The sequence below is a fragment of the Streptomyces sp. NPDC037242 genome, assembly GCF_055604165.1.
The window spans coordinates 1-113691 of the sequence record NZ_JBVJUY010000017.1; the positions used below are offsets into that span (position 1 = coordinate 1).

Sequence of the window (113691 nt, forward strand, 5' to 3'; positions counted from 1 at the left end):
GTTGATTTTTGGCACGCTGTTGAGTTCTCAAGGAACGGACGCTTCCTTTGTACTCACCCTCTCGGGCTTTCCTCCGGGCGCTTCCTTCGTTCTTGCGTTTCCGACTCTATCAGACTCGGTCCCGCTGCTTTCCAGTTCTTCGCTTTCGCGCTTTCCCTTTCCGGCGTTTCCAACTCTACCAGATCATTTCCGCGCCGTTTCCGACTTGGATTTGAATTGGATGGCCATTGGAGGGCCTTTCCCTTTCGGGAGATCCAGACTTTATCAGGTTTCCCTGGTCCGGATTCCCACCCGCCGCCTCGACCCGTCCGGGCACACGTGTGTGCCGGGGTGTCGTGCGGGGTGGAGACGTAAACGTACTGGAGCGGGGCCCCCGGACGCAAATCCGGTTGCCCCGCTCCAGTGATGTCAGTACGAGGAGGCTCAGACCTCGACGACGACGGGGAGGATCATCGGGCGGCGGCGGTAGCTGTCCGACACCCACTTGCCCATGGTCCGGCGGATGAGCTGCTGGATCTGGTGGGGCTCCGCGACGCCGTCGGCGGCGGCGCGGCCGATGGCTTCCTCGATCTTCGCGATGACCGGGCCGAAGGCCGAGTCCTCGATGCCGGAGCCGCGGGCCTGGATGTTCGGGCCGCTCACGACCTTGCCGGTGGTGCTGTCCACCACGACGTAGACCGAGATGATGCCCTCGTCACCGAGGATCCGGCGGTCCTTGAGCGAGGCCTCCGTGACGTCGCCGACCGAGAGGCCGTCGACGTACACGTACCCGGCCTGCACCTTGCCGGCGATGCGGGCCTTGCCGTCGATCAGGTCGACGACCACGCCGTCCTCGGCGATGACGATGCGGTCCTTCGGGACGCCCGTCATGGCACCGAGCTCGGCGTTGGCGCGCAGGTGGCGCCATTCGCCGTGGACCGGCATCAGGTTCCGCGGCTTGCAGATGTTGTAGAAGTACAGCAGCTCGCCCGCGGAGGCGTGGCCGGAAACGTGCACCTTGGCGTTGCCCTTGTGCACGACGTTGGCGCCCCAGCGCGTCAGGCCGTTGATCACGCGGTAGACCGCGTTCTCGTTGCCCGGGATCAGGGACGACGCCAGGATCACGGTGTCGCCGGGGACGATCCGGATCTGGTGGTCGCGGTTGGCCATGCGGGACAGGGCCGCCATCGGCTCGCCCTGCGAACCCGTGCAGACCAGGACGACCTCGTGGGCCGGCAGGTCGTCGAGGGTCTTGACGTCCACGACGAGGCCCGGCGGGACCTTCAGGTAGCCCAGGTCGCGGGCGATGCCCATGTTGCGGACCATCGAGCGGCCGACGAAGGCGACGCGGCGGCCGTACTCGTGGGCGGCGTCGAGGATCTGCTGGATGCGGTGCACGTGGCTGGCGAAGCTGGCCACGATGATCCGGTTGTGGGCGTTCGCGAAGACCGTGCGCAGGACGTTGGAGATCTCGCGCTCGGGCGGGACGAAGCCCGGGACCTCGGCGTTCGTCGAGTCCGAGAGGAGGAGGTCGATGCCCTCTTCGCTCAGACGCGCGAAGGCGTGCAGGTCGGTGAGGCGCTTGTCCAGCGGGAGCTGGTCCATCTTGAAGTCGCCGGTGGCGACGACCAGGCCCGCGGGGGTCCGGATCGCGACGGCCAGGGCGTCCGGGATGGAGTGGTTGACCGCGATGAACTCGCAGTCGAAGGGGCCGAGGTTCTCGCGCTCGCCTTCCTTCACCTCAAGGGTGTAGGGGCGGATGCGGTGCTCCTGGAGCTTGGCCTCGATGAGGGCCAGCGTCAGCTTGGAGCCGATCAGCGGAATGTCCGGCTTCTCCCGGAGGAGGTAGGGGACGGCGCCGATGTGGTCCTCGTGGCCGTGCGTGAGCACGATGCCGTCGATGTCGTCGAGGCGGTCCCTGATGGACGTGAAGTCCGGCAGGATCAGGTCGATGCCCGGCTGCTCCTCCTCGGGGAAGAGGACGCCGCAGTCGACGATCAGCAGACGGCCGTCGAACTCGAAGACGGTCATGTTGCGACCGATCTCGCCGAGGCCACCCAGGGGGGTGATCCTCATGCCGCCCTTGGGCAGCTTCGGCGGCGGACCGAGTTCAGGATGCGGATGGCTCAAAAGTGTCTCCTCACCACACACGCCACGTACCTCGGAAGGCACGTGGCGCGCATGTCATTCGTGCACTTGCTTTTGTCGGTTTCGGTCTTGCTTATTCAGTTGTGAAGTCTGTTGTCAGAGCTGTACCCCGCCGGCGGCAAGATCGATCTTGAGCTGGGCCGTCTCTTCGGCGGTCAGCTCGACCAGCGGGAGCCGCAGCGGGCCCGCGGGCAGGCCCTGCAGGTTCAGCGCGCCCTTGGTGGTGATCACGCCCTGGGTGCGGAACATGCCGGTGAAGACGGGGAGCAGCTTCTGATGGATCTCCGTGGCCTTCTGGACGTCGCCGCCCAGGTGGGCCTCGAGCATGGCGCGCAGCTCGGGGCTGACCACGTGGCCGACCACGGAGACGAAGCCGACCGCGCCGACGGACAGGAGCGGCAGGTTCAGCATGTCGTCGCCCGAGTACCAGGCCAGGCCGCTCTGCGCGATGGCCCAGCTGGCACGGCCGAGGTCGCCCTTGGCGTCCTTGTTGGCCACGATACGGGGATGCTCGGCCAGGCGGACCAGAGTTTCGGTGTTGATCGGGACACCGCTGCGGCCGGGGATGTCGTAGAGCATGACCGGCAGCTCGGTGGCGTCGGCGATGGCCGTGAAGTGCCGGTAGAGGCCCTCCTGCGGCGGCTTGCTGTAGTACGGGGTGACCGCGAGCAGGCCGTGGGCGCCGGTGCGCTCGGCCTGGCGGGCCAGCTCCAGGGTGTGGCGGGTGTCGTTGGTGCCGATGCCGGCGACGACGTGGGCGCGGTCTCCGACCGCCTCGAGTACGGCTCGTACGAGGTCGTTTTTCTCCGCGTCGGTGGTGGTCGGCGACTCACCGGTGGTGCCGTTGATGATCAGGCCGTCGTTGCCTGCGTCCACCAGGTGGACAGCGAGCCGCTGCGCGCCGTCGAGGTCGAGTGCGCCATCAGCCGTGAACGGCGTGATCATGGCGGTGAGGACCCGCCCGAAGGGGGTCTGCGGAGTCGAGATCGGAGCCATGGGTAACACGCTACTCGCTGCCATGCTCGCGGTGTCCCCTCGGGGGACGTGATGACGGTGTTGGAGCCCGGCACTGCCTGCTCGGGGGTTCAAGCAGTGCCGGGTCCGTTTGATCAGCCTAGATGAACTTTACGAAACGCCGCAATACGGACACTTCGGACTTCGTTTCGCACATCCGTACGTCGCCCGTCAGAACGGGCGCCGGCAGCCCTTACGGGGCAACGCGACCGTTGCCGTTGAAGGCGGCGTACGTCAGCGGCATGAGCTGCGCCCAGTGCTGCTCCATCTTCTCGCCGACCATCTCGATCTCACGCTGCGGGAAGGACGGGACCGCCGCGAGCTCGTGCTGCGTGCGCAGACCGAGGAAGTGCATCAGCGAGCGCGCGTTGCACGTGGCGTACATCGAGGAGAAAAGACCGACCGGCAGGACCGAACGGGCAACCTCGCGGGCCACGCCCGCCGCCAGCATCTCCTGGTAGGCCTCGTACGCCTGACGGTACGAGTCCTCCATGACCCGGCTCGTCAGCTCCTGCTGGGCCGCGGTGCCCTCGACGAAGACGTACTTGCCGGGGCGGCCCTCCTGGACGAGCTTGCGCTCGGTGTCCGGGACGTAGAAGACCGGCTCCAGCTCCCTGTAGCGGCCGGATTCCTCGTTGTAGGACCAGCCCACGCGGTGCCGCATGAACTCGCGGAACACGAAGATCGGGGCGCTGATGAAGAAGGTCATCGAGTTGTGCTCGAAGGGGCTGCCGTGGCGGTCCCGCATCAGGTAGTTGATGAGGCCCTTGGAGCGCTCCGGGTCCTTCTGGAGCTCCTCCAGGGACTGCTCGCCGGCCGTGGAGACACGGGCGGCCCACAGCACGTCGGAGTCGGCGGCGGAGTGCTTCACCAGCTCCACCGTCACATCGCTGCGGTAGCTGGGTTTCAGATCTGAAGCGGCGGTCTCGCTCACCGGGGTCCTTCCGAACGCTCTTACCTGGGGCGCGCCCACTCTACGGCGCCCGCCGCCCCTCTCGGCGCACTCCGGCGCGGCCGGTCCGGTCACCCGGTCGGCTGACGGAGCGCCATAAAATTTGGCGAATGTCCCGAAATCCGGCACCGATCGGGCCGTTCGTGCGTCCTACGTAGTAGAACGCACACCAACTCGATCGTGAGGAGATCCACCCCATGTTCCGCCGGCGCGAACCCGTCCCGTTTGCCTTCGTCGCCGAGGCCGACCGTTTCCGCAGTAACGTCACTCCACCGCCGCGCGAGAGTCTGAGCAAGACCCAGATCGCCGCCCGTAGTCTGGTCGGGATGACCGTGGTGGCGGGGCTCGTCGGCTCGCTGCTCTTCGGACTGCCCGCACTGCAGCCCAGCAAGGCGCCCGAGAAGTCGCAGCAGCCGGAGGCGTCCCAGGGGCGGTAGCCTCACGGGCACTGCCCAACCGAACGTGCATGTGAGTGAGGTCCAGCCGTGCCCCTGCCCTTCTTGACGGCCGATGGCGCATTCGACGCGCACGACGGGGAGGACGTCCTCCCCTACGAAGACCACGACCGCTGGCGCCGGCCCTACCGGCCTGGCCCCTGGCGGGTGGCCATCGCCGCCCTGCTGCTCCTGCTGGCCGCGTTCATGCTGCTGGCGACGATGATCATCGCCGCAGCGGGCACCTGGGGCAGTGCGGCCGCCAGCCTGGCCGCCTCGCTCGCCGTGGTCGGCTCGGCGCTGCGACTGCTGCGCACGGGCGTCTGGGTGAGCCGCAAGGGGCTTCGCCGGGTGTCCTTCTTCGCGACCCGCTCGCTCGCCTGGAGCCAGGTCGCCGAGGTCCGTACGGTGCAGCAGCCCGTGCGCTGGCTCGGACTGCCGAGGACCGTGCAGGGACAGGCCCTGACGGTGGCCGGGCACGGCGGCGCGGAGCTGCCGGTGCTGCTGACCGACCACAACGCCGACTTCCTGTCGCGGACCGAGGCCTTCGACCGGGCGGCCGACACGGTCGAGGCCTGGGCCCAGGAGTACCGGGCCGTTCCCGCCTGACCGGCGCCCGACCGGTTCTGTGCCCGCGCACGGACGGCCCGTACAGGATTCAGACCTGTACGGGCCCTTCCTGTACGGGCACTTCCTCTACGGGCACGGCGGCGTGCAGGGAGATCGCCCGCTGCATGGCCTTGCGCGCCCGCGGGGTGTCGCGGGCGTCGTGGTAGGCGACGGCGAGGCGGAACCAGCTGCGCCAGTCGCCCGGGGCGTCCTCCGTCTCCGCCTTGCGGCGCGCGAAGACCTCGTCGGCCGAGTCCCGCAGGATCCGGCCGTACTTGTCCCGCTCCAACTCGTCCACGGGGAGTCCGCCCTCGGCCTCCAGCTCGGTCGCGAGCTGGTTGGCCTTGGTGACGAACTGCGTGTTCTTCCACAGGAACCACACGCCGATGACGGGCAGGATCAGCACGGCCACCCCGAAGGTGACCGTGATCCAGGTGCCGTGCCGGATCAGCATCAGGCCCCGGCTGCCGACCAGGACGAAGTACACGGCCAGGACGGCGGCCGTGATGAAGTAGGTGATCTTCGCGCGCATGGGACTACTGCCTGCTCATCAGCCGAGGTCGAGGAAGTTTTCCAGGCCGAAGGTGAGGCCCGGGGTCTGCGTCACGCGGCGCACGCCGAGCAGGATGCCCGGCATGAAGCTGCTGTGGTGCAGGGAGTCGTGACGGATGGTCAGGGTCTCGCCCTCGCCGCCGAGCAGGACCTCCTGGTGCGCCAGCAGGCCGCGCAGGCGGATCGCGTGCACCGGGACCCCGTCGACGTTCGCGCCGCGAGCGCCTTCGAGTCCGGTGGCGGTGGCATCCGGCTGCGGGGCGCAGCCGGCCTCGGCGCGTGCGGCGGCGATGAGCTGGGCCGTACGGGTCGCGGTGCCGGAGGGGGCGTCGACCTTGTTCGGGTGGTGCAGCTCGACGACCTCGACGGACTCGAAGTAGCGGGCCGCCTGGGCGGCGAACTTCATGGTGAGGACGGCGCCGATGGAGAAGTTCGGGGCGATGAGCACGCCCGTCGCCGGGGAGCCGGCGAGCGAGGTGTTCAGCTGCGCGAGGCGGTCCTCGGTCCAGCCGGTGGTACCGACCACCGCGTGGATGCCGTGCCGGACGAGGAAGTCGAGGTTCCCCATCACCGAGTCCGGTGTGGTCAGCTCGACCGCGACCTGGGCGCCGGCCTCGGCCAGCGTCTCCAGCTCGTCGCCGCGGCCGAGGGCGGCCACCAGCTCCATGTCTTCGGCGGCCTCGACCGCCCTGACCGCCTCGGCGCCGATACGGCCCTTGGCGCCGAGGACTGCCACGCGCAGCTTGCTCATCTTCGCTTCCTAACCTACGTACGGAACTAGGCGACGGCCTCGTCGAGGCGGGCGGCCTGCTTTTCCTTCAGCGGGCCGATCACGGCGAGCGAGGGGCGCTGGGCCAGTACATCCTGTGCGACCGAGCGGACGTCGTCCGGGGTCACCGCCGCGATGCGGCCCAGCATGTCGTCGACCGACATCTGGTCGCCCCAGCACAGCTCGCTCTTGCCGATGCGGTTCATGATCGCTCCGGTGTCCTCCAGGCCGAGGACGGTGGAGCCGGACAGCTGGCCTACGGCCCGCCGGATCTCCTCGTCGGTGAGCCCGTCGGAGGCGACCTTGTCGAGCTCGGCCCGGCAGATCTGGAGCACGTCGTGGACCTGGCTGGGCCGGCAGCCGGCGTAGACGCCGAAGAGGCCCGTGTCGGCGAAGCCCGAGGTGTACGAGTACACGCTGTAGGCAAGGCCGCGCTTCTCCCGGACCTCCTGGAAGAGGCGGGAGGACATGCCCCCGCCGAGGGCGGTGTTCAGGACGCCCAGGGCCCAGCGGCGCTCGTCGGTGCGGGCGAGGCCCGGCATGCCGAGGACCACGTGGGCCTGCTCGGTCTTGCGGTTCACCAGCTCGACGCGGCCGGAGGTGCGGATGCGCTTGGTGCCGGTGCGCGGGCCGATCGGTTCGGCGTCGGTGCGGGTGAGCGAGCCGGCCTTCTCGAAGGCCGCGCGGACCTGGCGTACGACCTTGTTGTGGTCGACGTTGCCCGCGGCCGCCACGACCAGGTGGGTGGGGTCGTAGTGCTTCTTGTAGAAGCGGCGGATCCGGTCGGCGCCGAGTGCGTTGATCGTCTCGACGGTGCCCAGCACGGGACGGCCCAGCGGGGTGTCGCCGTACATGGTCTGCGCGAACAGGTCGTGGACCATGTCGCCCGGGTCGTCCTCGGTCATCGCGATCTCTTCGAGGATGACGCCGCGCTCGGCGTCGACGTCCTCCTCGCGGATCAGCGAGCCGGTGAGCATGTCGCAGACGACGTCGATGGCCAGCGGCAGGTCCGTGTCGAGCACCCGTGCGTAGTAGCAGGTGTACTCCTTCGCCGTGAAGGCGTTCATCTCGCCGCCGACCGCGTCGATCGCGGAGGAGATGTCGAGGGCACTGCGCTTGCCGGTGCCCTTGAAGAGGAGGTGCTCCAGGTAGTGCGTGGCGCCGTTGAGCGTCGGGGTCTCGTCGCGCGAGCCGACGTGCGCCCAGATGCCGAAGGTCGCGGAACGTACGGAGGGCAGCGTCTCGGTGACGACGCGCAGTCCGCCGGGCAGGACCGTGCGCCGGACGGTGCCGATGCCGTTGTGGCCCTTGAGGAGTGTTTGGGTACGGGCGACGGCCCGCCCCTCCGAGGAGGGGCGGGCCGTCACACGGGAACTACGCGACGTCACTTGTCGGAGTCGTCCTTGTCAGCGTCGTCGCCGGCGGCCTCGCCGTCGATCACGGGGATCAGCGAGAGCTTGCCGCGCTGGTCGATCTCGGCGATCTCGACCTGGACCTTGGTGCCGACCGCGAGCACGTCCTCGACGTTCTCCACGCGCTTGCCACCGGCGAGCTTGCGGATCTGCGAGATGTGCAGCAGGCCGTCCTTGCCCGGCATGAGGGAGACGAAGGCACCGAAGGTGGTGGTCTTGACGACCGTACCCAGGTAGCGCTCGCCGACCTCCGGCATGGTCGGGTTGGCGATCGCGTTGATCGTGGCGCGGGCGGCCTCGGCGGCCGGGCCGTCGGCGGCACCGATGTAGATGGTGCCGTCGTCCTCGATCGTGATCTCGGCGCCGGTGTCCTCCTGGATCTGGTTGATCATCTTGCCCTTGGGGCCGATGACCTCACCGATCTTGTCCACCGGGATCTTGACGGTGATGATCCGCGGGGCGTACTGGGACATGGCGTCCGGCGTGTCGATCGCTTCCATCATCACGTCGAGGATGTGGAGGCGGGCGTCGCGGGCCTGCTTGAGGGCCGCGGCCAGGACGGAGGCCGGGATGCCGTCCAGCTTGGTGTCCAGCTGGAGGGCGGTCACGAACTCCTTGGTGCCGGCGACCTTGAAGTCCATGTCGCCGAAGGCGTCCTCCGCACCGAGGATGTCGGTGAGGGCGACGTAGTGGGTCTTGCCGTCGATCTCCTGGGAGATCAGGCCCATGGCGATACCGGCGACGGGGGCCTTGAGGGGCACACCGGCGTTCAGCAGCGACATGGTGGAGGCGCAGACCGAGCCCATGGACGTCGAACCGTTGGAGCCGAGGGCCTCGGACACCTGGCGGATCGCGTAGGGGAACTCCTCGCGGGTCGGGAGGACCGGCACGATGGCGCGCTCGGCGAGCGCGCCGTGGCCGATCTCGCGGCGCTTGGGCGAGCCCACGCGGCCGGTCTCACCGACGGAGTACGGCGGGAAGTTGTAGTTGTGCATGTAGCGCTTGCGGGTCACCGGGGAGAGGGTGTCCAGCTGCTGCTCCATACGGAGCATGTTGAGGGTGGTGACGCCCAGGATCTGGGTCTCGCCACGCTCGAACAGCGCCGAGCCGTGCACGCGCGGGATGGCCTCGACCTCGGCGGCCAGCGTACGGATGTCCGTGACGCCGCGGCCGTCGATGCGGACCTTGTCCTTGATGACGCGCTCGCGCACCAGGGCCTTGGTCAGGCTGCGGTAGGCGGCGGAGATCTCCTTCTCGCGGCCTTCGAAGGCCGGGAGGAGCTTCTCGGCGGCGATCTCCTTGACGCGGTCCAGCTCGGTCTCGCGGTCCTGCTTGCCGGCGATGGTCAGCGCCTGGGAGAGCTCGCCCTTGACGGCGGCCGCGAGGGCCTCGTACACGTCGTCCTGGTAGTCCAGGAAGACCGGGAACTCGCCCTCGGGCTTGGCGGCCTTGGCGGCCAGGTCCGACTGGGCCTTGCAGAGGGCCTTGATGAACGGCTTCGCGGCCTCGAGGCCGGCGGCGACGATCTCCTCGGTCGGCGCCTCGGCGCCGCCCTTGACGAGAGCGATGGTCTTCTCGGTGGCCTCGGCCTCGACCATCATGATCGCGACGTCGCCGTCCTCCAGGGCGCGGCCCGCGACGACCATGTCGAAGACGGCGTCCTCGAGCTCGGTGTGCGTCGGGAAGGCCACCCACTGGCCGCGGATCAGCGCGACGCGGACGCCGCCGATCGGGCCGGAGAAGGGCAGGCCGGCCAGCTGGGTGGACGCGGACGCGGCGTTGATCGCGATGACGTCGTACAGGTGGTCCGGGTTGAGCGCCATGATCGTGGCGACGACCTGGATCTCGTTGCGCAGGCCCTTCTTGAAGGACGGGCGCAGCGGGCGGTCGATCAGGCGGCAGGTGAGGATCGCGTCCTCGGAGGGCCGGCCCTCGCGGCGGAAGAAGGAGCCGGGGATCTTGCCGGCCGCGTACATCCGCTCCTCGACGTCGACCGTCAGGGGGAAGAAGTCGAGCTGGTCCTTGGGCTTCTTCGACGCGGTGGTGGCGGAAAGCACCATCGTGTCGTCGTCCAGGTAGGCAACGGCGGAGCCGGCGGCCTGGCGGGCCAGACGGCCCGTCTCGAAGCGGATGGTGCGGGTGCCGAAGGAACCGTTGTCAATGACGGCCTCGGCGTAGTGGGTCTCGTTCTCCACTAGCGTTTTCTCCATTTTCGTCGTCTCCGTCCGCCACCCGTGTGGTGGTGGACGGTTGCGGAGAAGCGCTCCTTGCGTGCGGGCCGGTCTTCGATCGAAGCATCCGGATTCTGGGCCCGTGGGGGCTTTCCGGGTGCCACTACCGAGGACCGGCGGCGTAGGGAGGGCGCTCCTCCTCTTCAGTTGTGCACGTACTTCGTCATGCACGGTGCACGTGCGTCCAGACTACAAAGCGTCCGGTACGTCCCGCACGTACAGCAAAGGGAGCGGCCCCCTGAGTGTGGGAACCGCTCCCTTCACAGCGTCTTTACTTGGCGCCGGCCGCACCGCGGCGGATGCCGAGGCGCTCGACCAGCGTACGGAAGCGCTGGATGTCCTTCTTGGCCAGGTACTGCAGCAGGCGGCGACGCTGGCCGACCAGGATCAGCAGACCACGACGGGAGTGGTGGTCGTGCTTGTGGGCCTTCAGGTGCTCGGTCAGGTCCGAGATGCGGCGGGACAGCATCGCGACCTGGACCTCGGGAGAGCCGGTGTCGCCCTCCTTGGCACCGAACTCGCTGATGATCTGCTTCTTCGTAGCGGCGTCGAGCGGCACGCGTACTCCTCGTTTTAGGTCTTCGTTGCCACCGAGTGCCCCAGGTCGAATTCTCTGGGGATCTTCCGTAACTCGGGAGGCGGGGTCCGCTGAGCGCAGCCTCCAGAAGAATCCGGGGGCGCGTACACAAACGGCCGTCACACAGCGTACCAGGCTGCCGCTCACCCACGTCTCAGCTGGTGAGCGCTCGGGCTCGGGTGTAGACGTCGAGCACGGCCAGGGCCAGCGGGATCAGGCTGAGCAGTACCGCCGCCTCGGTGAGGTCGAGCAGCCGCCCCCAGAAGGGTGACAGACCGCGGCGGGGGATGACCAGTGAAATTCCGACGAGGAGGGCCGCGCCGGCGGCCACGGCGGCGGAGAGCCAGATCGTACGGAGGTCCAGGCCGCTGCGGTCGTGGTAGCGGACGTACTCGGCGATCAGTTCGGCCGGGGGGTGCATGGCCAGGCCCAGGATGAGCAGGCCCACGGCGGCGAGGCCGGCGGCCAGGGTGCAGACGACCTGCGAGGTGTAGCGGAAGAGACGGGCGCGCAGCAGCATCGCGAGGCCGGTGGCGAGGGCCAGCAGGCGGCCCCAGGTGTCGTCGGAGAAGCCGAGGACGGCGGCGGAGCCGACGGCGACCGCGGCGCAGCCGCCGACCAGGCCGAGCAGCATCTCGTGGCCGCGGCGGGCCTGGGCGGCGATGGCCTCGGCGTCGAGGCGGGCCTCGGCGTCGTGCTGGTCGGCGGCGCCCTGCTCACCGTACGGCTCGCTCTCGTAGCGGTCCGGGGTCGCCGGGTACTCGGTGTACTCGGTGTACTCGGTGGCGCTGCGCGGGGCGGCGTATCCGATGGGGAGCCGGGCGAAGCGGGCGGAGAGGCCGGGGAGGAAGGCGACGAGCCCGATGGCGACGGTGGCGCAGACGGCGGCGGTGGCGGTCGCGGAGGCCTCGGTGGCGATGGCGAGGAAGGTGGCGAGGGTCCCGGTGGCGCCGAGGAAGGTGGCGGCGACGAAGGGGGCGTCGCCGTGGGGGGTGAGCGCGACCAGGGCGACGGAGGCGACGAGGACGCACACGCAGCCGACGAGGAACTGCAGGCGGCCGGGGCCCTCGCCGGCGGCGGGGGCGATGATCGCGGCGCCGGCGATCAGCAGGTGCGGGACGGCGGCGAGGCCGAGGGCGACGGCGGAGCCCCGGTCTCGGTAGACGCGGGCGCGGACCCCGGCGGCGGCGGTGAGCAGCAGGCCGACGGAGCCGGCGATGACTCCGGGCAGTCCGTGCACGTCGTGCAGGGCGGGGTCGGCGTAGAAGAGGACGAGGCCGAGCAGGACGAAGAGGAGTGCGGCGCCGGCCAGGCCCGCGCCGCGCAGCATGTCGTCGCTCCAGCGGTGCCGGTCGCGGACGACGGCGGAGGCCACGGCGTCGGAGACGTCGTCGAAGACGGCGGGCGGCAGGGACTCGGCGAAGGGGCGCAGGCTCAGCACCTCACCGTCGAGGACGCGCTGGGCGGCGAGGGTGCGGGCGCCGTCGAGGACGGTGCCGGAGCGGCGGACCAGGTGGAAGCCGGTGGGTGCGCCGACGGGCTGGGTCTGGCCGGTGAGGCGCAGCAGCTCGGGGTAGACGTCGGCGACCGCGATGTCCTCGGGAAGGGCTACGTCGATGCGGCTGTCGGGGGCCACGACGGTGACCCTGCAAAAGCCCGTGGCTCCGGCCGTACTCACCTTGTGTCCCCCGGGGTCGGCGATGTCGGATTCGCGGATGCGCATGCAGCGCGCGTCACACTACCGGGAGTATGCATGACTGTCGGCAAGTAGGATCGCCGTCGCGCGCAGGAGTCCCCCTCCGCGCCCGGGACTTGGGGCCGCCGGTAGCGATGTCCCGTCCGTTTTCGAGGGATTGATGCTCCGGTGAGCCAGATCGTCGTCAGACGCCCGCCCAGATCGCTGCCGCCCGAACTCCCTTCTGAGGAATTGAGACTTGAGGCTCCGCCGGAGCTTCCGCGGGGACAGCAGGAGGGCATGCTGATGCAGCTCCTGCCGATGCTGGGCATGGGCTCGTCGGTCGTCTTCTTCTTCCTGCCGGGCAATCATCCGTTCATGCGCATCATGGGCGTCCTGATGCTCGTGTCCACGGCGGCCATGGCCGCCGCGCAGGTCGTGCGCCACCGGCGCGGTACGCAGGGGCAAATGGCCGATGTGCGCCGTGACTACCTGAAGTACCTGGCGCAGACGCGCCGTCGGGTACGCCGTACGGCTCGGGCACAGCGCGACGCGCAGCTGTACCTGCACCCCGCTCCGGAGCAGTTGTGGTCGGTGGTGGCCGAGGGTTCGCGGCTGTGGGAGCGGCGGGTCGGCGACGTGGACTTCGGGCAGGCCCGGCTGGGGCTGGGCGCGCAGCGCCTGGTGACGCCGCTGGTGGCTCCGGAGACGGCGCCGGTGGACGAGCTGGAGCCGCTGGCGGCGGGGGCGATGCAGCGTTTCCTGCGGGTGCACTCCTCGCTGGACGGGCTGCCGGTGGCGGTGTCGATGCGGGCCTTCTACCACGTGACCGTGTCGGGTGAGCCGGATTCGGCCCGCGGCACGGCGCGGGCGCTGGTGGCGCAGCTGGCGACGCTGCACTCCCCCGACGACCTGGTCGTCGCGGTGGTGGCCGCGCCGGGCGCGGTGCCCTCGTGGGACTGGATCAAGTGGCTGCCGCACGCGCAGGTGCAGGGAGCGGCCGGCGGTTACGACGGAGCCGGTACGAAGCGGCTGTTCGGTGACGACCTGACCGAGCTGGAGGGGCTGTTGGCACCCCGGCTGGAGGGGCGGCCGCGGTTCAGCCGGGAGGGGTCCCCGGTACTGGACCAGCCGCACCTGGTGATCGTGCTCGACCCCGACTCGGCCCGCGGCGGCCTGGTTCCGCCGGACTCGGTGTTCGCGGCGGCCGAGGGGTTGCAGGGCGTGACCGTCGTCGAGGTGGTGGCGGGCACCCTGGACGAGCCGCGCGGCGGGCTGTCGGTCGTGGTGCGGCCGGGCCGGCTGCGGCTGGAGTCCGCCGGGGGCGTCGCGTACGAGGGCGTACCGGACGTCCTGTCGCTGCCCGCGGCGGAGGCGCTGGCGCGGCAGTTGGCGCCGCTGCGCACGGGTGGCGGCGACGATGACGAGCCGCTGCTGGCCAATCTGGACTTCACGGACCTGCTGAACCTGGGGGACGCGGCCCAGATCGACGTGGCGCGGACCTGGCGGCCGCGGTCGGCCGGAGAGCGGCTGCGGGTGCCGATCGGGGTGGGTGAGGGGGGTGCCCCGGTGATGCTGGACCTGAAGGAGGCCGCGCAGGAGGGCATGGGGCCGCACGGCCTGTGTGTGGGCGCGACGGGTTCTGGCAAGTCGGAGCTGCTGCGCACGCTGGTGCTGGGTCTGGCGGTGACGCACACCTCGGAGACGCTGAACTTCGTACTGGCGGACTTCAAGGGCGGTGCCACCTTCACGGGGATGGGGCAGATGCCGCACGTCGCGGCGGTCATCACCAACCTGGCGGACGACCTGACGCTGGTGGACCGCATGGGCGACTCCATCCGCGGCGAGCTCCAGCGCCGCCAGGAGCTGCTGCGCTCGGCGGGCAACTACGCGAACATCCACGACTACGAGAAGGCCCGCGCGGCGGGTGCGCCGCTGGAGCCGCTCGCGTCTCTGGTGCTGGTCATCGACGAGTTCTCCGAACTCCTGACCGCCAAGCCCGACTTCATCGACATGTTCATCCAGATCGGCCGCATCGGCCGGTCGCTGGGCGTGCACCTGCTGCTGGCCTCGCAGCGGCTGGAGGAGGGCAAGCTCCGCGGGCTCGACACGTACCTCTCGTACCGGATCGGGCTGCGGACCTTCTCGGCGGCGGAGTCACGGACCGCGATCGGCGTGCCGGACGCCTACCACCTGCCCCCGGTGCCCGGTTCGGGCTATCTGAAGTTCGGTACGGACGAGATGACCCGCTTCAAGGCGGCGTACGTCTCGGGCACCTACCGTTCGGGCGGGCCGGAGCTGCCGGCCGGGCTGTTCCCGGTGGAGCGGCGGCCCGCGCTGTTCACGGCGGCGCCGGTGCCGGTGGTGTACGCGGCCCCGGATCCGGCGTACCTGGCGGCGCAGGCCGCGCAGGCCGCGCGGGGCGACGACGCGCTGGCGGACACGGTGCTCGACGTGATCGTGGGCCGGCTGGAGGGGCAGGGGGTGCCGGCGCACCAGGTGTGGCTGCCGCCGCTGGACCAGGCGCCGCCGCTGGACCAGCTGCTGCCGGCGCTGGCGCCGAGCGCCGAGCGGGGGCTGCACGCGGAGGGGTACACGCGGCCCGGGGGGCTCGTCGTACCGCTCGGCCTGATCGACAAGCCGTTCGAGCAGCGGCGCGAGGTGCTGTACCGGGACTTCGCGGGTGCGGCGGGCCACATGCTGGTCGTCGGCGGTCCGCAGTCGGGCAAGTCGACGCTGATGCGGACGCTGATCTCCTCCTTCGCGCTCACGCACACCCCGCGTGAAGTGCAGTTCTACGGGCTGGACTTCGGCGGCGGCAGCCTCTCCTCGCTCGCCGAGCTGCCGCACGTGGGCGGGATCGCCTCCCGGCTGGATCCGGAGCGGGTGCGGCGCACCGTGGCCGAGGTCGGCGGCATCCTGAACCGGCGCGAGGAGTTCTTCCGCTCCAACGGCATCGACTCGATCGGCACCTACCGGCGGCGGCGCGCGGCCGGGGAGCTGCCGGGCGAGCCCTGGGGCGACGTCTTCCTGGTCGTCGACGGATGGGGCGGCTTCCGGGGCGAGTACGAGGGCCTGGAGGCGGTGGTCACGGACATCGCGTCCCGGGGGCTGGGATACGGCATCCACGTGGTGGTCACGGCGGCCCGCTACATGGAGGTGCGGGCGGCGCTGAAGGACCAGATGCTCAGCCGGCTGGAGCTGCGGCTCGGCGACGTGATGGACTCCGAGTTCGACCGGCGGGTCGCCGCGAACGTGCCCACCGGGATGCCGGGCCGCGGCCAGGTGCCGGAGAAGCTGCACTTCCTGGGCGCGCTCCCGCGCATCGACGGTTCGCACGACGCGGAGGACCTGTCGGAGGCGACGGCGGCCTTCGTGGCGGCGGTGAAGGAGAACTGGACGGGCGCCGCGGCCCCCGGGGTGCGGCTGCTGCCGCGGCTGCTGCACGCCGAGCAGCTGCCCAAGGGCGGGGAGCACCCCGGCCGCGGGGTGGCGATCGGCATCGACGAGACGGCCCTGGAACCGGTGTTCGTCGACTTCGAGACCGATCCCTTCCTCCTCGTCTTCGGCGAGAGCGAGTCGGGCAAGACGAACCTGCTGCGGCTCATCGCCCGGCAGATCGCGGAACGCTACCCGCCCGAGCGGGCCCGGCTGGTGGTCGGCGACTACCGGCGCGGCCTGCTGGGGGCGCTGCCGGAGGAGCACCTGCTGGAGTACGCGCCGATGGCGGGCTCCCTCCAGATGCACATGGAGGCCCTGGTCGGGGTGTTCTCCCGGCGCCAGCCGCCGACGGACGTCACCCCGCAGCAGTTGCGCGACCGCAGTTGGTGGACGGGCCCCGACGTGTTCATCGTCATCGACGACTACGACCTGGTGGCGACGAGCCAGGGCAATCCGCTGGCCCAGCTGGTGGAGTTCCTGCCGTTCGCCCGGGACACCGGGGTCCGCTTCGTCATCGCCCGCAACTCGGCGGGGGCCTCGCGCTCGCTGTACGAGCCGTTCATGCAGCGGATCAAGGAGTTGGGTGCGCAGGGCGTGGTGCTGTCCGGCGACCCCTCCGAGGGCGACCTGGTCGGCAACGTCCGGCCCCGCCCGATGCCCCCGGGGCGGGCGTACTTCACCACGCGCAGGCGGGGCACGTCGCTGGTGCAGCTCGGCCGGCTGCCGGAGGCGTGACGCCCGGGGAGCCGTACCGGATACGGGGGAAAGCCTCCCCCGGCCCCCTGGTCTGCACCGATAATCAGCAGCGAACGCAGCAGTGGCACCACGCACCGAGGGAGAGGCCGCACATGGGCACCCAGCAGGAGAAGGACGAGCTGTACGCACTCGACATCAGCGGCGTCGAGTGGGAGGGCCCGCCCGGGACCAGCCCGGACGAGGAGCGGGTCGAGATCGCGCGGCTGCCCGAGGGCGCGGTGGCGATGCGGTCCTCGCTCGACCGGGACACCGTGCTGCGTTACACGGCGGCCGAGTGGGAGGCGTTCGTACTCGGGGCCAGGGACGGCGAGTTCGACCTCGACCGGGGTCCGCGCTGAGACCGGACGTCGACCGTGCACGGCGAAGGGGCGCGCCCGCATCGGGCGCGCCCCTTCGCCGTCGCGTGGCCGGGGGCCGGGGTCCGGGCTCAGTAGGCCTCGGTGAACAGGCGCGAGGCCTTCACGTCGGTGGCGCGGTAGTCGGACTTGCCGCGCTCGACGAGGTCCGCGACGAGCGCCAGCTGGTCGCGCATGTGCTCGGCCTTGCCCTTGTACTTGGCCTGGAGCTGCACGTACTGGGCGTGCGCCTCGCCGTCCCAGGTGTCGGTGACGACCTTCAGGGCGCGGTCCATGTCGGTCAGGTCCTGGACGATCTTCTGGGAGATCGCCCGGATCCGGTCGGCCATGATCTGGACGCTCTCGTACTGGACCTTGGTGTGGCCGTCGTTGCCGGACATGAATCTTCTCCTTCGGACGTGGGATCGGATGCCGTTTCAGATGCCGTTGAGAGCGGAGCCGTTGCCGCCGGTGGCGTTCCTGACGGAGTTGAACGCCGCGCGCACGTCGTCGTCCTGGGCGTTGCTCAGGTTCTTCGTCTCGGACACCGCGTGGTGGAGGACCCCGAGCAGCTTGCGGATCTGGTCGTGGTCCTCGTTGACCAGGGTCTGGGCCGAGACGAACCCCGAGGCGCCGACGCCCGTCCAGCCGGCGCTCACGGTGGCGAGGATGTCCGCCAGTTCGCGGGCCTGCTTGGTGACGTTGTTGGCCGTGTCGGCGATCCTGTTCGTCGCCTTGACGACCGGATCGTCGGCGAGTCCGAAATTGTTGGTCATCCGAAGCCCCTCACTTCTCAATACGCCGGTCAGAACCGGCGGATCGCGCGGCGGAGCGGACAGTCCGGGGCATGGATTCCAGCCACGCGTGCCCGGCAGACCCCCTCCGCTTCACGCCAATCCCCCGATCACAGTCGTGAAGCCGGTTGTCACTGTAGCCAGTTCGCCGTCAGCCCCCAATACCGTCGTGCGGCTTCCGTTGATGAACTGTGACCGTTCACTGCAAACGACGACGACGGCCGCGGGCGTCCCTGATCACGGTCGCCGTCCCGGCGACGACGGCGATGAGCAGGGCGCCGATCCCCAGGGCGTACGTCCCCAGCCGCTCCTCCCGCTCCTGCGCCGACTCGGCCGTGTTCAGCGCGGCCACGTGCGGGGCCGCCGCCGGGGGCGGCCCCGGGTCCCGGACCGGAGCCCTGGGCGGCTCGCGGTCCTGGGTGACGGCGCGCACCGGGTCGACGACACCCCATCCGACGTAATCGTCCCGGCCGTTGACGGCGCGCTCGGCGGTGTTCTCGATCTGCCAGACGACCTGCTGCGCGGTCCACTCCGGGTGCTCGGCGCGCAGCAGGGCCGCGACCCCGGCGACGTAGGGCGCGGAGAAGCTGGTGCCGTTGTCCACGCACTGGCCGTATCCCGGGACGGTGGAGACGATGTCGACACCGGGCGCCGCGACCCCGATGAAGGCGCCGGGCTGGGAGAAGGCGGCCCGTTCGTTGTTGCGGTCCGAAGAGGCCACGGCCAGGACGCCCTCGAACGCCGCCGGGTAGGTGTTGCGCTTCTCGCCGCTCAGCCCGTCGTTGCCCGCCGAGGCGATCACCACGACGTTCGCGGCGACGGCCCGTTCCACCGCCTTGCCCAGGGCCGAGTCGGGGCTCAGGGGCGCGTCGGTGTCCTGGGAGATGTTGATGATCTGGGCGCCCTTGGCCAGTGCGTGGTCGATCGCCTGGCTCAGCGTCGCGGTGTCGCCGTTCCCCTGCCCGTCGTTCTGCCGGACGGGGATGATGGTGGCCTCCGGGGCCAGGCCCACGAAGCCGGTGCCCGGCTGGGGGCGCGCCGCGATGAGTCCGGCGACCCGGGTGCCGTGGCCGACGGTGTCGCGCGTACCGTCGCCGCCCTGCGGGTCGACGAAGTCCCGGCCGGAGCCCGCGTCGACGGCGGCGGCGAGCTGCGGGTTGGCCCGGTCGACGCCGGTGTCGATGACGGCGACGCGGACGCTGTTGCCCTTCGCGTCCGCGCCCTTGGTCTTGGCCCAGAGCTCGTCGAGCAGGAGCCGTTGCAGGGCCCAGGGGCGGTCCTCTATCTGCTTCTTCATGGGGAAGGTGCACTCGCCGGCGCCGTCGGGGGCCTGCGGAGCCGCGGCGGCAGCCGGGGCGGCACAGAGGGCGGCCAGCAGGAGGGCGGCGGCGGGCGTCCGGATCGGCACGGGCTTGCGCCTCGGCATCAGCTTGCGCTTCGGCATCGGCATCGGCATCGGCATCGTCGGCATCCTCAGGAGCCCTGGGGCTGGCGGGCGGAGTTGGTGTCCAGCCGCGGCCCCTTGGACAGGAACTCCGACCAGGCGATGGGCACCATGGCCGGGACGACGCCCCCGTAGCCGAGCCGGGTCTGCGCCTGGCTGGGCTGGGGGCGTCCGTCGGCCGCGGCCGGGGCCGTGACCTGCGGCGCGTCGCTGTCGCCGTTGGCCTGCACGGCGTAGCGCAGTCCGGTGTCGGCGACCAGGAAGAGGGAGCCGCCGGCGGTCGTCTGGCGGCCCTGCAGCTGGGTGTACAGCAGCCCGGAGCCCGGTGTGACGTACGCGCTCGTGCCGCTGGCGGTGATGTCTACGGGGAAGCCGGTGCCGGCCCAGGTGCTCAGCGTCTGGTTGCCCTGGCCGTCGACCGAGCGCAGGACGTTGCAGACGGTGTCGCGGTCCGCGGTGGAGGCGGGGACGGGGGCAGCGGAGGCGGATGCGGTGGCGGGTGCGGATGCGGTGGCGGGTGCGGCCTGGTTCACCCGGTCGACCTTCCTCTGCGGCCACTTGGCGTCGCTCCGGAACGGCTCGGGATCCGGGCTCAGCGACTGGAGGTCCACCTCGCGGGCCTTGCCGTGCATGTTGAGGCCGTCGGTCGCGGGCGAGGAGATCAGCAGCCAGGCGACGAAGTCGGAGACCGGGGCCACCTTGCCGGGCAGGACCACGTAGTGCTGCGCGCCGGAGCCGGTCATCGCCTTGAGCACCATGCCGACCCGGTTGTCCTCGCCGACCAGGCCCGGGACACCCGCGTCGGTCCCGGCCACCGCGCCGGCGGGCAGCGGCGGGAAGGCCAGGTCCTCGCCGGAGTTGAGGGTGGCCAGCCAGGCCTCGGTGACCGGCTGCGGGGTGGCGCCGGTGCCGACCATGGCGTTGGTCATGGTGCCCGCGTCCGCGGTGCCCTCGGGGAACCGGTACTTCGTGCCCGTCGAGTCGACCAGGTACCGCTCCTTGGCCCCGTCGGAGTTCTGCACGTACAGCGCCTGGGTGTCGCCCAGCCGGCGCGCGTCGTCCATCACCCCCTCCTCCCGCTCCGCGAGCACGAAGGCGGCGGTCTGCACGCCCCGGCCGTTGCCGCCGGGCTGCTGGCAGACGGCCCAGCGCTTGGCCCTGCCCGCGTCGGCGGGGGCCGGGAGCCGGTCGGGGGCGTAGGGGATGCCGATGATGGGGCCGCGCGGCAGCCTGCCCTTGTCGAGCATCCGGTCGTCGACCTGGACGACCTTGAACTTGGCCGGATCGAGCAGGAGCCGGGCGGAGGCCAGGTTCATCACCGGGTGCAGCCGGGTCTGCTCCTTGCCGTTGACGGTGGTCGCCAGAACGACGTACCGGGTCGTCGACTGCTTGCCGACGATCACCTGGGTGCCGGGGGCGTCCCAGTTCCTGGGCGCCACCGGTCTGAACATGCCCCAGGCTCCGAAGGCGCCGAGCAGGAGCGCGCCCGTCACCAGCCCGGGGACGACCGCGCGCAGCGGACGCGGGGCGCCCTCCTCGGTGCCGGTGGCCGAGGGCTGGAGAAACGCGGCCACCGTGCGCCGCTTCGCAAAGGTGTACGCATTGAGCTCATCGCGTCGTGATGCCATGACCGCCTGCTTCTCCCCGCACGGCCCGGCCGGTGACCACGGTCGCCGGGCCTCGATTGTCGGACCGGGCACCTACTATGCCTCTTGACGGGGCGTCTGACGCTGACGGGTAGGGTGCGGTTGGCACCGCTGACCGTAAGAGCCGTGTAATTCAGGGTTGTTGGGGCGGATTGGGGAGGGTTCCGGGGGCGTGCGGCGGGCCGCCGCACCGCACCGGGAGCCACGGGGTCCGGTCCTGGAAGGGGAGGTGCGCCCGTGGGTACGAGCACTGCGCAGCCGCAGACCGGTACGGCCGCGCCCCCGCGCGACGGGGTGACCCCGCATCCGGAGGCGGGCCCGGGGCGGTTCGGACCATTCCGATTGCAACAGCTCGTACTGCTCCAGGTCGCCGCGGCCGCACTGCTCGTGGCCTGGGCGGTCGAGCCGCTGCTCCTCGCACCCGCCGGCGCGCTCGCCCTGGTCCTCGTGGTGCTCGCGGTCGTACGCCGCCACCAGCGCTCGCTGCCCGAGTGGATCGGCAGCGCGCTCGCGCTGCGCGCGCGCCGCCTGCGGGCCGCCGCCTCCGCCGTGCCCGCGGGCACCGAGCCGGGGCTGGCCCCGCTGGTCGAGGCCGATCCGGCGCTGCGGACCCTCACCTTCAGCGGCCGCGACCGGCGGCCCGTCGGGATGGTCGGCGACGGGACCTTCCTGACCGCGGTCGTCCAGGTGGACACGGACGCCACCGCCCTGCGGCCCGACCGGACGGCGCGGCCGCTGCCGCTTGCGGTCGTACGGGACATCCTCGAAGTGGACGGCATCCGGCTGGAGTCCGCGCAGCTCGTGCAGCACACCCAGCCGGCGCCCGCGCCGCACCTGCCGGCCGAGTCCATGGCCGCCCTCAACTACGCGCCGCTGCAGGCCCGGACGGGCTCCCCGGCGGTGCGGCTGACCTGGGTCGCGCTCAAACTCGACCCCGAGCTGTGCCCCGAGGCGGTCACCGCGCGCGGCGGCGGGCAGACGGGCGCGCAGCGGTGCCTGGTACGGGCGGCCGACCAGCTGGCGAGCCGCCTGACCGGGGCCGGTTTCCGGGCGACCGTGCTGACCGAGCAGGAGCTCACGGCCGCGCTGGCCACGTCCTCGTGCGCCAACCCGATGGCGATCACCCAGGCCGGGCGGACGGCGGGCACGCGCGGTCCCGGGCGGCGCACGGAGGAGACCGCGCGGGTCTGGCGCTGCGACGACCGGCGGCACACGACGTACTGGATAGGGCGCTGGCCGCAGTTGGGCGGCGCCGGGGCGGCCCTGCCGCAGTTCGTGGCGCTTCTGACCTCGCTCCCGGCGCTGGCGACGAACTTCAGCCTGACGGTGGCCCCGGGCGGGCGGCACGGGGTGACGCTGACCGGGCACGTCCGGGTCACCGGGCGCAGCGACGAGGAACTGGTGGCCGCACGGCGCGAGTTGGAGCGGACCGCGCGCGGCGTGAAGACGGGGCTGGTCCGGCTCGACCGCGAACAGGTGCCGGGGCTGCTGGCCTCGCTGCCGCTGGGAGGCGCGCGATGAGGGGTACCGGTGGCGCACGGGGCGGGTTCGGGCTGGTCGGCCCGCGCCGCGAGCGGCACGTGCTGTCGACGGTGGACCTGGAGGCACTCGCCCTGCCCGTCGGGGACGACGGCGTCGTCATCGGCGTGGACGCCGAGGGACGGCCCTCGGTGCTCGGCGTCAACCGGCCGACACCGTACGAGATCACGCTGATCGGCGGTTTGTGGACGGCGCAGGTGGTGGCGCTGCGCGCGGCGGCCACCGGTGCGCGGGTCGCGGTGGAGACCGGGCGCGGCCCGGTGTGGGCCGGGCTGGCCCGGGCCGCGGGCGGCGGCCAGCCGTGCGTGACCCTGCACGACGTGGGCCGGGTGCCGCCGCAGGGAGCGTCGGCGGGCAGCCCGGTGCTGGTGGTACGCGACTGCGGGATGCGGCCGCCGCGCGGGCGCGTGGTGGCGGGACCCTGGCAGTCGGTGCTGACCCTGCTGCCGTACCTGAGCCCGACGGCGCCGCGCCTGCTGCGCAACTCCGCGCTGGTCGGCGTCCAGCGGGTCTCCCCCGACGAGGCGGAGGAGATCGGCCGTCTGATGCACCTGCCGCAGGGGGCGGTGGCCTCGCTGCCCACCCTGGGCGACGGGGTGACGCTGTGGTGCACGCAACGGGACCGGCAGTTCGTGATGACGCAGCCGACGGAGACCGAGACGGGCCTGTTGGGCGCGGCGAGACGGATCGACTGAGCCCGGATGGACCCGGCGGCCGGCCTGTTGGTTGTCCTGGCGGTTGTCCTGGCCGGGGGGCGGTTGGCCCGGAGGGCGTTGTTGTGGGCAGGATGTATGTATGACCCCCGCCTTGTGGGGTGGGGTCATTGGCGGTCCGACCGACGGGGGCGGGCCGACGGGGGCGGACACCGGTGACGGCGCGCGATTAGGCTGAGCGTCGGCGCGGCGTCGTGGTGGGCGCCGGACCAGTGTTCGACAGACCAGGAGGACCAGTGAGCGGCGATCGGAACGAGAGGCGCGGCGGGACGTGGGACGTCCCGACGGACGATCAGTCCGACGCGGAGCCCGAGCTGACGGGCGAGTTCACCATCGACTACACACCGCCGGCCTGGTACACGCAGGGCTCCGTGCCCGCAGCCCCGGCCGTGCCGGCCACGCCGGCGCTGCCCGAGGGCAGCGGGTTCGAGCCGCACCGGCCTGCCGAGGCCGCTTCGCCTGCTGAGGGCGAGGGCGCGCCCGCCGCCTCCCCGGCGGCGCCGGCTCCTCTCCAGGCCCCGATCTACCGAAGCTCGGCGGTGGCCGACGCGTCACCCGCGTCCTTCCAGGCGCCGAGTTACTCGGTCGACCGCCCGGCCGAGACCCCGGCCACGCCGTCCGCCGGTGCGGCGCACACGCCGTACCAGCCGCCGAGCTACGCGACCGAGACCCCAGCCGCGAGTGCGCCCGCGCCGTTCCAGGCCCCGGCCACGCCGCCCGCCGCGGACCCGGTGTCCGCGGACCCGGTGTCCGCGCCTTTCCAGCCGCCGAACTACTCGGGCGAGACCCCGGCCGCCAACGCGCCCGCGCCGTACCGGGCATCGGCCCCGGAGCCGGTCAGCACGTCTGCGGCTGACGCGGGATTCGTGCCGTACCAGCCGCCGAGCTACTCGATCGACGCGCCGACCGCCGCCGCGCCCGCACCGGCCAAGGAGCCGGAGGCGACCGAGACCCCGGTGAGCCCGACTCCGGCCGCTGCGGCACACACGCCGTACCAGCCGCCGAGCTTCGCCGCCGCGTCCCCGGCCGATACCGCACCCGCGCCACTCCCGGCACCGGCCAAGGAGCCGGAGGCTGCCGAGACCCCGGTGAGCCCGGCTCCGTCCGACGCGGCACACACGCCGTACCAGCCGCCGAGCTTCGCCGCCGCGTCCCCGGCCGATACCGCACCCGCGCCGCTCCCGGCACCGGAGGCGGCCCCGAGCGCCGACGCCGCTGCCGCGCCGCTCCAGGTGCCCGCTCCGGCCGAGGAGACGGAGGCCGCCGAGACCCCGACGCGCCCGTCTCCGGCCTACCCGAGCACGCCGGAGCCCGCCACGGCCGACGCGGCCGCGCCCGTGCGGACGGCCACCCCCGCCGAGGGCACGCCCGTGCCTCCGGCCGCCGTCTCGGAGACCCCGTTCGGGGGAACCGTCCCGGAGACCGCACCCGCCGAACTGCCTCCACTGCCGCCCGCGTTCCCGGCCTCGGCCGCCCCGCAGGACGGCTACGGCTTCCCGCCCGCGCAGCCGCAGGCCGCCGACGCCCCGGGCGGGTACGGGTTCCCGCCCGCGCCCCCGGCACCCGCGCAGCCCCAGACCGCCAACACCCCGGACGGCTACGGCTTCCCGCCCGCGCAGCCCGCAACCCCCGTGGCGCCCGCCGACGGGTACGGGTTCCCGCCCGCGCCGCCGGCACCCGCACAGCCGCAGGCCGCCGAGACCCCGGACGGGTACGGGTTCCCGCCCGCGCCCCCGGCACCCGCACAGCCGCAGGCCGTCGCGCCCGCCGACGGCTACGCGTTCCCGCCCGCACAGCCGCAGGCCGCCGACGCCCCGGGCGGGTACGCGCCCCCGGCGCCCGCCGACGGGTACGGGTTCCCGCCCGTCCCGCCGCAGGCTCAGCCGCAGGCCCCGGCCCCGGGCCCGTACACCGACCCCCGCGGCGGCGCCCAGTGGCAGGCCGGGGCGCAGCCCCAGCCGTACCCCCAGCCCCAGCAGCCGCACCCGCAGGGACCCGGCCCCGACCCGCGCTACACGGTCGGCCAGCCCACCGGCGGGGCGCCCCTCGGCTACACCGCCGCCGTCGAGCTGTCCTCGGACCGCCTGATCCGCGGCAAGCAGAAGGCCAAGAGCGGCTCCACCCCCGCCGCGGGCAGCGGCGGCATCTTCCGCTTCGGCGGCAAGGCCGCAGAAGCGGAGCGCCAGCGCAAGCTGGAGCTCATCCGCACCCCGGTGATGTCCTGCTACCGCATCGCCGTGATCAGCCTCAAGGGCGGCGTCGGCAAGACCACGACCACCACCGCCCTCGGCGCCACCCTCGCCACCGAGCGCCAGGACAAGATCCTGGCCATCGACGCGAACCCCGACGCCGGAACCCTCGGCCGCCGCGTGCGCCGCGAGACCGGGGCCACGATCCGCGACCTGGTCCAGGCGATCCCGTACCTGAACTCGTACATGGACATCCGGCGGTTCACCTCCCAGGCCCCCTCCGGTCTGGAGATCATCGCCAACGACGTGGACCCGGCCGTCTCGACGACCTTCAACGACGAGGACTACCGCCGCGTCATAGAGACGCTCGGCCGCCAGTACCCGATCATCCTCACCGACTCGGGCACCGGGCTCCTCTACTCCGCCATGCGCGGGGTCCTGGACCTGGCCGATCAGCTGATCATCATCTCGACCCCGTCCGTGGACGGCGCGAGCAGCGCCAGCACCACGCTCGACTGGCTCTCCGCCCACGGGTACTCCGACCTCGTCTCGCGCTCCCTCACCGTCATCTCGGGGGTCCGCGAGACCGCCAAGATGATCAAGGTCGAGGACATCGTGCAGCACTTCGAGACCCGCTGCCGCGGTGTCGTCGTCGTGCCGTTCGACGAGCACCTCGCGGCCGGCGCCGAAGTCGACCTCGACATGATGCGGCCCAAGACGCGCGAGGCGTACTTCAACCTGTCCGCCCTCGTCGCCGAGGACTTCATCCGCGCGCAGCAGCAGGCGGCCCAGGCCCACTGGGGCCAGCCGCAGCCCCAGCAGCCCCAGCAGCCCCAGCACGGGCAGCCCCAGCAGCAGGCGCAGCCGCCGCAGGGCGGCCAGGCCCCGTACCAGCAGGCCCCGCAGCCGTACGGCCAGCCCTACCCGCAGCCCGGCACGCCCTGGCAGCAGCAGCCGCAGCCCCAGCCACCGCAGCAGCCTCAGCCGCCGCAGCAGCAGCCGCAGCCCGGCCAGCCCCCGCGCGACCCCCGCCTCGGCTGACCCGCGCACGCACGAAGGGCCCGTACCGTCCTGGTGACCAGGTCGGTACGGGCCCTTCGGCCGTTCCTCAGCGCCTCAGCGCCTCAGCGCCTCAGCGCTCGCTGTCGTACGCCTCCGTCAGCACCCGCGCCCGCTTCACGTCGTCCGCGATGGCCTCCAGCAGCCCGTCCAGCGACTCGAACTTGGCCATGCCCCGGACGTACGCGAGGAAGTCGACGGCCACGTGCATGCCGTACAGGTCCAGCCCGACCCGGTCGATCGCGTACGCCTCCACGGTCCGCTCGGTGGCGTCGAACTGCACGTTCGTACCGACCGAGATCGCCGCGGGCATCCGCTCGCCGTCCGCCGTCAGCCACCCCGCGTACACCCCGTCCGCCGGGATCGCGGTGTGCGGCTGCGTCTCGACGTTCGCCGTGGGGTAGCCGAGCTCGCGCCCGCGCTGCGCACCGCGCACCACGACGCCCTCGACCCGGTGCGGCCGGCCGAGGATCTCCGCCGCGCCGTCCATGTCGCCCTCGGCGACCAGCTTGCGCGCCAGCGTCGAGGAGAACGGCACTCCGCCGCCCGCCTCGCCGCGCTCCACCAGGTCCACGATCTCGACCTCGTAGTCGTACGTGCTGCCCAGCTCGCGCAGGAAGTCGACATTCCCGGCGGCCCGGTGGCCGAACCGGAAGTTGGGGCCCTCGATGACCGCGCGCGCGTGCAGCTTGTCGGCGAGCACCTTCACGATGAAGTCGGCCGGGGACAGCTGCGAGAACTCCGTCGTGAACGGCAGGATCAGCAGCGCGTCCACACCGAGCCCGGCCATCAGCTCGGCGCGCCGGTCGTACGGCGCCAGGATCGGCGGGTGGCTGCCGGGGCGCACGACCTCGCTGGGGTGCGGGCTGAAGGTGACGACGACCGACGGCACGCCGAGCTCGCGGGCCTTGGCCACGGCCCGCCCGATGATCAGCTGGTGGCCCCGGTGCACGCCGTCGTAGGAGCCGATGGTGACGACGCTGCGTCCCCAGTCCTGGGGGATGTCCTCCAAGCCACGCCAGCGCTGCACTGTGACCGCTCCTCGCCCGAACCGTGTAGTCCCTGTACTGATTGCCGATTGCAGGTCTAAGACTGCCATGCCGGTGGCCGGTGCCCACCATCGGCGTCTGGCTGGGACTTGTACCGTGTCCGCCGGGTCAGGCCGGGGCCGCGCCCGCGGGCCCGCCTCGGCCGAGGGTCTCCAGCGCCCGGCGCGCTCCGGGCCCGAGCAGCGCCGCCGCCTCGGCGCCCGCCTCCGCGAGCCACTGGGCGGCCAGCGCGCCGAAGGCCGGCCGCGCCCGGGCCAGCTCCACGGTCCGCCGCTCGAACACCGCGGGCCCGCCCGGCGCCCGCAGCAGCTGCCGCCCGGTGCGCCGCAGCAGCTCCCGGGAACGGGCCTCGGGGCGCCCGGCGGCCCCCTCGGCGACGGCTCCGAGGAAGGCGTCGAGCACCACCGGGTCGGTCTCCTCGCGCAGGAGTACGTCGGCCAGCTCGCCCCGCAGCGTGTACGAGGGCTCCCCGCCGGGCGCGGCCAGCACGGCCGCCAGCGCCGCCCGGACCGCGGGCGGGCCGGACCGGAGCAGGTCCAGCACCAGCGGGCGGAGCACGGGCGCGGCGGCCAGGCCCTGTTCGAGCCTCCGGTCCACGAACGCGGCGGCGTGCGGTGCGTCCTGCGGGCTGAGCGCGAGGTGCTCCCGTACGAGGTCGCCCGCGCGGCGCGCCAGCCCCGGCGTGGTCAGCGCGGCCAGGGCGCGCACCACCTCCCCGTCGGCCCGGGCCCGCAGGGCGGCGAACACCGCGTCCGGGTCGGGCAGTACGGGCAGGGCGGCGACCAGCGCGGAGGCGGGCAGCCGCGAGCCGCGGTCGGGGTCGCGGAAGCAGGAGAGGGCGTCGGGCAGGTACCGGGCGCGCACCTGGGGGTCGCGCAGCAGCATCCCGAGGGCGCTGCCGTGCAAGGTGGCGTCGCCGGGGCGCGAGAGCAGCTTCTGGGCGGCGTAGCGCAGCAGCTCGCGGTCGGCGGGCGTGCGGACGTGCGGGGCGGTGGCGAGCCCGTAGGCGGCGGCCGCGACGCGCCGCCCGGGGCGCTCGTCGTGGGCCCAGCGTTCGACGGCCCGGCACAGGGCGGACGGCTCGTCCTCCGCGAGCACGGTGAGCAGTTCGTCGGCGCGGGGGTGCGCGGCGGTGACGAGGGCCTCGGTGAGGTCGTCGACGGCGAGGCCGCGGTGCGTGTGCAGAAGCGCCTGGGCGGCGGTGGCGACGGTCGCCCCTGGGCGGCCGAGCAGCCGCCGCTCGTCGGTGAACCAGGCGCAGAGCAGGGGCTGTGCGAGCCGGGGGTCGCGGACGAGGCGGCGGGCCGCGGCGTCGAGGTAGCGGTGGTCGCTGGGCAGCATCCGGCGGAGCAGGTCGAGGCGGTCGGACTCGGGAAGCCGCAGCCGGTTCCAGAACCAGCCGTCGAACTCCTCCTGCCGTCCCGTGTGGGCGATGTGCTCGGCGAGGGCGTGCAGGACGGGCAGGTGCGGTCGGGCGGTGGGGGCGCGCAGCAGGGTCTCGCGCAGCAGCCGGCCGGCCCACCAGGCGGGCTCGGGGGCGGGGTCGGCGTTCAACGCCCGTACGAGGCGCATGAGATGGGGTCCGACCTCGTCGGAGGCGAGCCTGCGCAGGGCCTCCAGCACGGGCCCGATGCGGTGCCGGGGCACACTGTGGCCGGGGCCCTCCAGGGCCGCGAGGGCGGCCGGCAGGTCGAGGTGGCCGGCCTGGAGCCAGTCGGCCAGTTCCTCGTGGGCGAAGCGGTAGCCGGGCCCGGCGGGCACGAGCAGCCCCTCGGTGAGCACGGCTGAGGCCCAGCCGGTGCGCCAGGGGAACAGCTCTTCGAAGGCGGCCCGGTCCAAGGCCCCCCGCCCGGGCCCCAGACAGCGCCGCGCGGCCTCGTGCACCTGCCCCGCCACCCGCGCGGCCAGCCTCCCCACCCCGGGCCCGTAAGCCACCGCCCCACCCCCGCAGTCCCCCGCGTCCCCGCCGGGGCCGTACGCCGCCGGACCGGCAGCGGGGCCGGCAGCGGGGCCGGAGCCGCTGCCCCCGCCGGAGCCCGGGCCGGTCCACGAACCCCGACCCGTCCCGTACGCCGCCGCGCCGGATCCCCTCCCCGGACCGGGATCCGTATCCGCGCCGGAAGCCGGGCCGTACTCCGCCGGACCGGCAGCGGCGCCGAAGCCGGTACCCGCTCCGGAGCCGGTACCCGTGCCGTACGCCGCCGGACCAGCAGCGGCGCCGAAGCCGGTACCCGCTCCGGAGCCGGTACCCGTGCCGTACACCGTCGCGCCGGAGCGCGGGCCAGTACCCGGGCCGGGGCCCCCGCCGGGGCGCGTGGTCCTGCCCGTGCCGCGGTCGTAGGCCACCGCGCCGGTGTCCGTGTCGGTGCCCAGGCGGTACGCCGCCGGAGCCTGGTGGGGGCCCGTACCCGCACCCGGGCCGCCGCCGGCGTGGGCGCAGGGTCCGGCTTCGCGGGGTCTCGGGAGCAGCGCGGCGCCGGCCGCGGCGATGCGGACGGCCACCCGGAGGCACATCAGGTCGAGGTGGGCGCCGAAGACCTCCTCGCGCCCCGGCCGCCCGGCGGTGACCCCGGCGGCACGGACGCCTGCGAGCAGGTGCAGGGTGAGTGGATGCCTGCTGTCGGACTCCCGGACCGCGTCGGCCGGGACCCCCAACCGGGCCCGGGCCCGTTCGGCCTCGGCCGGGGTGAAGTCGCCGAGCGGGACCGCGGCCGGCAGCCTCCTGGCGGGCCGGGCCGGAGTGTGCAGCACCTCGGACGGGTACAGGGCGCCGGCCTGCTCCCAGTGCTCGGGCCGGGCCGCGACGACCAGCCGGGCCCCGGTCTCCCGCAGCCACCGCACGGTGCCTTCGGTCCAGGGTCCGAGTCCTTGGCCGAGCTCCGGGGGCATCTCCTCGGGCGCGTCGAGCACCACGACCAGCGCCCGCCCGGCCCGCCGGGCCAGCCGCGCCACCTGCTCCCCCGTCCCCCGGCCGGCGCCGCCGCCCTCCCCCTCGCCCTCCGCCAAGGCGACGGCGGCCACGATGCGGGCCGCCTCCGCCAGCGCCCGCGCCACCGCATCGGCCACAGAGGTGTCGGCGGACCGCAGATCGGCGCCGCGGAGCCAGAGCGTCGGGGCCGGGCAGGCTCCGTCGGCCCGGCGGACGGCCAGGGCCGCCAGGGCCGTGGTGCGGCCCGTCCCCGGGGGCCCCACCAGCGCGAGGACCAGGCGGTCGCCCGAGGCGAAGGCGTCCAGTTCGGCGGCGACGGCCGGGCGGTCCACCGGCTCCGGGCTCCGGGACGCGAAGGCCGCGCCGAGGGTGGTGCCGGTGAGTTCCAGCGCGCCGGCGAGGTTGAGGTCGCGGCCGTAGCCCGGCACCGTGGCGGCGTTGCGCCGGAGCAGCACCGCCAGCGGCCCGTCCGGATCGGCCGCGGCGGCCGCGGCCAGCGGCACCGCGAACCCGCCCGAGCGGTGCTCCGCCTGCAGAGCGGTGCCCAGCACCGCGAGCACCGCTCCGGTCCCGGCGTCCAGCACCGGCCCGCCGCACGCCTCTCCGCCGAGGCGGAGCGCATCCTGCCCGTCGGTCCCGATGGCCAGCTCCAGCGCCGCCGGCAGCATGTGGAAGCGGTCCGTGGCCGTGTAGGTGACCTCCGCGGGACCGAGCACCCGCGCCTGCCGCCATCCCCGCGCGGGCAGCCGTACGTACGTCCCGGGCGCCACGTCCTCCCGTATCGCCACCGGCAGCGGTCGCACCCCGAGCCCGTCGGTCCGTACCAGCGCCAGCCCGCATTCCGGCAGCGCCGTCACGTCCGGGGCCTCCGCGAGCCAGGTCCGCTCCCCCGGGCCGTGCAGCACCACCCGGGCCAGCCCGTCCACGGCCTCGTGGCTGGTGACCACCGTCCCGCAGTCGTCGGCGACGAAACCGCTGCCCCGCGGCCGTCCGGCGAGATCGCAGATCCTCACCAGGTCCGCGGTGATCCCGCCGGGCCCGTCGGGGCCGCCCCGCCCGCTCGCCGCGCCCGGCCCGCCCGCCGCACTCGCCGCGCCCGGCCCGCCCAGCCCGCCGACCCAGGTAGCCCCGTCCGCGTCCGCCATCGCCGCACCACTTTCGCCACGCCCCCCGCCACGCCCGTGCTCACGACGGTAGGCACGTGAAGATCAGCGGGGAAAGATCGCGAGACGAAAGCGCCCCCATACGCTCCCTCCATTCACTCCGAGCGCCTGCTCGGACGGGTGAATACGGGGGTCCGGGTGGATAGAGACCTACCCGAGGGGGGTCGTGGAGCGGTGAGCAGCAGTCGATGTGCGCTCACCGCTCCACGTCAATCAGGAACCTCAGACGAAGACCGCGAGGGACTTGGCCTTGCCGTTCTTGTTCTCTACGAGTCCGAGGAGCTGTCCGTCGGGCCCGTAGACCGCCACCGTCCGCCCGGCCTCGTAGGCCTCCGGCATCTCCAGCCGCACGCCGTTGCCCAGGAGCGACGCCCGCCGGGCGTCCAGGTCCCAGCGCGGGAAGGCCGCGGCGGCCGCCTCGCCGATCGGCATGACGGTCAGCTCCTCCTGGAGCTGGTCGAGCGTCCGCGCCCGGTCGATCTTGTACGGGCCCACGCGCGTGCGCCGCAGCGCCGTCAGGTGCCCGCCCACGCCGAGGTCGGCGCCCAGGTCACGGGCGAGGGCGCGGATGTACGTACCGCTGGAGCAGACGACGGAGACGACGAGGTCGACGACCTTGGTGCCGTCCTCGGCCTGCGCCTCCCGCATGTCGTACACCTGGAACGACGAGACGGTCACCGGCCGGGCCGGGATCTCGAAGTCCTCGCCGTCGCGGGCGCGCTTGTAGGAGCGCACGCCCTTGATCTTGATGGCGCTGACCTTGGACGGGACCTGCATGATCTCGCCGGACAGCTTGGCGATGCCCGCGTCCACGCCCTCCCGGGTGACCCCGGAGGCGTCCGTGGACGAGGTGATCTCGCCCTCGGCGTCGTCCGTCAAGGTGTTCTGCCCCAGCCGGATCGTGCCGAGGTACTCCTTCTCCGTCAGCGCGAGGTGGCCGAGGAGCTTGGTGGCCTTCTCGACCCCGAGCACCAGGACACCCGTCGCCATCGGGTCGAGCGTGCCGGCGTGGCCGACGCGGCGGGTCTTGGCGATCCCGCGCATCTTGGCGACCACGTCGTGCGAAGTGAAGCCGGACGGCTTGTCGACGATGACAAGGCCGTCCGGGGTCTTCCCTGCGTTGCTGCTCATTCCGCGGCTGCGTCCTCGTCGTCGTCTTCGCCGGGCTTCTTGTACGGGTCGGCGTCGCCTGCGTACTGAGCACCGGAAGAGACCTCGCGCACCTGGGCGTCGGAGGCGCGCGCCTTGTCGAGGAGGTCCTCGATGGTCTTGGCGTTCTCCGGGAGGGCGTCCGCGACGAAGGTCAGGGTGGGCGTGAACTTGGTGCCCGCCGCCCGGCCGACCGCGGAGCGCAGTACGCCCTTGGCGCTCTCCAGGCCCGCTGCCGCGCTGGCCCGGTCCTCGTCGTCACCGTAGACCGTGTAGAAGACCGTGGCCTCCCGCAGGTCGCCGGTGACCCGGGTGTCCGTGATGGTCACGTGCGTACCGAGGCGGGGGTCCTTGACACCACGCTGCAGCTTCTCGGCCACCACCTCCCGGATGAGGTCCGCCAGCTTCTTCGCCCGCGCATTGTCGGCCACTGGTCCGTCTCCTTCTTTGTCTTGCAGTCAGTCTTCATCACCGTGCAGCCGCCGTCGTACCGACAGCAGCTCCACTTCCGGACGCGCCGCGACCAGCCGCTCGCAGCGGTCCAGTACGTCCGAGAGGAACCCCGCGTCCCCACTCACCAGAGCGACCCCTATACGGGCCCTGCGGTGCAGGTCCTGGTCGCCCACTTCAGCCGCGCTCACGGAGAACTTGCGCTGGAGCTCGGCCACGATGGGCCGGACGACGGAGCGTTTCTCCTTCAGCGAGTGAACGTCGCCGAGGAGCAGATCGAAGGACAGAGTCCCCACGTACATGCAGTTCCGGATATCCCGCCGGTGCGGGTTCGGTGGCCTGCCGGCCGTCGCGCGGCAGGGTCACCAGAACCGTACACGCAACGGCCGGGGCCGATCGACGGATATTCCGCCGACCGGCCCCGGTGTTACGAGTTACGACACGGTGCGAACCGCCTCGCGCTTACGCGCGGGGCTTCTCGCGCATCTCGTACGTCGCGATGACGTCGTCGATCTTGATGTCGTTGTAGCTGCCGAGGTTGATACCGCCCTCGAAGCCTTCGCGAATCTCGGTGACGTCGTCCTTGAAGCGGCGCAGACCGGAGATGTTGAGGTTCTCCGCGATGACCTTGCCATCGCGCAGCAGGCGCGCCTTGGTGTTGCGCTTGACCTCGCCGGAGCGGATGAGGACACCCGCGATGTTGCCCAGCTTGGACGAGCGGAAGATCTCGCGGACCTCCGCCGTACCGAGCTCGACCTCTTCGTACTCCGGCTTGAGGAGACCCTTCAGGGCCGCCTCGATCTCCTCGATGGCCTGGTAGATCACCGAGTAGTAGCGGACGTCGACGCCCTCACGGTCCGCCATCTGCGCGGCACGGCCGGCCGCACGGACGTTGTAACCGATGACGATGGCGTCGGAGCCCATCGCCAGCGAGATGTCGGACTCGGTGACCGCACCCACACCGCGGTGCAGGACCCGGATGTCGACCTCTTCACCGACGTCGAGCTGGAGCAGCGAGGACTCGAGAGCCTCGACCGCACCGGACGCGTCGCCCTTGATGATGAGGTTGAGTTCCTGGACCAGACCGGCCTTGAGCACGGAGTCGAGGTCCTCGAGGGACACGCGACGGACGCGCTTGGCGAAGTTGGCGTTGCGCTCACGCGCAGCACGCTTCTCGGCGATCTGACGGGCCGTACGGTCCTCGTCGACGACGAGGAAGTTGTCGCCGGCGCCGGGGACGTTGGTGAGACCCAGGACCAGGACGGGGGTCGACGGACCCGCTTCCTCGACGTTGTTGCCCTTGTCGTCGAGCATGGCGCGCACTCGGCCGTAGGCGTCGCCCACGACCATCGTGTCGCCGACGCGGAGGGTACCGCGCTGGACGAGGACGGTGGCAACGGCACCGCGGCCGCGGTCGAGGTGGGACTCGATCGCAATACCCTGAGCGTCCTGCTCCGGGTTGGCGCGCAGGTCGAGCGAGGCGTCGGCGGTGAGGACGACGGCCTCGAGCAGGGAGTCGATGTGCAGACCCTGCTTGGCGGAGATGTCGACGAACATCGTGTCGCCGCCGTACTCCTCGGCGACCAGACCGAACTCGGTGAGCTGACCGCGCACCTTGACCGGGTCGGCACCTTCGACGTCGATCTTGTTGACCGCGACGACGATCGGGACGCCGGCGGCCTTGGCGTGGTTGAGCGCCTCGATCGTCTGCGGCATGACGCCGTCGTTGGCCGCGACCACGAGGATCGCGATGTCGGTCGACTTCGCACCACGGGCACGCATGGCGGTGAACGCCTCGTGACCCGGGGTGTCGATGAAGGTGATCTTGCGGTCTTCGTCGTTGACCTGGGCGCTGACCTGGTACGCACCGATGTGCTGCGTGATGCCGCCGGCCTCGCCCGCAACGACGTTCGTCTTGCGGATGGCGTCGAGCAGTCGGGTCTTACCGTGGTCGACGTGACCCATGACGGTCACGACCGGCGGACGCGCGACGAGGAACTCCTCGCCACCCTCGTCCTCACCGAACTCGATGTCGAAGCCCTCGAGGAGCTCGCGGTCCTCTTCCTCCGGGCTGACGATCTGAACGACGTAGTTCATCTCGCCGGCCAGCATCTCGAGCGTCTCGTCGGAGACGGACTGCGTGGCAGTGACCATCTCGCCGAGGTTCATCATCACGGCGACGAGCGACGCCGGGTTGGCGTTGATCTTCTCCGCGAAGTCGGTGAGGGACGCACCGCGCGACAGGCGAACGGTCTCGCCGCCACCGCGCGGCAGCATCACGCCGCCGACGGACGGGGCCTGCATGGCCTCGTACTCCTGGCGCCTCTGACGCTTCGACTTGCGACCACGACGCGCCGGACCGCCGGGACGGCCGAACGCACCCTGCGTGCCACCACGGGCACCGGGACCGCCGGGACGACCACCGAAGCCGGGACGACCGCCGCCACCGGCACCGGCCGGACCGCCACCGAAGCCGCCGCCACCGGGACGCGGGCCGCCGAAGCCGCCACCGCCGCCGGGACGCGAGCCCGGACCGGCCGGACGGCCGGCGAAGCCGCCGCCCGCGGGACGGCCTGCGCCGCCGCCGGGACGGGGACCGCCCGCACCGGGACCACGGCCACCGGGGCCGCCACCGGGACGGGGACCGGGACCACCGGCAGCGGGACGCTGCGGCATCATGCCCGGGTTCGGACGGTTACCGCCGGGAGCACCACCGGGACGCGGGGCGCCGCCCTGCGGACGGGGCATGCCGCCCGGGGTCGGGCGGGCGCCGCCCTGGCCCTGCGGACGCGGGGCGCCGCCGGGGCCGCCCTGCGGACGGGGAGCACCCTGGCCGCCGCCGGCGCCGGGGGCACCGGGACGGGGAGCACCGGCCGGACGGGGCGCCTGCGGGCGCGCCATGCCGGTGGAGCCACCAGAGGTGAAGGGGTTGTTGCCCGGACGGGGACCGGCCGGACGGGCGCCCTGGGGACGCGGGGCCGAGGCACCGGGTGCACCGGCGGGCCGCTGCGCCTGGGGGGTGGCGCCGGCCGGGCGCGGGGCGCCGGGACGGGCGCCGGCCTGGCCGCCCTGACCCTGCGCCGGACGCTGCTGCGCCGGACGGGGGCCGGGAGCCGCGGCGGCGGGACGCTCGGTGCGCGCCGGGGCGGCGGGAGCCGCCGGAGGCGCGGAGAACTCGGTCGCCACGGGAGCCGCCGGAGCGGGCTTCGGGGCGGCCGGGGCCTTCGGGCCGGGACGCGGGCCGGAGGCGGCCGGAGTCACCGGGGCGGGCGCCGCGGCGGCCGGAGCCTCTGCGACGACCGGCTTGGGGGCCGGTGCACCGGGCTTCGGGGCAGCGGGACGTGCGGGACCCGGGGTCGGGGCCCCGGGCTTTGCGGGCGCGGCGCTACGGGGCGCACCCGGCTTGGCAGCGGACTTGCCGGCGTTGCCGCCGGGCCCCTGCAGTGCGTCGGTCAACTTGCGCACAACCGGCGCCTCGATCGTCGAGGACGCCGAACGGACGAACTCACCGAGTTCCTGGAGCTTGGCCATGACGACCTTGCTCTCAACTCCGAACTCCTTGGCGAGTTCGTATACCCGGACCTTAGCCACTTCGCTCCTTTTAGGTCCGGGTTACGCCGGACCGTTGCTACTTCATGGGCGTACTCATCGCGTACTCATCGAGTGCTCATCGCAATCTCGACCTACTTCCAACTCGCGAGGTACCTGACCGCACGGGGATCCGTGCCGTTCTACGTCTTACGGTGTCGCCCCGGCCTCACCGGCCACGGCTTTGCGCAGTGCCGTCGTGTCGAGTGCTCCTGCGGACCTGAGGGCCCGGGGGAACGCCCGGCGACGAACCGCCTGGTCGAGGCAGACCACGGCAGGGTGCACGTAGGCACCCCGGCCGGGCAGCGTACCGCGAGGATCGGCGACGCATTCGTCGCTGATCGCCACGATGCGCAGCAGATCGCTCTTGGCCGCTCGCTCCCGACACCCCACACAGGTGCGTTCGGGGCATGCGCGGGCTTGCGTCCGGCCAGACACGCCTAAGTCTACCTCCCCGTACCGACCTCACCCCTTCAGGTGATAAATCGAACGGATGTTGTCGTGATCCGTTACGTCGCGGCCTGCCGCCCAAACCTCGGCGGCGGGCGGCCGCGCCCGTTGCAGAACTCAGCTGTGGTACCTGTCTACCGCCCGGGTAGCCCCGTGCGGTACCGGTTTATTCCCCGTCCCGGCCCCGGTCGCGGTCCCGGTCGTCGTCCGGGGCCGTCTCGGTGTCGGGACGGATGTCGATGCGCCAGCCGGTGAGGCGGGCGGCGAGGCGGGCGTTCTGGCCCTCCTTGCCGATGGCCAGCGACAGCTGGTAGTCGGGCACGGTCACCCGGGCGGAGCGGGAGTCCCAGTCCACGACCTCGACCTTGCTCACCCGGGCGGGTGACAGCGCGTTCGCGACCATCTCCGCCGGGTCGTCCGACCAGTCCACGATGTCGATCTTCTCGCCGTGCAGCTCGGCCATCACGTTGCGCACGCGGCTGCCCATCGGGCCGATGCAGGCGCCCTTCGGGTTGAGGCCCGAGCGCGTGGACCGTACGGCGATCTTGGTGCGGTGACCGGCCTCACGGGCGATGGCGCAGATCTCGACGCTGCCGTCGGCGATCTCCGGGACCTCCAGCGCGAACAGCTTCTTGACCAGGTTGGGGTGGGTGCGCGACAGGGTCACGGACGGACCGCGGACACCCTTCGCCACCCGCACGACATACGCCTTGATGCGGATGCCGTGCGTGTACTCCTCGCCGGGGACCTGCTCCTGCACCGGCAGGATGGCCTCCAGCTTGCCGATGTCGACGAGGACGTTCTTGGGGTCCTTGCCCTGCTGCACGACGCCGGTGATGACGTCGCCCTCACGGCCGGCGAACTCGCCGAAGGTCAGGTCGTCCTCGGCGTCGCGCAGACGCTGCAGGATCACCTGCTTGGCGGTCGTCGCGGCGATCCGGCCGAAGTCCGACGGGGTGTCGTCGAACTCCTTGGCCTCCTGGCCCTCTTCCAGATCCCGCGGGTCCTCCGTCGCCCATACGACGACGTGGCCATTGGTGCGGTCCAGCTCCACGCGTGCGCGCCGGAAGCTTCCCTCGGTGCGGTGGTACGCGATGAGGAGGGCCGACTCGATCGCCTCGACGAGCAGGTCGAAGGAGATCTCCTTCTCCCGGACCAGACCCCGCAGGGCACTCATGTCGATGTCCACGGCTACGCCTCCTCTTCCTTCTTGTCCTTGCGGTTGAACTCGATCTCGACACGCGCCTTGGCGATGTCGGTGAATGCGATGCGCCGGGCGGTCGCCTTGCGGCCCTTCACGCCCGGGACTTCGAGGTCCATGCCCTCGTCGTCGATGTCGATGATGCGGGCGATGATTTCCCCGCCCGGCTCCAGCTGGAACTTCACGAGACGGCCGATAGCCCGTACGTAGTGACGGTGCTCGGTCAGCGGGCGGTCCGCGCCCGGCGAGCTCACTTCGAGGACGTACTCGTCCTCACCCATCACATCGGTCTCGTCGAGCAGGTCGGAGACCTCGCGGCTCAGCTCGGCGCACGCGTCCAGCTCCACGCCCTCGTCGGAATCCACGATGATGCGCAGCATCCGGCGCTTGCCCGCCTTGGACGTCTCGATGTCCTCGAGGTCCAGGCCCTTGGCGGCGACGAGCGGCTCCAGCAGTCCGCGCAGCCTGTCGCTCTGGGTGGTGCTCATCCGGGTGACTCCTCGGCCGCGTGTGCTGTTGTGGTTTCCGTCGTGCGTCAGGTCAAAGGGTATCCGGTCGCGGAGGGTGTTGCCGTCCGCCCTGTGGACAGGGCCCCGGGTACGGTGATCACACCCTGCCCCCGCCATCACCCCGAGGACGTCCCCGTGCCCTGGACCATGCCTTTGAGGCCCTCTCGAAGGAGCCTGCTCGCCGGCGCCGCCGGCGCGGCCGGCGCCGTGCTGCTCACCGGCTGCTCCGAGGGGAGCCCGGCCGACGAGGACTTCGGGATTCCACTCGAACGGCGGATGCGCGAGACGGCTGTTCGTGACAGCGAGCGGCTGCTGGAACGTTACGACGCGACCACCGCCGCCCATCCGGCGCTCGCGCAGCGCCTCGCCCCGCTGCGTACGGCGGTCGCGGCGCACGCCGCCGCCCTCGCTCCGGCGGGTCGGGGCTCGGGCGCCGGCTCGGACGCCGGTACGGCCGGGAAGGCCTCCGGCGCGCCCGCCGGTACGGCCGCGCCTGCCGCGGCGCCGAGCGGCGAGCCCGTGCCCCCGAAGCCCGCCGACGCCCTGACCGGGCTCGCGGACGCCGAGCGGAGCCTGGCCGAGGAGCGGACCATCTCGCTGGCGGGCGCCCCCGGGGAGCTGGCCCGGATGCTGGCCTCGGTGGCCGCCTGCGGCCATGTGCACGCGTACCTGCTGACCTCGACCCCGGGAGACCCCGCGTGAAGCCCGAGCCCTCCCCCGCGAACCACCCCCTGGAGGCCGCGCAGTCGGCACTCGCCGCCGAGCACGCGGCCGCGTACGGCTACGGCGTGATCGGCGCCCGGGCCGCCGCGGCCCGCCAGGGCGAGGCCCGCGAGGCGTACGGCGGCCACCTGGCCCGCCGCGACGCGCTGGCCCGCGCGGTGCGCGAGATGGGCGGTTCGCCCCGGTCGGCGGAAGCCGCGTACACCCTGCCGTTCACGGTGCGCACGCCCGCCGACGCCGAGCGGCTGGCCGCCGAGATCGAGGACCGGGTGGCGGGCGCGTACTCCGATCTGGTGCGTGCGGCGGAGGGCCCGCTGCGCCGCGAGGCGGCCGACGCGCTGAGCGCCGCGGCCTTGCGGGCCGCACGCTGGCGCGGTGTCGGCGTAGCCTTCCCTGGGCTCACGGAAAAGCGCTGATCGGAGCGCGATGAGCGCCGCACAGCTGAAAGGGAACACGCACGCATGGCTTTCGAACCGCCGCAGCGGCTTGTACGGGCGCTCGGCGAGACGCCGGAATCGGCCGAGGACACCGACTGGCTGGGGCAGTTGCCCGGCTTGGCGGAGGCCGCGCTGGCCCGGCGTGACGTACGCGCCCAGCGGGTGCAGGCCCCCGGCGGCCGCAGCAGCCTGGTGCTGCTCGTCCGGTACGCCGACGGGACCCCGGCCGCGCTGAAGCTGGCCCCGCCGCACGCCCGCCCCGACCGGGAGCTGGCCGCGCTGGCGCACTGGGCCGGCTTCGGGGCCGTACGGATCCTCGACTCGCGGCACCACGCGGAGGACGGCGGGCTGCTACTGGAGCGGCTGCACCCCGAGGTGTCCCTGCGGTCGCTGCCCGAGGCCAAGGCTCTGCTGGAGGCCAGCGGGACCCTGCGAAGGCTGTGGGTGGCCGCGCCGGAGGGCCACGCCTGGGAGACGGTGGCCGAGCGCACCGCCCGACAGGCCGAGGCCCTGCGCAAGGCCGAGCCGGAGGCCGCGGCGCTGGCCGCCGTCGCCCTCGCGGCCCGCGAGGAGCTGACAGCCGTACCGGGTGAGGAACTGCTGCTGCACGGGAACTTCCGTCAGGGCAAGGTGCTGGCGGGCGACCGGGCGCCGTGGCTCGCGGTGGGGCCGGACCCGCTGGTGGGCGAGCGGGCGTACGACCTGGCGCGGCTGGTCCGGGACCGGCTGGAGGACCAGGTCGCCTCCTCTGCGGGGCCGGCGGGAGCCCGGCGGCGGGTGAACAAGCTGGCCGACTCCCTGGAGGTGGACCGGGACCGGCTGCGGGGCTGGACGCTGTTCCGGGCGGTCGAGTCGGGGAACCGGGCCCTGGCCGCGGGACGGCGGCAGGACGCGGAGCTGCTGCTGGAGTTCGCGGGCTGGCTGTAGGGCATACCGTAGGTACGTAGGTATGTCCGGCAGGGGGCCGTCATGGTCGAAGAACTGCTGACAGCGGCAATCGCCGCCGGTGTGGGCGTCGTGTTCTACGTGGGCGCCGCGGCCCGGGTGGTGAAGCAGTACGAGCGGGGCCTGGTCTTTCGCTTCGGTCGGCTTCGGGAGAGCATCCGGGGGCCCGGTTTCACCGTGATCGTCCCCGGTGTGGACCGTCTGCGGAAAGTGAACATGCAGATCGTGACGCTGCCGGTGCCGGCCCAGGAGGGCATCACCCGGGACAACGTCACCGTGCGCGTGGACGCGGTCGTGTACTTCAAGGTCGTCGATCCGGCGAACGCGATCGTGGCCGTGGAGGACTACCGCTTCGCCGTGTCGCAGATGGCGCAGACCTCACTGCGGTCGATCATCGGAAAGTCGGACCTGGACGACCTGCTCTCCAACCGGGAGATGCTCAACCAGGGTCTGGAGCTGATGATCGACAGCCCGGCCGTGGGGTGGGGCGTGCAGATCGACCGGGTCGAGATCAAGGACGTGTCCCTGCCGGAGACGATGAAGCGGTCGATGGCCCGGCAGGCGGAGGCGGACCGCGAGCGGCGGGCGCGGGTGATCAACGCCGATGCGGAGCTCCAGGCCTCGCACAAGCTGGCCGAGGCCGCCGCGGTGATGTCCGACCAGCCCGCGGCGCTCCAGCTGCGGCTGCTCCAGACGGTGGTGGCGGTCGCGGCGGAGAAGAACTCCACCCTGGTCCTGCCGTTCCCCGTGGAGCTCCTGCGCTTCCTCGAACGCGCCACGCCGCCGGCCGCAGCGGCTTCGGAGCCGGGGCCCGGGCCAGAGCCCGGGCCGGAGCCCGGGCCCGCGCCGTCGGCTGCTCCGGACCCGTACCCGGACCCGGACCCGGAGCAGCCGCGCGGGTAGAACGCCCCCGGTCGGCCGCGGGCTCAGGTCAGGCGGGCGAGGGCCTCCGCGAGCGGGAGCTCCTCACGGGTGCCCGCGGCGCGGTTCTGGAGCTCGACCACCGACTCCGCGGAGCGGCGGCCCGCCACCAGGATCCACGGCACGCCGATCAGCTCCGCATCCGTGAGCTTGACCCCCGGGGAGAGCCCCGGCCGGTCGTCCAGCAGGACCCGCAGGCCCGCCGCGGCCAGGGCGCTCGCCGCCTCCTCCGCCAGCGCGAGGGGCACGGCCTTGCCCGTCGCGACCACGTGCACGTCCGCCGGGGCCACCGCCGCCGGCCAGCACAGGCCGCGGTCGTCTGCCGTCTGCTCGGCCAGCGCCGCCACCGCCCGGGAGACGCCGATGCCGTACGAGCCCATCGTGACGCGGACCGGCTTGCCCTCGCGCCCGAGCACGTCGAGACCGAACGCGTCGGCGTACTTGCGGCCGAGCTGGAAGATGTGGCCGATCTCGATCGCCCGGTCGAGGCGCAGGCCGGAGCCGCAGGAGGGGCAGGGGTCGCCGGGCTCGACGACCACCACGTCCAGGTACTGGTCCACCTCGAAGTCCCGCCCGCAGACCACGTTCCGGGCGTGCGTGTCGGCCTTGTTGGCCCCGGTCACCCATGAAGTGCCGGGCGCCACACGGGGGTCGGCGAGGTAGCGGACCTTGTCCAGGCCCTGCGGGCCGACGTAGCCCCGTACGAGGTCCGGCCGGTCGGCGAAGTCCTCCGCCGTCACCAACTCCACCACGGCCGGGGCCAGGTGCTCGCCCAGCTTGCCGAGGTCGACCTCGCGGTCCCCGGGCACGCCGACGGCGACGATCTCGCCGTCCACCTTCACCAGGAGGTTCTTCAGCGTGGCCGACGCCGGTACGCCGAGCAGTGCGGCCAGGGACTCGATGGTCGGGGTGTCGGGGGTGTCGAGCTCCTCGACCGGGCCGTGTTCGCCCTCCACCGGGGCCAGGGCGAAGGTCACCGCCTCCGTGTTCGCCGCGTAGTCGCAGGAGGGGCAGTCCGCGAAGGTGTCCTCGCCCGCCTGCGCCGGGGCCAGGAACTCCTCCGAGGCCGATCCGCCCATCGCCCCGGACACCGCGGACACGATCCGGTGGTCCAGGCCGAGCCGCTCGAAGATGCGTACGTAGGCCTCGCGGTGGAGCCGGTAGGACTCCGCCAGGCCCTCGTCGCTCACGTCGAAGGAGTAGGAGTCCTTCATCTGGAACTCGCGCCCGCGCAGTACGCCCGACCGGGGCCGCGCCTCGTCCCGGTACTTGGTCTGGATCTGGTACAGCATGACCGGCAGGTCCTTGTAGGACGTGCACTGGTCCTTCACCAGCAGGGTGAAGATCTCCTCGTGCGTGGGTCCGAGGAGGTAGTCCGCGCCCTTGCGGTCCTTGAGCCGGAACAGCAGGTCACCGTACTCCGACCAGCGCCCGCTGACCTCGTACGGCTCCTTCGGCAGCAGAGCCGGGAGCAGCACCTCCTGGGCCCCGATCGCGTCCATCTCCTCGCGGACGATGCGCGAGACGTTGTCCAGGACCCGCTTGCCGAGCGGCAGCCAGGTCCACACCCCGGCGGAGCTGCGCCGGACGTACCCGGCGCGGACCAGGAGGCGGTGGCTGAGGGTCTCGGCGTCGGCCGGATCCTCGCGGAGGGTCTTGGCCAGGAGGCTGGACATGCGCTGAACGTGTTGCGTCGACATGGGACGCGAGGCTACCGGGGGTCGCCCGGGCCCCGAAATCGAATTCAGCGCCTGGTCAGCGGCAGCTGTGCGCCCATGACGGCGTACGGGAGGCTCGCGCTCGGGAAGTGGACCTGGCGGGCGAGGTCCGTGTAGCCGAGGGCGCGGTAGAGCCCGCGGGCCGGGCTGTCGGTGTCGATGGCGGAGAGGATCGAGCGCGGCTCGTCGGCGCCGTCGGTGATCCGGGTGATGAGCGCGCGGCCGACGCCGTGGCCCTGGAAGCCGGGGTGGACGTGCAGTTCGGTGATGACGAAGGAGCCGTCGAGCCAGCCGTCGTGGCCGCCGGCCCGCAGGTAGGGCTCGACGACGGTGGACCACCAGTGGGTGCGGTCGTTCGGCATTCCGTAGACGAAGCCGGCCAGCGCGTCGTCCTCGGTGAAGGCGCCGAGCGCGCGGGCGCCGCGGCAGGTCATGTGGCGCTGGACGATGTAGCGCCGGATGCCGACCTCCTCCTCGCTGAGCCCGAAGGCCAGGGCCTGCACGCGCAGGGCCTCGTCCACGCGGCGGGCGAGGTCGAAGGGCCCGATGCGGAGTCCGGCGGGCCGGTCGGGGTCGTCGACCCCGGGCGTAGGCATCATGCGGGTGACCTTACTTGGCTGCCCCGGCCTGCCGGTATGCCCCGGCGGCGAGGCATCCCCGTCCGGGCCGGCCCGGTCGGGTCCGGCCCGGTCGGGGGTTCTAGAAGAGCACGCTCATGAACGCGCCCACCTCGCGGAAGCCGACGCGCAGGTATGCCGCCCGCGCGGCGGTGTTGAAGTCGTTGACGTAGAGGCTGACCACGGGCGCGACGTCCCTCAGCGCGTACTCGACCACGGCGGCCATCCCGGTCTCGGAGTGGCCGCGGCCGCGGAACTCGGGGGCCACCCAGACGCCCTGGATCTGGCAGGCGCGGCGGGTGGCGGCGCCGATCTCGGCCTTGAAGACGACCTTGCCGTCCTCGATGCGGGCGAAGGACCGGCCGGTGGAGACGAGTTCGGCGACCCGGGCCTGGTAGAGCAGTCCACCGTCGCCGGCCATCGGGGAGATGCCGACCTCCTCGGTGAACATGGCCACGCAGGCGGGCATGATCAGGTCCATCTCGTCCTTGCGGATCCGGCGGACCAGCGGGTCGGGCCGGACCTCGGTGGACGGCTGCTCGGTGACCATGAGCGGCTGGTGGGAGCGGACGTCGCGGGCCGGTCCCCAACTGGGCTCCAGGAGCTGCCACAGCAGCCTGGTGGCCTCGGCGGGGCCGACGATGGAGGAGCAGCGTCTGCCGGTGCGGCGGGCGCGGTCGGCGAAGGCGCGCACGGCGCCGGGTCCGGCGCACACGGGGACCAGGTTGGCGCCGGCGTAGCAGAGGGAGCGCAGCTCGCCGTCGGCGTACCAGCCCCACATCTCGCCGCCAAGGCGCCAGGGGTCGAGTCCGGCGACCTGGACCCGCGAGGTGACGAAGGCGTTCTCGACCGGCTCGCGTCCGAGGATTTCGAGCGCGGCGTCGAGATCACTGGGCTCAAGGACCCGGGTCGTGGTCTGCGTCAACACTGGGGCCTCACCATGCAAGTCTGCTGATCTCCGAACTGTACCCGCAGCGGTCGGCGGATGCCGTGCTCCCCCGGTCACGAAAAGGCCCCGGCCCCGCCCGCGAGCTGCGGGAACGGGGCCGGGGCGAAGTGCAGGGCCCGGGCCGGTGGCCGAGGGCCGTGACGGGGTCAGACGCCGATGGCCACCGTCGGCTCGCCGGACATGACGCCGTCCTTCTCCATCTGCTCGGCGATCTTCATCGCCTCTTCGATGAGGGTCTCGACGATCTTCGACTCGGGGACGGTCTTGATGACCTCGCCCTTCACGAAGATCTGGCCCTTGCCGTTGCCGGAGGCGACGCCGAGGTCGGCCTCGCGGGCCTCGCCGGGGCCGTTGACGACGCAGCCCATGACCGCGACGCGCAGCGGGACCTCCATGCCCTCAAGGCCCGCCGTGACCTCCTCGGCAAGCTTGTAGACGTCCACCTGGGCGCGGCCGCAGGACGGGCAGGAGACGATCTCCAGGCGGCGCGGCTTGAGGTTCAGAGACTCCAGGATCTGGGTGCCGACCTTGATCTCCTCCACCGGCGGGGCGGAGAGGGAGACGCGGATGGTGTCGCCGATGCCCTCGGAGAGCAGCGCGCCGAAGGCGACGGCGGACTTGATGGTGCCCTGGAAGGCCGGGCCGGCCTCGGTGACGCCGAGGTGCAGCGGGTACTCGCACTGGGCGGCCAGCTGGCGGTAGGCGTTGACCATGACGACCGGGTCGTTGTGCTTGACCGAGATCTTGATGTCGCTGAAGCCGTGCTCCTCGAAGAGGGAGGCCTCCCACAGCGCGGACTCGACCAGCGCCTCGGGGGTGGCCTTGCCGTACTTCTTGAGCAGCCGCGCGTCGAGCGAGCCGGCGTTGACGCCGATCCGGATCGGGGTGCCCGCGTCCTTGGCGGCCCGCGCGATCTCCTTGACCTTGTCGTCGAACTGCTTGATGTTGCCCGGGTTCACGCGGACGGCCGCGCAGCCGGCGTCGATCGCGGCGAAGACGTACTTCGGCTGGAAGTGGATGTCGGCGATGACCGGGATGTTCGACTTCTTCGCGATCACCGCGAGCGCGTCGGCGTCGTCCTGCGTCGGGCAGGCGACGCGGACGATGTCGCAGCCGGAGGCGGTCAGCTCTGCGATCTGCTGGAGCGTCGCCCCGATGTCGGAGGTCCGGGTGGTGGTCATCGACTGCACCGAGATCTGTGCGTCGCCACCGACGGCCACGGAGCCGACCTGGATCTTGCGGCTGACCCTGCGGTCGGCAAGCTTCGTCGGCACGGCCGGCATTCCGAGAGAGATGGCAGTCATCTGCTGTGCAACCCCAAGGTGTGGATCAAGGCCCGAGATCGGCGGGCTCCAGCCTTCGAGATTACGCCAATCAACGAGCGCCCCGCGCATCCGAGGGGGTGCACCACCCGAACGTAGGGAGCCGGGCACGATGCGTGCCCGGCTCCGGTACCCGTGATGCAGCAACGGGACGTACTAGGTGATCTTGATCGGGTTCACCACGTCGGCGATGAGCACGAGCGTCGTGAAGCAGATGAAGACACCGGCCACCACATAGGCGGCGGGCATCAGCTTCGCCACGTCGAACGGACCCGGGTCGGGGCGCCGGAAGACCTTGGCCACCGCGCGCCGCAGCGACTCCCACAAGGCGCCCGCAATGTGCCCGCCGTCCAGAGGCAGGAGCGGGAGCATGTTGAAGAGGAACAGCGAGAGGTTGAAGAACCCGACGAGCTGGAGGAAGAACACCAGCCGCTGCTCGGCCGGGATGTCCAGGGTCGCGATCTCGCCGCTGATCCGGGCCGCTCCGACGATGCCCATCGGGGAGTCCTGCTCGCGCTCGGCGCCGCTGAAGGCCGCGTTCCACAGGGCCGGGACCTTGGCGGGGAGCTTGAGCAGCCCCTGCACGCTGTTGTCGACGACCTCGCCCAGGTGCTCCACGGACTGGCCGAAGCCGAGCGGGGCGATTTCACTCTTCGGGCTGAAGCCGAGCCAGCCGGCCGTCACGTACTCGCCCTTGAGGTACCCGCCGTGGCCGTCCGTCTTGGCGACCTTGTTCTCGATCAGGTTCACCGGGAGGGTGACCTGCTGCCCGTCGCGCTGGACGGTGACGGTGGCGGGGCCCACGGTGTCGCGGATCCGCTTCTGCAGGGTGGCCCAGTCGGCCACCTTGTGGCCGTTGAAGGCCACGATGCGGTCGTCCGCCCGCAGGCCGGCGGCCTTGGCCGGGGCCACCGGGTCGCCGTCCTTGCAGATCTCGCGCTTCTCGCTCTGCTGGATCACGCAGGGCGAGACGCTCGCGACCTGGGTGGTCGTCTGGCTCAGCCCGAAGGTCATCCAGACCCCGAAGAAGATCGCCAGCGCGAGCACCAGGTTCATGAACGGGCCGGCGAACATCACGATGACGCGCTTCCACGGCTTGCGCGTGTAGAAGAGCCGCGTCTCGTCCCCGGGCTGCAGCTCCTCGTACGCCGCCGAGCGCGCGTCCTCGATCATCGAGCGGAAGGGCGAGGTCGACCGGGCGGTGACCTTGCCGTCCTCGCCGGGCGGGAACATGCCGATCATCCGGATGTAGCCGCCCATGGGGATGGCCTTGATCCCGTACTCGGTCTCGCCCTTGTTGCGCGACCAGATGGTCGGGCCGAAGCCGACCATGTACTGGGGCACGCGGATGCCGAAGAGCTTGGCCGTGGAGAGGTGGCCGAGCTCGTGCCAGGCGATCGAGACGAGCAGGCCGAAGACGAAGATCAGTATCCCGATCACCGTCATGAGTGCCGTCATGCGCCCGCCTCCACTGCGGCCCGAGCCGCCATCTCCCGTGCCCGGGCCCTGGCCCAGGTCTCCGCTTCAAGGACGTCCGCGACGGTGAGGGAAGTTCCCGCGTCCGGCGTCCCGTGCTCATCGACCACGGCAGAGACCGTATCCATGATTGCTGTGAACGGCAGCCGACCGGCCAGGAACGCCTCTACGCACTCCTCGTTCGCCGCATTGAACACCGCGGGCGCCGTGCCGCCCAGGGTACCGACGTGCCGGGCCAGGCCCACCGAGGGGAAGGCCTCGGTGTCCAGCGGGAAGAACTCCCAGGTCGAGGCCTTGGTCCAGTCGAAGGCGGGGGCCGCGTCCGGGATCCGCTCGGGCCAGCCGAGGCCGATCGCGATCGGGCCGCGCATGTCCGGCGGGGTCGCCTGGGCCAGCGTGGAGCCGTCCGTGAACTCCACCATGGAGTGCACGTAGGACTGCGGGTGGACCACGACCTCGATGCGGTCGAAGGGGATGTCGTAGAGGAGGTGGGCCTCGATGACCTCCAGGCCCTTGTTGACCAGGGTCGCCGAGTTCACGGTGATCACCGGGCCCATCGCCCAGGTGGGGTGCGCGAGGGCGTCCTCGACGGTGACGTGGGCGAGCTCGGCGCGGGTGCGGCCGCGGAAGGGCCCGCCGGAGGCGGTGACCACGAGCTTGCGCACGTCGGCGCGCGTGCCGGCCGCGAGCGCCTGGAACAGCGCCGCGTGCTCGGAGTCCACCGGGATGATCTGGCCGGGCTTCGCGAGGGCCTTCACCAGCGGGCCGCCGACGATCAGCGACTCCTTGTTGGCGAGGGCCAGGGTCCGGCCCGCCCGCAGCGCGGCGAGCGTGGGCGCGAGGCCGATGGAACCGGTGATGCCGTTGAGGACGGTGTGGCACTCGGAGGCCGCGAGCTCGGCGGCCGCGTCGGGCCCGGCCAGGATCTCGGGCAGCGGCTCGGAGGCCGGGTACTGGGCGCTCAGCGCCTCTTTCAGGGCCGGTACGACGTCTTCGCGGGCGACGGCCACGGCGTTCACGCGCAGCTGCCGGGCCTGCTCGGCCAGCAGCCCGACGCGCCCGCCGGCGGCGGACAGCGCGGTCACCCGGAACCGGTCCGGGTTGCGCAGGGCGAGGTCGATGGCCTGGGTGCCGATGGATCCGGTGGACCCCAGGATGACGATGTCCCTGCGGCCGGCCGCAGGGTCGAAGAGGAGGTGCGGATCGGCGAGGGGGGCTGGACGGACGCTCATGCCCCCATTGTTGCCGCAACTCACGGGCGCTCGGACACGGAGCCCCCGTCCGTGACCCGCAGGAGCAGGTGCGGCAGCGTTCCGGCGAAGTCCGGGAGGGTCCGCGCGGCTCGCCACCAGGCGTCCGGGTCGTCGCCGAGGGCCACCGCGAACAGCCGGTCCGCCTCCGCGCGCGCGGCCAGCACGGCCTCGGGGCGGTCGTGCCGGTCGGGGTGGTCGATGTCGCCGAGCCAGTGGTCCTCGTCGAGGGCCCAGCAGGCGGGCAGCTTGTGCCGGACCACGTCGGCGCCGGTGAGCAGGCCGCGGTCCAGGCAGTCCCGTACCCAGCGGATGTCCTCCTGGACGGTCTCCATGGGGACGGCGAGGCTGGCCAGGGCGAGTTCGCGCTCCGCGTCCCCCGAGGGCTCCTCGGCGGAGGGGGCGAGGCGGGCCACGGCCTCGGCCAGCCCGGGCACCGGCGGCCCGTCCGGCGGCTCGGGCAGGGAGGCGTAGCGCACCCCGGCCACCAGCTCGGGCAGTCCACCGCGGAAGGTGTGGGCGTGCCGGAGCAGCTCGGCCCACAGGCGCGGGTCGTCCCCCAGCGGGGCCAGGGCGGCGCGCAGGGCCGTGAGCATCCCGGCCAGTTCGGGCAGGGTCCAGCGCAGGCCGCCGGCCGCGGGGAGGCGGGCGAGCAGCAGCGCGAGGCGGGCGGGGCGGACGTCGGTGACGAGCTCGCCCTGGGTGAGCAGGCCCATCCGTACGGCGCGGACGGCGGGCCGGTACCAGGAGGGCCCGTACGAGGCGGCCGTGCCCGGGAGGACGAGCAGGCCCCGGCAGATGTTCAGGGGCAGGCCGCCGCGCAGCAGCAGGGCCTCGACGGAGCCGGGCGGCAGCGGTTCCCGCGCGTGCTCGATCCACAGCAGCTCGGGGTCGGGTTCGTGCGGGAGGGCGAGGACGGCGAGCGGGACCCTCGGGCGGTGCGTGCCGTGGCGGCGCAGCAGCCGCAGCAGTTCCTCGGCGCTCAGGGGCCCGTCGGCGGGGTCGCGGCCCAGCTCGGCGGCGAGCACGGGCAGGAGTTCGGGCGGGGTCCGGCGCCGGGCGTAGCGGGCGGGCCCGGGCAGGCCGGGCAGCGGCCGGCCGACGACGCGGGGGTTGCGGGCGATGTAGCCGCGGTCCTCCGCGCTGCCGTGGCGCAGCAGGAGGGTGACGGCCGAGGCGGGCAGCCATTCGTCGCGGCACAGGTACTTGCGGGTCGGCCGGTCGAGCCGGTCGAGCAGGCCGGCGGCGATGTGGTCCGGTGCGTGGCGCAGCACGTGCGCCACGCACCAGGCCAGCCGTCGGCTGTTGCGGTCTTCCACGGCCGTCGACATCTCGGTCCGCCAGCTCTCGTACTCGTACTCGTACATCCGTCCTATGACTGCCGATGATCGCAGGTCAGCGGATGGGACGGTGCACGTTTTTCTGTGCGGAGGGGCCGGGGGCGGCGTCGGCGATCCACGGGCCGTCGCCCGAGGGGTCGAGGACGCCCTCCTCCAGCCAGGTGTAGGTGCCGGACAGGACGCCCGCGACGACCTTGCGGTCCAGGTCGTCGGTGTTGTCCCAGAGCCGGCCGAAGAGCTCCTCGACGCGGAGCCGGGACTGCCGGCAGAAGGCGTCGGCGAGCTGGTACGCCTCGCGGCCGTGGTCGTCGGTCGCGCGCAGGTGCTCGGCGCGGACGCAGGCCGCGCTCATGGCGAACAGTTCGGCGCCGATGTCGACGATGCGGCCGAGGAAGCCCTGTTTGGTCTCCATGCGGCCCTGCCAGCGCGACATGGCGTAGAAGGTCGAGCGGGCGAGTTTGCGGGCGCCGCGCTCGACGTAGCGCAGGTGGGTGGCGAGGTCGGGGTAGCCGCCGGGGTGGAAGGCGCGGTAGGTGCCGGGGACCTGGCCCGCGCCGGTGGCGAGCTTGGGCAGCCAGCGGGCGTAGAAACCGGCCGCCCTCGCACCCGCCCTGGCCTTGTCGCCGAGCGCCTTGTCGGGGTCGATGAGGTCGCCGGCGACCGACAGGTGGGCGTCGACGGCCTCGCGGGCGATCAGCAGGTGCATGATCTCCGTCGAGCCCTCGAAGATCCGGTTGATGCGCAGGTCGCGGAGCATCTGCTCGGCGGGGACGGCCCGTTCGCCGCGGGCGGCCAGGGACTCGGCGGTCTCGAACCCGCGCCCGCCGCGGATCTGGACCAGTTCGTCGGCCATCAGGCAGGCCATCTCGGAGCCGTACAGCTTGGCGAGGGCGGCCTCGATGCGGATGTCGTTGCGGTCCTCGTCGGCCATCTGGGAGGCGAGGTCCACGACCGCTTCGAGGGCGAAGGTGGTGGCCGCGATGAAGGAGATCTTCGCTCCGACGGCCTCGTGCCGGGCGACGGGGCGGCCCCACTGCTCCCGCACTCCGGACCATTCGCGGGCGATCTTCAGGCACCACTTCCCGGCGCCGACGCACATGGCGGGCAGCGACAGCCGGCCGGTGTTGAGCGTGGTCAGCGCGATCTTGAGCCCGGCGCCCTCGGCTCCGATGCGCTGGCCGGCGGGGACCCGCACCCCGTGGAATCGGGTGACGCCGTTCTCCAGGCCGCGCAGGCCCATGAAGGCGTTGCGGTGCTCGACGGTGATGCCGGGCGAGTCGGCCTCGACGACGAAGGCCGTGATGCCGCCCCGGTGGTTCTCGGCCTTCGGCACGCGGGCCATCACCACGAGGAGGTCCGCGACCACCCCGTTGGTGGTCCACAGCTTCACGCCGTCGAGGACGTACGCGTCCTCGCCGTCCGGGACCGCCGTGGTGGCCAGGCGCGCCGGGTCGGAGCCCACGTCCGGCTCGGTGAGCAGGAAGGCGCTGATGGCGGTGGTGGCGCAGCGCGGCAGGTAGGCGTCCTTCTGCTCCTTCGTGCCGAACATCTTCAGGGGCTGCGGTACGCCGATCGACTGGTGGGCGGAGAGCAGCGCCCCGATCGCCGGGCTGACCGAGCCGACCAGGGCGAGCGCCTTGTTGTAGTACACCTGGGTCAGGCCGAGGCCGCCGTACTCGGTACCGATCTTCATGCCGAGCGCGCCGAGCTCTTTCAGCCCGCGCACGGTCTCGTCGGGGATCTTGGCCTCGCGCTCGATGCGGGCCCCGTCGATCGAGGTCTCGCAGAATTCCCGCAGCCGGGCCAGGAAGGCCTCGCCGCGCCGGACGTCCTCGTCGGCGGGCAGCGGATGGGGGTGGATCAGGTCCAGGCGGAAGCGCCCGAGGAACAGTTCCTTGGCGAAGCTGGGCTTGCGCCAGTCCTGCTCCCGGGCCGCCTCCGCGACCTGCCGTGCCTCGCGCTCGGTCACCTTGGGCTGTACGGGCTGTGTTGCGGACATGCGGGGACTCACCTCGCCGCCGGAGTCGGTCGTACCGGCCTACTGGCCGGTGCTACCTGTGAGTCGTACCCGTTTCCGGCAGTCCGGAAAAGGGGGACGGCCGGAGCCCCCGCACAGTGGGCTCCGGCCGTCGGCTTCTGGCCGTCCGAGTCGGTCAGATGTCGAGGCCCGTGAGGACCAGGACCCGCTCGTACGTGTAGTCGTCCATCGCGTAGCGCACGCCCTCGCGGCCCACGCCGGACTGCTTGACGCCGCCGTACGGCATCTGGTCGGCGCGGTAGGACGGCGCGTCGCCGACGATCACACCGCCGACCTCGAGCTCGCGGTGGGCGCGGAACGCGGTCTGGATGTTCCGCGTGAAGACGCCGGTCTGCAGGCCGAACTTCGAGTCGTTGACGGCGGCGAAGGCCTCGTCGGTGTTCTCGACCCGCTTCAGCGTCAGGACCGGGCCGAAGACCTCTTCGGTCGCGAGCTTGACGCCGTCCGGGACCTCGGCGAGGACGGTGGGCTCGTACGAGGCACCCTCGCGCTTGCCGCCGCTGAGCAGCTTGGCTCCGGCGGAGACCGCCTCGTCCACCCAGGACTCGACGCGCTTGGCGGCGTCCTCGGAGACGAGGGGGCCGACGTCGGTGGCGGAGTCGGACGGGTCGCCCGTGACCTGGGCCTGGACCTTCGCGACGACCTTCTCGACGAGGCGGTCGTAGACGGTGGCGTCGGCGATCACGCGCTGCACGGAGATGCAGGACTGGCCGGCCTGGTAGTTCGAGAAGGTCGCGATGCGGGTCGCGGCCCAGTCGAGGTCGGCCTCGGAGGACCAGTCGTCCAGGACGACGGCCGCGGCGTTGCCGCCGAGCTCCAGGGTGCAGTGCTTGTGGGGCACCGACTGCTGGATGGCGTAGCCGACGGTGTCGGAGCCGGTGAAGGAGATGACGGGCAGGCGCTCGTCCTTCACCAGGGCCGGCATCTTGTCGTTGGCGACCGGCAGGACCGACCAGGAGCCCGCGGGCAGGTCGGTCTCGGCGAGCAGCTCACCGAGGATCAGGCCGGAGAGCGGGGTGGCCGGGGCCGGCTTCAGGATGATCGGCGCGCCGACGGCGATGGCCGGGGCCACCTTGTGGGCGCACAGGTTCAGCGGGAAGTTGAACGGCGCGATGCCGAGGACCGGGCCCTTGACGAAGCGGCGGGTCAGCGCGAGCCGGCCGACGCCGCCGGCGTCGGTGTCCAGGCGCTGGGCCTCTCCGCCGTTGAAGCGGCGGGCCTCTTCGGCGGCGAAGCGGAACACGGACACCGCACGGCCGACCTCACCGCGGGCCCACTTGATGGGCTTGCCGTTCTCCGCGGAGATCAGCAGGGCGATCTCCTCGGTGCGCTCGGCGAGGCGCCGGGAGACGTGGTCCAGGGCGGCGGCGCGTACGTGGGCCGGGGTCGCGGAGAACTCCGCCGTCGCGGCGTGCGCCGCGGCCACGGCCTCTTCGACCTGCGCGTCGGTGGGCACGCTGACGGTGCCGACCAGCCGGCCGTCCCACGGGGAGTGGACGTCGAAGCTGTCCTCGCCGGTGGCCTGGCGGCCGGCGAGCCAGAAGGCGTGGGTGGAAGTCATGCGAATCCCGGCCCTTCGGAGTTGTGCGGTGGGTCCTGTCCCCTCCACCGTAGGACTCCGGCGGCGTTTCGGCGTTTGTCCGGCATGGAGCGCCGGCGGCCGGTCGTTCGCCGCTTTGTCACTGTCGTCGCACGCCCCTCACGTGCGGTCCGCGGACCGCGACGGGGCTACGACGGGGCCGAGGTGGCCTTGAGGGCCAGCCAGAGCTCCATGCGGACGTCCGGGTCGTCCAGGGAGCGGCCCAGGATTTCCTCCACCCGGCGCATCCGGTAGCGCAGCGTGTGCCGGTGTACGCCCAGGTCGGCCGCGGCGGCGTCCCACTGGCCGTGGCGCGAGAGCCAGGCGTGCAGCGAGGCGACCAGGTCCCCGCGCCCCTTCTCGTCGTGCTCCCGAAGGGCCCGCAGGGTGCCGTCCGCGAAGGCCCGTACGGCGTCGTCCGCCAGCAGGGGGAGCACCGATCCCACGGCCAGGTCCTCGTGCTCCACCATGGGCCGCCCGCGCCGCCTGGCCACGGCGAGCGCCTGGTCGGCCTGTTTGAAGGCGGCCGCCACGTTCGACGGCCCCGCGGGCGCCGACAGCCCGATCACCAGTTCGTCCGGCTCGGGCCCGCCCGCGTCCAGTGCGCGCCGCGATTCCATCGCCTCCGCGTGGTCGGCGCACGCCTGCACCGCGGAGCTGCCGTCGGCCGCCAGGACCACCAGCCGGCCGGGCTCCGGCACGACCAGCAGCGCCTCGCCGGTACGGGCGGCCGCCGACTCCACCGCGTCGGCGAGCAGCGCCAGGCCCTGCGGCTGCGCGGTCCCCGCGAGCGCCGGCTCCGCCACGAGCAGCCGGAACGGGGCCTCCAGCAGGGCCCCGTACAGGTCCCCGGCCACGGCTCGCGCGTGGTCCGCCTCGCCGGCCAGCAGGAGCCGCAGCACGGCGGCGCCGAGCCGGGACTCCGCGTCGTGGAGCGAGCGGGAACGTTCCGTCGTGAGGGTGAGGAGGGCCACCGCGGAATGGACGGCGTACCGCTCGGCCGTGCCCAGCGGGGCCCCGGTGCCGACCGCGAGGGCGCCGCGCGCCCGCCGCCCCGTGCCCAGGGACTGGAGCTCGACCCGGTCCTCCGACCCGCCGACCACGGCGCTGGCCGGCGCTGGCCGCTCCCGCAGCCGCTCCACGTCGGGCGTGAGCCGGGCCGCGCGGCGGGCCGCCCAGTCCGGCGCGGCCGCGACGACGGCGCCCGAGGTGTCGTACAGCGCGGCCCAGCCGTGCACGTGCGCGGCGAGCCTGGTGAGCAGCTCGGCGGGGCCGTCGGCGGACAGCGCGGCCCGGGTCAGCTCCCGCTGCGCCTCGAAGCCGGCCGTGACGGCCCGGTACTGGTCGGCCGCGAGGGCTGCGGAGACGGCCTTGCTGATCGCCAGGAACGGGGTCCGGCGGGGCACCTCCAGCAGCGGCAGATCCTCCGCCCGCGCGGCCTCGACCAGCGCTTCCGGTACGGCTTCGTAGTTGACGCCGACGGCGAAGCCGATGCCGACGACCCCCGCCGCCGCGAGCCGGCGTACGTAGCGCCGCATCTCCTGCGGGTCCTCCGCGTCCAGCTTCATGGCGGTGATCAGGAGCAGTTCCCCGCCCTCCATGTAGGGGACGGGGTCGGCGAGCTCGCTGACGTGGGCCCAGCGCACGGGGGTGTCGAGTCGGCCCTCCCCCGCCCGGACGCTGAGTTTGAGCGCCGAGTGCTGGACGAGCGAGGCGAGGGTGAGCGGCATCGGTTACCAGGCGCCTTAGCAGGAGGGAGAGCGAGGGGGAATTTCGCCGTGCCGTACGAACGGCTCCCCTCGATTCTGCCACCTCGTACGGGTCCGCTCAGCTGGTTCCGGCGAGCCGGACCAGCAGCGGGGCCGCCCGTTCCCCGCGCACCGTGGTCAGCGACAGGACCGCGTGCCCCGGCGGCACCGCGTGCGCCAGGTCGGAGGGGGACCAGCGCTCGCGCTCCTCCTGCCGTACGGTCACCGCGTCCGTGGTGACGGCGCTGCCGGTGACGAGCTTGCGGAAGGCGTGGATGGCCCGGGTCAGCGGCTGGTCGGCGAAGACCGTCCGGTGCGTGACGGTACGGGTCTCCACCCACTCGGTGCCCCAGGCCTCGGCGAACCGCTTCCCGTCCCAGGTGGTGACCCCGGAGAAGGCCATCCGGCAGCCGACCGCGCCGAGCAGCGGCGTGCGCAGCGCCTCGGGTACGTCGTCCAGCGTGCGCAGCGTGAGCAGCACTCCGGCGTTCGCCGAGCGCAGCCGCTGTACGCCGCGGACGGTCCCGGGGGTGAGGGTGTACGAGGCGTCGTCGAAGGCGAGGAAGGCGAAGAGCGAGCGGTCGGCGCGGGCGGCGGCCGCGGCGTTGAACTGGGCGAGCAGCAGCCGGGCCAGCATCCGGGAGGCGTCGGCGTGCCCGCGCTCGGGCAGGTCGATGCGCACCCGCAGCGGGTGTTCGAGGGCCCGCAGCGAGAACGGCCTGCCCTGCCCGGTGGTGTCGAAGAAGCCCGCGAAGGCGGGCCGGTCCAGCAGGGCCACGCGCCCGGCGAGCGCCGGTCCGGGGTCGCCGTGGGCGCCGTGCTGGCGCTCCCGCGCGTCGAGCTCGCGGAGCATCGCGTGCGCTCCGGCGGCTTCGAGGCGCTCGCGCAGGGCGGCGAGGGGCCCGGGCACCTGGTCCAGCAGCTCGCGCAGCTCGGGCACCGGAGGGAAGCGGCCGTGGACCGTCCGGTACGGCCCGAGCAGCTGGGCGAGGGCCGTCGCGGCTCGGCGTACGTCGGTTCCGGGGACGTCGCCTACGAAGGCCTCGGCGAGCAGGGTGGCGGCCTCGTCCGGGTCGGTGGTGCCGCCGTAGAGGTCGAGGTCGTAGACGGAGTCGGGGTCCCCGACGCGGACGACGACGTCGAAGGCGGCGTCCGGTCCGAGCTGGGCTCCGGCAGAGGCGACGGCGACGACGGCGGCCTGGCCGGCCAGCGCCTGCAGGGCGAGGGACTCGACGACGGGCCGGACGAGGTGGCGGGTCTTGCCGGCGCCGGAGGGGCCCACCGCGAGCAGGGAGGTCCCGAGCACCGCGGGGTCGAGCGCGAGGCCGACGCCGCGCCGGGCGTAGGGGTTGCGCGCGCCGTCGTCGGCCGTGCCGAGCAGTACCTGGCGGGCGAGCAGGTCGTGCCGGGAGGTGCGCACGGGCAGGTCGCGGGCCCCGGAGGGGTGCACGCAGGCCCCGGCGCCCTTGGCGCGCACGGCTTCGGCGAAGGCCCGCGCGCGGGAGGGCTCGGCCCGTACGGTCTCCCAGGCCCGCCGGATCCGGGCGTAGTCGACGTCGTTCATCCGCCCGGCCGCGACCTCGGCCCCGAGCACCTCGGCCACCTCCGCCATCCCGGCCTCCCGCACCTCGGGCCATGCCGCCGGGTCCTCGGGGCCTCCCGCCTCGGGCGGGCGGGGGGCCGGGACGGCCGCCTTCGCGGCGCGCAGGGCGCGGCTGCCGAGCAGGCGGCCGCCCAGCTCGGGCCAGCGGCCCAGGCGCCCGAAGCCGATCAGGAGCGTGAGCGCGACGATGGCGTACCAGATGTACGCGGCCACGACGGACGGGAGCGTCCCGGCCCAGGAGTCGGGGGTGAACATGTACAGCGGCCAGAGCCAGAACCCGCCGAGGTAGCCGTTCCACAGCAGCGACCACAGCAGCAGCCCGGCCAGCAGCGCGATGAAGGCCCCGCTGACCAGCTGGCGGGTCGGGGTGCGCTCGGGCTCCTCGGCCGCGCGCGGCACGTGTCCGTACGACCACACGCCCGGCCCGTCGCCGGTGCGCGGGGTCCGCAGCCAGTCGGCGAGGGTCGGGCCGGCGTTCGGGGCGCGGGAGGGCTTCGGGGGGAGGCCGGGCGGCGGTCCGGCCGGCCGGGGGACGTGCCCGGCGCCCGGCGCCCGCCTCGCGTCGGTGCCGTGCGTGCCGTCGGTGTCCATGAAACCCCTGCCCCCTGCCCGTAACTGCACTGCGCTGCGGGCTCAATCTAGTGGCCGGGGGCGCCGGCGGCCCGTACCCCCGCATGATCCACGAAGGCACGTGCCGCGTCCTTCCTATGGCCGTCACGGACAAGGACACGCGGGCACCACTCCCGAACGGAGCATGCCTTCCCCCCTCCCCCGGGCCTAGCCTGCGGACAAAGACACAAGTGCGTCCGAAAACACCCCCCAGGAGCCCTCTATGACCGCTGTCCCGCAGGAGCGCCGTATCGTCACCGCGATCCCCGGCCCCAAGTCGCAGGAGCTGCAGGCCCGCCGCCTCGGCGTGGTGGCCGGCGGCGTGGGCTCCGTGCTCCCCGTCTTCACGGCCCGCGCGGGCGGCGGCATCATCGAGGACGTCGACGGCAACCGCCTGATCGACTTCGGCTCCGGCATCGCCGTGACCTCGGTCGGCGCCTCCGCCGAGGCCGTGGTGCGCCGTGCGTCCGCGCAGCTCGCCGACTTCACCCACACCTGTTTCATGGTCACGCCGTACGAGGGCTACGTCGAGGTGTGCGAGGCCCTCGCCGAGCTGACCCCGGGTGACCACGCGAAGAAGTCGGCGCTGTTCAACTCCGGCGCCGAGGCCGTCGAGAACGCCGTCAAGATCGCCCGTTCGTACACCAAGCGCCAGGCCGTCGTCGTCTTCGACCACGGCTACCACGGCCGTACGAACCTCACGATGGCGCTGACCTCGAAGAACATGCCGTACAAGCAGGGCTTCGGGCCGTTCGCCCCCGAGGTCTACCGCGTCCCGGTCGCCTACGGCTACCGCTGGCCCACCGGCGCCGAGAACTGCGGCCCCGAGGCCGCCGCCCAGGCGATCGACCAGATCACCAAGCAGATCGGCGCCGACAACGTCGCCGCGATCATCATCGAGCCGGTCCTCGGCGAGGGCGGCTTCATCGAGCCCGCCAAGGGCTTCCTGCCGGCGATCGTGAAGTTCGCCAACGAGAACGGCATCGTCTTCGTCGCCGACGAGATCCAGTCCGGCTTCTGCCGCACCGGCCAGTGGTTCGCGTGCGAGGACGAGGGCATCGTCCCGGACCTGATCACCACCGCCAAGGGCATCGCGGGCGGCCTGCCGCTCGCCGCCGTGACCGGCCGCGCCGAGATCATGGACTCCGCCCACGCGGGCGGCCTGGGCGGCACCTACGGCGGCAACCCGGTGGCGTGCGCCGGTGCGCTCGGCTCCATCGAGACCATGAAGGAGCTCGACCTCAACGCCAAGGCGAAGAAGATCGAGTCCCTGATGAAGGCCCGCCTGACGGCCATGCAGGAGAAGTACGAGATCATCGGCGACATCCGCGGCCGCGGCGCCATGATCGCGATCGAGCTCGTCAAGGACCCGGTGTCCAAGACCCCGTTCCCGGAGGCGGCCGGCGCGCTGGCCAAGGCCTGCCACGCCGAGGGCCTGCTCGTCCTCACCTGCGGCACCTACGGCAACGTGCTCCGCTTCCTCCCCCCGATCGTCATCGGCGAGGACCTGCTGAACGAGGGCCTGGACCTCATCGAGGCCGCGTTCGCGGCCATCGGCACGGACATCTGAGCGAGCGATTGAACACAGGACCCTATCGGTACCGCCGGTAACGGTCGGGCACTGTGAAGAAGATGTGGGGGGCCGATGGCAGGACCGCATTCCTGCTGTCGGTCCCCTTTTCGCTGCCGTACGGTTTCTGCAGATGAGTGAGACACCGCGCTCCCGGGAGACCGGGGGCGACACCAGTACCGGGCTTCCCCAGCGCCGCACTGGGCATGCGTTCGCGCACACTCCTCACCGATCGGACAGCCGTCCGCCCCAAACCCCCCGGGGCGCACGGCAACCCGATCCGGGCGGCCGTCCCGGAACCATCCCCCCTGTTCCGGGACGGCCGGCCACTCTCCTCCTTCTCGCCGCCCTGTGTGCGGCCCTCTTCGCCCTGATCACCTGGCAGGTCCTCGTGTCGGGGCCGCTGCTGACGCCGGACCACGAGCTGAGCCGCGCCCTCGTGCGCACCGTCCCCGACGCGGTCACCGAGCGCCTCGCGGACCTCGGCAACATCCCCGTCGCACTGCCCGTCCTGCTGCTGGCCATGGCCTACGCCGCGTGGCGCGGGGCCCGCCGGGGCGTGCTCGCGGCAGCCGTGGCCATGGCCCTGGTGCCCGCGCTGGTCGTCCCGTTCAAGGAGTGGACGGCCCGTCCGGGGCCCCTGGAGCCCTGGGCCGCCGGGTACTTCCCCTCGGGCCACACCGCGACCGCCTTCGTCGCGTACGGGTGCGCGGCCCTGCTCGTACGGCCGCACGCGCGCCGGAAGTGGCGCACGGCCGCGACGGCCGCCGCCCTCGTCCTCACGGGGGCCACGGCCGTCGGGCTGGTCCTGCGGGGCTTCCACTGGCCGCTGGACGTGGTGGCCAGCCTCCTGATGTGCACGCCCCTGCTGCTCGCGGTCAGGTCGTCCTGCCGTAGTAGCCGTCGAAGTTCTTCGAGAACTCCCAGGAGCCGAACCGGTCCCAGTTGATCGACCAGGTCATCAGGCCGCGCAGGGCGGGCCAGGTGCCGTGGGTCTGGTAGCTGCCGCAGTTCGCCTTCTTGGTCAGGCAGTCCAGCGCCTTGTTCACCTCGGCGGGCGTGGTGTGGCCGTTGCCCGCGTTGGTCGTCGCCGGCAGGCCGATGGCCACCTGGTCCGGGCGCAGCGGCGGGAAGACGCGGGAGGTGTTGCCCGCGACCGGGAAGCCGGTGAGCAGCATGTCGGTCATGGCGATGTGGAAGTCGGCGCCGCCCATGGAGTGGTACTGGTTGTCGAGGCCCATGATCGAGCCCGAGTTGTAGTCCTGGACGTGCAGCAGGGTGAGGTCGTCGCGCAGGGCGTGGATGACCGGGAGGTACGCTCCCGCGCGCGGGTCCTGGCCGCCCCAGGGGCCGGAGCCGTAGTACTGGTAGCCCAGTTGCACGAAGAAGGTCTCCGGGGCCATGGTCAGGACGAAGCCGGCGCCGTACTTGGCCTTGAGGGTCTTCACGGCCGAGATCAGATGGACGATTCCGGGCGTGGTGGGCGCCCGGAAGTCGGTGTCGCCGGTGGCCAGGGAGAGGGAGTGGCCCTCGAAGTCGATGTCGAGGCCGTCGAGACCGTACTCGTCGATGATCCTGCTGACGGAGGAGACGAAGGTGTCGCGGGCGGCCGTGGTCGCGAGCTGCACCTGGCCGTTCTGGCCGCCGATCGATATCAGGACCTTCTTGCCCGCCGCCTGCTTGGCCTTGATCGCCGCCTTGAACTCGGCGGCGCTCTCCACGTTCGGGCACTGCGCGACCGGGCAGAGCTGGAAGCGGATGTCGCCCGAGGTGACGGAGGTGGGCTCGCCGAAGGCGAGGTTGATGACGTCCCAGGAGGCGGGCACGTCAGCCATCCGGACGTAGCCCGAACCGTTGGCGAAGCTCGCGTGGAGGTATCCGACCAGGGCGTGGGCGGGCAGGCCGCCGCCGGTGCCTCCGCCGCTCGTGGTGGTCACGGTGACGGGCGCGCTCCTGGGCGATTGACCTGCCGCGTTCACGGCGCTGACCTGGAAGGCGTACGCGGTGGAGGCGGTCAGGCCGGAGACCGTCGCGGAGGTCGCGGTGACGGACAGGGGCGCGGCGCCGTCCCGGTGCACGGTGTAGGAGGTGGCCCCGGACACCGCCGACCAGGACAGGGACACCGAGGTCGATGAGGCGGCGTGGCCCGTCAGGCCGGTGGGGGCGGCCGGGGGTTGGGGCTGGCCGGGGCCGCCGGGGTCGGGGCCGACCAGGGTGAGGTCGTCGGTGAGGTGGGCCGGCTGGCCGTACCAGCCGTGCGTGTAGACCGAGACGGAGGTCGTGGAGGGGCCGGTGCGGAAGCTGGTGGTGAGCTGCTTCCAGGCCCCGGGGCTCTGGGTCCAGGCCGAGACGTCGGTGGTTCCGGTACCGGAGGCGCCGAGGTAGACGTACGCGCCCTGCACCCAGGCGGTGAGCGTGTAGGCGGAGTCGGGCTTGACGGTGACGCTCTGGGAGCAGCGGGCGTTGTCCTGGCCCGCCGGGGTGGCCCTGAGCGCGGAAGTCCCGCCGTGGACGGGTGCGGTGACGGGGGCTCCGCTGCCGGCGGAGCAGTTCCAGCCGTCGAGGCCGGACTCGAAGCCGCCGTTGCGGATCAGGTCGGCGTCCGCCGCCGCGGCGGGTGGTCCTGCGGCGAGGAAGCCGGCCACCGCGAGCGCGGCGGCCGTGAGGAGTGACGTGGCTCTGCGCACAACTGCCTCCGGTGCATGGGGGGATGGAGCCAGGCGGCTGGGGAAGGAGCAGCGGCGCCCAAGATGGTCCAGACCAATGCTCCTGTCAAGACCTGCGGTCCTCCCGTGCCACCACGCGCGCCGCGGCCTCGTGCATCGCGAGCTCCAGCACCACCGGGTCGGTCAGCGTGCCCTGCCCGTCCGGGAGCACCAGCCAGCGGACCCCGCCGGTCGCCCGGCCGGGGTACGGGACGACGATCCAGGTCCCGCGCCCGGCTCCCCGTACGCCCGTGCCGATCCAGCGCGAGGACGTGCCCGGGGGCACGAAGAAGCCCACCCGGCCGAACACCGTGCCGCTGTGCCGCGGGGCCCCGAAGTCGGCGAGCACCGGGCCGGGCCGGTCGAGGAGCAGGTTCAGTACGTCGAGGGTGGCCTGCCCCAACTCCCCCGGCAGGATCAGCACGTCCCATTGCCGGCCGGCGGGCAGGAGCACGACCCCCAGGGGGTTGCGCTCCCACTCCCACCGGCACGCATCGGGGTCCGGCGCCACCGATACCAGCCATTCCACCGCCGTTTTGGCCCCCGGGATCGCCATCGCCCGGCCTCCGTTCCCTGTCCGTAGGTGAGGGGTTCTCACCTGGAGAGAGCGGGGCCGGGCGCGGCTATGACGCGGGTTCCGTTACTCCATGGTAGTGAAGCGGGTCACACGGTGATCAAGGGTGTGCGCCGGGGGCGCGCACGCATCGGGCGGGTCAGCTGTCGAATCCGAGCCCGAAGCGGTCCAGCGTCTTGAGCCACAGGTTCCGGTGCCCGCCGCGCGCGTCCGCGCGGGCCAGCGACCACTTCGTCAGCGCGATCCCGGTCCAGGCGAAGGGCTCGGGCGGGAACGGCATCGGCTTGGACTTCACCATCTCCAGCCGGGTGCGCTCGGTGTCGAGGCCGTCCAGCAGGTCCAGCATCACGTCCGCACCGAAGCGGGTGGCGCCCACCCCGAGCCCGGTGTACCCGGCCGCGTAGGCGACCTTCCCGGAGTGCGCGGTGCCGAAGAAGGCGGAGAAGCGCGAGCACGTGTCGATCGCGCCGCCCCAGGCGTGGCTGAACTTCAGGCCCTCCAGCTGCGGGAAGGCGGTGAAGAAGTGCTCCGCGAGCTTGAGGTAGGTCTCGGGGCGGTGGTCGTACTCGGAGTCGAGCTTCCCGCGGTACGGGTAGATCGCGTCGTAGCCGCCCCACAGGATCCGGTTGTCCTGGGTGATCCGGAAGTAGTGGAACTGGTTGGCACTGTCGCCCAGCCCCTGCCGGTTCTTCCAGCCGATGGCGGCCAGCTGCGCCTCGTCCAGCGGCTCGCTCATCAGGGCGTAGTCGTAGACGGGGACGGTGAAGGGGCGGATCCGGCGGACCAGCGACGGGAAGATGTTGGTACCCAGGGCGACCCGGCGCGCGAGGATCGTGCCGTACGGGGTCTGCACGGTCATCCCGCGGCCGGCCGCGGCCAGCTTCAGGCCGCGCGTGTTCTCGTAGATCCGCACGCCCAGGTCCAGGCAGGCCCGCTTGAGGCCCCAGGCCAGCTTCGCCGGGTTGAGCATGGCGACGCCGTCGCGGTCCCACAGGCCGGCGAGGAAGGTCGGGGAGTCCACCTCGGCGCGCAGCGCCTCGCCCTCCAGCCACTCGGATCCGCCCGCGAGGCCGAGGCGCTGCGCCTCCTCGTGGAGTTCGCGCAGCTCCTCGACCTGGTGCGGTTCGGTGGCCACGTCGATCTCGCCGGTGCGCTCGAACTCGCAGTCGATGCCGTAGCGGGCGACCACCTCCTCGATGGCGTCGAGGTTGCGGGCGCCCAGCTCCTCCAGCCTGGCGAGCTCGTCGGGCCAGCGGGCCAGACCGTTGGACAGGCCATGGGTGAGGGAGGCGGCGCAGAAGCCGCCGTTGCGGCCGGAGGCGGCCCAGCCCGCCTCCTTGCTCTCGATCAGCACGACGTCCCGGTCCGGGTCGCGCTCCTTGGCCAGCAGCGCGGTCCACAGCCCGCTGTAGCCGCCGCCGATGACCAGCAGGTCGCACCGCTCGTCGGTGGTGAGCGCCGGCTGCGCGGCGGGCTTGCCGGGGTCGTCCAGCCAGTACGAGACCGGCTTCGCATCGGAAAGGGATTTCGCAACACTACGCATGGCGACTGGGGCCATGGCTTCCAACTCCCTACAGGGGTCTACTTCGGTTGTGCCTTCTTGCGGCGGTTGCCGACCATCTGGCCGGCCAGGACCACCAGCACCGCGATGACGAACATCGCCGTGCCGATGACGTTGATCTGCACGGGCGTACCGCGCTGGGCCGATCCCCACACGAACATGGGGAAGGTGACGGTGTTGCCCGAGTTGAAGTTGGTGATGATGAAGTCGTCGAACGAGAGCGCGAAGGAGAGCAGCGCGCCCGCCGCGATTCCGGGGGCCGCGATCGGCAGGGTGACCCGTACGAAAGTCTGCACCGGTCCGGCGTAGAGGTCGCGCGCGGCCTCCTCCAGCCGGGGGTCCATGGACAGCACACGGGCCTTGACGGCGGCGACGACGAAGCTGAGGCAGAACATGATGTGGGCGATCAGGATCGTCCAGAAGCCCAGCTGGATGCCCATGTTGAGGAAGAGCGCGAGCAGCGAGGCCGCCATCACGATCTCGGGCATGGCCATCGGCAGGAAGATCAGCGAGTTGACCGCGCCGCGCCCCCGGAACCGGTAGCGCACCATCGCGAACGCTATGGCGGTGCCGAGCACGGTCGCGCCGAGGGTGGCCCAGAGCGCGATCTGGAGGGAGAGCGAGAGGGAGCCGCACATGTCGGCGACCCCGCACGGGTCCTTCCAGGCGTCGAGCGAGAACTCCTGCCAGGCGTAGTTGAACCGCCCGGTGGGGTTGTTGAAGGAGAAGACGGTGACGACGACGTTCGGCAGGATCATGTAGGCGAGCGTGCCGAGACCGGCGATCACCACGAGGTTGCGGCGGAGCCAACGCATCAGACCAGGTCCTCCGTCCCCGCTCGGCGGATGTAGATGGTGACCATGATCAGCACGATGGCCATGAGGATGAACGACAGCGCGGCCGCCGTCGGGTAATCGAGGATCCGCAGGTACTGCGACTGGATGACGTTGCCGATCATCCTGGTGTCCGTGGAGCCGAGCAGCTCGGCGTTGACGTAGTCGCCGCTCGCCGGGATGAAGGTGAGCAGGGTCCCGGAGACCACGCCCGGCATGGACAGCGGGAAGGTCACCTTGCGGAAGACCGTGGCGGGGTGGGCGTACAGGTCCCCGGCCGCCTCGTGGAGACGGGTGTCGATGCGCTCCAGCGAGGTGTAGAGCGGAAGGATCATGAAGGGGAGGAAGTTGTACGTCAGACCGCAGACGACCGCGAGCGGCGTGGCGAGCACGCGGTCCCCCTCGGTCATGCCGAGCCAGCTGGTGACGTCCAGGAAGCCGATGTTGTTGAGGACGCCGACCACCGGGCCGCCGTCGGCGAGGATCGTCTTCCAGGCCAGGGTGCGGATCAGGAAGCTGGTGAAGAACGGTGCGATGACCAGCACCAGCAGCAGGTTGCGCCAGCGGCCCGCCTTGAAGGCGATCAGGTAGGCCAGCGGGTAGCCCAGCAGCAGGCACAGCGCGGTCGCGGTGCCCGCGTAGAGCAGGGAGCGCAGGAACTGCGGGAGGTAGTCGGTGAGGGCGTCCCAGTAGGTCTGGAAGTGCCAGGTGACCTTGAAGCCCTCTTCGAGGGAGCCGGTCTGCACCGAGGTGGAGGCTTGGTAGACCATCGGCAGCACGAAGAAGACCAGCAGCCACAGGATGCCCGGGAGCAGCAGCCAGTACGGGATCAGGCGCTTCTTCAGGGACGGCTTGTGGACCGGGGGTTCGGCCGCCACGGCGACCTCGGGCAGTGCGGCGGGGGCGGTCATGCGCCCTCCTCGACCGTCTCGATCCCCGCGTCGATGTCCTGGGCCGCGTCCAGTCCGAAACTGTGCTCCGGGTTCCAGTGCAGGATCACCTCGGCGCCGGGCACCAGGCGGGAGTCCCGCTCGATGTTCTGGACGTACACCTCCAGCTCGGGGCACACCTGGCTGTCGATGACGAACTGAGTGGAGACGCCGATGAAGGAGGAGTCCGCGATGCGGCCGGCCACCTTGTTGCGGCCCGCCGCGATGGAGTCCTCCTCGTCCGCGTGGACCAGGGAGATCTTCTCGGGACGCACCCCGACCAGCAGCTTTCCGCCGGTGCGGGGTGTCGTCGCACAGCGCGCGGCGGGCAGCCGGAGCTTGGTGCCGGCCGAGCTGACGATGACGTCCGCGGAGCCGGCCTCCAGGACCTCCGCCTCGATGAGGTTGGAGGTCCCGAGGAAGTTCGCGACGAAGGTGGTGCCCGGGTTCTCGTACAGCTCCGCGGGGGCGCCCAGCTGCTCGACGCGGCCGCCGTTCATCACGGCGACCGTGTCGGCCATGGTCATGGCCTCCTCCTGATCGTGCGTGACGTGCACGAAGGTGATGCCGACCTCGGTCTGGATCCGCTTGAGCTCCAGCTGCATCTGGCGGCGCAGCTTGAGGTCGAGGGCGCCGAGCGGCTCGTCGAGGAGCAGTACCTGCGGGTGGTTGATGAGCGCGCGGGCGACGGCGACGCGCTGCTGCTGGCCGCCCGAGAGCTGGTGCGGCTTGCGCTGGGCGAACTGGCCGAGCTGGACCAGGTCCAGCATCTCGTCCACCTGCTTCTTGACGGACTTGATCCCGCGGCGGCGCAGCCCGAAGGCGACGTTCTCGTAGATGTTCAGGTGCGGGAACAGCGCGTAGCTCTGGAAGACCGTGTTGACCGGGCGCTTGTACGGAGGCAGGTGGGTGACGGCCCGGTCGCCGAGGTGCACCGTACCGGTGGACGGCTCCTCAAGACCGGCGATCATGCGCAGGGTGGTGGTCTTCCCACAGCCCGAGGCGCCGAGCAGGGCGAAGAAGGAGCCCTGGGGGATGGTGAGATCGAGCGGGTGCACTGCGGTGAAGGAGCCGTAGTGCTTGCTGATCCCGGCGAGGCGGACGTCGCCGCCCGCGGTCTTGTCAGTCATGGGCCTGGGCCTTCGGTGGTGGTGTCGTCGGAAGGGGGCGGGTGCGGGTGCGGGCCCGGTACGGGGTCCGTCAGGCTCCGATGAGCTTGGCGAACTTCTCTTCGTACGCGGTCTCTTCCTCGCTGGTGAGGGAGCGGAAGGAGTGGGCCTTGGCGGCCATCGCCTTGTCCGGGACGATCAGGGGGTTCTCCGCGAGGGCGGGGTCGATCTTGGCCAGCTCTTCCTGGACGCCCTCGACCGGGCAGACGTAACTGATGAAGGCGGCCAGCTGGGCGGCGATCGGCGGCTCGTAGTAGAAGTCGATGAGCTTCTCGGCGTTGGCCTTGTGCCGGGCGTGGACGGGGACCAGCAGGTTGTCGCTGGAGGTGATGTAACCGGGGGCGGGGATCGCGTACTTGATGTCCGGGTTGCCGGCCTGAAGCTGGATGACGTCGCCCGCCCAGGCGAGACAGGCCGCGAGGTCGCCCTTGTCCAGGTCCGCCGTGTAGTCGTTGCCGGTGAAGCGGCGGATCTGCTTGGTGTCCACGCCCTTCTGGAGCCGGCCGATCGCCCCGTCGAAGTCCGCGGTGGTGAAGTTGGCCGGGTCCTTGCCCTGGTCGAGCAGGGTCATGCCGACGCTGTCGCGCATCTCCGTGAGGAAGCCGACCCGGCCCTTGAGGGAGGGGTCGTCGAGCAGCTGGGTGACGGAGTCGACCTTCTTGCCGTCGGTGGCCTTGGAGTTGTAGGCGATGACGGTGTCGATGCCGGTCCACGGGTAGCTGTGGGCGCGGCCCGGGTCCCAGTCGGGGTTGCGGAACTGCGGGATCAGGTTGGTGTAGGCGTGCGGCAGGTTCGAGGGGTCCAGCTTCTGCGCCCAGCCGAGGCGGATGATGCGGGCCGCGAGCCAGTCGGTGACGACGATCAGGTCGCGGCCGGTGTCCTGGCCAGCCGCGAGCTGCGGGCGGATCTTGCCGAAGAACTCGACGTTGTCGTTGATGTCCTCGGTGTACTTGACCTTGATCCCGGTCCGCTTGGCGAACTCCTCCAGCGTCGGACGGGTCTTCTCGTCGTCGCTGGTGTCCATGTACTCGGTCCAGTTGGAGAAGTTGATCTCCTTCTCCTGGGCCGAGTGGTCGTCGGAGGCCACCGCCGTGTCACCCGGCCGCTTGGCCGCCGGGATGCCACAGGCGCTGAGGGTGGAAAGGCCGCCGAGGGTGAGCGCTCCGACTCCGGAGGCGCGCAGCAGCGAGCGGCGCGTGAGGGCGCCGCGCCCGCTGGTGAGGCTGCGCCGCATCGCGGCGTACTGCGCCGCCGAGAGGCGGTCGGGCTCGAACTGCTCCATGCGCTGTGCCCTTTCGGGAGGTGTACCGCTGGTCGGGCGGTGGTCTCTATCGGTCCCCGAAGATCGTGCGGTGCCAGTCCTTCGCGGCGACCGCGGTGTTGTCGTACATCACGTGCTTGACCTGCGTGTACTCCTCGAAGGAGTACGAGCTCATGTCCTTTCCGAAGCCACTGGCCTTGTAGCCCCCGTGCGGCATCTCGCTGATGATCGGGATGTGGTCGTTGACCCAGACGCAGCCCGCCTTGAGCTCGCGGGTGGCGCGGTTCGCCCGGTACAGGTCGCGGCTCCAGGCGGAGGCGGCCAGTCCGTACGGGGTGTCATTGGCCAGCTCGATGCCCTCGTCGTCGGTGTCGAAGGGCAGGACGACGAGGACCGGGCCGAAGATCTCGGACTGGACCACCTCGCTGTCCTGGGCGGCGCCGGCGATGAGGGTGGGCCGGTAGTACGCGCCTTCGGCCAGGTCCCCGCCGGGAACCTCGCCGCCGGTGACCACCGTGGCGTACGCGCGGGCGCGCTCGACGAAACCGGCGACGCGGTCGCGGTGGGCGTGCGACACCAGCGGGCCGAGGTCGGTGGTGGGCGCGAAGGGGTCGCCGACCCGGACGCCGTCCATCAGTTCGGCCACGCGGGTGACGAAGGCGTCGTGCAGGGGGCGCTGGACGTAGGCGCGGGTGGCCGCGGTGCAGTCCTGGCCGGTGTTGATCAGGGAGGCGGCGACGGCGCCGTGCGCGGCGGCCTCCAGGTCGGCGTCGTCGAAGACGAGGAAGGGCGCCTTGCCGCCGAGTTCCAGGTGGAGGCGCTTGACGGTGGCGGTCGCGATCTCGGCGACGCGCTTGCCGACGGCCGTGGAGCCGGTGAAGGAGGTCATGACCACGTCGGGGTGGCCGACCAGGTGTTCGCCCGCGTCCCGGCCGGCGCCGGTGACGATGTTGACCACGCCGTCGGGCAGGCCCGCGTCCTTGGCCGCCTGGGCGAACATCAGGGAGGTCAGCGGAGTGAGCTCGGCGGGCTTGAGGACGATGGTGTTGCCCGCCGCGATGGCCGGGAGGATCTTCCAGGCAGCCATCTGGAGCGGGTAGTTCCAGGGTGCGATGGAGCCGACGACGCCGATGGCCTCGCGGCGCACGTAGGAGGTGTGGTCGCCGGAGTACTCGGCGGCCGCCTGCCCCTGGAGGTGGCGCGCGGCGCCCGCGAAGAAGGCGGTGTTGTCGATGGTCCCCGGTACGTCGAACTCCGTCGACAGCTTGATCGGCTTGCCGCACTGGAGTGACTCGGCGTAGGCGAAGTCCTCCGCCTGCTCCGCCAGTACGGCCGCCAGCCGGTGCAGCGCGTCGGAGCGCTCGCCGGGGGTGGCCCCGGACCAGGCGGGGAAGGCCCGCTTGGCGGCGGCGACGGCCGCGTCGACGTCCGCCGTGCTCGCGAGTTCGTAGGTGAGGACCTCGTCCCCGGTGGCGGGATCGATCACGGTGTGTGACTGCCCAGAGGTCCCGGCCCTGAGCTGCCCGTCGATGTACTGCGCGCCGTCCGCGAAGCGGTCTTTGACCTGGAAGCGGTTGCCCATCACGCTCTCACGCTCTCCGTAGCTACAGTTCGAGCTACAGCTCGAATTGAGTGCCGATCCTGACAGAGGTGGTGCCCTCGGCCAAGTGATTCCGTTGTTGCCTTTTGATTACGCGACGGAATCGGTCGACCATGTGTCGAGGCACACCGAAAATCCCGTACGAAGTGTCAGTGGCGACTGCCAGACTCGCGTGCATGGAGATGATCGACAAGCTGATCAAGCAGGTCAACCGTGGTGAGCGGGTGAAGTTCCTGCCCTTCTGGGGACACCGGCCGAGGCCCGACGGGACACTCGGACCGAGCTGCCTCAGCCAGTGGTGGCCGTCCGCTTTCACTGTGGGTGATGTCCGATACGCCACCGCCGAGCACTGGATGATGGCCGGTAAGGCTCGGCTGTTCGAAGACGCCGAGGCGGAGCGGGCCGCGCTGGAGGCCGAGAGTCCGGCGGCCGCGAAGAAGGCCGGGCGGCTGGTGCGCGGCTTCGACGACGCGATATGGGAGCGGGAGCGGTTCGCCCTGGTGGTGGAGGGCAGCGTGCACAAGTTCGCGTCCGACCCGGCGCTGCGCTCGTACCTGCTGTCCACGGGGAGCCGGGTACTGGTGGAGGCCAGCCCGATGGACCGGATCTGGGGCATCGGCCTGGCCGCCGACGACGAGCGGGCCCTGGACCCGGCACGCTGGCGCGGGCTGAACCTGCTGGGCTTCGCACTGATGGAGGCCCGGGAGCAGCTGCGCGAGGGCGCCGCATGACGGAGCGGCGCCGGGTGGCGGCCGTGATCCTCCGGGACGGCTGTGTGCTCATGGTCCGCGAGCGCGGCCAGGGGCCCACCGGCCGGCACGACGGTCCGGAGTACTGGACCCTGCCCGGCGGCGGGCTGGAGGAGGGCGAGCTGCCCGAGGACGGGGTCCGGCGCGAGGTGGCGGAGGAGACCGGCCTGCGGGCCCTGGGGGTGCGGTATGCGTACGAGGCGCCGTACCCCTCGGGCTGGACCTCCTGCTACCGCGTGGAGGTGGAGGAGGGCGAGCCGCGGCTGGGAGTCGATCCCGACCTGGAGTGCGACTGCCCGCGCATGGTGGGGCTGATCTGGGTCCCGCTGTCGCGCGGCACCGACGGCGAATCGGTGATGGTGCCCACGCTGCTGTCGGCGGCCTCCGTTTAATTGCTTGGCGGTTGCCGAAAGCGGCCGCCTAAGGTGGGACTTGTCCAGGTGCGAAGGCGAGACCTACTTCCACTGTCAATGGGGCGGCCGCGGGTTCGAGTCCCGTCATCGGCTTCGGGCCGATGTAGCTCAGTTGGTAGAGCACCTGGTCGGTTTCGCCGGCTTCGACCTCTGGACACCTGTTTCACGCACCTCCCGGTGCGCAGGCTGCGGCTCCTTCTCCCAAAAAGAAACCCAGGCCGCCGCCAACTTGATCTCGGGAGGCCGCGTGCGGGGCGCCCGGTGCGCAGGCGACGGTTACTTCTCCGGATCAGCGGGTCGCGGGTTCGAATCCCGCCCGGCCACGGCCGGTAGCTCAGTCCGGTAGAGCAGCTGACACAAGTCCGTCACCGACTTCCGATCTCGGGCGATCCCGCACGTCCCGCCTCCCCCGCTCTTCCTTGAATTCGGGGGGATTCACATGGCTCGTTTCAACCTGCGCCGGTTCAAGGCCGCGCCCGCACCGGTCGCGACCGCCATTTCCGCGGCGACCGCCACGTCCGCCGCGACCGCCTCGCCCGTACGGTCCACCGGCGGCCGGGCCGCCAACCACCACGGCAGCAGCGGCTTCGTGCGCGACGCGCGCTCGGAACTCTTCCTGCTGGCCGTCGCCAACTTCGTGTCCCAGCGCACCGCGTACGAGAGCGGCGAGGCCCGCGACGACCGGTTCGCCGCCCTCGTGCGCAAGCTCGCCGTCGAGGACCCGCAGTGGACCGCGGGGCTGCTGGGCTGGCTGCGGGGCGACGGCAACATGCGTACCGCCTCGCTCGTCGGCGCGGCCGAGTACGTCAAGGCCCGGCTCGACGCGGGCGCCACCGACGGGCCCTCCAACCGGCAGGTCGTGGACTCCGTACTGCGGCGCGCGGACGAGCCCGGCGAGCTGCTCGCGTACTGGACGGCCGCCTACGGGCGCAACGTGCCCAAGCCGGTCAAGCGCGGGATCGCGGACGCCGTGCGCCGCCTCTACTCCGGCACCTCGCTGCTGAAGTACGACACGGCCTCCGCTCGACGGGGGTACCGCTTCGGCGACGTCCTCAACCTCGTGCACGCCTCCCCCGACCCCGCCAAGGCCTGGCAGGGCGAGCTGTTCCGCTACGCCCTCGACCGCCGGCACAACCCGGAGAGCGCCGAGCCTCCGGCCGGCAGCCGCACCCTCGTCGCCCACCGGGCGCTGATGGAGCTGCCGGTGGCGCAGCGCCGGGCCGTGGTCACCGCCCCGGACGGCGCCGAGCGGCTCGCCGAGGCGGGGATGACCTGGGAGGCGCTGGCCGGCTGGCTCCAGGGCCCGATGGACGCGGCCGCCTGGGAGGCGGTCATCCCGTCCATGGGCTCGATGGCGCTGCTGCGCAACCTGCGCAACTTCGACCAGGCCGGGGTCTCGGACGAGGTGGCCGCGCAGGTGGCGGCCAAGGTCAGTGATCCCGGGTTCGTCGCGCGGTCCCGGCAGTTCCCCTTCCGCTACCTGGCTGCCTACCAGCACGCGCCCTCGCTGCGCTGGGCGTACCCGCTGGAGCAGGCACTCGGCCACTCGCTGGCCAACGTGCCCGCGCTGCCCGGTCGCACGCTCGTGCTCGTGGACCGGTCGGGGTCGATGTGGTCCCCGCTGTCGGAGCGCTCCCAGCTCAACCGCGCGGACGCGGCGGCCGTCTTCGGCACGGCGCTCGCGCTGCGCGCCGAGAACGCGGACCTGGTGCAGTTCGGCACCGGCAGCAAGGCCGTGCCCTACCGCCGGGGCGAGTCCGTGCTGAAGGTGCTGGAGCGTTTCGAGAGCCTCGGGGGTACCGACACGTCGGAGGCCATGCGCAAGCACTACAGGCAGCACGACCGGGTCCTGATCGTCACCGACGAGCAGGCCAGCTACTACGCCGGAGACGACCCGACGGCCCTGGTACCGGAAACGGTCCCGGTGTACACCTGGAACCTGGCCGGCTACCGGGTGGGACACGCGCCCGCCGGCACCGGCTTCCGCCACACCTTCGGCGGCCTGACGGACGCCGCGTTCCGCATGGTGTCCCTGATCGAGAACGGTCAGGACGCCGACTGGCCCTGGACGGACCGGGGCTGACGGGTGCCCGGGGTCAGACCTTCTCCTGGAACTGCGAGCTGGAGGGCGGGTCGTACCCCGGGTCCTCGTCCGAGTGCGCCTCCGAGCCCAGGAAGCCGAATATCGCTATCACCAGCATGAGACCGCCCATGACGATGCCGACGGCGCCCAGGATGATGCCGGCCAGCGCCGTCCCGCCGTTGGTGGACTCCCCGCGGTTGGCCTTGCCCCGGCCCAGCGCGCCGAAGACGACCGCGGCGATGCCGAGCGCGATCGCGAGGAAGCTGGTGATGCACGCGACCACCGAGATGATGCCGAGGACGAGCGCGGCGGTGCCGAAGCCGTTGCTCGGCTGTGGGCCGTAGGGCCCGTACGGAGCCTGGCCCGGGTACGCCGCGTAACCGGGCTGGCCCTGGTACCCGTACCCCTGAGGGGCGGGCGGCGGTCCGGGGTACGCGTACGCCGCCGGGTCCGGCTGGGCCGGGTACCCGTACGCGGGCGGCGTCATGGGCTGGGTGACCGGGGCGGGTCCGGATCCAGGCGGCGGCGTCTGCGCCCCCGGCATTCCGGCCATTGTCTGCTGGTCGTGCACGGACGGCGCGGGCCGGTCCTCCGGCGCGCCCGGCGCGGCACGGTTCTTACCCAGGTCCACGGCCGCCTGCTCCGGCGGCGCCCACGGGTCCCTCGGCTCAGGGCTCTGATCGGTCATGCGGCGCCCCCCTCTCGTACAGCCATGCTAAGGCGTGCCGCCGACAGCCGAGCTCCTGCCTACGATGATTGCCGACCTGCCCGCACCAGCGTCCCCCGGAGGCAATTCCATGACCGACCTGCACCCCTTCATCGCGGGGCTGCCCAAGGCCGAACTGCACGTCCACCACGTCGGCTCCGCCTCCCCCCGCATCGTGGCCGAACTCGCCTCCCGCCACCCGGACTCGAAGGTCCCCACCGACCCCGAGGCCATCGCCGACTACTTCACCTTCACCGACTTCGCGCACTTCATCGAGGTCTACCTCTCCGTCGTCGACCTGATCCGCACCCCGGACGACGTGCGCACCCTGACCTTCGAGGTCGCCCGTGACATGGCCCGGCAGAACATCCGCTACGCCGAACTGACCATCACCCCGTACTCCTCCACCCGCCGCGGCATCGACGAGCACGCCTTCATGGAGGCCATCGAGGACGCCCGCAAGGCCGCCGAGGCCGAACTGGGCGTCATCCTGCGCTGGTGCTTCGACATTCCCGGCGAGGCCGGCCTGGAAGCCGCCGCCGAGACCACCCGCCTCGCCGTGGACCTGCGCCCCGAGGGCCTGGTCTCCTTCGGCCTCGGCGGTCCCGAGATCGGCGTACCGCGGCCGCAGTTCAAGCCGTACTTCGACGCCGCGCGCGCCGCGGGCCTGCACAGCGTGCCGCACGCCGGCGAGACCACCGGCCCCGAGACCATCTGGGACGCGGTCCGCGAGCTGGGCGCCGTCCGCATCGGCCACGGCACCAGCGCCACCCGGGACCCGGAGCTCCTCGCGTACCTCGCGGAGCACCGCATCGTGCTGGAGGTCTGCCCGACCTCGAACGTCGCCACCCGCGCGGTGAGCGACCTCGACCTGCACCCCGTCAAGGAGATGGTGCAGGCCGGCGTGCTCGTCACCATCAACAGCGACGACCCGCCGATGTTCGGCACGGACCTGAACAACGAGTACGCGGTGGCCTCCCGCCTCCTCGACCTCGACGAGCGCGGTCTCGCCGCGCTCGCGAAGAACGCCGTCGAGGCCTCCTTCCTGGACCCGGCGGGCAAGGCGAAGCTCACCGAGGAGATCGACGCGTACACCGACCAGTGGCTCGCGCGCTGACCTCCCCCTGATCGCCGCTGCCCCTGAGAATGGGGCGCATGCGCACTCTGACTGCCGTCGGCCACCGCGGCGATCCCTACCGTGTCCGTGAGAACACCCTGGCCTCGATCCGCTCCGCCTTCGCCCGCGGGGCGGACGCGGTCGAGATCGACGTACGGCTGACCCGCGACGGGACGGCCGTCCTGCTCCACGACGACACGCTGCAGCGGCTGTGGGGCCATGACGTGCGGATCGACGCCGTCACGGCCCCGCAGCTCAAGGAGCTGACGGAGGGCGGGGTGCCGACCCTGCGCGAGGCCCTCATGGCCGCCGGCGCGGGCCGGGTGATGATCGACCTGCCGGGCGCGACGCACGAGGCCGTACGTACGGTCGTCGGCCAGGTCCGCGAGTGCGGGGCGCGCGAGCGCGCGTACTACTGCGCGGGGCCGAACAGCATGCTGGCGGTGCGCGCCGCCGATCCGGGCGCGGAGATCGCCCTGACCTGGACCACGCTGTCGCCGCCCCGCCGGGTGCTCATCGACGCGGTCGCCCCGACCTGGCTGAACTACCGCTTCGGGCTGGTCAGCCGCGAGCTGGTGGACGCGGTCCACCGCGACGGGCTGCGCGTGTCGGCCTGGACGCCCGACACCAAGCGCGCGATGCGCGCGCTCGTCGCGGCCGGGGTCGACTCCGTGACCACGAACCGGGTGGACGCGCTGACCGCCGTGCGGGCCGAGTACGGCCGGTGATACGCACCTTCGGCGAGCGGATCCGCCGCGCCGGTGCGCGGTGGCAGGACCTGGGGCTGACGCTGCTGGTGCAACTGGCCGTCACCATGCCCTTCGTGGTGCCCCGTTCGGCCGAGCTGCCGCCCGCGGACTGGGCCTCGTACGGGATGACCACGCTCGGAGTGCTGCCGCTGGTCTGGCGGCGCCGGGCTCCGGTGGCGGTGCTGGTCGCCGTCCTGGCCGTCGGCGGCGCGTACAAGATGACGCTGGAGGGGCCGGGGCAGCCGCTGCCGTATGCGGGCCTCATCGCCTTCTACACCGTGGCACTGCAGTGCACGGCACGGGTCCGGGCGGGCGTGGGGCTGCTGTCGGCCGCGGTGGTGGCCCTGTCGGTGGGCTGGAACACGGGGACGGCGCGCGAACTGCTCTTCACTCTCTTCGTCTCCGCCGCGGCCTACGCGCTGGGCCGGCTGCAGTACACCCGGCAGGCGTACACCTCGGCCGCGCTGGACCGGGCGGCGCAGTTGGAGCGGGCCAACCGGATCGAGGCGGAGCAGGCCGCCGCGCGGGAACGGGCGCGGATCGCGCGGGAGATGCACGACATCCTCTCGCATGCGGTCAGCATCATGATCGTGCAGGCGGAGGCCGGTCCGGTGGCGGTTCGGCGGGCCCCGGAGCGGGCCGAGGCCGCCTTCGACGCGATCGCGGACACGGGCCGGGAGGCGATGGCGCAGCTGCGGAGCATGCTGGGCGTGCTGCGGGAGGACGGTCCCGCACCGCGCGAGCCGCAGCCGGGGGTCGCGGGGCTGCCGGCGCTGCTGGACAGGGTGCGGCTGGGCGGGCCGGAGATCTCCTACGAGGAGACGGGCCGGGTGCGGGCGCTGTCGCCGGCGGTGGACACGACCGCGTACCGGATCGTGCAGGAGGCGCTGACGAACGTGGTGAAGCATGCCGAGGCCCGGCGCGTGGCGGTGCGCCTGCACCACACGGAGCGGGACCTGACGATCACGGTGACCGACGACGGGCGGGGTCCGGCGGCCCGGGGCGGGCAGGGCGGGCACGGGTTGATCGGGATCCGGGAGCGGGCCGCGGCGCACGGGGGCACGGCGGTCTGCGGGCCCGGGCCGGGTGGCGGCTTCGAGGTGCGCGCCGTCCTTGTAGCCTCGCCGCTGGAGGTGGGGAGTTGACGATCCGTGTGGTGGTGGCCGATGACCAGGAGCTGGTGCGCAGCGGCTTCGCGATGATCCTGGACGTCCAGGACGACATCGAGGTCGTGGCCGAGGTCGGGGACGGGGCGGCGGCCGTCGAGGCGGTCCGCGCGCTGCGGCCGGACGTGGCGCTGCTGGACATCCGGATGCCGGTGCTGGACGGGATCGAGGCCTGCCGCACGATCTCGGCGCAGAGCGCCTGCCGGACGGTGATGCTGACGACCTTCGACTCGGACGAGTATGTGTACGAGGCGCTGCACGCGGGGGCGAGCGGGTTCCTGCTCAAGGACGTGCGGCGGGACGATCTGGTGCATGCGGTACGGGTCGTGGCGGCGGGCGAGTCCCTGCTGGCGCCTTCGGTGGCGCGGCGGGTGATCGAGGAGTACACGGCGGCGACGGCGCGGCCGGCGGCCGGGCAGGCGCTGTCGGCGGAGCGGCTGGCCGTGCTGACGGCGCGGGAGCGGGAAACGCTGCTGCACCTGGGGCGGGGGCTGTCGAACGCGGAGATCGCGGCCGCGCTCGTGGTGAGCGAGCACACGGTGAAGTCGCACGTGGGGAACGTGCTGGCGAAGCTGGGGCTGCGGGACCGGATCCAGGCGGTGATCTGCGCGTACGAGACGGGCCTGATCGCTGCGGGTACTCCCTCTGGGGAGTGAGGAGGGGCGTGTCGGCTCCCTCTGGGTAGTGAGTTGTCGTACCGGTGAAGACCACTCTTGATGGTGATCCGCGACTACCCGTCTGACCAGGAGCATTGAGGTCATCGGGGCAGCAGGGCCCCGGGGTCTCACAGGGGGAACACCATGAAGGCACGTACGCGCACACTGATCGCCGCGGCTCTGGTCCTGGGCGTCGTCGCAGGACCGGCGGTCACCGCCCAGGCCGCCCCGATCGCCGAAGCGTCCGCTGCGGCTTCGTCCGGAGCCGAGGCACCCGCCGTCGCCACGCCGCCGAACTCCGCGGCGCTGGAGGGGGCGATCGCCGGCCTCGGCGCGGGGAACAAGGACGCGACGGCCGCCCTGGTCCGCGTGGGGGGTACGAGCGGCTCCTGGCGGGGCAGTTCGGGCGTCGCGGACGTCCGCAGCGGGCGGGAGGCCTTCGAGCAGGGCCGGTTCCGGGCCGGGTCGGTGACCAAGACCTTCACCGCTGCGGTGGTGCTGCAACTCGCGGCCGAGGGCCGGGTGGACCTGAACAGGCCGGTCCGGCAGTACCTGCCGGGGACCGTGCCCGAGACCTACGGCGCCGTCACCGTCCGGCAACTGCTCAACTACACCAGCGGCATACCGGCGGCCGACGGCCCGGGCGAGTCGTTCGAGGCGCAGTGGGAGCACCGCTTCGATGTGACCGATCCGCACGGCCAGCTGGCCAACGCCTTCGCGAAGCGGCCGGAGTTCGAGCCGGGGGCCGCGCAGCACTACCTGAACATCAATTACACGGTCCTGGGCGTGCTGATCGAGAAGGTGACGGGCACGGCCTACGAGGAGGCGGTGGGCCGGCGGATCCTGGCGCCGCTGGGGCTGCGCCACACCTCGTTCCCCGGCCGGACGCAGACGAAGATCCACGGGCCGCACAACCGCGGCTACCAGGCGGTGATGACGGCCGACGGCTCGACGGAGCTGCGCGATGTGACCGAGTGGAACTCCTCGGACCGGTGGGCGGCCGGCGACATCATCTCGACGACCGCCGATCTGGAGCGCTTCACGATAGCCCTGTTCGGCGGGCGGATCGTGCCGGAGGCGCAGTTGGAGGAGATGTTCACGGTGCCCGATGTGAAGAACTTCGCGGGTGGCAAGGCCGCGACGCTGACGGCGGGACTGTCCCGGCTCGTCCTGCCGGACGGCACTGTCGCCTGGGGGAAGACGGGTGGCCGGCACGGTTACAACACCGCGATAGGCGCGACCCGCGATCTCTCGCGCACCCTCGTCTACTCGGTCAACTCGACCAACGCCAAGGGGGAGGACATGAACCCGGTGGCCCTGGGCATCGTGATGGCGGCCTTCGCGAAGTAGCCCTCAGGCGGGCAACGCCTCCAGGCGTTTGATCATGCGGCGCAGGACCAGGAGGGGGATCACTCCGAAGACGCCGAAGGACATGTCGATGACGCTCCACCAGACGGGTATGCCGCGGATGGGCCCGCATATCAGGGCCAGCGGGATCACTCCGGCGCAGGCGATCATGCCCGCTTCGACGATCCAGATGTTGCGTACGGGGTCGCGGTGGACGCCGTAGAAGAAGACGGCGATCACCAGGTGGGCGAAGGCGAGCCAGTCGGTGCCGTACAGCAGGAAGGGGTACTCCGCATCGGCCCTGTCCAGCCCGTCGCCCACGCGCCGCAGCCACTCGTTGTCCACCAGGGCGTTGGCCCAGTGGAGTTCACTGACCAGGGGGAAGGCGGTGAGTCCGCTGAGGACCAGGCAGATGAGGAACAGGGTCAGCCAGGCACGGATCCGCCGCTCAAGGGCGCTTCTCTCGCTCATGGAAGGAAGCGTACGCGGATTCTTGAACACGTTCAGCCTAATCCCTGAACATGTTCAACTCTGCGGCCGGACCGTGATCATCACGGATATCCGTGTCCGCGCCCGTCAGAGGCCGACGATGGCGTTCCAGCGCTTGGCGAAGGAGGGCCGCTCGGCCGTGGAGATGTCCCGTGAGACGACGAGGCGCTTGCGCATCTCGCCGTCGGGGAAGATCAGCGGGTTCTCGGCGAGGGCGGCGGTGTCCTTGTCGTCGGATGCGGCCAGGACCTCGCGGGCGGCCGGGACCGGGCAGACGTAGTTGACGGAGGCGGCGAGCTCCGCGGCCACCTCCGGTGCGTAGTAGTGGTCGATCAGGCTCTCGGCATTGGCCTTGTGCCGGGCGAGGTTGGGGACGAGCAGGCTCTCCGCCCACAGTTCGGCCCCCTCCTCGGGGACGACGAACTCGATGTCGGGGTTGTCGGCCTGGAGTTGGATCGCGTCGCCGGAGTAGGCCTGGCAGGCCAGGACGTCGCCCTTGCTGAGATCGGAGGTGTAGTCGTTGCCGGTGAAGCGGCGGATGTGCTTCTTCTTCACCATGCTCTCCACCCGGTCGCACATCCGGTGGAAGTCGGACTCGGTCCACCGCGTCACGTCCACCCCGTCACCCTGCATGAGCAGGGAGAAGGACTCGTCGAGACCGGAGAAGAGGGTGACCTTGCCGGCCAGGTCCGGGTGCCACAAGTCGCCCACGGACCTGATCTCCCGGCCGAGCGCCTTGCGGTTGTAGGCGATGCCGGTGATCCCCGACTGCCAGGGCACGGTGTGCAGCCGGCCCTCGTCGAAGGCGGGGGAACGCAGCTGGGGGTCGAGGTACTTGGCCACGTTGGGCTGCGCCGGCCGGTTCATCTTCTGGGCCCAGCCCAGATGGACGAAGCGGGCGGCCATCCAGTCGCTGACCACGAACAGGTCGTGGCCGGTCTCCTGGCGGTTCATCAGGGCCGGGCTGACCTTGCCGAAGAACTCGTCGTTGTCGTTGATGTCCTCGGTGTACCGGATCTCGATGCCGGTCTTCTCCGAGAAGGCGTCCAGCGTCGGCCGGCGGCTCTCGTCCTCGTCGTCGGTGTCGATGTAGAGCGGCCAGTTGGAGAAGGAGATGCTCTGGTCCCGCTCGGAGCGGTCCGGACCCTCCCGCCGATCCTCGGGAACGTAGGCGGCGGGCACTCCGCAGCCGGCGAGGGCGGTCAGCAGGCCCGCGGCGCCGAGGCCGCGGATCGCCGAGCGGCGGGAAAAGGCGAGTTCAGGCATGGCCAAAGCCTCGGCGAACGCGAAGGGGCGGGCAATAGACATGTTGTCTACTGCCCGCCCCGTTCAGGCGGATCAGCCGTCGAGCGAGGTCATCACGTGCTTGATGCGGGTGTAGTCCTCGAAGCCGTAGGCGGAGAGGTCCTTGCCGTAGCCGGACTTCTTGAAGCCGCCGTGGGGCATCTCGGCGACGAGCGGGATGTGGGTGTTGATCCACACGCAGCCGAAGTCGAGGTTCCTGGACATCCGCATCGCGCGGCCGTGGTCCTTGGTCCACACGGAGGAGGCGAGGGCGAACTCGACGCCGTTCGCGTACTCCAGGGCCTGGGCCTCGTCCGTGAAGGACTGGACGGTGATGACGGGCCCGAAGACCTCGTTCTGGATGATCTCGTCGTCCTGCTTGAGGCCGGAGACGACGGTCGGGGCGTAGAAGTAGCCCTTCTCACCGACCCGGTGGCCGCCCGCCTCGACCTTGGCGTGGGCGGGGAGGCGCTCGATGAAGCCCGCGACCTGCTTGAGCTGGTTCGGGTTGTTCAGCGGGCCGTACAGCACGTCCTCGTCGTCCGGCTGGCCGGTCTTGGTGTCGGCGGCCGCCTTGGCGAGCGCGGTCACGAACTCGTCGTGGATGGACTCGTGCACGAGCACGCGCGTGGCAGCGGTGCAGTCCTGGCCGGCGTTGAAGTAGCCCGCGACCGCGATGTCCTCGACGGCCTTGGCGATGTCGGCGTCCTCGAAGACCACGACCGGGGCCTTGCCGCCGAGCTCCAGGTGGACGCGCTTGACGTCCTTCGAGGCGCTCTCGGCGACCTGCATGCCCGCGCGCACCGAGCCGGTGATGGAGGCCATCGCCGGGGTGGAGTGCTCGACCATGGCCTTGCCGGTCTCGCGGTCACCGCAGATGACGTTGAAGACACCCTTGGGCAGGACCGAGTCGATGATCTCCGCCATCAGGACGGTGGAGGCCGGGGTGGTGTCCGAGGGCTTGAGGACCACGGTGTTGCCCGCGGCGATGGCCGGGGCGAACTTCCACACGGCCATCATCATCGGGTAGTTCCACGGCGCGACCTGCGCGCAGACGCCGACCGGCTCACGGCGGATGATCGAGGTCATCCCCTCCATGTACTCGCCGGCCGAGCGGCCCTCCAGCAGGCGCGCGGCGCCGGCGAAGAAGCGGATCTGGTCCACCATCGGCGGCAGCTCCTCGCTGGCCGTGAGGCCCAGCGGCTTGCCGGTGTTCTCCGACTCCGCGGCGACGAGCTCGTCCGCGCGCGCCTCGAAGGCGTCCGCGATCTTGAGCAGGGCCTTCTGGCGCTCGGAGGGGGTGGTGTCGCGCCAGCCCGGGAAGGCGGCCGCAGCGGCGGCCATGGCCGCGTCCACATCGGCCTGGCCGGAGAGCGGGGCGGTGGCGTACGCCTCGCCGGTCGCGGGGTTGACCACCTCGGTGGTCCGCCCGTCGGCGGCGTCCTTGAACTCCCCGCCGATGTAGTTACGCAGACGACGCAGTTCGCTGGTCACTCCAGCCACACTCCTGATCACATGTCCAATGGTTGAGACAACAACCCAGCCTAGCCCCTTGTGCGCCGTTTTCGACAGGGCCACGCACCACGAACTACGAAATCAGTGTCATCCGAGTCGCCAAACAACGGATTTCATCGATTCCGCCTTGCGGAACTGTCGACTCCTCGTGCACAGTGAGGTCGTGGTCAGTCGAAGCGCAGATTCCAGGAACAGACAACCGTCCCCTTCGGTCGATGCTGTGTCCCTGGCGATCATCGAGCAACTGCAGGAGGACGGTCGCCGTCCCTACGCGGCCATCGGCAAGGCCGTGGGCCTTTCCGAGGCGGCCGTGCGACAGCGCGTCCAGAAGCTGCTCGACCAGGGCGTCATGCAGATCGTCGCCGTCACCGACCCGCTCACCGTGGGGCTGCGGCGCCAGGCAATGGTCGGCATCAACGTCGAGGGAGACCTCGACCCGGTGGCCGACGCCCTGACCGCGATGGCCGAGTGCGAGTACGTGGTGATGACCGCGGGCTCGTTCGACCTGATGGTGGAGATCGTCTGCGAGGACGACGACCACCTGCTCGACACGATCAACAAGAAGATCCGCGCGCTCCCCGGCGTGCGATCAACCGAAAGCTTCGTTTACCTGAAGCTGAAGAAGCAGACCTACATGTGGGGAACGAGATAGCCCGTGAGCCAGGACCTCTCCAAGACCGCGTACGACCACCTGTGGATGCACTTCACCCGCATGTCGTCGTACGAGAACTCTCCCGTCCCCACCATCGTGCGGGGTGAGGGCACCTACATCTTCGACGACAAGGGCAAGCGCTACCTGGACGGTCTCGCCGGACTGTTCGTGGTCAACGCCGGTCACGGCCGCAAGGAACTGGCCGAGGTCGCGTACAAGCAGGCCCAGGAACTCGCGTTCTTCCCCATCTGGTCGTACGCGCACCCCAAGGCCGTCGAGCTCGCCGAGCGCCTCGCGCACTACGCCCCGGGCGACCTGAACAAGGTCTTCTTCACCACCGGCGGCGGCGAGGCCGTCGAGACCGCCTGGAAGCTCGCCAAGCAGTACTACAAGCTTCAGGGCAAGCACACCAAGTACAAGGTCATCTCGCGTGCGGTGGCCTACCACGGCACCCCGCAGGGCGCCCTGTCCATCACCGGCCTGCCGGCCCTCAAGGCCCCCTTCGAGCCGCTGGTGCCCGGCGCGCACAAGGTACCGAACACCAACATCTACCGCGCCCCGATCTACGGCGACGACCCCGAGGCCTTCGGCCGCTGGTGCGCCGACCAGATCGAGCAGGAGATCCTGTTCGAGGGCGCCGACACCGTCGCCGCCGTCTTCCTGGAGCCGGTGCAGAACGCCGGCGGCTGCTTCCCGCCGCCGCCCGGGTACTTCCAGCGGGTCCGCGAGATCTGCGACGAGTACGACGTCCTGCTCGTCTCCGACGAGACGATCTGCGCCTTCGGCCGCCTCGGCACGATGTTCGCCTGTGACAAGTTCGGCTACGTCCCGGACATGATCACCTGCGCCAAGGGCATGACCTCGGGCTACTCCCCGATCGGCGCCTGCATCATCTCGGACAAGCTCGCCGAGCCGTTCTACAAGGGCGACAACACCTTCCTGCACGGCTACACCTTCGGCGGCCACCCGGTGTCCTCCGCGGTGGCGCTCGCCAACCTCGACATCTTCGACAAGGAAGGCCTCAACCAGCACGTGCTGGACAACGAGGACGCCTTCTTCTCGACGCTGAAGAAGCTGCACGACCTGCCGATCGTCGGCGACGTCCGCGGCAACGGCTACTTCTACGGCATCGAGCTCGTCAAGGACAAGGACACCAAGGAGTCCTTCTCCGACGAGGAGACCGAGCGCGTGCTCTACGGCTTCCTCTCCAAGGCGCTCTTCGAGAACGGCCTGTACTGCCGGGCCGACGACCGTGGCGACCCGGTCATCCAGCTGGCCCCGCCGCTGACCGCCGACCAGGGCACCTTCGACGAGATCGAAGGCATCCTGCGCTCGGTGCTCACCGAGGCGTGGACCAAGCTGTAAATAGTCCGACCACACGGCCCGGATCGCCCGTTCGAGTGAGAACGAGGGGGTCCGGGCCGTGTGCTGTCACCATCCAAGACGTTCATCTCTTTACATCTCCTTGCGGCGCCAGTGACCAAGCAGGCTCCGCTTCGTTCCCCCGGACGGAGGTGTACGCCATGGTGGCTCCCCCGGACAGCGCCCCGCCAGACAACGACGTCCTCTGGGCACGGTCCCTTCACTACTCCCACAGGGGGTCCCCCCGGACGAAGTCCGGGGGAGGTTCGCCCGGCCTCATCGGGGTCTCGCTCGGTGTCCGCGAGGGCGAGATCCTCGCCGTCACCGGCCCGCGCGGCAGCGGCAAGACCACGCTGCTGCACTGCCTCTCCGGGCAGCTGGCGCCCGAACAGGGCGAGGTCTGGTTCAACAGCGTGCCCGTGCACACCATGGGAGCCATGGCCCGCGAGCGGCTGCGCCGCGACCGCTTCGGCTGGATCGGCCCCACGCCCCAGCTCCTGCCCGAACTGCGGGTCTGGGAGAACGCGGCTCTGCCGCTCCTGATCGCCGGCGTCCCGCACCGCACCGCCAAGGACGCGGCCTTCGAATGGCTGGAGCGCCTCGACATCGGCGGTTTCGCCCGCAAGCGCCCCGGCGCCCTCAACCGGGCCGAGTCGCAGCGCGTCGCCCTGGCCCGCGCCCTGGTCAACCAGCCGGCCGTGATCTTCGCCGACGAGCCGACGGCCCCGCTGCACCGCGCCGAGCGCGCCCTGCTGCTCCGCACGCTGACCACCGCGGCCCGCTCGCACGACATCACCGTGCTGCTGGCCACCCACGACGAGGAGACCGCGGCCGTCGCCGACCGGCGGGTCGCCCTGCTCGACGGCCGGCCGGCCGGAGCGGCGGCCGCCGCCTCCCCGCAGACCCCGGAGGACCAGGCCGCGTGCTCGCTCTCCGCCTAGCCCGCGGCTCCCGGCCGCTCGTTCAGCTGCGCCGGCTGCTGGTGGCCGCCGCCTCGGCCGGTACCGGGTTCCTGCTGCTGTACGTGCTCGCGCAGGCCGTCGCCCGGCCTGCCGGATCGTTCCCCCGGCTGCTGTGGGCCCTGGTCCCGCTCGCCGTCACCGTGCAGTTCGCCGTCGCCGTGGCCCGTACCGACCCGGCCACCCGGCCCCGGGAGGGGCTGGACGCGGCCGGGCTGGGGCCCGTTCGGCTCACCCTGGTCGCGGCGATCTCCACCGCCGTCGCCTGCACCCTGGGCAGCGCCGTGGCCCTGGCCGCCTTCCTCCACCTGCGCGGGGACGTCGCCGGGCTGCCCTTCGACGGGGCGGGGGCCGGGCTGCTGCACGCCGACCGGCCGCTGCCCGTGGCCGCCGCCCTCACCCTGCTGTCCCTGCTCCCCCTGGCCGCCTCGGCCGCCACCGCCCTCGCGCTGCGGCCGCACGCGCCGACCGCCCCGCAGACCGGGCTGCCCTGGGGCATCGCCCTCACCGCCAGCGGGCTGGCCGTGGAGGCCTACGCCGGCCGCGGCGGCGCCGGCATGGCCACCGGCTGGGCGCTGACCGCCCTCGGGCTCGCCCTCGCCGGGCCGGGCGTGGCCTACGCGTGCGGGGCGCTGGTGCAGGCCGTCCGCCCGGGCGCGCTCCGGCTGCTCGCCGGGCGGACCCTGCAGGAGGAGGCGCCCCGGCTGGGCCCGCCCCTCGGGGTGCTGTGCGCCGTCGGCGCGGGCGCCCTCACCGCCCTGGCCCTGCGCGACCGGGGCGGGCTCGACGTCCCGCTCGGCCCGCTGACCGGGCCGGCCGTCGCGCTGGTGGCCCTGTGCGCGGCCGCGACGCTGCTCACCTCGGCGGTGGAGGTCCACCAGGCCCGCGCCGCCGCCCGCGAGACCCTCGCCGGCCTCGGCGCCCCGGGCGCGGTGCTGCGCAGCGCCGCGACCTTGCGGGCGACCGCGCTGGTGGCCGTGTGCGTACCGCTCAGCTGGGGTGTGGCACAGCTGACGTCGCTGGCATTGACCCGCTGAGGCGGGCAGCCCTTAGGGTGGGCCGAATGGTCAACGGATACATCGACACCGAGATCGAGACGCTCGCCGAATTCGACCGGGTCGTGGCCCACGGCTCGCTCAGCGGATACCGGATCCAGTCGGTCAACCTGCTGCAGCGCACCTTCGCGCTGCTGTCGGCGGACACCTCCTCGGCCGTGTTCCTCGGCTGCCCCATGGAGCCCGACGCCTCGGTCAAGGTCCGCGCGGACGGCGCGCTGGTCTTCCCGCCGGTTCCCGACCTGCCGTTCGACCCGTACCGCAGTCTGCTGTACACGGCGGACGAGCTGTTCGCCGGGCTGGCGGAGGGCTACGAGGCCACCCCGGACGCCCAGGCGTACGCCTGGTTCCAGGAGACCAAGGCCGACGGCGACATATTCTCCTCGATGCTCCGCTCCATCCACGACGACGCCATCTCCGACGCCCTCGACGAGCACCTCGTGGGCGCGCGCGTCGTCGGCGTGATGGGCGGCCACGCGATGGCCCGCGGCGCTGCGGACTACCGGGGCGCGGCGGAACTGGGCCGGGCGCTGAGCCGGTCCGGGCTGACGGTGGCCACGGGCGGCGGACCGGGCGCGATGGAGGCGGCCAACCTGGGCGCCTACCTGGCGACGTCCCCGGACGAGGCGCTCGCGGAGGCGCTGGACATGCTGGCGAAGGCCCCGTCCTTCGCCCCCTCGGTCTCCGAGTGGGCGCAGGCGGCCTTCACCGTACGCGGCCGCTGGCCCGGCGGCGGCGACTCGGTGGGCATCCCGACCTGGTTCTACGGGCACGAGCCGCCGAACGCCTTCGCGGGCCACATCGCCAAGTACTTCGCGAACGCCACCCGTGAGGACGGGCTGCTCGCCCGGTCCAACGCGGGCGTGGTCTTCCTGCCGGGCGCGGCGGGCACCGTGCAGGAGATCTTCGACAACGCGACCCCGAACTACTACGAGTCCCGGGGCGAGCCGACCCCGATGATCCTGGTCGGCCGCGCCCACTGGACGGAGCGGCTCCCGGCCTGGCCGCTGCTCCAGGCGCTGGCGGCGGGCCGTCCGCTTGAGTCCCGGATCGCGCTGGTCGACTCGGTCGACGAGGTTCCGGCGGTACTCGCCTCGATGACCTGAGGCCGGGAGGCAACTTCCGGCGCCTTTCTTACGTCTGGCATAGGTACACAAGACCTGCCAGAAGTGAACGGAGCCTTCGGTGCTCATAGGCCTGCTGACCGCAATCGCGGCGTCCATCTGCTACGGCACGGGATCCGTCCTGCAAGCCGTCGGCTCGCGCCGGGCGGCCCGGATGTCCCCGGCCGCCGCCGGAGTGACGGCGCACGGCGGGCCGAACCTGTCGTCGACCGCGAAGGCCGCGATGACGTGGGAGTTCATCGTCGGCACGATCCTGGACTTCGTGGGCTTCGGCCTCGGTGCCCTCGCCGCCCGGCTGCTGCCGCTGTTCCTCTCCCAGACCGTGATCAGTGCCAACCTGGTGATCACGGCGGTGCTCAGCGTGAAGATGCTGGGCATCCGGCTGACCCGGAAGGAATGGGCCTCGATCGGGGTCGTGTGCACGGCGCTCGTGCTGCTGGCGACGGCGGCCGGCCACGAGGGCGGCCACCACGCCCCGATGTCCACCCACTGGTGGCTGCTCGGCGTGACGCTCCTGATCATCGTCGGCGGCACCGTGGCCGTACGGTTCCTCGGCGGCCGGGCGGCGATCCTCGCGGGCCTGCTGTCGGGTCTGGCCTTCGGCGCGCTCGGCGTGGGCGTGCGCATCCTGAACGGCGTGGACCCCTTCGACCTGGCCTCGCTGCTGTCCGACCCGGCGCTCTACGCGATCCTGGTGGCGGGCTTCGGCGGCATGTACCTGCACACGGTGGCCCTGCAGATCGGCTCGGTGAACGGCGCGACGGCGGCGCTGGTGGTGGGCGAGACGGTGCTGCCCGGCGCGATCGGCGTGCTCTGGCTGGGCGACGCCTCCCGGCCGGGCCTGGCCTGGCTGGCGGTCCTCGGCTTCGTCCTGGCCGTCACCGGCGCGGTGGCGGTGGCCTGGTACGGCAACCACGAGGGCGCCGAGGAACAGGCCGAGGCCTCGGAGCCGGTCCCGGTCCCGGTTCCGTAGCCGCCGCTTCCCGGGGGAGACGTCCTCACCCTCTCGGCCCGCCCCCGATGGCGTCCGCGCGGCGGCTGCCGCTAGCTGGACGGGGGCGGGAGAGAGCGAGGCGTCCGTGGAGCCCACGAGCGCGCGGCTGCGCACCCCCCGGGCCGCCGGGACGGCCGGGATCGTCTTCGCGGTGCTGCTGGCGGCGGCGATCGTCCTGATGCGGATCGCCATCCCGTCGGATGACGGCGCCGATGCGGTGGTGGACCCCGGGGACCACTGGGCGGTGCGCCTCGCCCTGGAGATCGTGCCCTTCGCCGGGATCTCCTTCCTCTGGTTCATGGGCGCGTTGCGCGCGCATGCGGGCGAGGCCGAGGACCGGTTCGTCTCCACCGTCTTCCTCGGCAGCGGCTTCGTGTTCGTCGCCACCCTGTTCGTCGCGGCCGCCGCGGCGGGCACCGTGCTCCAGGACGGCGCGGACGCCGCCTTCGGGCGCCACTACGCGTACACGGTCCTGACGACGTACGCGATGCGGATGGCCGCCGTGTTCGTCTTCGCGACCTCCTCCATCGGGCGCCGCCTCGGGATCTTCCCGCGCCCGCTCGCCCTGCTGGGCTATCTGACGGGGCTGGTCCTGGTCGTCGTGGGGTCCGGGGTCCCCTGGTCCGAGCTGATCCTGCCGGCCTGGGCGCTGGTCGTGGGCGTGCACATCCTGCGGACGGCCCTGCGGTAGCGGCCGCCGTGCGCCGCGCACCCCCCGCGCGCATGCTGGTGAGGGGGAGGGACGGGGCGGGTCGGGGGGACTCGGGGCACGGGGAGCATTCCGGCCACCGAAAGGCTGATCCCTCATGAGGCTTGTCGTGGACCTCAACCGCTGCCAGGGATACGCGCAGTGCGCGTTCCTCGCTCCCGGAGTCTTCGCCATGCACGGGGACGAAGGACTGCTCTACAACCCGGAGACGGACGAGGGGCAGCGCGAGCACGTCGCGCGTGCCGTCGCCGCCTGCCCGGTCGGGGCGATCCTCGTCGAGTACGGCGCGGCGGACGAACCCGTACTCACCGCGGAGGTGCGCGGTGAGCGGTGACGGCGCCCTGGAGCGCCTCAAGCGTGAGGGCCGCATCGTCGTCGTCGGCGCCTCGCTGGCCGGACTGCGGGCCGCGGAGACCATGCGCGAGAAGGGCTTCACCGGTTCGCTGACGATGATCGGCGACGAACCGTACGAGCCGTACGACCGGCCTCCGCTGTCCAAGCAGGTCCTGCTGGGCAAGGCGACCGCGGAGCATACCGCGCTCCCGCGCCGCCGGGACATCGACGCCAAGTGGCGCCTCGGCGTCCCCGCCTCCGGCCTGGACATGGCGGGCCGCCGGGTGCTCCTCGCCGACGGTGACGCGGTGGAGTACGACCGGCTGCTGATCGCCACCGGAGTACGGGCCCGGCCGTGGCCGAACGAGGAGGAGGGCGCGCTCGACGGCGTCTTCGTCCTGCGCACCCGGGACGACGGCGCCGCTCTGGAACGCAGTCTCGCCGCCGGCCCGCGCCGGGTGCTCGTCATCGGGGCGGGCTTCACCGGGTCGGAGATCGCGTCCGCCTGCCGGGAGCGCGATCTGCCCGTCACGGTCGCAGAACGGGGCGACGCGCCCCTGGTCGGCGCGCTCGGCGGGGTCATCGGGGAGGTCGCGGCCGGCATGCACCGCGAGGCCGGAGTGGACTTGCGTACCGGTGTCATGGTGACCGGGCTGGAGGGCGATCCCTCCGGGCGGTTCCGCGCCGCGCACCTGTCCGACGGTGCCACCGTCGAGGCCGACGTGGTGGTCGTCTCGCTCGGCGCGCAGCGCAACACCGAGTGGCTCGCCGGGTCGGGTCTGGGTGCGGGTCCACGCGGCATCGCCTGCGACGCGGGCTGCCGGGCCTTCGACATCTGGGGGATCGTCACCGACGACATCTATGTGGCGGGTGACGTGGCACGTTCCCCGCACGCACTCTTCGGGTACCAGTTCCTGTCCCTGGAGCACTGGGGCAACGCCGTCGCCCAGGCCGAGACGGCGGCGCACAACATGCTCAGCGAGGGCATGGACCGCCGCCCCCACGTGTGGGTCCCGGCCTTCTGGTCGTCCCAGTTCGGCGTGAACATCAAGTCCGTCGGGGTGCCCTCGATGGGGACGGAGATCCTCATCGCGCAGGGCTCGCGCGACGAGCGCAGGTTCACCGGCGTGTACGGGTACCAGGGGCGCGTCATCGGCGCGGTCACCTTCGACCATTCGCGCTGGCTGCCCTTCTACCAGCACCTGATCGAGACCACCTCGCCGTTCCCGCCGCCGTTCGCCACCGTGGACCGCAGGCCGGAGGGCCACAAGCCGATGCCGGCGGACTTCCCCGACCCGTCAGTGCCCACGCACGGACCGACGATCACCCTCAGCGGCTACTCGCCGGCCGACCGGCGGATGACGTTCACCCCCGCGCACCACTGATCGAGGACCTGCCATGACACAAGCCATCCTGCGCGAGATCATCGACTACGCGAACCGTGCCGATCCGTATCCGCTGTACGAGGAGCTCCGCAAGACGCCGGTGTCCCACGAGGGCGACGGACCGTACGTCGTCAGCACCTACTACGAGATCCAGAGCCTCCTCCACGACCCGCGGATCAGCTCCGACCGCCGCAATCTGACGCCGACGGCGGCCGACCCGCTGGCCCAGGCCGAGGAGGAGGACACGGCGCTGCCGCCCGCCTTCCTGAACCTCGACCCGCCGGAGCACGACCGGCTGCGCCGGATGACCAACCGCCCGTTCGGCCCGCCGCACACCCCGCACCGGGTCCACGACATGCGCGGCGAGCTCGGGGGCATCGTCTCGGGGCTGATCGACGGCATCGGCTCCGCGGACGGTCTGGACCGGATCGACCTGGTCGACCAGTTCTCCTACCCGTTCCCCGTCTCGGTCATCTGCCGGCTGCTGGGCGTGCCGCCCGAGGACGAGCCGCGTTTCCACGTGTGGGCGGACGCCCTCGCCGCGAGCCTGGACCCCGACCCGGACGCCGACCCCTCGCAGCGCCACAAGGGTTCCACCGATGTGCGGATGGAGCTCGGCATGTACCTGGCCGGGCTGATCGAGGAGCGCCGCAAGAGCCCCGGTGACGACATGCTGTCCCATCTGGCGACGGCGGACGGGCCGGACGGCGCGATGACGACGATGGAGGTGCTCAGCACCTCGGCGCTCCTGCTGATCGCGGGCCACGAGACCACGGTCAACCTCATCACCAACGGGATGCTGACCCTGCTGCGCCACCCGGACGTGCTGCGGCGGCTGCGCGAGGACCCGGGCCTGTCCGTCACCCTGGTCGAGGAGCTGCTGCGCTACGAGCCTCCGGTCCAGCTGCTGCCCCAGCGCAGCACGCTGGCCGACATCGAGGTCGCCGGGGTCTCCATCCCCAAGGGCGCGTCCCTGTGGCTGATCCTGGCCTCCGGTAACCGCGACCCGAAGCGGTTCGAGGACCCGGACCGCTTCGACCCGGACCGTACGGACATCCAGCACCTCGGCCTCGGCAGCGGCATCCACAGCTGCTTCGGGGCGCCGCTGGCCCGGCTGGAGGCCCAGCTGGCGCTGAGCGAGCTCGCCCGCCGACTGGACAACCCCCGCCTCCTGGAGGACCCGCCCCCCTACCGGCAGAACGCCGTCCTGCGCGGCCCGCGCCACCTGCCGATCGCCTGCGACCGCATCCTCGACTAGTGACGCGGCACTAGTTCGCGGCCGGGAGTACGACCACCTCGGACGGGGTGAAGGTCACCGCGACGCGGTCCCCCACCGACGGCGCCCCCGCCAGGCCGCACTCGGCCTCCAGCACGGGACCCGCCTCCGGGCGCAGCAGCAGCGCGACGTGCGTGCCGCGGAAGGTGCGGGACTCCACCACGCACGCGAGGCCCTCCGGCCCCAGGACGACCCCGGCGGGCCGGATCAGCAGCCGCTGCTCCCCCTCCGGGGACCCGGCCGGGACGGGGACCTTGCCCCACGCGGTGCCCGCGGCGGCGCCGGACACCACGGCCGGAACCACGTTCTCGAAGCCCAGGAACCGCGCCACGAACTCCGAGGCCGGCCGCTGCCACACCTCCAGCGGGGTGCCGGCCTGCGCGATCCGCCCGTCCCGCATCACGATCACCCGGTCGGCCAGCGCGAAGGCCTCCCCCTGGTCGTGCGTGACGGCCAGCACGGTGGTCCCCAGCCGGGAGAACAGCCCCTGGAGCTCCACGACCAGCCGCTCCCGCAGCCCCCGGTCCAGTTGTCCCAGCGGCTCGTCCAGCATCAGCAGCCGCGGCGACGGGGCCAGCGCCCGCGCCAGCGCGACCCGCTGCTGCTCTCCCCCGGACAGCGAGGCCACGGCCCGGCCCTGGGCTCCGGGGAGCCCGACCAGCTCCAGCAGCTCCGCGACCTGGGCCTCGTACGCCCCCTTCGAGGAACCCCGCATCCGCAGGCCGAAGGCGACGTTCCCGCCCACGTCCCGGTGCGGGAACAGCTGGTGGTCCTGGAACATCAGGCCGACCCCGCGCCGGTGCACCGGTACGCCGGCCTGGTCGGCCCCGCCGAGCAGGACCCGGCCCCCGGACACCTGCTGGAGCCCGGCGACGACCCGCAGCAGCGTCGACTTCCCGCTGCCGCTCGGGCCCAGCACGCACACGATCTCGTGCTCGGCGACCTCCAGGTCGACGCGGTCCACGACGGCGCGCTCGCCGAAGCGGACCGACACCCCTTCCAGCCGGAGCAGCGTCATTCAGAACTCTCCCGAGGTCTTGTCGGGTCGCAGTCGCTCCAGCACCAGCAGGGACACCGCGCACACCAGCATCAGAATCGTGCTCAGGGCCATCGCCTGCCCGTAGTTCATCTCTCCCGCCCGCCCCAGCAGCCGCGCCACCGCCACGGGCAGTGTCGGCTGGTCCGGCCGGGCGATGAAGACGGTCGCCCCGAACTCGCCCAGCGACACCGCGAAGGCGAACCCGGCGGCGATCAGCAGCGCCCGCCGCACCAGCGGCAGGTCCACCTCCCGCCACGCCCGCAGCGGGGACGCGCCGAGCACGGCCGCGGCCTCCCGCAGCCGCCCGTCCACGGCGCGCAGCACCGGCAGCATGGTCCGTACGACGAACGGGACCCCCACCAGCGCCTGCGCCAGCGGCACCAGGATCCACGAGGTCCGCAGGTCCAGCGGCGGCTTGTCCAGGGTGATCAGGAAGCCGAAGCCCACCGTCACCGCCGACACCCCCAGCGGCAGCATCAGCAGCGCGTCGAACCCGCGCACGAACCGGCCCCCGCGCCGGGTCAGCGCCGCGGCCGCGAGCCCCCCGATCACCAGGGCGATCGCGGTGGCGGCGAGCGCGTACCGCAGGGAGTTCCAGATCGCCTCCAGCGGCGGCACCAGGAACGTTCCGCCGCCCGCGCCCACCTCCTGGAGCGCCCGGTAGAAGCCGAACCCGTACCCGCCGGGCGCGTCGAAGGACCGTTCCACCAGCACGCCCAGCGGCAGCACGATCAGCAGCGCCACCGTCAGGAGCACCGCGCCGAGCAGCCCGCGCTGCGCGAGCCCGCGCGGCCGGTGCGTCGTGCGCCCCGGATCCACGAGCCGCAGCGCGGTCTCGCGCTTGCGCACGGTCCAGGCGTGCACCCCGAGGACGGCTCCGACCGCCGCGAACTGAACCATCGTCAGGACCGCCGCCGTCGGCAGGTCCAGGAGCTGCGCGGTCTGCCGGTAGACCTCCACTTCCAGGGTGGAGTACGAGGGCCCGCCCAGGATCTGCACGACCCCGAAGGAGGTGAAGGTGAACAGGAAGACCATCAGCGAGGCGGCCGCCACCGCCGGGGCCAGCGCGGGCAGCGTCACCCGCCGCCAGGCCGCGAACCGCCCGGCCCCCAGCACCCGGGCGGCCTCCTCCTGGCGCGGGTCGAGCTGCGCCCAGAGCCCGCCGACGGTGCGTACGACCACGGCGTAGTTGAAGAAGACGTGCGCGAGCAGGATCGCCCAGACGGTGGTGTCCAGCCGGATCCCCCACACCTCGTCCAGCAGCCCGCGCCGCCCGACCAGCGCCAGGAAGGCGGTGCCGACCACCACGGTCGGCAGCACGAACGGCACGGTCACCAGCGCCCGCAGCAACTGCTTGCCGGGGAACTCGAAGCGCGCGAAGACGTACGCGCCGGGGAGCGCGATCAGGAGCGTGAGCGCGGTGGACGCGAGCGCCTGCCAGGTGGTGAACCAGAGCACGTCGGAAATGTCCGGCCGGGCCAGCACCTCGCCGATCCGGCCGAACTGCCAGCCGGTGTCGGTCTTGAGCCCGCGCCCGACGATCGCGGCGACGGGATACGCGAAGAACAGCCCGAAGAAGGCGAGCGGGACGGCCATCAGGCCCAGCCTGACGGCCGTGGCCCGGACGCTCTCCTTCGGGCTCTCCCGTACTACCTCACGACGAGCGAGGACCATGCCTTGACCCACTGCTCACGGTTCTTGGCGATGCTGTCCGGCGCGACGGTCTCCGGCTTCTCGACCACCACTCCGTGCTTCGTGAACAGCTCCGGCAGCTTCGCGTCCTTGACCACCGGGTTCACGAACATCTGCAGCGGCATGTCCTCCTGGAACTTCTTGCCGATCAGGAAGTCGAGGAGCGCCTTGCCGCCCTCCTCGTTCTTGGCTCCCTTGAGCAGACCCGCGAACTCGACCTGGCGGAAGCAGGTGCCGGTGGCGACGCCCGTGGGGGCCTCGGCCGGCTGCGGCTCGCCGTACAGCACCTCGACCGGCGGGCTGGAGGCGTAGGAGACGACCAGCGGCCGGTCTCCCTTGGCCTTCTTGCCGCCCGCGGAACCGGAGAAGCGCTCGTTGTAGGCCTGCTCCCAGCCGTCGACGACCTCGACGCCGTTGGCCTTGAGCTTGCTCCAGTAGTCCTTCCAGCCGTCGTCGCCGTACTTGCCGACGGAGGCGAGGAGGAAGCCGAGGCCCGGCGAGGAGGTCGCGGCGTTCTCGGTGACCAGCAGGTTCTTGTACTCCGGCTTGATCAGGTCGTCCAGCGTCTGCGGCGGGGCGATCTTCTTCTCGGCGAAGTAGGCCTTGTCGTAGTTGACGCAGATGTCACCGGAGTCGATCGGGGTGACCCGGTGCTCCTTGTCGAGCACGTACTCCGCCTTGACCTCGCCCAGGCCCTTGGCCTCGTACGGAGTGAAGATGCCGTTGTCGAGGGCGCGCGAGAGGAGCGTGTTGTCGACACCGAAGAAGACGTCGCCGCGCGGGGAGCCCTTGGTGAGGATCTCCTGGTTCAGCGCCGCGCCCGCGTCCCCGGACTTCAGCACCTTGACGGTGTAGCCGCTCTGCTGCTCGAACTCCTTGAGGACCGTGTCGGTCACGTTGAAGGAGTCGTGGGAGACGAGGGTGACCGTCTTGGACTTGGGGGCGTCGCTCGCGCCCGCGGACTTGTCCTTGGCGTCGCCGCCGCAGGCGCTGAGCGTGGTGACGCCCAGCGCGGCCGCGAGCGCGGCGCCCGCGATCTTCTTGGTGGTGCTCACTGGTGATTCCTCCTGGGATGACCAGGAGAAGACGCGGCCCTGCCCGGCGCTCTGTCGGAGCGGACGCCGGGCAGGGCGCAACAGCTTGAGTGGTGACCGAACTTCCTACCCCGAATGACCGGGGCGAGGTTCAGAGGGTCTGCGGATGACGGATACCGCACTCTCAGCGCTGTGGCGCTCCCCTGTCGGAATATGAAATTGGTTCGGCCACAGGGTACCCCGTGGCCGAATACGAGCGTCGTTGACCGAAACCTAGCGCTCGGAGGCGGCGAGCTGTCCGCACGCGCCGTCGATCTCCTGGCCGCGGGTGTCCCGTACGGTCACCGGCACGCCGTGGCGGGCGATGGCCTCGACGAACGCCTTCTCGTCCTCGGGCCGCGAAGCGGTCCACTTCGAGCCCGGGGTCGGGTTCAGCGGGATCAGGTTGACGTGTACGCGCTTGCCCTTGAGCAGCTTGCCGAGCAGGTCGCCCCGCCAGGCCTGGTCGTTGATGTCGCGGATCAGGGCGTACTCGATGGAGATCCGGCGGCCGGACTTCTCCGCGTACTCCCAGGCCGCGCCGAGCACCTCGCGGACGTTCCAGCGGGTGTTCACGGGGACCAGCGTGTCGCGCAGCTCGTCGTCCGGCGCGTGCAGCGAGACGGCGAGGCGGCACTTGAAGCCCTCGTCGGCGAAGCGCAGCATGGCCGGGACCAGGCCGACGGTGGAGACGGTGATGCCGCGCTGGGACAGGCCCAGGCCGTCGGGCTCCGGGTCGGTGAGGCGGCGGATGGCGCCGACGACGCGGTTGTAGTTGGCGAGCGGCTCGCCCATGCCCATGAAGACGATGTTCGACAGCCGGGCCGGTCCGCCGGGGACCTCGCCGTCGCGCAGGGCGCGCATGCCGTCGACGATCTGGTGCACGATCTCGGCCGTGGAGAGGTTGCGGTCGAGGCCCGCCTGGCCGGTGGCGCAGAACGGGCAGTTCATGCCGCAGCCGGCCTGGGAGGAGATGCACATGGTCACCCGGTCGGGGTAGCGCATCAGTACGGACTCGACGAGCGTGCCGTCGTGCAGCTTCCACAGGGTCTTGCGGGTGGTGTCGTCGTCGCACGAGATGTGCCGGATCACCGACATCAGGTCCGGCAGCAGCTCCTGCTGGAGCTTCTCGCGGGAGCCCGCCGGGATGTCGGTCCACTCGGCCGGGTCGTGCGCGTACCGGGCGAAGTAGTGCTGGGAGAGCTGCTTGGCCCGGAACGGCTTCTCACCGATCGCGGCGACCGCCTCGCGGCGCTCCTCGGGAGTGAGGTCGGCGAGGTGCCGGGGCGGCTTCTTGGCTCCGCGCGGTGCGACGAAGGTGAGCTCTCCCGGAACAGGGCGGGCCATGGCAGGTACTCCTTGTAAGACGAAAGGCGCGCCGCAGAAGCAGCGCGCCTTCCAAGAGTAACCGCCCGGCCTGTACGGACGCCTTTCCGCAGGTCAGCCGGTGCCGACGAACGCCGCCAGCAGCAGCCACACCACGGGTGCGGTCGGCAGCAGCGAGTCGAGCCGGTCCATGATCCCGCCGTGGCCCGGCAGCAGCGTGCCCATGTCCTTGATGCCCAGGTCGCGCTTGATCATCGACTCGCCGAGGTCTCCCAGCGTGGCGCTGACCGCGACCGCGAGGCCCAGCAGCAGGCCCTGCCACCAGGAGCCGCCGTCGATCAGGAACTCCATGCACAGCGCGCCGGCGACCATGGCGAAGGCCACCGCACCGAACAGGCCCTCGCGGGTCTTGCCGGGGCTGATGCGCGGAGCGAGCTTGGTCTTGCCGAAGCGCCAGCCCACCGCGTACGCCCCGGTGTCGCTGACCACGGTCAGGACCAGGAAGGTCACGACGCGCTGCGGCCCGTCGTCGGCGGTGAGCAGCATCGCGACGAACGTGGCCAGGAAGGGCACGTAGAACGCCGCGAAGACGCCCGCCGTGACGTCCTTGAGGTAGTCCTCGGGCGGTTCGGTCATCCGCCAGACCAGGACCGCCAGGGCGGTCAGGGCCATGGCCACCCAGGCGCCCTCGGCCCCCCGGACGTACCCGGCGATGACCATCGCCGCGCCGCCGACCGCGAGCGGTACCAGCGGCGCCTTGACACCCTTCTTCTCCTGGAGCCGGGAGGTCAGCTCCCACAGGCCCACGACGACCGCGACGACGATGACGCCGACGAAGACCGCCTTGACGATGAACAGCGAAGCGAAGATCACCGCGCCGAGGCCGACACCGACCCCTATGGCGGCACGCAGGTCCCGCCCGGCGCGCTTCTTCTGCGGCGGGGGCGAGGCGTCCTGCGGTGCCTGCGAGGGCGGAGGCGGGGGGCTGGGCATGGGCTCCTGCGGCGGCGTCTCGGCGCGGAACGGGGGGCCGCCGGCAGCGGCGGCCCCCCGATCGCGTGCTTCCCGGTCGTCGAAGTCACGGCCGGCGGCATCGGGCACGATGGGCATGGGCCGAGTCTGCGGGCCCACCAGCGCATCGTATGCGGGACCCGCCGGAACCGGCTCCGTGGCCCAGGGAGAGTCGTTCATCAGACCTCGAGGAGCTCGGCTTCCTTGTGCTTGAGGAGCTCGTCCACCTGCGCGACGTACTTCGCGGTGGTGTCGTCGAGCTCCTTCTCGGCGCGGCGCACCTCGTCCTCGCCGGCTTCCTTGTCCTTGACGAGCTTGTCGAGGGCGTCCTTGGCCTTGCGGCGGACGGCGCGGATCGAGACCTTGGAGTCCTCGGCCTTGGTGCGCGCGACCTTGACGTACTCCTTGCGGCGCTCCTGCGTCAGCTCGGGGAAGGTCACCCGGATGATGCTGCCGTCGTTGCTGGGGTTGACGCCCAGGTCGGAGTCGCGGATGGCCTGCTCGATGTTGCGCAGGGCGCTCTTGTCGAACGGGGTCACGACGGCCATGCGCGGCTCGGGCACCGAGAACGAGGCGAGCTGGTTGATGGGCGTGATGGCGCCGTAGTACTCCGCCACGATCTTGTTGAACATCGCCGGGTGCGCACGGCCGGTGCGAATCGCGGCGAAGTCTTCCTTGGCGACGACGACGGCCTTTTCCATCTTCTCCTCGGCCTCGAGGAGGATCTCTTCGGTCACCACGTGCTCCTGCATGTCAGATACGGATGGTTCAGGCGGGCGGTACGGGCTCGGCCCTGCGGGCCGCGGCCCGGCAGCGAGGGGCTCAGGCCCGGGTGCCCTGGTCGCTCACGAGCGTGCCGATCTTCTCACCCTTGACGGCGCGGGCGATATTGCCCTCGGCGAGCAGCTCGAAGACCAGGATCGGCAGCTTGTTGTCGCGGCACAGGGTGATGGCGGTGGCGTCGGCGACCTTGAGGTCGCGGGAGAGCACCTCGCCGTACTCCAGGGCGTCGAACTTCACCGCTTCCGGGTTCTTCTTGGGGTCGGAGTCGTAGACCCCGTCGACCCCGTTCTTACCCATGAGCAGGGCCTCGGCGTCGATTTCCAGGGCGCGCTGGGCGGCCGTGGTGTCGGTGGAGAAGTAGGGCATGCCCATGCCCGCGCCGAAGATCACGACGCGGCCCTTCTCCAGGTGGCGCACGGCGCGCAGCGGGATGTACGGCTCCGCGACCTGGCCCATGGTGATGGCCGTCTGGACGCGCGAGTCGATGCCCTCCTTCTCCAGGAAGTCCTGGAGGGCGAGGCAGTTCATGACGGTGCCGAGCATGCCCATGTAGTCGGACCGGGCCCGGTCCATGCCGCGCTGCTGGAGCTCGGCGCCGCGGAAGAAGTTGCCGCCGCCGATCACGACGGCGATCTCCGCGCCGTCGCGGACCACCGCGGCGATCTCACGCGCGATGGCGTGGACGACGTCGGGGTCGACGCCGAGTCCTCCGCCACCGGAGAAGGCCTCGCCCGACAGCTTCAGCATGAAGCGGCGGCCCTTCTTGTCCTGGTCGCTCTTGTCGTCGGATGCGGTGTGGGGGTCCACGCCCTGATTCATGGAGATCTCCTCGTGCACATACGAAGAAGGCCATTGCCGGTGGGTCCTTGCGGTTCCCTCTACGGCAATGGCCTCCTCGTCAGATCTGCGGTCGCCTCGCGCGAGCGCGGACGACTGCCTCAGACCCTACCGGGGTCCGGTGTCCGTCGCGTACGGACGGACTCAGATGCCGACCTTGATGCGCGAGAAGCGCACCAGGGTGACGCCGGCCTCGTCCAGGACCTTCTGGACGGACTTCTTGGCGTCCAGGGCGTACGCCTGGCCAAGGAGCGTGTTGTCCTTGAAGAAACCGTTGACGCGACCCTCGACGATCTTCGGGAGCGCGGCCTCGGGCTTGCCCTCGGCGCGGGTGACCTCTTCGGCGACGCGACGCTCGGACTCGACGACGTCGGCCGGGACGTCTTCCTTGGAGAGCCAGCGCGGGGAGAACGCGGCGATGTGCTGCGCGATGCCGCGGGCGACCTCGGCGTTCTCCTTGTCGAGCTCGACCAGGACGCCGATCTGGAACGGCAGGTCGGGCATGGTGCGGTGCATGTAGGCCGCGACGTAACCGCCGGTGAACTGCGCGAAGCGGTCCAGGACGATCTTCTCGCCGAGGTTGGCGTTGGCCTCGTCGACGAAAGCGGTGACGGTCTTGCCGGGCTCGATCTCGGACGCGAGCAGCGCCTCGAGGTCGGCCGGGGAGGTGGCGGCGACGTGCGCGGCCAGCTGGTTGGCGACGGCCAGGAACTTCTCGCCCTTGGCGACGAAGTCCGTCTCGCACTTCAGCTCGACGATGACACCGGAGGTGTTGTCGTCGGCGAGCAGGGAGACGACGGCACCGTTCTCGGCAGAACGGCCCTCGCGCTTGGCGACGCCCTTCTGACCCTTGATACGGAGCGCCTCGACGGCCTTGTCGACGTCGCCGTCGGACTCGACCAGCGCGTTCTTGCAGTCCAGCATGCCGGCGCCGGTGAGCTCGCGGAGCTTCTTGACGTCAGCGGCGGTGTAGTTCGCCATGAGTCTGTGATTCTCTCTCGAAGTCGTAGATCTACGGGTGCGACGGGGGGCCGCGCTCGTGGCGCGGCGCCCCCGCCGTCATCGTCCGTGCTGTGAGTGCCCGGCGCGTGAACGCCGGGCGCTCTCAGTGGGTCAGGCCTGCTCGGCGTCAGCGGCCGGAGCGTCGGCGGCCGGAGCCTCGGCGACGACCTCGGCCTCGGCGGCCGGGGCCTCGGCCGGAGCGGCCTCGGCGTCGTCAGCCTTCTTGTCGCCCTCGAGCAGGTCGCGCTCCCACTCGGCGAGCGGCTCGGCAGCGGCCTTCTCGCCCGGCTTCGAGTCGCCGGTCGCAGCGCCGGAGCGGGCGATGAGGCCCTCGGCGACGGCGTCGGCGATCACGCGGGTGAGCAGGGTGACGGAGCGGATCGCGTCGTCGTTGCCCGGGATCTTGTAGTCGACCTCGTCGGGGTCGCAGTTGGTGTCGAGGATCGCGACGACCGGGATGTGGAGCTTGCGCGCCTCACCGACGGCGATGTGCTCCTTCTTGGTGTCGACGATCCAGACGGCGCTGGGGACCTTCGACATCTCGCGGATACCACCGAGGGTCTTCTCCAGCTTGGCCTTCTCGCGGGAGAGGACCAGGAGCTCCTTCTTGGTGAGACCCGAGGCGGCGACGTCCTCGAAGTCGATCGCCTCAAGCTCCTTCAGACGCTGAAGGCGCTTGTAGACGGTGGAGAAGTTGGTGAGCATGCCACCCAGCCAGCGCTGGTTGACGTACGGCATACCAACGCGCGTCGCCTGCTCGGCGATGGCCTCCTGGGCCTGCTTCTTGGTGCCGACGAACATGATGGAGCCACCGTGCGCGACGGTCTCCTTCACGAACTCGTAGGCGCGGTCGATGTACGACAGCGACTGCAGCAGGTCGATGATGTAGATGCCGTTGCGCTCCGTGAAGATGAAGCGCTTCATCTTCGGGTTCCAGCGGCGGGTCTGGTGACCGAAGTGGACGCCGCTTTCCAGCAGCTCCCGCATCGTTACGACGGCCATGGCCATCTCCTTGGTTTCTCGGTTTGGTTCCTGACGCCCCGCCGCGCCCTGCCCCGCTGAGGGACCGAGAGACGCTGTCACCAGGCCTTTTCGGGCCGGTGCTGGGGCGTGCGAAGTCGACCCGGTGACCCGGATCGCCACAAGAAGTGTACGGGACCCGGCGGTATGCCGGGTGACGCCGTTGTCCACAGCCCCGGCCCTGTCCACAGGAGCCGTCGGCCGCGGCCCGGCCGCGGGACGCTGAGGGCCATGACGACACTGCTGATCAGCCTGCTGCTGACCCTGCTCCAGGCCGCCGCGCCCGGGGCCCGGCCGCTGCCCGCGCCCCTGTCGGTGGCGCGCTGGTGGGATCCGCCGCCGGGCCCGTACGCGGCGGGCCACCGCGGGGTGGACCTGTTCGCGCCGGTGGGCGCGGAGCTCCGCGCGGTCGGCCCGGGCCACGTGCACCACGCCGGGCAGGTCGCGGGGCGCGGGGTGCTCTCGCTCACGCTCCCGAACGGCCTGCGCACGACGTACGAGCCGGTCCGCCCGCTGGTCGCGGAGGGTGAGCGGGTCAGCACCGGCCAGGTCGTCGCGGTGCTGGCGGAGGGCTCCCACTGTGCGGCCCCGTGCCTGCACTGGGGGCTCCTGGCGGGCGAGGTCTACCTGAACCCGCTGACGCTCGTCCCCCGCCCGACCCCGCGCCTGTTGCCGGACCCCGGTCCGCTCTGAGGGCCTCAGCCCCGGACGCCCCGCAGCGCCATGGCGACGGCGGCCTCGGTGACCACGGCCGGGTCCTCGGCCGCCCCGAGCTCGATCCGCCGGACAGCCGCGTCGACCACTCCCTGGAGCAGCATCGCGGCGAGCTTCGGCTGCTGCTGCCCGAGGGCGGCCAGGGCCTCCACGATCATCGCGACGAGCCCGCCGTGCGCCGCGCGGATCTTCTCGCGCGCCCCGGCGTCCAGCTCGCTGGCGGAGATCGCCACCACCGCGCGGTGCCGGCGGTCCCCCACCAGCCCCAGCTGGCTGCGCACGTACGCCTCGATCTTGGCCTCCGGCGTCTCGGCCTCGGACATCGCCGCCTCGATCTCGGCCGCCCACACGGGGAAGTCCACCGCGCACAGCTCTTCGACGACGGCCGCGCGGGACCGGAAGTACTCGTACACGGAGGACCGGGCGAGGCCGGTCCGCTCCGCGAGGGCGGGGAAGGTCAGCGCTTCCGTCCCGCCTTCGGACAGCAGGGAACGCGCGGCGTCCAACAGGGCGCCGCGCTGCATCGACCGGTGCTCGGCCACGGAGGCCGCTCGAATCCTGGGCACGCATCCACTCTACGGAGGTACCGCAAGGCCGGTGCGCGTCAGCGCCCGACATCCGCCAGCTTCGCCCGCAGTTGCAGCACCGACTTGGTGTGGATCTGGCTGACGCGGCTCTCGGTGACGCCCAGCACGTTGCCGATCTCCGCCAGCGTGAGGCCCTCGTAGTAGTAGAGGGTCACCACCGTCTTCTCCCGCTCGGGCAGGGTGTTGATCGCCCGGGCCAGGAGCCTGCGCAGTTCGCGGTCCTCGGCCACCGCCACCGGGTTGTCCGCGGCGGTGTCCTCCAGGGTGTCCATCAGCGAGAGGCGGTCGCCGCCCTCCCCGCCGACGTGCAGCAGCTCCTCCAGCGCGACCACGTTCGCCAGCGACAACTGGCTGAAGACCGTGTGGAGTTCCTCCACCCCGATCCCCATCTCACGGGCGACCTCGCTCTCGGACGGGGTGCGGCGCAGCTGGGCCTCCAGCGTGGCGTAGGCCCGCTCCACGGCCCGCGCCTTCTGCCGGACCGAGCGCGGGATCCAGTCCAGCGCCCGCAGCTCGTCGATCATCGCGCCCCGGATGCGGGTGATCGCGTAGGTCTCGAACTTGATGGACCGTTCGATGTCGAACTTCTCGATCGCGTCGATCAGTCCGAACACCCCGGAGGAGACGAAGTCGGCCTGTTCGACATTGGGCGGCAGACCGACGCTGACCCGGCCGGCCACGTACTTCACCAGCGGCGAGTAGTGCAGGATCAGCTGTTCCCGCAGCCGCTCGTCACCCGAGTCCTTGTACGAGCGCCACAGCACCTCGAGGGACGAGGGCGCGGTCGACCGCACGCTGCCGCGGGCAGCGGGGGGCACCGCAGCGCGGTCAGACCCTGAGGTGTGCTGGGGCATGCTTCGCCTTTGCCGGAGCGGGATTCCTTGGGAGCGTAGCGTGACGGAAGTGTCGCGGTGCGCGAAGAGTACGGGATCGCGCAGGGCCGCAAGGGCGCCCGGACTCGCGCGGGCCACCCGGGACCGGCGCCTGGCGCACGGTCCCGGCGGGTGCCACCGGGAAGGCCGCGTCTCTCATCGGCTTCACTCTTTCACCGGAACGCCCCAGGTCAATGACCGCCTCGCCGGGTGACACCGGTTTGTGTGCCTCCTCCAGGTGATTGTCGGGTCAACTGCCAGCCGTCGCCCTGCCGTTCGACGAACCCCAGAGAGTGAAGTTCGTACAGTCTGCCGATGACTTCATCGGTGCCGGTGCCCGCGGCGAGGGCCACCTCCTCCAGGTTCGCGAGGCGGCCCGCCGGGAGGGCTTCGAGGACCCGGGCGGTGTCGCGGCCCAGGAGGTCCCGGGCGAGCACCGGGCCGTGGCGCGCCGGTGCCAGCTCCCCCATGGTGCCGACGAGTTCGATGACCTCGGCCGCGTCAGTGACGAGCACCGCTTCGCCGCGCAGCAGTTCGTGCACCCCGGCGGAGAGTCCGCTGGTGGCGGGTCCCGGGACGCCCATGGTGAACCGTCCCAGTTCCCGGGCCCGGCGGGCGGTGACCAGGGACCCGCTGCGGTGGGCGGCCTCCACCACGACCGTGCCGCGGGTGAGGGCCGCGATGACGCGGTTGCGCAGGACGAACCGACTGGGCGTGGGGTGGCTGCCCGGCGGCAGTTCCCCGATGACCAGCCCCTGGGCGGCGATCCGGCCGAGCAGCTCGGAGTGCCCCCGGGGGTACGCCACATCGACCCCGCAGGCGAGCACCGCGGCCGTGGCCCCGCCCGACGCGATGGCCCCGCGATGGGCGGCGGCGTCGATCCCGTAGGCCGCGCCGGAGACGACCACCCAGCCCCGCTCGGTGAGCCCGGCGGCCAGGGTCTGGGCCATGTGCGCCCCGTACGGTGTGCAGGCGCGGGCCCCGACCAGGGCGACGGAGCGCAGCGCCCAGGTCCGCAGGTCGGGCCGGCCCCGCAGCCACAGCCCCACGGGCCGGGCGTCGCCGAGGTCGTCCAGCTGGGTCGGCCACTCCGCGCAGCCCGGGCGGACGAACCGGCAGCCCGCCTCGGCGGCGGCCTCCAGGTCGCGCCGGGGGTCGGCCAGGGCGGCCCGCCTGCGGTACCCGGCGAGCCGCTCCGGCGCCACCCCGGCCAGCGCCCCCGCCCCGGCCTGCGCCTCGGGCCCGGTCAGGAGCCGTATCAGCCCGACGGCCCCGTGCTCCCGCAGCCAGCGCCCTCCGAGCTCCTCCCCGGGCTCCAGCACCCGGGTCAGCGCGACCCGCGCGAGCACCTCCCGGTCGTCGGCCCGGGCCCCCGCCACGGCCTGCGGGTCGGGCGCCCCGGCCCCGGTCATGACCCGGCCCCCGCCGCCAGCACGGCCCCGCGGGCGATGCCGGTCCGCAGTTCCAGGCCGACGGCCACGTCCAGCGCGTCGGGGCGGTCCCTGCCCCGCAGGTCGGCCACGGTCCAGGCGACCCGCAGCACCCGGTCGAGGCCGCGGGCGGTGAGCAGCCCCCGCTCCAGGTCGCGCTCGGCCTGGGCCAGGGCGCCGGGGGCGGGCTGCCAGCGCGTGCGCAGCTCGCGCCCCGGGACCTCGCTGTTGATCCTCCAGGGGGTGTCGCCGAGGCGGTGGGCCGCGCGGGACCGTGCCTCGACGACCCGCGCGGCGACGGTGGCACTGCTCTCGCCCCGCCCCCGCTCGGCGAGGAGGTCGGACCTGCTGACCGGCTCGACCTCGATGCGCAGGTCCACCCGGTCCAGCAGGGGACCGGACAGCCGGGCCTGGTAGCGCCTGACCGACGAGGGCGCGCAGTCGCATCCCGCACCGTGCAGGGTGTGCCGCCCGCACGGGCACGGGTTGGCCGCCAGGACCATGAGGAAGCGGGCGGGCAGACACACCACCCCGGCCGCGCGGGCCACCACGATCTGCCCCGACTCAAGGGGTTGGCGCAGCGCGTCCAGCACCTGGGGACGGAACTCCGGCGCTTCGTCGAGGAACAGCACCCCTCTGTGCGCGAGCGAGACCGCGCCGGGCCGGGGCAGTCCGCTGCCACCGCCCACCAGGGCCTGCATCGTCGCCGAATGGTGGGGCGCGCAGTACGGCGCGGTCGTCACGAGCGGCTCGCCCGGCGGCAGGATTCCCGCGACCGAGTGCACGGCCGTGACCTCCAGGGACTCCGGCTGTGTGAGCGGGGGCATGATTCCGGGGAGCCGCTCGGCGAGGAGTGTCTTGCCCGCTCCGGGAGGGCCGCTCAGGAGGATGTGGTGGCCCCCGGCCGCGGCCACCTCCAGGGCCCGGCGGGCGAGGTGCTGCCCCGCCACGTCCGCCAGGTCCAGCCCCTCCCCGCCCCCGGCCGCGCTCACGGCGCCGGAGCCGCGGCCCGCCCCCGGGAGGATCAGGCCCGCCAGTATCGGATCGGGACGGCCCGGCGGGTCCGGCTCCTCCTCCGGGACCACGCCGTCGGTCAGGACCGCGATGAGCTGGCGCAGGCTGCGGACGCCGAGCACCGAGACGTCCGGGACGAGAGCGGCCTCGGCGGCGCACTGCTGCGGCACCACCACTTGCCGGTAGCCCGCCTCGGCGGCGGCGAGGACCGCCGGCAGGATCCCCCGGACGGGCCGCACCCGGCCGTCCAGGCCCAGCTCCCCGATGAGCACGAGGTCGGCGATGGCCGCGGGATCGACCACCTCGGCCGCGCCCAGGACCGCCGCGGCCACGGCCAGATCGAAGCCGGCGCCGGATTTCGGCACCGAGGCCGGGCTGAGCCCGACCGTGAGCTTCTTCTGCGGCCAGGCGGCGCCCGAGTTCACCACGGCGGCCCGCACCCGGTCGCGGCTCTCGATCAGGGTCTTGTCGGGCAGTCCCACCAGGGTGAAGGCGGCGACGCCCGGTTCCAGATCGGCCTGTACCTCCACCACCACGCCGTCGACGCCCACCAGCGCGACCGAGCAGGCCCGCGCGAACCCCATCAGGCCGCCCCCCTGACGTGCTCCACCACGGGCGCACCGCGCCGCGGCAGCAGGACCCCGACGAGGTCGATGCGCACCCCGCCGGAGGGCGGTCCGCCGTGGTCGGCGAGCCAGCGCCCGGCGAGCCGGCGCAGCCGCTCGGCCTTGCCCGGCCGGACGGCGGCCATGGGATGCTCGAACTCCCCCTCCCGCCGGGTCTTGACCTCGCACACGACGAGGGCGTCCCCGTCCCGCGCGACGATGTCGATCTCCCCGCTACGGCACCGCCAGTTCCGTGCGATGACGGTCATCCCGGCCTCGGTCAGCCGCCGGACCGCGATTTCCTCGCCGTACCGCCCCAATGCCTGCTGTGCCACGCCCTTCGCGTTCATCCGGCACCACCTCCGGCACCGACGATCCCGCGTCCCCTCCCACCTTGTGGATCTTGGTGGACAACCGGGGCGTTGTGGACAACGCCATCACCCTTGCGGGGGAATGTGAGGGAATCGACCGCTCGGCCGCCGCCCTGCCGTCGCTCAGCTGCCCGGCAGTTCGAGATCGCTCTTGTTGAGCTCCTCGATGTTCACGTCCTTGAAGGTCAGCACCCGTACCTGCTTCACGAAGCGGGCGGGCCGGTACATGTCCCAGACCCAGGCATCGGCCATCGAGACCTCGAAGAACACCTCCCCCTGGACCGAGTGCACCTGCATCTCGTAGTCGTTGGTGAGGTAGAAACGACGTTCGGTCTCGATCACATACTTGAACAGCCCGACGACGTCGCGGTACTCGCGATAGAGCTTCAGCTCCATCTCGGTCTCGTACTTCTCGAGGTCCTCGGCACTCATGGCATGTTCCCCTTCAGCCGTGCGTCCCCCTATTGTGCGCCAGGCACTCTCGCCCCTAAACGATTTCCGGGGCCAGGATCACCGGCGCACCCGGAGGCCCGTCGACGAGCAGCGTACGGAGCAGCTCGGCGAGTCTGGTCGGGTACACCGTCTCATGTGCTGTGAGAAGTTCCTCGGAGGTCCACCACCTGGCTCCGGTGACGCTGCGCCGTTCCAGCTCGGTGAGCCCGAGCGGCTCGGTCACCGTCTGCGCGGTACGGGCCAGGAAGTACCACTCGTCCTGCTCCCAGCGCCGCCCGTCGAAGGGGAAGGAGCAGTAGCGGTGCCACAGCACCGGCCCCAGCTCCACCTCGGTGATGCCGGTCTCCTCGGCCAGCTCCCGCAGGGCGGCCTGTTCCCGGCTCTCGTCGCCCTCCAGGCCGCCGCCGGGGGTGAACCACCAGTCGTCCGCCGGGTCCGCCGGCTCGAAGCCGTGCAGCAGCAGGATCCGGTCGGCCGGGTCCAGCAGGATCACCCGCGCCACCTTCCGCGGGCCCTGACCGCCCTCCGGGTGCTCCGGGTGCCCCGCGCGCTCCGAGTCAGCCGACATCGGCCCGCTCCCGTCGCCGCGCGCGCCCCAGGACCCGTACGACCGGCCCGTAGGCGGCCCCGAGCACCACCAGGGCGGCTCCGACCACGGCGGCGGCCAGCTGGAGCCGCAGCGGGCCCGGGCCCGAGATCCCGCCCGGCAGCGCGGCGTACGTCTTGGGCCGCTCCACCATCGAGAAGGAGGGCCAGGCGAGGGCGTCGACGCGGGCGCTGACCGCCGTCCGGGCGACCGTCCCCTGCCCGGCCTCCTGCAGATGCGCCCGGGAGTCCAGCGAGGCGCCCCGCCGGTCGCCCATCAGGAAGACGTTGCCCTCGGGCACGGTCACCTCGAACGCCGTCCGCGAAGCACCGCCGCTCGGCGCGCCCGCCACGTCGAGCCTGTCCTGCTCGATGTACGGCTCGTCCAGCTCCTTGCCGTTCACCGTGAGCCGGCCGCCGTCGCCGCAGCACTTGACGGTGTCCCCGCCGACGCCGACGACCCGCTTGACCATGGGCGAATCGCTCCACGCGGTGTCCGTGAAGATCACCACGTCGCCCCGGCGCACCTCGCCGCCGTCGATCCGCTGCGCCAGCACCCGGTCCCCGGGCTTGACCGTCGGCATCATCGAGTCGGTCGGCACGGTGTACGGCTGGTAGACGAGCGCTCCCCACACGAAGCCGCCGAGGAAGAGCACGAAGCCGATGGCCACGGCGATCCCCGACAACACGTTGCCGAGACCGCCGCGGCCACCGTCGCCACGTATCGCTCGTCCTGCTTCTGTTCCGCCCATTGCAGCAACCCCAACTCGGAGATCGTCGACCTGGGCGGCACCCTACCCGGCGGTACGCCCGCTGGTCAGCCTCCGTCGGCGCCACAGTACGACGGGCACCGCGCCGGTGAGCCCCAGAGCGGCCGGAGCGAGGCCGACCGGCCCCAGCCCGGAGGCGCCGAGGCCGACCGCGGTGGCCTTGGCCTGGTTGCCGATGCCCGGCTGGTCGAAGGTGTCCGGGACCGGGAGCGTGGACCAGCGGGTGACCGGCCAGGCGACGACGATGGCCCGGCCGACGACCTTGTCGACCGGCACGAAGCCCTGGGTGGAGTCCTGCATGTGGTAGCGGGAGTCCTGGGAGTTCTGGCGGTGGTCGCCCATCACCCAGATCTTGCCCTTGGGCACGGTGATCGGCCCGAACGGGGCGTCGTCGCACGCAGTGTTGCCGGGGAAGATGTACGGCTCGTCGAGCTCCTTGCCATTGACGACGACCGGCCCCCCCTTCTTGCACTCGACCGTGTCACCGCCGATGGCGATGGTCCGCTTGATCAGGTCCTTCTCGGCGGCGTCCGGCATCAGGCCGATCTTGCTGAGGATCTGCTGGGCGAGGTTCGGCTCGGGGGTGGGCTCTCCGGACAGCCAGTTCGCCGGGTCGTGGAAGACGACGACCTCGCCCCGCTCGGGCTCGGAGCCGAACCACGGGGTCAGCTTGTCCACCAGCACCCGGTCCCCGCGCTGCAGCGTGTTCTGCATCGAGTCGGACGGGATCGAGAACGCCTGCACGAGGAAGGTCTTGATCAGCAGGGCCAGCAGCAGCGCGATACCGACCAGGAGCGGAAGCTCCTTCCAGAACGAGCGGTGCGGACGCGCGGCCTTCTCGCCGTCCGCCTCGTCCCCGTCCTTGACCTCGCCCTCGGCGGCCTTGCGCTCGAAGGCATCGTCCGGCCGCTCATCACCCTCGTCGCGTCCGGATCGCGCGCCTACCGCCACATCCCCCACATCCACTCCTCACTCGGATTCGCCGCCCGCACCGGATCAGACACGGGCCCTCCCCTCCCATAACGAGCGGGAGTTCCCGAAGGCGCGGGAGCCGAGGACACACTATGCGAACGACGTGCCCCCGCGGCGCCGACGGGGCGCGCGCCGTCCGCTCCGTGCCTGATCGGGCACCATGCGGAAGGTGGCGGGCTGTTCCAGCCGGCTCCAGTGGCCGAAGGGCCAGGCGATGACCACGGCCTCGCCCACCACTCCGCCCTCGTCGATGGTCCCCTGGAAGGCCTCGTCGAGGTGGTAGCGGGAGTCGGAGGAGTTCGCCCGGTGATCACCCATGACGAACAGCCGCCCCTTCGGCACCTGCACCTCGAAGCGGATGTCCGAGGGGGAGTTGCCGGGGTTCACGTACGGCTCGTCGAGCGGGGAGCCGTTGACGGTGACCCGGCCCCGCGCGTCGCAGCACTTGACGGTGTCCCCGCCGACCGCGATGACCCGTTTGATCAGGTCCTGCTCGTCGGCCGAGGGCAGCAGGCCGATGAAGGTCAGGGCCTGCTTGATCTGCTTGACCACGACCGGGTCCGGTGCGGGGCGCGCCGCCTCGCCCTTGAGCCAGCCCCCGGGGTCCTTGAACACGACGACGTCGCCGCGCTCGACCTTGGAGCCGAACCACGGCGTCAGCTTGTCCACGAGCACCCGGTCCCCGATCCGGATCGTCTGCTCCATGGAGCCCGACGGGATGAAGAAGGCCTGCACGAGGAACGTCTTGAGGAGCAGGGCGATGCACAGCGCGACCACCACCAGCAGGGGCACCTCCCCCGCCCGGCGGGTACGCCGGCGCCGCCGGACCCGGCGCGCCAGCCGGCGCCGCTCGGCCCGGCCACCGGTCTCCGCCGGTACGACGGGCTCCGGCTCCGGATCGGGCTCCCGTTCGGCTCTCGGCCTGCCCCGGCTACCCACGTCCGCCGCCCGCGGAGCCCCAGCGCGAGACCGGCCAGCCGATCCAGTCGGCCCGCCCGATCACCTTCTCCACCGGCACCATCCCCCCGCCCGGTTCCCCCAGGTGGTCCCGGGAGTCCCGGGACTGGGAACGATGATCACCCATGACCCACAGGGTCCCAAGGGGTACGACGATCCGGAACGGCACCTTCGAGGGCGCGTCGCCGGAGAACAGGTACGGCTCCTCCAGCGCGACCCCGTTGACCTTGATCCGGCCACCGGCGTCGCAGCACACCACGTCATCGCCCCCGACGCCCACGACCCGCTTCACGAAGTCGGTGTCGGACGGCTCCGCGAGCCCGAGCGCCGAGGCCGCGCCGTGCAGGGCCGTGCCGATCGGGTTGTCCGCGCCACCGTTCGCGCCCTCCCGCACGAAGGATCCGGTGCCGTCGAAGACCACCAGGTCGCCCCGCGCCGGCTGGTCGCCGAAACGGTACGCCAGCTTGTTGACCAGCACCCGGTCCCCGACCGCCAGCGTCGGCTCCATCGACCGGCTCGGGATCAGGAACGGCTGGACGACGAAATTGCTGAGCAGCAGCAGGAAGACGGTGCAGGCCACGCCGAGCAGCCCCGCCCGCCGCCAGGTCAGGAACGCACGGGCCCGGGGAAACGCAAAACGCGACCGCCCCTCCCCCTCGACGGGGGAAGAGTGGCCGCGCTGCGTGTGAGGTGCTTCGGTGTCCATCGGGAGCGAGCCTATCCGGCCAGCCCGGGACCCCGGAGGGGACCTCAGTTGTCGCGCTTCTCCTTGATCTTCGCGGCCTTGCCGCGGAGCTCACGGAGGTAGTACAGCTTCGCGCGACGCACGTCACCGCGGGTGACGAGCTCGATCTTCTCGAAGATCGGGGAGTGCACCGGGAAGGTACGCTCCACGCCGACGCTGAAGGAGACCTTGCGAACGGTGAAGGTCTCGGAGACGCCAGAGCCCTGGCGACGGATGACGACACCCTTGAACTGCTGGATACGGGAGCGGTTGCCCTCGATCACGCGGACGTGCACGTTGATCGTGTCACCCGGGCGGAAGGCCGGGACGTCCGAGCGGAGCGCGGCGGCGTTGACGCCATCGAGCAGGTGAGACATGTTCTTCGTCTGCTTTCTTCGCACGACGCCACAGGTCGCCGGTGCGGGTTTCCGTAGAGAATTCGGGAGCCGGGTCACTCGGCGGGCGACGTTCCCCCTGTGGCAGGGGCGCACGCGAGCACACAGCAGCCGCCTATTCTTCCACGGTCTGCGGTCTACGCCAAAATCGGCCGTCCGCGGTCGGCTTCCAGCCCAGGATGCTCAGCGCTTCCCGGTCCTTCTTGTCGAAGGCGGAGGCCTCGCAGCGCTCGATCAGGTCGGGCCGGTTCTGCGCGGTGCGGCGGAAGGCCTCGTCCCGGCGCCAGCGGGCGATCTTCCCGTGGTGGCCGCTGAGCAGCACGTCCGGGATGCCGCGGCCGCGCCACTGCGGGGGCTTGGTGTAGACGGGCCCCTCCAGCAGGTTGGCCATCTCGCCGGGCGCGAAGGAGTCGTCCCGGTGCGATTCGGCGTTGCCGAGCACCCCGGGCAGCAGCCGTGCGACGGCCTCGGTGACGACCAGGACGGCCGCCTCGCCGCCGGCCAGGACGTAGTCGCCGATGGAGACCTCGTAGACCGGCATGCGGGTGGCGTACTCGTCCATGACCCGGCGGTCGATGCCCTCGTACCGGGCCGGGGTGAAGATCAGCCAGGGGCGCTCGGAGAGCTCGACGGCGAGTTCCTGCGTGAACGGCCGGCCGCTGGGGGTGGGGACGACCATGACGGGGCCGTGCGCGCCGGACTCGTAGCCGTCGGCCAGCGCCGCGTCCAGGGCCTCGCCCCACGGCTCGGTCTTCATGACCATGCCGGGACCGCCGCCGTACGGGGTGTCGTCCACCGTGTTGTGCCGGTCGTACGTCCATTCCCGCAGGTCATGGACGTGTACGTCGAGCTGCCCGCGCGCCCGCGCCTTGCCGACCAGGGAGACGTTCAGCGGCTCCAGGTACTCGGGGAAGATCGTGACGACGTCGAGACGCATCAGGCTTCTTCCCCGGATCCGGAGTCCTCGCCACGGGTCGAGTCGATGATCGCCTCGCGCTCGTCGATCAGCCCGGGGGGCGGGGTGATGACGCAGCGCTGCTCTTCCAGGTCGATCTCGGCGACGATCTCCTCGACGAAGGGGATCATCACCTCGGAGCCGTCCG

General features: G+C 72.0%; 100 protein-coding genes (1 of these 100 only partly in view). 32 read left to right on the plus strand and 68 right to left on the minus strand.

The window, feature by feature from the left end; all coding sequences use genetic code 11:
* Positions 1-423 precede the first annotated feature (423 nt).
* From ACZ7GJ_RS20885 to thyX, 3 genes are all read right to left on the minus strand, one after another.
* Positions 424-2109, minus strand: a complete 1686-nt coding sequence (locus ACZ7GJ_RS20885) for a ribonuclease J (protein ID WP_470753640.1) — start codon at positions 2107-2109, stop codon at positions 424-426.
* Between the two features lie 114 nt (positions 2110-2223).
* On the minus strand, positions 2224-3123 hold the full coding sequence (gene dapA / locus ACZ7GJ_RS20890; RefSeq protein WP_470753642.1) for a 4-hydroxy-tetrahydrodipicolinate synthase: 900 nt from the start codon (positions 3121-3123) through the stop codon (positions 2224-2226).
* Between the two features lie 211 nt (positions 3124-3334).
* Positions 3335-4075 carry an FAD-dependent thymidylate synthase gene (thyX, locus tag ACZ7GJ_RS20895; protein WP_470753644.1) on the minus strand — a complete coding sequence of 247 codons (741 nt, stop codon included), beginning with the start codon at positions 4073-4075 and terminating at the stop codon, positions 3335-3337.
* A 215-nt stretch (positions 4076-4290) separates the two neighbouring features.
* On the opposite strand from thyX, the gene ACZ7GJ_RS20900 reads away from it, so the two are divergent.
* Positions 4291-4530, plus strand: coding sequence for a hypothetical protein (locus ACZ7GJ_RS20900; protein WP_470753646.1), 240 nt, complete (start codon positions 4291-4293; stop codon positions 4528-4530).
* A 48-nt stretch (positions 4531-4578) separates the two neighbouring features.
* Positions 4579-5136, plus strand: coding sequence for a PH domain-containing protein (locus ACZ7GJ_RS20905; RefSeq protein ID WP_470753647.1), 558 nt, complete (start codon positions 4579-4581; stop codon positions 5134-5136).
* Positions 5137-5185: 49 nt separating this feature from the next.
* Here ACZ7GJ_RS20905 and ACZ7GJ_RS20910 read toward each other — a convergent pair whose 3' ends face one another.
* From ACZ7GJ_RS20910 to eccD, 6 genes are all read right to left on the minus strand, one after another.
* Entirely contained in the window at positions 5186-5668 is a 483-nt protein-coding gene (locus tag ACZ7GJ_RS20910; RefSeq protein ID WP_470753648.1) for a hypothetical protein, read from the minus strand.
* Positions 5669-5686: 18 nt separating this feature from the next.
* Positions 5687-6439: a 4-hydroxy-tetrahydrodipicolinate reductase gene (gene dapB, locus ACZ7GJ_RS20915; RefSeq protein ID WP_470753650.1), complete on the minus strand. Its 753-nt coding sequence runs from the start codon at positions 6437-6439 to the stop codon at positions 5687-5689.
* A gap of 26 nt (positions 6440-6465) precedes the next feature.
* Positions 6466-7845: a M16 family metallopeptidase gene (locus ACZ7GJ_RS20920; protein ID WP_470753652.1), complete on the minus strand. Its 1380-nt coding sequence runs from the start codon at positions 7843-7845 to the stop codon at positions 6466-6468.
* Complete coding sequence (locus ACZ7GJ_RS20925; RefSeq protein WP_470753845.1) at positions 7842-10064, minus strand: polyribonucleotide nucleotidyltransferase; 2223 nt, start codon at positions 10062-10064, stop codon at positions 7842-7844. Before ACZ7GJ_RS20925 ends, ACZ7GJ_RS20920 begins: the two co-directional genes overlap by 4 nt.
* Positions 10065-10371: 307 nt before the next feature.
* Complete coding sequence (gene rpsO / locus ACZ7GJ_RS20930) at positions 10372-10659, minus strand: 30S ribosomal protein S15 (RefSeq protein ID WP_365917403.1); 288 nt, start codon at positions 10657-10659, stop codon at positions 10372-10374.
* 172 nt (positions 10660-10831) lie between these two features.
* Entirely contained in the window at positions 10832-12400 is a 1569-nt protein-coding gene (gene eccD / locus ACZ7GJ_RS20935; RefSeq protein WP_470753654.1) for a type VII secretion integral membrane protein EccD, read from the minus strand.
* A gap of 141 nt (positions 12401-12541) precedes the next feature.
* On the opposite strand from eccD, the gene eccCa reads away from it, so the two are divergent.
* Together eccCa and ACZ7GJ_RS20945 are read left to right on the plus strand one after the other, a co-directional pair.
* Positions 12542-16528, plus strand: a complete 3987-nt coding sequence (gene eccCa, locus ACZ7GJ_RS20940) for a type VII secretion protein EccCa (RefSeq protein WP_470753655.1) — start codon at positions 12542-12544, stop codon at positions 16526-16528.
* A gap of 113 nt (positions 16529-16641) precedes the next feature.
* The gene (locus tag ACZ7GJ_RS20945) at positions 16642-16887 is read left to right on the plus strand and encodes a DUF397 domain-containing protein (protein WP_030303613.1); all 246 of its coding nucleotides are present in this window, start codon (positions 16642-16644) and stop codon (positions 16885-16887) included.
* Between the two features lie 89 nt (positions 16888-16976).
* Here ACZ7GJ_RS20945 and ACZ7GJ_RS20950 read toward each other — a convergent pair whose 3' ends face one another.
* From ACZ7GJ_RS20950 to eccB, 4 genes are all read right to left on the minus strand, one after another.
* Complete coding sequence (locus tag ACZ7GJ_RS20950) at positions 16977-17285, minus strand: WXG100 family type VII secretion target (RefSeq protein ID WP_365917405.1); 309 nt, start codon at positions 17283-17285, stop codon at positions 16977-16979.
* 36 nt (positions 17286-17321) lie between these two features.
* Positions 17322-17660 carry a hypothetical protein gene (locus ACZ7GJ_RS20955; protein WP_470753658.1) on the minus strand — a complete coding sequence of 113 codons (339 nt, stop codon included), beginning with the start codon at positions 17658-17660 and terminating at the stop codon, positions 17322-17324.
* Positions 17661-17877: 217 nt separating this feature from the next.
* Positions 17878-19134, minus strand: coding sequence for a type VII secretion-associated serine protease mycosin (gene mycP / locus ACZ7GJ_RS20960; RefSeq protein WP_470753846.1), 1257 nt, complete (start codon positions 19132-19134; stop codon positions 17878-17880).
* Between the two features lie 17 nt (positions 19135-19151).
* Positions 19152-20750, minus strand: coding sequence for a type VII secretion protein EccB (gene eccB / locus ACZ7GJ_RS20965; RefSeq protein WP_470753659.1), 1599 nt, complete (start codon positions 20748-20750; stop codon positions 19152-19154).
* A 255-nt stretch (positions 20751-21005) separates the two neighbouring features.
* Between eccB and eccE the strand changes: the two genes are divergently transcribed.
* The 3 genes from eccE to ACZ7GJ_RS20980 all read left to right on the plus strand — a co-directional run bounded on the left by eccE (position 21006) and on the right by ACZ7GJ_RS20980 (position 26250).
* Positions 21006-22289, plus strand: a complete 1284-nt coding sequence (gene eccE / locus ACZ7GJ_RS20970; protein WP_470753660.1) for a type VII secretion protein EccE — start codon at positions 21006-21008, stop codon at positions 22287-22289.
* On the plus strand, positions 22286-23002 hold the full coding sequence (locus ACZ7GJ_RS20975; RefSeq protein WP_470753661.1) for a hypothetical protein: 717 nt from the start codon (positions 22286-22288) through the stop codon (positions 23000-23002). Before eccE ends, ACZ7GJ_RS20975 begins: the two co-directional genes overlap by 4 nt.
* Positions 23003-23256: 254 nt before the next feature.
* Positions 23257-26250: an SCO5717 family growth-regulating ATPase gene (locus tag ACZ7GJ_RS20980; RefSeq protein WP_470753663.1), complete on the plus strand. Its 2994-nt coding sequence runs from the start codon at positions 23257-23259 to the stop codon at positions 26248-26250.
* Positions 26251-26341: 91 nt separating this feature from the next.
* On the opposite strand, the gene ACZ7GJ_RS20985 is transcribed toward ACZ7GJ_RS20980, so the two are convergent.
* From ACZ7GJ_RS20985 to rimP, 9 genes are all read right to left on the minus strand, one after another.
* A complete protein-coding gene (locus ACZ7GJ_RS20985) occupies positions 26342-27298 on the minus strand; it encodes a bifunctional riboflavin kinase/FAD synthetase (RefSeq protein ID WP_470753665.1) in 957 nt (318 codons plus the stop codon).
* A gap of 127 nt (positions 27299-27425) precedes the next feature.
* Positions 27426-31391, minus strand: a complete 3966-nt coding sequence (locus ACZ7GJ_RS20990) for a hypothetical protein (protein WP_470753666.1) — start codon at positions 31389-31391, stop codon at positions 27426-27428.
* 240 nt (positions 31392-31631) lie between these two features.
* Positions 31632-32540 (minus strand): tRNA pseudouridine(55) synthase TruB, encoded by a 909-nt coding sequence (gene truB / locus ACZ7GJ_RS20995; RefSeq protein ID WP_470753668.1) that lies wholly within the window; start codon positions 32538-32540, stop codon positions 31632-31634.
* Positions 32537-32989, minus strand: a complete 453-nt coding sequence (gene rbfA / locus ACZ7GJ_RS21000; RefSeq protein ID WP_389410219.1) for a 30S ribosome-binding factor RbfA — start codon at positions 32987-32989, stop codon at positions 32537-32539. Before rbfA ends, truB begins: the two co-directional genes overlap by 4 nt.
* Before the next feature lie 27 nt (positions 32990-33016).
* The gene (locus ACZ7GJ_RS21005) at positions 33017-33310 is read right to left on the minus strand and encodes a DUF503 domain-containing protein (RefSeq protein ID WP_030651158.1); all 294 of its coding nucleotides are present in this window, start codon (positions 33308-33310) and stop codon (positions 33017-33019) included.
* A gap of 160 nt (positions 33311-33470) precedes the next feature.
* On the minus strand, positions 33471-36599 hold the full coding sequence (gene infB, locus ACZ7GJ_RS21010) for a translation initiation factor IF-2 (protein WP_470753670.1): 3129 nt from the start codon (positions 36597-36599) through the stop codon (positions 33471-33473).
* A 147-nt stretch (positions 36600-36746) separates the two neighbouring features.
* Positions 36747-37034, minus strand: coding sequence for a YlxR family protein (locus ACZ7GJ_RS21015; protein ID WP_365917416.1), 288 nt, complete (start codon positions 37032-37034; stop codon positions 36747-36749).
* Between the two features lie 178 nt (positions 37035-37212).
* Positions 37213-38235: a transcription termination factor NusA gene (gene nusA, locus ACZ7GJ_RS21020; protein WP_470753672.1), complete on the minus strand. Its 1023-nt coding sequence runs from the start codon at positions 38233-38235 to the stop codon at positions 37213-37215.
* 2 nt (positions 38236-38237) lie between these two features.
* Positions 38238-38735, minus strand: a complete 498-nt coding sequence (gene rimP / locus ACZ7GJ_RS21025; protein ID WP_470753674.1) for a ribosome maturation factor RimP — start codon at positions 38733-38735, stop codon at positions 38238-38240.
* 156 nt (positions 38736-38891) lie between these two features.
* Between rimP and ACZ7GJ_RS21030 the strand changes: the two genes are divergently transcribed.
* From ACZ7GJ_RS21030 to ACZ7GJ_RS21045, 4 genes are read left to right on the plus strand one after another with little or no spacing between them, the layout of a single operon-like run.
* The gene (locus ACZ7GJ_RS21030; protein ID WP_470753676.1) at positions 38892-39458 is read left to right on the plus strand and encodes a hypothetical protein; all 567 of its coding nucleotides are present in this window, start codon (positions 38892-38894) and stop codon (positions 39456-39458) included.
* A complete protein-coding gene (locus tag ACZ7GJ_RS21035) occupies positions 39455-39895 on the plus strand; it encodes a ferritin-like domain-containing protein (protein WP_470753677.1) in 441 nt (146 codons plus the stop codon). Before ACZ7GJ_RS21030 ends, ACZ7GJ_RS21035 begins: the two co-directional genes overlap by 4 nt.
* Positions 39896-39940: 45 nt before the next feature.
* Complete coding sequence (locus ACZ7GJ_RS21040; RefSeq protein WP_470753678.1) at positions 39941-40843, plus strand: aminoglycoside phosphotransferase family protein; 903 nt, start codon at positions 39941-39943, stop codon at positions 40841-40843.
* 42 nt (positions 40844-40885) lie between these two features.
* A complete protein-coding gene (locus ACZ7GJ_RS21045; RefSeq protein ID WP_470753680.1) occupies positions 40886-41764 on the plus strand; it encodes a slipin family protein in 879 nt (292 codons plus the stop codon).
* 23 nt (positions 41765-41787) lie between these two features.
* Here the strand turns inward: ACZ7GJ_RS21045 and ACZ7GJ_RS21050 are convergent, their stop codons facing one another.
* From ACZ7GJ_RS21050 to ACZ7GJ_RS21100, 11 genes are all read right to left on the minus strand, one after another.
* Positions 41788-43482 carry a proline--tRNA ligase gene (locus ACZ7GJ_RS21050; protein WP_470753682.1) on the minus strand — a complete coding sequence of 565 codons (1695 nt, stop codon included), beginning with the start codon at positions 43480-43482 and terminating at the stop codon, positions 41788-41790.
* A gap of 44 nt (positions 43483-43526) precedes the next feature.
* Positions 43527-44096: a GNAT family N-acetyltransferase gene (locus ACZ7GJ_RS21055; RefSeq protein WP_470753847.1), complete on the minus strand. Its 570-nt coding sequence runs from the start codon at positions 44094-44096 to the stop codon at positions 43527-43529.
* A gap of 103 nt (positions 44097-44199) precedes the next feature.
* A complete protein-coding gene (locus tag ACZ7GJ_RS21060) occupies positions 44200-45045 on the minus strand; it encodes a GNAT family N-acetyltransferase (RefSeq protein WP_470753685.1) in 846 nt (281 codons plus the stop codon).
* A gap of 167 nt (positions 45046-45212) precedes the next feature.
* Positions 45213-46370, minus strand: coding sequence for a flavodoxin-dependent (E)-4-hydroxy-3-methylbut-2-enyl-diphosphate synthase (gene ispG, locus ACZ7GJ_RS21065; protein WP_365917425.1), 1158 nt, complete (start codon positions 46368-46370; stop codon positions 45213-45215).
* A 174-nt stretch (positions 46371-46544) separates the two neighbouring features.
* Positions 46545-47846 carry a M50 family metallopeptidase gene (locus tag ACZ7GJ_RS21070; RefSeq protein WP_470753688.1) on the minus strand — a complete coding sequence of 434 codons (1302 nt, stop codon included), beginning with the start codon at positions 47844-47846 and terminating at the stop codon, positions 46545-46547.
* Positions 47843-49096 (minus strand): 1-deoxy-D-xylulose-5-phosphate reductoisomerase, encoded by a 1254-nt coding sequence (gene dxr, locus ACZ7GJ_RS21075; RefSeq protein ID WP_470753690.1) that lies wholly within the window; start codon positions 49094-49096, stop codon positions 47843-47845. The genes ACZ7GJ_RS21070 and dxr overlap by 4 nt, the downstream gene beginning before the upstream one ends.
* A 20-nt stretch (positions 49097-49116) precedes the next feature.
* On the minus strand, positions 49117-50481 hold the full coding sequence (locus tag ACZ7GJ_RS21080) for a serine/threonine-protein kinase (RefSeq protein WP_470753693.1): 1365 nt from the start codon (positions 50479-50481) through the stop codon (positions 49117-49119).
* A 28-nt stretch (positions 50482-50509) separates the two neighbouring features.
* A complete protein-coding gene (locus ACZ7GJ_RS21085) occupies positions 50510-52453 on the minus strand; it encodes an acyl-CoA dehydrogenase family protein (RefSeq protein ID WP_470753696.1) in 1944 nt (647 codons plus the stop codon).
* A gap of 154 nt (positions 52454-52607) precedes the next feature.
* Positions 52608-54053 carry an aldehyde dehydrogenase family protein gene (locus tag ACZ7GJ_RS21090; RefSeq protein ID WP_470753699.1) on the minus strand — a complete coding sequence of 482 codons (1446 nt, stop codon included), beginning with the start codon at positions 54051-54053 and terminating at the stop codon, positions 52608-52610.
* A 167-nt stretch (positions 54054-54220) separates the two neighbouring features.
* A complete protein-coding gene (locus tag ACZ7GJ_RS21095) occupies positions 54221-55801 on the minus strand; it encodes a PucR family transcriptional regulator (RefSeq protein WP_470753701.1) in 1581 nt (526 codons plus the stop codon).
* Positions 55802-55898: 97 nt separating this feature from the next.
* Positions 55899-58013 carry an ATP-binding protein gene (locus tag ACZ7GJ_RS21100; RefSeq protein ID WP_470753705.1) on the minus strand — a complete coding sequence of 705 codons (2115 nt, stop codon included), beginning with the start codon at positions 58011-58013 and terminating at the stop codon, positions 55899-55901.
* 241 nt (positions 58014-58254) lie between these two features.
* On the opposite strand from ACZ7GJ_RS21100, the gene gabT reads away from it, so the two are divergent.
* Together gabT and ACZ7GJ_RS21110 are read left to right on the plus strand one after the other, a co-directional pair.
* Complete coding sequence (gene gabT / locus ACZ7GJ_RS21105) at positions 58255-59601, plus strand: 4-aminobutyrate--2-oxoglutarate transaminase (RefSeq protein WP_470753708.1); 1347 nt, start codon at positions 58255-58257, stop codon at positions 59599-59601.
* 133 nt (positions 59602-59734) lie between these two features.
* Complete coding sequence (locus tag ACZ7GJ_RS21110; RefSeq protein WP_470753709.1) at positions 59735-60550, plus strand: phosphatase PAP2 family protein; 816 nt, start codon at positions 59735-59737, stop codon at positions 60548-60550.
* On the opposite strand, the gene ACZ7GJ_RS21115 is transcribed toward ACZ7GJ_RS21110, so the two are convergent.
* From ACZ7GJ_RS21115 to ACZ7GJ_RS21150, 8 genes are all read right to left on the minus strand, one after another.
* The gene (locus ACZ7GJ_RS21115; protein ID WP_470753710.1) at positions 60480-62288 is read right to left on the minus strand and encodes a chitinase; all 1809 of its coding nucleotides are present in this window, start codon (positions 62286-62288) and stop codon (positions 60480-60482) included. The two genes, ACZ7GJ_RS21110 and ACZ7GJ_RS21115, sit on opposite strands and share 71 nt — an antisense overlap.
* An 85-nt stretch (positions 62289-62373) precedes the next feature.
* Positions 62374-62856, minus strand: coding sequence for a hypothetical protein (locus ACZ7GJ_RS21120; RefSeq protein WP_470753849.1), 483 nt, complete (start codon positions 62854-62856; stop codon positions 62374-62376).
* A 163-nt stretch (positions 62857-63019) separates the two neighbouring features.
* Entirely contained in the window at positions 63020-64438 is a 1419-nt protein-coding gene (locus ACZ7GJ_RS21125; RefSeq protein ID WP_470753711.1) for an NAD(P)/FAD-dependent oxidoreductase, read from the minus strand.
* A gap of 23 nt (positions 64439-64461) precedes the next feature.
* A complete protein-coding gene (locus ACZ7GJ_RS21130; protein WP_470753712.1) occupies positions 64462-65256 on the minus strand; it encodes an ABC transporter permease in 795 nt (264 codons plus the stop codon).
* On the minus strand, positions 65256-66185 hold the full coding sequence (locus ACZ7GJ_RS21135) for an ABC transporter permease (RefSeq protein WP_470753713.1): 930 nt from the start codon (positions 66183-66185) through the stop codon (positions 65256-65258). The genes ACZ7GJ_RS21130 and ACZ7GJ_RS21135 overlap by 1 nt, the downstream gene beginning before the upstream one ends.
* A complete protein-coding gene (locus ACZ7GJ_RS21140; protein ID WP_470753715.1) occupies positions 66182-67333 on the minus strand; it encodes an ABC transporter ATP-binding protein in 1152 nt (383 codons plus the stop codon). Before ACZ7GJ_RS21140 ends, ACZ7GJ_RS21135 begins: the two co-directional genes overlap by 4 nt.
* Positions 67334-67403: 70 nt before the next feature.
* Positions 67404-68654, minus strand: coding sequence for a polyamine ABC transporter substrate-binding protein (locus ACZ7GJ_RS21145; RefSeq protein WP_470753716.1), 1251 nt, complete (start codon positions 68652-68654; stop codon positions 67404-67406).
* A gap of 46 nt (positions 68655-68700) precedes the next feature.
* Positions 68701-70215 (minus strand): gamma-aminobutyraldehyde dehydrogenase, encoded by a 1515-nt coding sequence (locus tag ACZ7GJ_RS21150; RefSeq protein WP_470753850.1) that lies wholly within the window; start codon positions 70213-70215, stop codon positions 68701-68703.
* 194 nt (positions 70216-70409) lie between these two features.
* Between ACZ7GJ_RS21150 and ACZ7GJ_RS21155 the strand changes: the two genes are divergently transcribed.
* The 3 genes from ACZ7GJ_RS21155 (at position 70410) to ACZ7GJ_RS21165 (ending at position 73478) form a co-directional block, all read left to right on the plus strand.
* A complete protein-coding gene (locus tag ACZ7GJ_RS21155; RefSeq protein WP_470753718.1) occupies positions 70410-70964 on the plus strand; it encodes an NADAR family protein in 555 nt (184 codons plus the stop codon).
* Positions 70961-71374 (plus strand): NUDIX hydrolase, encoded by a 414-nt coding sequence (locus tag ACZ7GJ_RS21160; RefSeq protein ID WP_470753719.1) that lies wholly within the window; start codon positions 70961-70963, stop codon positions 71372-71374. Before ACZ7GJ_RS21155 ends, ACZ7GJ_RS21160 begins: the two co-directional genes overlap by 4 nt.
* Before the next feature lie 460 nt (positions 71375-71834).
* On the plus strand, positions 71835-73478 hold the full coding sequence (locus ACZ7GJ_RS21165; protein ID WP_470753721.1) for a TROVE domain-containing protein: 1644 nt from the start codon (positions 71835-71837) through the stop codon (positions 73476-73478).
* Between the two features lie 13 nt (positions 73479-73491).
* Here ACZ7GJ_RS21165 and ACZ7GJ_RS21170 read toward each other — a convergent pair whose 3' ends face one another.
* Positions 73492-74166 (minus strand): DUF4190 domain-containing protein, encoded by a 675-nt coding sequence (locus tag ACZ7GJ_RS21170; protein WP_470753723.1) that lies wholly within the window; start codon positions 74164-74166, stop codon positions 73492-73494.
* Positions 74167-74275: 109 nt separating this feature from the next.
* Between ACZ7GJ_RS21170 and ACZ7GJ_RS21175 the strand changes: the two genes are divergently transcribed.
* From ACZ7GJ_RS21175 to ACZ7GJ_RS21195, 5 genes are all read left to right on the plus strand, one after another.
* Positions 74276-75301, plus strand: a complete 1026-nt coding sequence (locus ACZ7GJ_RS21175) for an adenosine deaminase (RefSeq protein WP_470753725.1) — start codon at positions 74276-74278, stop codon at positions 75299-75301.
* A gap of 29 nt (positions 75302-75330) precedes the next feature.
* A complete protein-coding gene (locus ACZ7GJ_RS21180; protein ID WP_365917447.1) occupies positions 75331-76029 on the plus strand; it encodes a glycerophosphodiester phosphodiesterase in 699 nt (232 codons plus the stop codon).
* Positions 76026-77195, plus strand: coding sequence for a sensor histidine kinase (locus ACZ7GJ_RS21185; RefSeq protein ID WP_470753726.1), 1170 nt, complete (start codon positions 76026-76028; stop codon positions 77193-77195). The genes ACZ7GJ_RS21180 and ACZ7GJ_RS21185 overlap by 4 nt, the downstream gene beginning before the upstream one ends.
* Positions 77192-77872, plus strand: a complete 681-nt coding sequence (locus tag ACZ7GJ_RS21190) for a response regulator transcription factor (RefSeq protein ID WP_470753727.1) — start codon at positions 77192-77194, stop codon at positions 77870-77872. The genes ACZ7GJ_RS21185 and ACZ7GJ_RS21190 overlap by 4 nt, the downstream gene beginning before the upstream one ends.
* Before the next feature lie 144 nt (positions 77873-78016).
* Complete coding sequence (locus ACZ7GJ_RS21195) at positions 78017-79222, plus strand: serine hydrolase domain-containing protein (protein WP_470753728.1); 1206 nt, start codon at positions 78017-78019, stop codon at positions 79220-79222.
* 3 nt (positions 79223-79225) lie between these two features.
* Here ACZ7GJ_RS21195 and ACZ7GJ_RS21200 read toward each other — a convergent pair whose 3' ends face one another.
* From ACZ7GJ_RS21200 to ACZ7GJ_RS21210, 3 genes are all read right to left on the minus strand, one after another.
* Positions 79226-79690 carry a hypothetical protein gene (locus ACZ7GJ_RS21200; RefSeq protein WP_470753730.1) on the minus strand — a complete coding sequence of 155 codons (465 nt, stop codon included), beginning with the start codon at positions 79688-79690 and terminating at the stop codon, positions 79226-79228.
* Positions 79691-79795: 105 nt separating this feature from the next.
* A complete protein-coding gene (locus tag ACZ7GJ_RS21205) occupies positions 79796-80974 on the minus strand; it encodes an ABC transporter substrate-binding protein (RefSeq protein ID WP_470753731.1) in 1179 nt (392 codons plus the stop codon).
* A gap of 72 nt (positions 80975-81046) precedes the next feature.
* A complete protein-coding gene (locus tag ACZ7GJ_RS21210) occupies positions 81047-82486 on the minus strand; it encodes a gamma-aminobutyraldehyde dehydrogenase (RefSeq protein WP_470753733.1) in 1440 nt (479 codons plus the stop codon).
* A 169-nt stretch (positions 82487-82655) separates the two neighbouring features.
* Between ACZ7GJ_RS21210 and ACZ7GJ_RS21215 the strand changes: the two genes are divergently transcribed.
* The 10 genes from ACZ7GJ_RS21215 (at position 82656) to ACZ7GJ_RS21260 (ending at position 92338) form a co-directional block, all read left to right on the plus strand.
* The gene (locus ACZ7GJ_RS21215) at positions 82656-83159 is read left to right on the plus strand and encodes an Lrp/AsnC family transcriptional regulator (protein ID WP_037791052.1); all 504 of its coding nucleotides are present in this window, start codon (positions 82656-82658) and stop codon (positions 83157-83159) included.
* 3 nt (positions 83160-83162) lie between these two features.
* Complete coding sequence (locus ACZ7GJ_RS21220) at positions 83163-84524, plus strand: aspartate aminotransferase family protein (protein ID WP_470753735.1); 1362 nt, start codon at positions 83163-83165, stop codon at positions 84522-84524.
* 158 nt (positions 84525-84682) lie between these two features.
* Positions 84683-85462 carry an ABC transporter ATP-binding protein gene (locus ACZ7GJ_RS21225; protein ID WP_470753737.1) on the plus strand — a complete coding sequence of 260 codons (780 nt, stop codon included), beginning with the start codon at positions 84683-84685 and terminating at the stop codon, positions 85460-85462.
* Positions 85444-86517, plus strand: a complete 1074-nt coding sequence (locus tag ACZ7GJ_RS21230) for a hypothetical protein (RefSeq protein ID WP_470753739.1) — start codon at positions 85444-85446, stop codon at positions 86515-86517. The genes ACZ7GJ_RS21225 and ACZ7GJ_RS21230 overlap by 19 nt, the downstream gene beginning before the upstream one ends.
* Before the next feature lie 26 nt (positions 86518-86543).
* Entirely contained in the window at positions 86544-87641 is a 1098-nt protein-coding gene (locus ACZ7GJ_RS21235) for an LOG family protein (RefSeq protein ID WP_470753741.1), read from the plus strand.
* A gap of 79 nt (positions 87642-87720) precedes the next feature.
* Positions 87721-88632: a DMT family protein gene (locus ACZ7GJ_RS21240; protein WP_470753743.1), complete on the plus strand. Its 912-nt coding sequence runs from the start codon at positions 87721-87723 to the stop codon at positions 88630-88632.
* 106 nt (positions 88633-88738) lie between these two features.
* Positions 88739-89344, plus strand: coding sequence for a hypothetical protein (locus ACZ7GJ_RS21245; protein ID WP_470753744.1), 606 nt, complete (start codon positions 88739-88741; stop codon positions 89342-89344).
* 115 nt (positions 89345-89459) lie between these two features.
* Positions 89460-89696, plus strand: a complete 237-nt coding sequence (locus ACZ7GJ_RS21250; protein ID WP_470753746.1) for a ferredoxin — start codon at positions 89460-89462, stop codon at positions 89694-89696.
* Positions 89686-91080 carry an NAD(P)/FAD-dependent oxidoreductase gene (locus ACZ7GJ_RS21255; protein ID WP_470753748.1) on the plus strand — a complete coding sequence of 465 codons (1395 nt, stop codon included), beginning with the start codon at positions 89686-89688 and terminating at the stop codon, positions 91078-91080. The genes ACZ7GJ_RS21250 and ACZ7GJ_RS21255 overlap by 11 nt, the downstream gene beginning before the upstream one ends.
* A gap of 13 nt (positions 91081-91093) precedes the next feature.
* Positions 91094-92338, plus strand: coding sequence for a cytochrome P450 (locus tag ACZ7GJ_RS21260; RefSeq protein WP_470753749.1), 1245 nt, complete (start codon positions 91094-91096; stop codon positions 92336-92338).
* A 10-nt stretch (positions 92339-92348) separates the two neighbouring features.
* On the opposite strand, the gene ACZ7GJ_RS21265 is transcribed toward ACZ7GJ_RS21260, so the two are convergent.
* The 9 genes from ACZ7GJ_RS21265 to rpsB all read right to left on the minus strand — a co-directional run bounded on the left by ACZ7GJ_RS21265 (position 92349) and on the right by rpsB (position 102121).
* Positions 92349-93374, minus strand: a complete 1026-nt coding sequence (locus ACZ7GJ_RS21265) for an ABC transporter ATP-binding protein (protein ID WP_470753751.1) — start codon at positions 93372-93374, stop codon at positions 92349-92351.
* Positions 93375-94991 (minus strand): ABC transporter permease, encoded by a 1617-nt coding sequence (locus ACZ7GJ_RS21270; protein WP_470753851.1) that lies wholly within the window; start codon positions 94989-94991, stop codon positions 93375-93377.
* A 53-nt stretch (positions 94992-95044) separates the two neighbouring features.
* Positions 95045-96142 (minus strand): thiamine ABC transporter substrate-binding protein, encoded by a 1098-nt coding sequence (locus ACZ7GJ_RS21275; protein WP_470753754.1) that lies wholly within the window; start codon positions 96140-96142, stop codon positions 95045-95047.
* A gap of 252 nt (positions 96143-96394) precedes the next feature.
* Positions 96395-97507, minus strand: a complete 1113-nt coding sequence (gene rlmN, locus ACZ7GJ_RS21280; protein WP_365917465.1) for a dual-specificity RNA methyltransferase RlmN — start codon at positions 97505-97507, stop codon at positions 96395-96397.
* Positions 97508-97600: 93 nt separating this feature from the next.
* On the minus strand, positions 97601-98677 hold the full coding sequence (locus ACZ7GJ_RS21285) for a phosphatidate cytidylyltransferase (protein ID WP_470753755.1): 1077 nt from the start codon (positions 98675-98677) through the stop codon (positions 97601-97603).
* Positions 98677-99234: a ribosome recycling factor gene (gene frr, locus ACZ7GJ_RS21290; protein ID WP_365917467.1), complete on the minus strand. Its 558-nt coding sequence runs from the start codon at positions 99232-99234 to the stop codon at positions 98677-98679. Before frr ends, ACZ7GJ_RS21285 begins: the two co-directional genes overlap by 1 nt.
* 85 nt (positions 99235-99319) lie before the next feature.
* On the minus strand, positions 99320-100099 hold the full coding sequence (gene pyrH / locus ACZ7GJ_RS21295; protein WP_365917468.1) for a UMP kinase: 780 nt from the start codon (positions 100097-100099) through the stop codon (positions 99320-99322).
* Positions 100100-100261: 162 nt separating this feature from the next.
* A complete protein-coding gene (gene tsf / locus ACZ7GJ_RS21300) occupies positions 100262-101098 on the minus strand; it encodes a translation elongation factor Ts (RefSeq protein WP_470753757.1) in 837 nt (278 codons plus the stop codon).
* A gap of 132 nt (positions 101099-101230) precedes the next feature.
* Positions 101231-102121: a 30S ribosomal protein S2 gene (rpsB, locus tag ACZ7GJ_RS21305; protein WP_470753759.1), complete on the minus strand. Its 891-nt coding sequence runs from the start codon at positions 102119-102121 to the stop codon at positions 101231-101233.
* A gap of 249 nt (positions 102122-102370) precedes the next feature.
* Between rpsB and ACZ7GJ_RS21310 the strand changes: the two genes are divergently transcribed.
* Complete coding sequence (locus ACZ7GJ_RS21310) at positions 102371-102832, plus strand: M23 family metallopeptidase (protein ID WP_470753761.1); 462 nt, start codon at positions 102371-102373, stop codon at positions 102830-102832.
* Between the two features lie 5 nt (positions 102833-102837).
* Here the strand turns inward: ACZ7GJ_RS21310 and ACZ7GJ_RS21315 are convergent, their stop codons facing one another.
* The 14 genes from ACZ7GJ_RS21315 to rimM form a co-directional block, all read right to left on the minus strand.
* Positions 102838-103395 (minus strand): TetR/AcrR family transcriptional regulator, encoded by a 558-nt coding sequence (locus ACZ7GJ_RS21315; RefSeq protein WP_365917592.1) that lies wholly within the window; start codon positions 103393-103395, stop codon positions 102838-102840.
* A gap of 62 nt (positions 103396-103457) precedes the next feature.
* A complete protein-coding gene (whiG, locus tag ACZ7GJ_RS21320) occupies positions 103458-104294 on the minus strand; it encodes an RNA polymerase sigma factor WhiG (RefSeq protein WP_470753763.1) in 837 nt (278 codons plus the stop codon).
* Positions 104295-104503: 209 nt separating this feature from the next.
* Positions 104504-105724 carry a DNA-processing protein DprA gene (gene dprA / locus ACZ7GJ_RS21325; protein WP_470753766.1) on the minus strand — a complete coding sequence of 407 codons (1221 nt, stop codon included), beginning with the start codon at positions 105722-105724 and terminating at the stop codon, positions 104504-104506.
* Complete coding sequence (locus ACZ7GJ_RS21330) at positions 105721-107340, minus strand: YifB family Mg chelatase-like AAA ATPase (RefSeq protein ID WP_470753769.1); 1620 nt, start codon at positions 107338-107340, stop codon at positions 105721-105723. Before ACZ7GJ_RS21330 ends, dprA begins: the two co-directional genes overlap by 4 nt.
* Positions 107340-107711 (minus strand): YraN family protein, encoded by a 372-nt coding sequence (locus ACZ7GJ_RS21335; protein WP_470753772.1) that lies wholly within the window; start codon positions 107709-107711, stop codon positions 107340-107342. Before ACZ7GJ_RS21335 ends, ACZ7GJ_RS21330 begins: the two co-directional genes overlap by 1 nt.
* Before the next feature lie 144 nt (positions 107712-107855).
* Positions 107856-108164 (minus strand): DUF2469 domain-containing protein, encoded by a 309-nt coding sequence (locus ACZ7GJ_RS21340; RefSeq protein WP_005311352.1) that lies wholly within the window; start codon positions 108162-108164, stop codon positions 107856-107858.
* 55 nt (positions 108165-108219) lie between these two features.
* Positions 108220-108753, minus strand: a complete 534-nt coding sequence (locus ACZ7GJ_RS21345; RefSeq protein WP_470753776.1) for an NUDIX hydrolase — start codon at positions 108751-108753, stop codon at positions 108220-108222.
* Positions 108743-109522 (minus strand): signal peptidase I, encoded by a 780-nt coding sequence (lepB, locus tag ACZ7GJ_RS21350; RefSeq protein ID WP_470753779.1) that lies wholly within the window; start codon positions 109520-109522, stop codon positions 108743-108745. The genes ACZ7GJ_RS21345 and lepB (ACZ7GJ_RS21350) overlap by 11 nt, the downstream gene beginning before the upstream one ends.
* Before the next feature lie 42 nt (positions 109523-109564).
* Positions 109565-110491 carry a signal peptidase I gene (gene lepB / locus ACZ7GJ_RS21355; protein WP_470753782.1) on the minus strand — a complete coding sequence of 309 codons (927 nt, stop codon included), beginning with the start codon at positions 110489-110491 and terminating at the stop codon, positions 109565-109567.
* 111 nt (positions 110492-110602) lie between these two features.
* On the minus strand, positions 110603-111451 hold the full coding sequence (gene lepB / locus ACZ7GJ_RS21360; protein WP_470753785.1) for a signal peptidase I: 849 nt from the start codon (positions 111449-111451) through the stop codon (positions 110603-110605).
* Positions 111444-112175, minus strand: a complete 732-nt coding sequence (gene lepB / locus ACZ7GJ_RS21365) for a signal peptidase I (RefSeq protein ID WP_470753787.1) — start codon at positions 112173-112175, stop codon at positions 111444-111446. The genes lepB (ACZ7GJ_RS21360) and lepB (ACZ7GJ_RS21365) overlap by 8 nt, the downstream gene beginning before the upstream one ends.
* 44 nt (positions 112176-112219) lie before the next feature.
* Positions 112220-112570 (minus strand): 50S ribosomal protein L19, encoded by a 351-nt coding sequence (gene rplS / locus ACZ7GJ_RS21370; RefSeq protein ID WP_365917480.1) that lies wholly within the window; start codon positions 112568-112570, stop codon positions 112220-112222.
* 133 nt (positions 112571-112703) lie between these two features.
* Positions 112704-113525: a tRNA (guanosine(37)-N1)-methyltransferase TrmD gene (trmD, locus tag ACZ7GJ_RS21375; RefSeq protein ID WP_470753788.1), complete on the minus strand. Its 822-nt coding sequence runs from the start codon at positions 113523-113525 to the stop codon at positions 112704-112706.
* Positions 113525-113691 carry the final stretch of a ribosome maturation factor RimM gene (rimM, locus tag ACZ7GJ_RS21380; RefSeq protein ID WP_470753790.1) on the minus strand. Its footprint extends 400 nt past the window's final position, so 167 of the gene's 567 nt are visible here — the last part of the coding sequence; its start codon lies off the right edge, out of view; it ends in the stop codon at positions 113525-113527. Before rimM ends, trmD begins: the two co-directional genes overlap by 1 nt.

What these genes read in the sequence shown, in the direction of transcription:
- ACZ7GJ_RS21330 (WP_470753769.1), bottom strand. Translation starts at nt 107,340, where the DNA reads ATGGGGTTCGCGCGGGCCTGCTCGGTCGCGCTGGTGGGCGTCGACGGC.
- ACZ7GJ_RS21180 (WP_365917447.1), top strand. Translation starts at nt 75,331, where the DNA reads ATGGGGCGCATGCGCACTCTGACTGCCGTCGGCCACCGCGGCGATCCC.
- ACZ7GJ_RS21100 (WP_470753705.1), bottom strand. Translation starts at nt 58,013, where the DNA reads ATGGACACCGACGGCACGCACGGCACCGACGCGAGGCGGGCGCCGGGC.
- ACZ7GJ_RS21250 (WP_470753746.1), top strand. Translation starts at nt 89,460, where the DNA reads ATGAGGCTTGTCGTGGACCTCAACCGCTGCCAGGGATACGCGCAGTGC.
- ACZ7GJ_RS20950 (WP_365917405.1), bottom strand. Translation starts at nt 17,285, where the DNA reads ATGTCCGGCAACGACGGCCACACCAAGGTCCAGTACGAGAGCGTCCAG.
- rlmN (WP_365917465.1), bottom strand. Translation starts at nt 97,507, where the DNA reads ATGGCCCGCCCTGTTCCGGGAGAGCTCACCTTCGTCGCACCGCGCGGA.
- ACZ7GJ_RS21195 (WP_470753728.1), top strand. Translation starts at nt 78,017, where the DNA reads ATGAAGGCACGTACGCGCACACTGATCGCCGCGGCTCTGGTCCTGGGC.
- ACZ7GJ_RS21165 (WP_470753721.1), top strand. Translation starts at nt 71,835, where the DNA reads ATGGCTCGTTTCAACCTGCGCCGGTTCAAGGCCGCGCCCGCACCGGTC.
- tsf (WP_470753757.1), bottom strand. Translation starts at nt 101,098, where the DNA reads ATGGCGAACTACACCGCCGCTGACGTCAAGAAGCTCCGCGAGCTCACC.
- ACZ7GJ_RS21145 (WP_470753716.1), bottom strand. Translation starts at nt 68,654, where the DNA reads ATGGAGCAGTTCGAGCCCGACCGCCTCTCGGCGGCGCAGTACGCCGCG.
- ACZ7GJ_RS20955 (WP_470753658.1), bottom strand. Translation starts at nt 17,660, where the DNA reads ATGACCAACAATTTCGGACTCGCCGACGATCCGGTCGTCAAGGCGACG.
- lepB (WP_470753779.1), bottom strand. Translation starts at nt 109,522, where the DNA reads ATGGGCGGAACAGAAGCAGGACGAGCGATACGTGGCGACGGTGGCCGC.
- ACZ7GJ_RS21345 (WP_470753776.1), bottom strand. Translation starts at nt 108,753, where the DNA reads ATGTCGGCTGACTCGGAGCGCGCGGGGCACCCGGAGCACCCGGAGGGC.
- ACZ7GJ_RS20910 (WP_470753648.1), bottom strand. Translation starts at nt 5,668, where the DNA reads ATGCGCGCGAAGATCACCTACTTCATCACGGCCGCCGTCCTGGCCGTG.
- ACZ7GJ_RS21080 (WP_470753693.1), bottom strand. Translation starts at nt 50,481, where the DNA reads ATGTACGAGTACGAGTACGAGAGCTGGCGGACCGAGATGTCGACGGCC.
- ACZ7GJ_RS20945 (WP_030303613.1), top strand. Translation starts at nt 16,642, where the DNA reads ATGGGCACCCAGCAGGAGAAGGACGAGCTGTACGCACTCGACATCAGC.
- rimP (WP_470753674.1), bottom strand. Translation starts at nt 38,735, where the DNA reads ATGAGCACCACCCAGAGCGACAGGCTGCGCGGACTGCTGGAGCCGCTC.
- gabT (WP_470753708.1), top strand. Translation starts at nt 58,255, where the DNA reads ATGACCGCTGTCCCGCAGGAGCGCCGTATCGTCACCGCGATCCCCGGC.
- ACZ7GJ_RS20900 (WP_470753646.1), top strand. Translation starts at nt 4,291, where the DNA reads ATGTTCCGCCGGCGCGAACCCGTCCCGTTTGCCTTCGTCGCCGAGGCC.
- ACZ7GJ_RS21050 (WP_470753682.1), bottom strand. Translation starts at nt 43,482, where the DNA reads ATGTCGACGCAACACGTTCAGCGCATGTCCAGCCTCCTGGCCAAGACC.
- ACZ7GJ_RS21070 (WP_470753688.1), bottom strand. Translation starts at nt 47,846, where the DNA reads ATGACGGCACTCATGACGGTGATCGGGATACTGATCTTCGTCTTCGGC.
- ACZ7GJ_RS21045 (WP_470753680.1), top strand. Translation starts at nt 40,886, where the DNA reads ATGGTCGAAGAACTGCTGACAGCGGCAATCGCCGCCGGTGTGGGCGTC.
- ACZ7GJ_RS21085 (WP_470753696.1), bottom strand. Translation starts at nt 52,453, where the DNA reads ATGTCCGCAACACAGCCCGTACAGCCCAAGGTGACCGAGCGCGAGGCA.
- ACZ7GJ_RS21140 (WP_470753715.1), bottom strand. Translation starts at nt 67,333, where the DNA reads ATGACTGACAAGACCGCGGGCGGCGACGTCCGCCTCGCCGGGATCAGC.
- ACZ7GJ_RS21285 (WP_470753755.1), bottom strand. Translation starts at nt 98,677, where the DNA reads ATGAACGACTCTCCCTGGGCCACGGAGCCGGTTCCGGCGGGTCCCGCA.
- ACZ7GJ_RS21175 (WP_470753725.1), top strand. Translation starts at nt 74,276, where the DNA reads ATGACCGACCTGCACCCCTTCATCGCGGGGCTGCCCAAGGCCGAACTG.
- mycP (WP_470753846.1), bottom strand. Translation starts at nt 19,134, where the DNA reads ATGCCGATGCCGATGCCGAAGCGCAAGCTGATGCCGAGGCGCAAGCCC.
- dxr (WP_470753690.1), bottom strand. Translation starts at nt 49,096, where the DNA reads ATGAGCGTCCGTCCAGCCCCCCTCGCCGATCCGCACCTCCTCTTCGAC.
- ACZ7GJ_RS21150 (WP_470753850.1), bottom strand. Translation starts at nt 70,215, where the DNA reads ATGGGCAACCGCTTCCAGGTCAAAGACCGCTTCGCGGACGGCGCGCAG.
- ACZ7GJ_RS21130 (WP_470753712.1), bottom strand. Translation starts at nt 65,256, where the DNA reads ATGCGTTGGCTCCGCCGCAACCTCGTGGTGATCGCCGGTCTCGGCACG.
- ACZ7GJ_RS21335 (WP_470753772.1), bottom strand. Translation starts at nt 107,711, where the DNA reads ATGAACGCGAAGGGCGTGGCACAGCAGGCATTGGGGCGGTACGGCGAG.
- ACZ7GJ_RS21125 (WP_470753711.1), bottom strand. Translation starts at nt 64,438, where the DNA reads ATGGCCCCAGTCGCCATGCGTAGTGTTGCGAAATCCCTTTCCGATGCG.
- truB (WP_470753668.1), bottom strand. Translation starts at nt 32,540, where the DNA reads ATGAGCAGCAACGCAGGGAAGACCCCGGACGGCCTTGTCATCGTCGAC.
- ACZ7GJ_RS21135 (WP_470753713.1), bottom strand. Translation starts at nt 66,185, where the DNA reads ATGACCGCCCCCGCCGCACTGCCCGAGGTCGCCGTGGCGGCCGAACCC.
- dapB (WP_470753650.1), bottom strand. Translation starts at nt 6,439, where the DNA reads ATGAGCAAGCTGCGCGTGGCAGTCCTCGGCGCCAAGGGCCGTATCGGC.
- ACZ7GJ_RS21265 (WP_470753751.1), bottom strand. Translation starts at nt 93,374, where the DNA reads ATGACGCTGCTCCGGCTGGAAGGGGTGTCGGTCCGCTTCGGCGAGCGC.
- ACZ7GJ_RS21040 (WP_470753678.1), top strand. Translation starts at nt 39,941, where the DNA reads ATGGCTTTCGAACCGCCGCAGCGGCTTGTACGGGCGCTCGGCGAGACG.
- trmD (WP_470753788.1), bottom strand. Translation starts at nt 113,525, where the DNA reads ATGCGTCTCGACGTCGTCACGATCTTCCCCGAGTACCTGGAGCCGCTG.
- ACZ7GJ_RS21155 (WP_470753718.1), top strand. Translation starts at nt 70,410, where the DNA reads ATGGAGATGATCGACAAGCTGATCAAGCAGGTCAACCGTGGTGAGCGG.
- ACZ7GJ_RS20975 (WP_470753661.1), top strand. Translation starts at nt 22,286, where the DNA reads ATGAGGGGTACCGGTGGCGCACGGGGCGGGTTCGGGCTGGTCGGCCCG.
- ACZ7GJ_RS21270 (WP_470753851.1), bottom strand. Translation starts at nt 94,991, where the DNA reads ATGGCCGTCCCGCTCGCCTTCTTCGGGCTGTTCTTCGCGTATCCCGTC.
- eccB (WP_470753659.1), bottom strand. Translation starts at nt 20,750, where the DNA reads ATGGCATCACGACGCGATGAGCTCAATGCGTACACCTTTGCGAAGCGG.
- rpsB (WP_470753759.1), bottom strand. Translation starts at nt 102,121, where the DNA reads ATGGCCGTCGTAACGATGCGGGAGCTGCTGGAAAGCGGCGTCCACTTC.
- ACZ7GJ_RS21235 (WP_470753741.1), top strand. Translation starts at nt 86,544, where the DNA reads ATGGTCAACGGATACATCGACACCGAGATCGAGACGCTCGCCGAATTC.
- ACZ7GJ_RS21310 (WP_470753761.1), top strand. Translation starts at nt 102,371, where the DNA reads ATGACGACACTGCTGATCAGCCTGCTGCTGACCCTGCTCCAGGCCGCC.
- ACZ7GJ_RS21225 (WP_470753737.1), top strand. Translation starts at nt 84,683, where the DNA reads ATGGTGGCTCCCCCGGACAGCGCCCCGCCAGACAACGACGTCCTCTGG.
- ACZ7GJ_RS21160 (WP_470753719.1), top strand. Translation starts at nt 70,961, where the DNA reads ATGACGGAGCGGCGCCGGGTGGCGGCCGTGATCCTCCGGGACGGCTGT.
- ACZ7GJ_RS21205 (WP_470753731.1), bottom strand. Translation starts at nt 80,974, where the DNA reads ATGCCTGAACTCGCCTTTTCCCGCCGCTCGGCGATCCGCGGCCTCGGC.
- ACZ7GJ_RS21340 (WP_005311352.1), bottom strand. Translation starts at nt 108,164, where the DNA reads ATGAGTGCCGAGGACCTCGAGAAGTACGAGACCGAGATGGAGCTGAAG.
- ACZ7GJ_RS21260 (WP_470753749.1), top strand. Translation starts at nt 91,094, where the DNA reads ATGACACAAGCCATCCTGCGCGAGATCATCGACTACGCGAACCGTGCC.
- ACZ7GJ_RS21090 (WP_470753699.1), bottom strand. Translation starts at nt 54,053, where the DNA reads ATGACTTCCACCCACGCCTTCTGGCTCGCCGGCCGCCAGGCCACCGGC.
- pyrH (WP_365917468.1), bottom strand. Translation starts at nt 100,099, where the DNA reads ATGAATCAGGGCGTGGACCCCCACACCGCATCCGACGACAAGAGCGAC.
- ACZ7GJ_RS21095 (WP_470753701.1), bottom strand. Translation starts at nt 55,801, where the DNA reads ATGCCGCTCACCCTCGCCTCGCTCGTCCAGCACTCGGCGCTCAAACTC.
- ACZ7GJ_RS21055 (WP_470753847.1), bottom strand. Translation starts at nt 44,096, where the DNA reads ATGCCTACGCCCGGGGTCGACGACCCCGACCGGCCCGCCGGACTCCGC.
- dprA (WP_470753766.1), bottom strand. Translation starts at nt 105,724, where the DNA reads ATGACCGGGGCCGGGGCGCCCGACCCGCAGGCCGTGGCGGGGGCCCGG.
- dapA (WP_470753642.1), bottom strand. Translation starts at nt 3,123, where the DNA reads ATGGCTCCGATCTCGACTCCGCAGACCCCCTTCGGGCGGGTCCTCACC.
- lepB (WP_470753787.1), bottom strand. Translation starts at nt 112,175, where the DNA reads ATGGACACCGAAGCACCTCACACGCAGCGCGGCCACTCTTCCCCCGTC.
- ACZ7GJ_RS21170 (WP_470753723.1), bottom strand. Translation starts at nt 74,166, where the DNA reads ATGACCGATCAGAGCCCTGAGCCGAGGGACCCGTGGGCGCCGCCGGAG.
- ispG (WP_365917425.1), bottom strand. Translation starts at nt 46,370, where the DNA reads ATGACTGCCATCTCTCTCGGAATGCCGGCCGTGCCGACGAAGCTTGCC.
- ACZ7GJ_RS21005 (WP_030651158.1), bottom strand. Translation starts at nt 33,310, where the DNA reads ATGTACGTGGGGACTCTGTCCTTCGATCTGCTCCTCGGCGACGTTCAC.
- rplS (WP_365917480.1), bottom strand. Translation starts at nt 112,570, where the DNA reads ATGTCTCACCTGCTCGATGGCGTCAACGCCGCCGCGCTCCGCTCGGAC.
- ACZ7GJ_RS21110 (WP_470753709.1), top strand. Translation starts at nt 59,735, where the DNA reads ATGAGTGAGACACCGCGCTCCCGGGAGACCGGGGGCGACACCAGTACC.
- ACZ7GJ_RS21200 (WP_470753730.1), bottom strand. Translation starts at nt 79,690, where the DNA reads ATGAGCGAGAGAAGCGCCCTTGAGCGGCGGATCCGTGCCTGGCTGACC.
- ACZ7GJ_RS20990 (WP_470753666.1), bottom strand. Translation starts at nt 31,391, where the DNA reads ATGGCGGACGCGGACGGGGCTACCTGGGTCGGCGGGCTGGGCGGGCCG.
- whiG (WP_470753763.1), bottom strand. Translation starts at nt 104,294, where the DNA reads ATGCCCCAGCACACCTCAGGGTCTGACCGCGCTGCGGTGCCCCCCGCT.
- eccD (WP_470753654.1), bottom strand. Translation starts at nt 12,400, where the DNA reads ATGCGCATCCGCGAATCCGACATCGCCGACCCCGGGGGACACAAGGTG.